Source organism: Synechocystis sp. FACHB-908 (genome assembly GCF_014698595.1).
Lineage (GTDB): Bacteria > Cyanobacteriota > Cyanobacteriia > Cyanobacteriales > Microcystaceae > Synechocystis.
In genome coordinates this window covers 115,344-214,507 of the sequence record NZ_JACJTH010000027.1, presented here as the reverse complement: position 1 = coordinate 214,507, position 99,164 = coordinate 115,344, and the positions used below count along the sequence as shown (strand labels likewise).

Genomic DNA, 99,164 nt, shown 5'->3' with positions numbered 1-99,164 from the left:
AATACCGCAAGAAAAGTCAACACCTTTTCACAAAATATTTTTCAAAATCCCTGAATCACAGTCATAGTAACGGCTTCAACCATAGAAAAAAACTTCGCTCGACACCGGTAACTACAAATTCTGAGCTTCAGGGGCTTCTTTTGGGCTTCCTGATGGGTTAGGCCGGGTGCGTGAATTACGAATTCAGTGCAGTGTGTCCAATAGAAATTGGAATTCTCCCTAGAAAGACAAAAAGCGCTGTCCTGATGGGGTCAAGACAACGCTGAGGGTTATATCACTGGATAAAGGGGATTAGCGGATATATTCCTTGAGGATGCTGTTGCGGTTAGGGTGACGCAGTTTCCGCAGGGCTTTAGCTTCGATCTGACGGATGCGTTCCCGGGTGACGTTAAAGATTTGCCCAATCTCTTCTAGGGTCTTCATGCGGCCGTCGTCGAGGCCATAGCGTAGACGCAATACGTCTCGTTCCCGGGGGCTGAGGGTGTCAAGGACATTTTCCAGGTCTTCCCGGAGCAGATTTTTGGATACTTCATCCTCAGGGGTTTCGCCGTCGGCTTCGATGAAGTCCCCTAGGCGGGAGTCCTCTTCTTTCCCAATGGGGGTTTCGAGGGAGATGGGAAGTTGGGCGGATTTGGCGATGAAGCGTAATTTTTCGATGGTCATCTCCATTTTTTCGGCGATTTCTTCCTCGGTGGGTTTACGTCGCATTTCCTGGGAGAGGAGTTTGGTGGTTTTTTTGATGCGGGAGATGGTTTCGTAGAGGTGGACGGGGAGGCGGATGGTGCGAGATTGGTCGGCGATCGCCCGGGTGATGGCTTGGCGAATCCACCAGGTGGCATAGGTGGAGAATTTGTAACCTTTTTCGTGGTCAAATTTTTCGGCAGCTCGGATTAAACCTAGAGAACCTTCCTGAATTAGATCTTGGAATGATAGACCCCGATTCATATATTTTTTGGCAATGGACACTACTAGCCGCAGGTTAGACTGCACCATTTTGTCTTTGGCTCGGCGATCCAGAAAAAGACGACGACGGAAGGCGGCAAAATTTTTGTTGGGCTGTTGGCTCCATTCATTTTCCAGACTTAATTCGTTGTCTGGATTGGCGAGGTAACTATCTATATCTTTCTTTTTCGGCTCTTTTTTCTTGTCGCCTACTAACCGTTGTTTGGCGGTTTCCAACTTCCAGACCTGTTTACCCCATTCCAGTTCCGAGGGCTGGCGTTCTAGTTGAAGGGTGAGGTTGTCCCGAATTAGCTCGAGTTCGAGGAGGTCGGCAATTTGACGGGCTAGTTCAATTTCTTCTTCGGCCCTGAGCAGACGAATCCGGCCAATTTCCTGGAGATAGATACGGATTGAGTCTTCGGTGTAGGGTTTCTTTTTAACCGCGTCCTTACGAATTTTCCGGACTTTTTTTTCCTTCCCTTCTGTAGCGGCGACTTCCTGTTCTAAATCCTCTACGTCAATATCATCGTCGTCAATATCATCAGTGTTAATGTATTGACTTAGCTCTATTTCTTGCTCCAGTTCGGCGGATTCAGCTTTGGTGAGTGGCTCTTTCGTCTGGGTCATGCCGTTTTCCTCGTTAACTCCTAAGTCGTGTACAAAATTAGCTGGTCAGTCAAAGTTGAGGCCACCCCTAGGCGTTGCTAGATGATGTGCGCTCGGTCAGTCTATTGATTCGGGGTTCTCTAACTTCTTCGTTGGGGAAAAACAGAATGCAAGGATTCAGGCGTAAAAGTGTTAGAGAAGGCTAGTCAGCGGTAGAGCTTGATGAATCAGTGAAAAAAGACTTCATTGATTGTAGCCTCGATAACAAAAAAATGGGGCTTAATTGTGGTCTGACCACGACTTTTTTTCACATTGCTGGTGAGCGGGGACAGAAAGACTTAAAATTATTGCCGATGATTGACCTAACTGGGGTTGGAGCTTTTGACTCAACGGAATTTTCTGCGTGATAGTGGCTTTTTCAATCTTTTTTTGCAACTGGTGTGGGGAATTTTGCCTAGTCAAGCTTTCATTACTAATCATTACTAATTAGTGGACTAAGGGGACATCGATCGCCAAAAAGTTAACGGAATCGATGACGGCGATCGCCAGGGAACGGGGGCGCTCAAAGAGGGGGATTGCTCTTCATCGGCTAGAATACCTCAAAGAAAATCAAGTCTTTGAAATTATCTTTGGAGAACCTTTATCAATGTTTAATACTGCTCTGCTTTTAGCCCAGGCTAGTCCCACCACCGCTGGTTGGAGCCTTTCGGTGGGCATTATCATGTGCCTTTGTAATGTGTTTGCTTTTGTGATTGGCTACTTTGCCATCCAAAAAACCGGTAAGGGTAAGGACTTGGCTCTGCCCCAGTTGGCGTCGAAGAAAACCTTTGGCTTGCCGGAATTGCTGGCTACCATGAGTTTCGGCCACATTTTAGGAGCAGGCATGGTGTTGGGTCTAGCTAGTAGTGGCATTCTCTAGGAACCGACCAAGCATCAATATTTTGGATGGGGGTATTGACCATGGTGGCTTACCAGGGCTTTGCCAGAGTTGTTTCTAGAGTGTGATCACTTGCCATGGGTTACTGCCGTTTTTTACCAACTTGCCTTATCGGGGTTTTGCTTTCTTCCCTAATGGCGATTGCCCCTGCTAACGCTGGCAAGATCCAGTATTGTTATCCGGTGGAAAAAAGCCGGACTTTACGGGATCCCGGCAGTCATCCCCAAGCCTATGACGATGGCTATCGGGAAGGAGCAGCGGCGGCCAGGGACAAGAAACCCTTTGAACCCCGTTCCGCTGGGGGCGAATTTGCTAGGGGATTTGAGGATGGTTATTACGGCAGAACCTATGGTGGCCAAGAAAATGTAGTGCCCGATCGCACCGATACCTATACCACCAATCAATGTCGTACCTATGAGTACAACGATGGTGATTCAGTAGAGCAGACTTTAAAACGGGTTTTGGATGACTTCCAACGAGATTTGCGACGAGATTGGAATATTAATGTTAGATAAGCATTGGCAATTTGCAATTTTTAACCCCTAACTCTGTCTGGGTAAATGTCCCCAAGCTGGACTGAAACCGCTAATCTGGGAAGACAATCTTTTGGGAATTTGGGGATATGGGGGCAAATCAGTTCGATGTGGTGGTGGTGGGCTCCGGAGCGGCAGGCCTTTATGCCTGTCTTTGTTTGCCTGGTCATTACCGTGTGGCTCTGGTTACCAAGGCGGAACTGAAAACGGGGGCCAGTGATTGGGCCCAGGGAGGGATTGCGGCCGCTATTGCCCCGACGGATTCTCCCCAATCTCACTACGAAGATACCTTAGCTGCTGGAGCGGGTTTATGTGATGGGGAAGCGGTGGATTTCCTAGTGAATCATGCCCCCCAGGCGATCGCCGAGTTGGTGCAGTTCGGTGTTAGTTTTGATCGCCATGGGCAGCATCTGGCTTTAACGTTGGAGGCGGCCCATTCCCAACCGAGGGTACTCCATGCGGCGGACACTACGGGGCGGGCCATTGTTTCGACGTTGATGGGACAGGTGCAAGCTCGGCCCAATGTGGAAATTTTTTCCCAGGCGATCGCCCTGTCTTTAAATATTGAGCCAACAACGGGCCATTGTCGGGGCATTCAGGTTTTTGTCAATCAAACCATTGAAACTTTCCACTCCCGAGCGGTGTTATTGGCCACCGGGGGCGGCGGTCAAGTGTTTGCCCAAACTACCAATCCCAAAGTTAGTACTGGTGACGGCATTGCCCTCGCTTGGCGATCGGGGGCCCAGGTGCGGGATTTAGAATTCTTTCAATTTCATCCCACCGCTTTAACTAAACCGGGTGTGCCCCATTTTTTGATCAGTGAAGCAGTGCGGGGGGAAGGGGCCCATCTGCTCGATCGCCAGGGGAAAAGATTTGCTTTTGATTACCATCCCAGGGGAGAACTAGCTCCCAGGGACGTGGTTAGTCGGGCAATTTTCCAACATTTAGCCAATACAGAAAAAGATCCCACCCAAGCCACTGTTTTTTTGGATCTGAGTCCCATTGAGCCGGAGCGCATCCAAAGGCGTTTTCCCAATATTATTCGCCGTTGTTTGCACTGGGGGGTGGACATTTTTCGTGAACCAATTCCCGTTGCCCCAGCGGCCCATTATTGGATGGGGGGCATTACCACAGATATTAATTGTCAAACCACTATTCCAGGCTTGTATGCGTTGGGGGAAACCGCCAGCACTGGGGTCCATGGAGCCAATCGCCTGGCCAGTAATTCTCTGCTGGAATGCATTGTTTTTGCTAGTCAATTAAGAAATTTGAGCTTACCGCCCCTTGCCTCCAGTGACTCCAACGTTAATCAATCGATAAAGGAAATTCGACTAGACACCACCAATGACCTAGCCCTCCTAAACCATTGGCGCAGTGAATTACCTCGCTTGATGTGGCAAACCGCCGGCATTTGTCGCCAAGCTGAAACTCTCCAAATGGCGATCGCCAAATTGGAACAATGGCAAGAACAATGGCAGCAGCTCAGCAGCAGTAAGCTTTTAGCTCACCTACCAGAGGATCAAAAAATTAGCCTAAGTGGCCCAGGGCTGAATGAATTTATGCAGTTGTGGGCCGAAACCCATAATCTGCTGGATATAGCACAATTAATTTTGACTAGTGCCCTCTTTCGGGAGGAAAGCCGGGGGGGACATTATCGGTTAGATTGTCCTGATACCAAAAGAGAATGGCAAAGCCACACTGTCATTGAAGGAACGAGGGTTTTTCTCCAACCCAGCCAGAGTCAAGACTAATTTGACTTCAAAAAACGAAAAAACTAGCCCAAACGGGGAAAGTCCAACGGCGGCACATCTTGCCAGCGACCATTGCCCACTGCCCGGATTGCTTCTGCCAACTGAATGTCCCCGGTGTAAAGGGCTTTGCCGATGATGACTCCATTGACCCCCAGACTTTCCAAGCTAAGCAGATTCAACAGGTCTTCTACTTGGCTGACTCCCCCCGATGCAATCACTGGAATGGTTAACTGACTAGCTAATTGTCGCAGAGCATCTAAGTTGGGCCCCTGCATTGTGCCATCCCGGTGAATATCAGTGTAGATAATGGCCGCCGCTCCTAGCTTTTCCATGCGTTGGGCCAATTCCCCCGCTTCCACCGTAGAAGTTTCTAACCACCCCCTAGTGGCCACTTTGCCATTGCGGGCATCAATACCCACCACAATTTGCCCAGGAAATTCGGCACATAATTCCCCCACTAAGTCAGGATTTTCCACGGCGATCGTACCTAGAATAACTCGGCCCACCCCCAAATCCAGCAATTGTTTGACCCGGTTTCTATCCCTTAAGCCTCCGCCTACCTGTACAGGAATGGTTAGGGCTTCAACAATATTGGCGATCGCCGTTAGGTTAACTGGTTGTCCTTCCTTAGCTCCATCAAGATCGACTAAATGCAAACGACTAGCTCCCTGGGCTTGCCACTGGCGGGCTACTTCCACCGGATCTTCGTGGTACACCTGGGACTGGTCATAATCCCCTTGATAGAGGCGCACACACTTGCCACCTAGCAGATCGATCGCCGGTAAAATTTTCATGGTTTCAGTCTCCAGATTTGTTGCTATTGATTGCCGCTGACAAAATTTGCTTATTTAGGACGGTTTAACTAATCCTGAATATATTCTCCGCCCCCAGTTAGAGCTAATTCCGCCCGCATCAATTCCCGACCCAAGTAAGCAGCATGGTTGAGCATAGTCACTGGACAGGATTCCAACTCCTCAAAAATCTTCACGCACAACTCCTTGGCAGTGCGACCAGTTAAAGTCAAACTGGGTAGTCTTTTTCTCCCCCCTTGACAGGCAATCACTTCCCCCGTTTCCGGATCCACCGCCAAACCCTGGTCATTAATATCGTTACTGTAGTGCTCCACCTTCAACACTCCAGCTTCCCGCTCCACCATGACCAACCAATAACCTGCGGGGTCTAGGTCAATATGACGACGGGAAAGCTGATTATCAATGGATTTAACAGTGTCAATTAGGGCAAGCATAGACCAAAAGCTAGAATTTAACAGATGCAGAATTTGATCCTACAACACTTACAGGACAGAATAAGCAGACCGGCCTTTGCTATGATTAAAAGTTTGCAGAGCACCATTCAATCGCAGCAAGGAGATAGTTACATGGCTCGTATGTATTACGATCAGGATGCCAATCTTGACCTCTTAGCCGGAAAAACCGTGGCTATTATCGGCTATGGCTCCCAAGGTCACGCCCATGCGCTCAACCTCAAGGATAGTGGCGTTAACGTGGTCGTCGGGCTATACAGTGGCAGTAAATCCGTTGCCAAAGCAGAAGGAGCTGGGCTAAAAGTTTTATCTGTGGCTGAAGCAGCCAAAGCGGCGGATTTGATTATGATTCTCCTGCCCGATGAAGTGCAAAAAACCGTTTACGAAGCAGAAATCGCCCCTAACCTCGTGGCCGGAAACGTGCTGTTATTTGCCCACGGCTTCAACATTAACTTTGCCCAGATTGTTCCCCCCGCCGATGTGGACGTAGTTATGGCCGCTCCTAAGGGGCCTGGCCATCTGGTGCGTCGCACCTATGAACAAGGCCAGGGAGTACCGGCCTTATTTGCTGTGTACCAAGATGCTAGTGGCCAAGCTCGGGACTATGCTATGGCCTACGCTAAGGGCATTGGGGGGACCAGGGCCGGTATTTTAGAAACCACTTTCCGGGAAGAAACCGAAACCGATCTTTTTGGCGAACAGGTGGTGCTCTGTGGTGGTCTGACTGCTTTGATCAAAGCAGGATTCGATACCCTGGTGGAAGCTGGCTATCAGCCGGAATTGGCCTATTTTGAATGTCTCCACGAAGTTAAGTTAATTGTCGATTTGATTGTGGAAGGTGGCTTGGCGAAAATGCGAGACAGCATTTCCAATACCGCTGAATATGGCGATTTAACCCGGGGACCCCGCATTGTCACCGAAGAAACCAAGGCAGAAATGCGTCAAATTCTCGATGAAATCCAATCTGGTCAGTTTGCCCGGGAATTCGTGTTGGAAAATCAAGCTGGTAAACCTGGTTTCACCGCCATGCGTCGTCGGGAATCAGAAGAATTGATCGAAGAAGTGGGCAAAGACCTGCGGGCGATGTTCAGTTGGTTGAAAGACCGCTAATTACTTTTCTCTATCCTCAGCCCCGGGATTTTTGCCAACCTTGGCCTCGGGGTTTGACGTTAGGATATCAGTGATAGTCAAAAATTTTTAGCTGAGGTTAGCGAGCGATGGAACTCACCCTAAATAATGTGGAAACGGTATTGGATGAACTCCGTCCCTACCTGATGGCTGACGGCGGCAATGTGGAAGTAGTAGAATTAGACGGTCCCATTGTCAAAGTACGTTTGCAGGGCGCTTGTGGATCCTGTCCCAGTTCCACCATGACCCTAAAAATGGGTATTGAGCGCAAATTAAGGGAAATGATCCCAGAAATTGCTGAAGTTGAGCAAGTCCTCTGACAAAGGTTGGACAGTCATTGCCGGAGTTTATCCCTTCCCAACTTTTGATGACTAAGCTCCGTTTTCCTGAACCAACCAATGATTTAAGTTAACTAGTTTGGAGAGGGAGCACTTTTGTTAGCCATATTGGAGCAGAGGCTGGAGGTGGCACTGCTCCTTTTTGCCATCCCCCCAAAAAATGGTTTATAATCGGGGTGTATATCAAGGGGCCGCAATGGTTTCGACAGGTTGGCGAAAGCTTGCCCGTGATACAGGTCGAGAGTGAGTCTCCTCTCGCAAATCAAAGGCTCAAAAAAAAGTAACTGCGAATAACATCGTCAGCTTCAAACGGGTAGCCATAGCAGCCTAGTCTGTAAAAGCTACATTTTCTTGTCAAAGACCGTTTACTTCTTTTCTGACTCCGTTAAGGATTAGAGGTTAACCCCAACGGATGCTTTGTTTGGCTCTTCTCTAGTTAGCTAAACAATCAAGACTCAGACTAGAGCATCCCACCATCAGGGATAATCGATGGTCCCCGTCCTAGGGCTAGAAGGACTAAACCTGTGAATGAGCGGAAAGTTAATACCCAGTTTGGACAGCAGTTCAATTCTGCTCGGCTCCATTTATTTAAAGATTATTCGACCATACTTACAAGACCTTTACGGGGGCGCAGCGGACAGGAATGCCGATCGCCCCACTTATTTTTTTGGCCAAATTTTGTAGGGTCTGACCATCGACGCATTTGATTTGAGTCACAGGGCGATCGCCGTAGGGGGTGCCGGTATGGTTACCCCGGCCTTCCAATTCCCGCTGGAGGGGTTTGGGCCTGGTGGGCCTGTTGAGTTGCACTTCGGTGGGCTTAATTAGGGATAAAAGCTCCAAATAACGGTTCTCAGTTGTCTGGTCCCAGGGCTGCAGCACCATGGTTTGCACTGATAATTCCCCTGTAAACTCCTGCTGAAAGGTTTGAATACCAGTCAAAATTTGCTCCAACTCAATGCCGGCGATCGGTCGGTTAATTCTTTGTAACTGGTCTGGCCACAATCCGTCTAATTTGACAGAAATCTTGTCTGCTAAGGAGAGCTCTTCTCTTACCTGAGCATCATTTAACAAAGTCGCATTGGTGAGTACCAGGGTTAATTTCCCAGTCAACTTTTTAATGCCTTCGAGAATTTCCCCTAAATTTTTGGCTAACGTCGGCTCTCCGCTGCCGCTTAGGGTAATTACATCCACCTCCCAGGGGGCAAACTGGGCCAATTCTCGCAAAATGTCAGCGGTGGGAATGAAAATTTGGCGATCGCCGCTGAGGTGCTCAATTTCCCCCAGTTGACAATAAACGCAGTTAAAAGAACAGGTGGAAATAGCCCCGATGGGATCAATACCCAGGGAACGGCCATAGCGCCAGGAATTAACGGGGCCGTACACCGCCGGAAAAGTTGTGTTCATTGAAAAAAGTCAAAATTAGGCAACCAGTAACAGTACTTTACTCAATGGGATTAAGTCGTCGACTTACTTGGAAAATACCCATAGCTTTCTAGCCATGGTACACGATGGCAGTAGAAGCAAAAATTGCACAAAAAAGCCCCCGAAAATGGGGGCAGAAAACATTTGAGACAGTCAAATTTGGAATTAAGCAGCGGCTTGCCGTTCTTTGGCTTCTTTGATTACTTCCTCCGCAACGTTGGTGGGGCAGGGAGCGTAGTGGTCAAACACCATGGAGAATTGACCCCGACCGGAAGTCATGGTCCGCAAATCACCAATGTAGCCGAACATTTCGCTCAAAGGCACATCCGCTTTTACCCGCACTCCCATGGGGCCAGTTTCCTGGGATTTGATCATGCCCCGACGACGGTTCAAATCGCCGATTACATCCCCCATATGGTCTTCCGGGGTGAACACATCCACCGCCATAATCGGTTCCAAAATTTGGGGTTTGGCTTTGGGTAAGCTTTGACGGTAACCAGCTTTGGCCGCAATTTCAAAGGCGATCGCCGAAGAGTCTACAGGGTGGAAGCCACCGTCGGTGAGGGTAACTTTCAAGTCCACCACAGGATAGCCAGCCAAAACGCCTTTAACCACACTCTGGTCAAAACCTTTTTGTACTGCGGGCCAATATTCCCGGGGCACGTTACCACCGGTTACTTTGGACTCGAACTGGAAGCCAGAACCGGGTTCCCCAGGCTCCACGATGTAGTCAATTTTGGCATACTGACCAGAACCACCGGACTGCTTCTTGTGTACATAGGTATCCGATACCTGCTGGGTAATGGATTCCCGGTAGGCCACCTGGGGTTTACCCATTTCCACTTCTACACCATGGGTACGCTTGAGAATATCCATTTTGATATCCAAGTGCAATTCCCCCATCCCCTTAATGATGGTTTCACCGCTTTCTTCGTCGGTTTCCACTTGGAAGGAAGGATCTTCCTGCACCATTTTGCTCAGAGCCATACCCAATTTTTCGTCCATGCCTTTTTTCTTGGGCTTAATGGCAATGGAGATCACCGGGTCGGGGAAGACCATGGGTTCCAAAGTGGCCGGATTTTTGGGGTCACAGAGAGTGTGGCCCGTTTGCACATTTTTCATGCCCACGATCGCCACAATGTCCCCGGCTTGAGCGGACTCAATTTCTTCCCGGGAATCGGCGTGCATTTCCACCAAACGACCAATGCGTTCTGTTTTACCGGTGGCAGTATTGAGAATGGTGTCCCCTTTACTGAGGGTACCGGAGTAAATCCGGGTGAAGGTCAAAGCACCAAAGCGGTCGTCCATAATTTTGAACGCCAGGGCCCGCAGGGGGGCTTCTGGATCAACAATGGCGTAGTTGCCGGTTTCTTCCCCTTCTAAATCCACTTCCGGTTGAGGAGGTACTTCTTTGGGGTTGGGCAAGTAGTCCACCACCGCATCCAGCACCAGTTGTACCCCTTTGTTTTTAAAGGAGGAACCGCCATAGGTGGGGAAAAAGTCCAACTTACGGGTGCCGGTACGGATACAACGCTTGATGTCATCGATGCTGATTTCTTCCCCTTCCAGGTATTTTTCCATCAAATCATCGTCCTGTTCCACCGCTGTTTCGATCAGCATTTCCCGGTAGGTGGCCACATCGTCCACCATGTCAGCAGGAATGTCGGTGATTTCATATTTTTCCGGGTCGCCGGAGTCATCCCAGATATAGGCTTTTTCCGTGAGAATATCCACCACACCAACGAAATCATTTTCTGTCCCAATGGGCAGAGTCATCACCAAGGGTTTAGCCCCGAGCACCGTTTCCACCTGCTTAACTACCCGGTAAAAATCTGCCCCGGTACGGTCAAGTTTATTAATGTAAATCAAACGGGCGACTTTAGAATCGTTCGCATAGCGCCAGTTGGTTTCCGACTGAGGTTCCACACCGCCGGAGCCACAAAATACCCCAATGCCGCCATCCAACACTTTCAGGGAGCGGTAAACTTCAATAGTGAAGTCCACGTGGCCAGGGGTGTCGATAACATTGAGTTGATGATCTTTCCAAAAACAACTGGTGGCCGCCGATTGGATGGTGATACCCCGCTCCGCTTCCTGCTCCATGAAGTCCATGGTGGATTCGCCTTCGTGTACCTCGCCGAGTTTATGGATTCTCCCGGTTAACTTCAAAATCCGTTCGGTGGTGGTGGTTTTACCCGCATCTACGTGGGCGAAAATACCAATATTGCGGTAACGAGTGAGATCTTTTTCCATAGGAATTTACGTGTAAATTTTAGCCAACAGCAAACAGAGGGGCGGTTGGATGTATAGGTTATGGGGTCGTGTTGTTTGCCGGTCGGGGTTCTGGGCCTTAGCTAGACTTTATGCCACAACGACAGGCCAAAGGGGAGGCCTATTTAAAACAGCCACAATTGTAACAATTGTAAATTATATGTGCCCCAACAGAGTCCCCAGGCAGAGGAGGCGATCGCCGAGGGTGAACGAAAATGATGAACTGAAAGAGAGTTTTGTTTTCCGCCATCAAAAGCCCTCCCACTAACTACTTTTTAGCTGTCGGACTCACGTCATGGCTAATTACCAATCATCCTGGCGCTGGGGTCGGGGACTATCCCAATCGGCATAACGGGTATGGTAAACTTCCGGTTCAGGTAGGATGGCTTCGATGAATTCTTCCTCTAGGGGCGTTAAATCTCTCAGTTCTGGCAAGGGTTCTAGCTGTTCTGGGGTAGTATCTGGGCTTTCCTTGCCCCAAAAATCTTCCAGGGGTTCCACCACTTTGGCGATCGCCTGTTTAACAAAGGCTTGGATAAATTCATCTTTGCGACTGAGTTGGAATTGTTGTTCCACCACTTGGGCCACGCCGCCATCGCCCCAATCCTGATCCTGACGGAAATATTGAATAAAACTTTTACCAGCAATGCGGGTGAGGTAGGCCGCAGTGATGCCCTGAATTGCTTTACCAATGATATAGGTAGTGAGTTGCAACTGCATGGCTTGGGCCATCAACTCCACCGCCCCTTTGACAATGCCTAGTCCCACAAAGGTTTTACCCAGGGAAATGGCCAACTCCTTGCCCCGATCGCCGTCAATTTCACAGCCATAGACCCGACCGATCTCCACCACCATTTGGGCATTAATGGCCGTAGTGGCCAACAGATCAATCACTGGCAAGGGGGTCACGGCAATGGCTCCCGCCCCAATCCATTGGTAACGGTCAATAATTTTCATGGCTTCCCGTTGCCGTTGCTGTTCAATAATTTGCCGAGCCTCATCCCCCAGCCGTTGGGACTGCAACAGAATGTTATCCGCCATCAAATCGTCCCCATCACTGCGGAGCACGGACACTAAACGTTTCACCAAAGGCTCAATTTCCGGCTCTGGTCTCATCAGTAATCCCGGTTGAATGGCCACATCCTGGGGCCGAGCGGCGATCGCCAACACATCTTCCGGGGGAATAAAGGCTTTAACCCGTTGCCGGAGGGTTTGCAATAATACTTCCACCTCATCCGGGGGATACAGATCAGTCTTATTGAGAATGAGTAAAGACCGTTTACCAATTTTGGCCAATGCTTGCAGGGGTTCGTATTCCGACTGACGTAGGTCATTATCCACCACAAACAGTAGCAAATCCGCCTCCGTGGCCAATTGCCGAGCCGCTGTTTCCCGTTCCGTACCCCGCACCCCCGCCTCTAAAATGCCCGGTGTGTCCGTAATTTCCAAATCCCGGCTTACCCCATCCAAGTAAAGATAATATTTTTCCCCGGCGATCGTGGTGCCCATGGTGGGGGCTACTTCTCCCTGAATTTGGCCCAATAAAGCATTCACCAAAGAGGTTTTACCCGCCGATCCTGTGCCAAACACCACTAAATTTAAATTGCCTCGTTTTAACTGCGCCTCAATTAAACGGGTTTTTTCCAATAGCGCTTTTTGGGCCACCTGGTCTTGGATTTGTTGCATCTGCCGCCGCACTGCTTGTAAATTAGCCGCCGCCGTTTCGTTTTTTTGCTCAGGTAATTTTATGCGTCGCCGTTTTTTACCAGAACTATCCTTGGGCTGATTAGCCAGGTTGAAATAGTAAAAAAAAGTGGCAATCAACAGAGCTAGTACCGCAATAACTAGCAAAATGACAATATTGGCCAAAAAAGGGGAAGTCCAAGCCACCTGGGAATAAAGCCGCAGAATGGCATCAATGAGCCAAATCACCATCCCCAAAATGAAACTGACAGCGAGGACAATGGTTAGTAAACGGGGCAGGGGCATGGACAAACAGGGAATAATGCCAAGACGATGCTTGACTTTGAGCTTTGATCATAACAGTGGCAAAGTAGTGACAAAGAATTGATCAAACATAGCTCTGACCATTGATTTTGCCCAATAATGATGACCCCAGGATTGTGTTAGCGTTGGGAGCGAAAAGACCCCGCTGTGATCAGAGTCAGCCTTGGGTACTCTTAAAAATAGTTTTGTTGCAGTGATTAGGAAAAAGTTATGGAGCCGGTAACTGTGGGGCAAAAAGTGCTCAAACCAGCGGTGGGCTTGATTAATCAATTGCACTATCCCCAAAAGTTTGCTCTGATTAGTGTCTGTTTTTTGTTGCCCCTGGGTTTAGCCATTTTCTTGCTGCTGTCGGAAATTCAGGGTCAAATTCAGTTTGCCCAACTGGAGCAACAGGGTTTGGCTTACCTAGGGCCTCTGCAACAATTGCAACAAACAGTATTGGTGCAACCCCTAATTTCCCTGGGGCCTAACCATTGGCGATCTCCGGTTGATCAGTTGGCCCAAGTCCAGGAGCGATGGGGAAAAAAGTTAGCTACGGAAACGAATTATGGGGATTTAGAGCAAGTTTTATCCCAGGTTACAGATAGATCACAGGACACTTCAGAGCAAATTCTCCAGGCGATCGCCGTTCTGCGGACCCAGGTGGGTAATCAGTCCAATTTAATCCTGGATCCGGATTTGGATAGTTATTACTTGATGGAAGCGCTGTTGCTGAAACTGCCCCAACTGCAAACGGATTTAGCTCAACTAGGGACAATTATTACTGCCCACTCCGGCCCGGGGCTCTCTCCAGCAGAGGAATCCCAAGTGCTGGTGATTAAAGCCCAATTAGCCCAGTTAAAGACAAGTTTGGTCAAAAACCTGGGGGTTGCCTTTACCCACAATGCTCGCCAACAACTACAACCAAGGGTAATTAATAGCCTGAATGGTTTGACCACAGTCCTGGAAGAGTTGGAGCAGAGCCTAACCAAAGTAATCACCGGGCAAATAAAACTCAATGATGCCCAACTAAACCAGCAGAGCCAATGGGGTTTACTGAATAGTTTGCACTTTTGGCGGGTGCTCAGCCCCGAATTGGATCAACTATTATCCGAACGTATTCAACGATTCCAGCAACGGCAATGGCTCCTCAGCACCTTCGTTTTGGCCACCCTGGCGATCGCCGTTTATCTTTTTTGGGGCTTTTATGCCAGCGTCATGGCCACCATTGCTAGTTTGAGCAGTGCGGCGGAAAAAATGGTGGCGGGCAGTGAAACCAAAGCGGTGGAATTACAAACCCAGGACGAAATGGCAGAGGTGGTCCACGCCTTTAATACGGTGGCCGATGCCCTCTGTCGCTTGACGGAAAAATTGCAGGACGAAAATCTGCGGTTGGAAGCGGAAATTGACATTACCCGACAATTGCAACAGATGTTAATGCCTTCGGAACAGGAATTGGCGGCGGTGGCGGGGCTAGAAATTGCTGGTTTTATGGAATCGGCCACGGAGGTGGGGGGAGATTATTACGACGTTCTGCAAACCAATGGTCAAGTCAGAATTAGCATTGGCGACGTTACTGGCCACGACCTAGAAAGCAGTTTGGTGATGATCATGGCCCAAACGGCATTGCGGACTTTGTTAGAACACGGGGTAACGGATCCGGTCAAACTGTTGAGCGCCATGAACCGTACCATCTACGAAAATACTAGGCGCATGGGTTCTTCCAAGAATATGACTTTAAGCGTGTTGCAATATGAAGCGGGGCTGATTCGCCTCAGCGGCCAACATGAGGAAGTATTGATTATTCGCAGCAACGGAGCAACGGAACAGATTGATACCTTTGAGTTGGGCTTTCCCCTAGGTTTGGAACAAGATATTAGTGCCTTTGTGACGGAGCGGGAAATTACTTTAAACAGCGGTGATTTAGCGGTGCTCTATACCGATGGCATTACGGAAGCAATGAATAGCCAGAGGCAGTTTTACGGCATAGAAAGATTACAAACAGTGCTTTGCCAACATCGGCACCAGGCCCCGGCGGAAATTCGTCACCAGGCGATCGCCGATCTACGCAATTTTTTGGGCGACCAACCGGCGGAGGATGATGTCACCCTATTGATTCTCAAACAAAAGTAGTGCTGGGAAAGCTCAAGGTTATTGTTGGTTAATGTTTTTGTCTTAAAAAATCTTGCTAATTTTTGCTGTAGTAATGCTTTTCCCTAGCAATTAACCAAGCGGCGATCGCTCCACCGATGAAGCCAAATAAATGACCCTGCCAAGAAACCCCCGCCCGACCAGGCAATAGTCCCCAAAGGGCACTGCCGTAGAGAACTAGGACAACGATAGAAAGGACAATGGAAGCCAGGTTTTTTTGGAACCAACCTCGAAAGAGTAAAAATCCTAAGTAACCAAAAATCAGAATGCTAGCCCCAACGGTGACGGTGTTAGGGGGAGCGATCAACCAGACTCCCAGGCCGCCCACCACCATGGTGATAATGGTCACAATCCAAAAATCACTCACTTCCTGGAGCATCACCAACCAGGCAAGAACAACGAACGGGACGCTGTTGGCAATTAAATGACCAAAATCGGCATGGAGAAAGGGTGCAAAGACAATTCCCCTCAGACCTTCCAAGGAGCGGGGGTAAATGCCAAATTGATCCAAACTACCCCGAAAAACAAACGCATCTAAGATTTCCAGAAGCCAAAAAATGGCTAAAAAACTGACAATAATCGAGAACTGACTTTGCAGGGTGGCCCGCAGGGCAGTTTTGGAATTTTGGCTCATGGTGGTGACAAAGAGCGACGGCTGAGGTTAGGAGGGCCAGGGACCCATCCATAATCAAGGATAACCAATCGCCCTAGAATGGGACAGACCAGAAACTAGATCCTATGGCGACTATCCACGGTAATTGGCAACCCTCCCACGGGGAAAACGGCGGCAAACTGTTTCTTTGGGCGGATACCTGGGGTCATCCTTTGCCAGAAACCATTGGCGATCGCCATCCCTTTGCGTTGGATCTGCCGGATTTGCTACAGGCCTGGTCGAATTTGCCCCTGGCCTTCCCCAAGGCGGATGGGGTGACAGAGGCAGCCCTTACTCTGCATTTACCCAGCCATCGCCAGCAAAAAATTCCCCTACCCTTTGTCACAGGGCAAGATCCGGTGGCCATGGATGCGAAATATCTCCACTGGCGATCGTGGCAGGTAACCGGGGTAAATCTGACCCCAAGCCAAACGTTAACGTTGCTCCAATCTATTCCCCTGGGGGGCCAAGCCTTAGCTAACTTAGGATCAGAGTTTTACTTTTACGGTCAACTGCACCGCTGGTGTTTAGATTTGGTGCTACGGGGTAAATTTGTGCCGGGACTGGAGCAAAGGGGGGAAGACGGTAATTACTATGCCCAATGGATTCCTATCCTCGATAGCATCCAAGACCAAACCCATTTAGCCCAATTTAGCCAGAGAGTACCTGCCTGCGCCCTGGCCAACCTGACTGACTCCCAGGAGCCCCAAATGTTGGTGGTGGATTTACTACAAAAATTATTGCAAGCCCAAATTGGTGCCGTCAGTCCCAGCCTAGCCAACGTTAAAGAAGTCTGGTTGAATGATTGGCTCCGGGGATTAACCCATGGGGGGCAAACCTCCCTCGGCACAGGCAAAGCTCTACAACGATTAGCCACATCCTTAGACCATTGGTATTTACCAGTCCAGAATTATTTGGGCCAAAAAAATAACCAAGCTTTAGCCCAACGGCAATGGCGGGGGGCTCTGCGGTTACAACCTCCAGCGGACGATGGGGGGGGAACCTGGCAACTGGATTATGGTTTACAAGCCCTGGATGACGGGGAATTTTGGCTCCCGGCGGCTTCCCTCTGGGCCATGGCCGGCGATCGCCTGGTGTGGCAGGGAAGGAGGGTTGACCAGGGGGCGGAAAGTTTACTGCGGGGCTTAGGGGTAGCTGCCCAAATTTACGAACCCATTGCTGCAAGTTTGACGGAAAGGTGTCCCACGGGCTGTGGGCTAGATGCCATCCAAGCCTACGAATTTATCCTGGCAATCGCCCATCAATTGCGGGATCGGGGGTTAGGGGTAATCCTCCCGCCGGGGTTAGAACGGGGCGGCACCGCCAAACGGTTAGGGGTAAAAGTGGTGGGGGAAGTGCAACGGCAAAGGGGCCAGCGGCTAACTCTGCAAAGTTTAATTAATTACGACTTGCAACTAATGATGGGGAGCGGGGACAATGCCCGGTTATTGACGGCCAAGGACTTTGAAGCGTTACTAGCCCAAAAATCTCCCCTGGTGGTGCTGGACGGAGAATGGATTACCCTGCAACCGGCGGACGTGCGGGCGGCCAAGGTCATTTTACAGCAGCAACAATCTGCCCCGCCCCTCACAGTGGAGGATGCTCTGCGCCTCAGCATTGGTGATTTACAAACCGTCTCTAAACTGCCGGTGACCCAGTTTGCTGCTCGGGGCATATTACAGGAATTGATCGACACCCTCCGTAACCCGGAAGGAGTGAAAGCCATTGCTGACCCACCGGGCTTTCAGGGTACTTTACGGCCCTACCAAGCTCGGGGAGTGGGCTGGTTAGCTTTTCTGGAACGGTGGGGGCTGGGGGCCTGTTTGGCAGACGATATGGGTTTGGGAAAAACACCCCAGTTGCTGGCTTTTCTGCTCCATTTAGCCGCGGAGGATATGTTAGTTAAGCCGGTGTTGATTGTTTGTCCTACGTCGGTGCTGAGCAATTGGGGTCATGAAATTAATAAGTTTGCGCCCCAACTTAAAACCCTATTGCACCATGGCGATCGCCGGAAAAAAGGGCAACCGTTGGTTAAACAGGTCAAAGACCAGCAAATTGTCCTCACCAGTTACGCTTTACTGCAACGGGATTTTAGTAGTTTGAAATTGGTGGACTGGCAGGGGATCGTGCTGGACGAAGCCCAAAATATCAAAAATCCCCAAGCTAAACAGTCCCAGGCGGCCCGGCAATTGCCAGCGGGTTTTCGCATTGCCCTCACGGGGACTCCGGTGGAAAATCGCCTGACGGAATTGTGGTCAATTTTAGAATTTTTAAATCCCGGTTTCCTGGGTAATCAGAGCTTTTTCCAACGGCGCTTTGCCAATCCCATCGAAAAATTTGGCGATCGCCAGTCGTTGTTAATTTTGCGGAATTTAGTGCGGCCGTTTATTTTGCGGCGGTTAAAAACCGACCAAACCATTATTCAAGATTTACCAGAAAAACAAGAAATGACCGTCTTCTGTGACCTTTCCCAAGAGCAAGCTGGTTTATATCAACAATTGGTGGAGGAATCCCTCCAGGCGATCGCCGACAGCGAAGGCATTCAAAGGCACGGTTTAGTTTTAACCCTATTAACCAAACTCAAACAGGTTTGTAACCATCCCGATCTATTGCTGAAAAAGCCCGCCATCACCCACGGGCACCAGTCCGGCAAGCTAATTCGTCTGGCGGAAATGCTGGAAGAAATCATCAGCGAAGGCGATCGGGTGTTAATTTTCACCCAATTTGCCAGTTGGGGTCATTTACTCAAACCCTATCTGGAAAAATACTTTAACCAAGAGGTGCTCTATCTCCACGGGGGCACTCCAGCAGAGCAACGGCAAGCTCTGGTGGAACGATTCCAACAGGACCCCAACAGTCCCTATTTATTTATCCTTTCTCTCAAGGCTGGCGGCACAGGGTTGAACCTCACGAGGGCTAACCATGTGTTCCATGTGGACCGGTGGTGGAATCCGGCGGTGGAAAATCAGGCTACCGATCGTGCTTTTCGCATTGGCCAAACTCGCAACGTCCAGGTGCACAAATTTGTCTGTACAGGCACCTTGGAAGAAAAAATTAACGCCATGATGGCGGATAAACAACAATTGGCAGAACAAACCGTGGATGCCGGGGAAAATTGGCTCACCCGCCTAGACACCGATAAACTCCGTCAGTTGCTTACCCTCTCCGCCACCCCGGTGGATTACCAAGCCGAAGCGTCCGATTGATGAAAGCACAAAAAAATACAGTAGGGAAAATTCATCTCCTACTGTGGGCCTCGATTTAACTTGAGGTCGAGTTATTTATTTTGCTAAAGCAATTTCCCTGCTTAGAGCATGTTTGGAAAGTTGAGTTTTGGCTGTTTAATCGCCCCTAGCCCCCCTTGGGAAGAGGGGAACTGTCGCAAAAGTCCCCTTTTTTAAGCCGGAGCTTTAGTGAGGAGATTTAGGGGGATAAATACCTAGCCTTGCACTTTTCAAACACTTTCTTAGAAAATTTGCTAGACAGAAAGTTCGCTCAGTTCCCTGGTCATATGGTCAAAGGGGGAAGCAATAAAATCTGTGCTGTTCAGGCTGGAATCCTCTGCCATGGCTTCAATCATTTCCTTCATGATCTGAATGCCCCGCACCGTGGGCCCAATGGGTACGCCCAGGGAATTGTAGGTTTCCCGTAGTCCCTGCAGAACCCGCTCATCGAGCACGTTGTTGTCTGCGGCAATCAGGGCATAGCTGGCATAGCGCAGATAATAGTCCATATCCCGCAAACAAGCGGAAAAACGACGGGTAGTGTAGGCATTACCACTGGGGCGGATTAGCTCAGGAATTTCTTCAAACAGTTGGGCAGCGGCCCGTTTGACGATGGTGGCCGAATTGGCGTTAATCATGGCGGCGGCGGCAATCCTAGCCGAACCGGACTCAAAATAAGCTTTGAGCTCGTCCATGGCGTTCCGGTCTAGATAGCGACCGGTCAAATCATAGTTTTTTATTAAAGTGGTAACCGCGTCTCGCATTTAAAAGGTTCTCCCAACGGCAGTTTATAGTTAAGGGGCTTGGGCAAGCCATTTTAGTTCTCCTACCTATCATTATTTCCGAGTGAACGCAAGTCAAGGGAGCCCTTACCCCTGCAATAAAACTACATATTTAGGCCGTCAGGGGCTTAAGTTTTTGCATTATTTTCTCGGTTAAATTCATGGCTAGGCCATTAACCCATTGACCAGCTTTGGCCAACTAGGCCCACCAGGGCACCAAAGACCACTAACCAATGGGAACTGATGGAAAATCGTCCCAGGGCGATCGCCCCGAGCACCGCTAAGCAGATGGTCAAGGGATCAATGAGGGCGGAACGGGCTAAACCAATGGTAGTGACCACCATTAAACCCCACGCACCGGCATTAACACCATCGAGGAAAGCTCGGAAAATTAAGGATTTTTGCAGGGTACTGACCCAGGGATTGACCAAGGCCACCAGTAAAAAAGATGGTAGAAAGATGCCCACCGTAGCGGCGATTGCCCCAGGGTTGCCGGCCAATAAATAACCAATAAAAGTTGCCGTGGTGAATAGTGGCCCAGGGGTGATTTGGCCAATGGCGATCGCATCCAATAATTGCTGGGAAGTCAGCCATTCCAAACGCTCCACGAGGTCAGCTTGCAAAAAAGCAAACAGTACGTAACCACCGCCATAGAGCAGGCAACCAATTTTCAGAAAAATGCCAAACACGGACCAAGGGTTGATGATTGTTACTGGTAACGCCGGGGCTGGAGCGATTTGACCTAGGGGTAAAAAAATCAGCGGTAAAGATTGAAAACGTCCCCGCCCAATTTGGATCAACACCAGGGCTAAGCCCGCCAGCAGTAATAGTAAAATTTCCGGCTTTCCCCAGGCCGTCCCCACCATGACCAACACCGCCGCCCCAATGGTGAGGGGATTTTTTAGTGCTTTCCGACCCAATTTCCATAAAGCTTGGCCAATCAGGGGAATGATCATTGGTTGGATGCCATAGAGCATATGGCCCACCGCTGGCACTGACTGGTAATGAACATAGGCGATCGCCAATAACCAGACCACTACCATGGCCGGCAAAATAAAGGCAACTCCGCCAATGATCAAACCTGCCCATTTGCCCCGCTCATAGCCCAGGTGAATGGCTAACTCAGTAGAATTAGGCCCGGGGATTAAATTGGTCACCCCAATCAAATCTAAAAATTTTTCGTGGCTGAGCCATTGTTGTCGCCGCACCACTTCTTCCTCCATCATGGCGGTGTGGGCCGCAGGGCCGCCAAAGGAAAACAGTCCTAACCGCAAAAATAAATAGGCCAACTCCTGCAATCGTTGCCATTTTTGCGGAGGCGTTAAAGTGCCATAGTCCACCGGGATAGTTTCCATCGGGGCTTCATTACTCACGATCAATAACCAACGGAAACTACAACAAAGTTTTACCCTAAGGTAATCGCTAACCTATGGACAATTGGCAAACAGAGAAAATTTTAATGGCCAACATCAACTGACCCCAGCCTTTGTGATGGCACAGCTATGAAGACCGAGTTAACATTCGATGCCTCCCGGATTTAAACCAAGACTATAAACCCAGTCGTCGGAGTTGGGGTTCGTTTCACTGTGATCGTAAAGTCCAGGATTAGGATATACCGGTGAGCCAGCAGTGGGGGCATCCCTTTCTCCGTCCTTGCCAAAGAAAGAAATATGGGCGTAACACTGGGAACCGTGGCGATCGTAATCGTATTGGGAATCAAAAGGAACCTGGCCACTCTGTCGGGTGTAAAAGCACTCAATTCCTGCTGGTTTAATATTACGGTTCACATCCGGGGGAAAAGTGCCATGTTCATAGCGATACACCGTTAATTCCTTGGCCATACAGCTCATCTGGGTTTTCGCTTCCGAGTACCTAGCCTTGTCTACTTGGGCCAGCAAGTTCGGCACGGCGATCGCCCCTAGAATACCAATAACGATCACAACAACTAATATTTCCAGCAAGGTGAATCCCGTCGAGCATGCCAGGGCATGGCGGAGCAAAAAAACATTATGACCTCTGAATGCGGTCTTAGATGAGTTCACGGCTCTAGGGATGGATTACTAAACAGGGGGAAAGCAAACCTCTTTCCTCACACTTCTAATCGAAAGCGTACCCAAAAGTCCTGGTTACTCAATCAGAAGGAATAGAATAGGAAGAAGATTATTTTTTCGTTTCCTTTCAGTTACTCCCCAGGGCATTGGAGCTTATAGATCCAGTTTAAAATAGTTTATTTAGATACCCGTACCATAAATAAAATGGGTAGAAGCCGCGGAAGAAGCTCCAGCAAAAACCTTAGCGACCCGGGGCTTAATAAATACTTTTTTTCCAGCTTTAGGATTAAGCTGTTGCCCTTGTTCCCGGTTTAGGTAAGCAAGCACAGCGGTGTTATCCATTAGCAATACTTCCACCTGGATTTCTGAACCGAGGTGAATAACTCTTTTGATGGTCCCCGCTACGCTGGCATCGTCCGCTTCCGTTAACAATTCAAAATCATGGGGTCGGACAAAAACCGGCTCTTGATGCCCATTATTGCTGGAGTGGGGTTCAAAAGCGTGGTAGTTAAAGAGGGAAGCATTACGGGGTAAAACATTAACTTCGCCAATGAAACCCATCACAAAAGGACTGGCAGGGTGCTCATAAATTTCTTCTGCAGTGCCCACTTGCTCGATTTTGCCATTACTCATCACCACAATTTCATCCGCCACTTCCATAGCCTCTTCCTGGTCATGGGTAACAAACACGCTGGTTAGATGCACTTCATCATGTAATTTTCGCAGCCAAGCCCGCAATTCTTTCCGTACTTTAGCATCCAGAGCCCCAAATGGTTCATCTAATAATAAAACCTGGGGTTGTACTGCTAAAGCCCTGGCTAAGGCTACCCGTTGCCGTTGGCCGCCAGAGAGTTGGGAGGGGTAACGATTACCTAAACCTTCCAATTGGATTAATGAAAGTAATTCCTCCACCCTTTCCTTAGTTTTCGCTGGGGGATGCTTGCGAATTTCCAAACCAAAAGCAATATTTTGTCGAATAGTTAAATGTTTAAACAAAGCGTAGTGCTGAAAAACAAAACCAATGTTGCGCTTACGAATATCCACATGGGTGGCATCCTGACCATTAATAATAATTTGCCCTTGATCCGGCTCTTCCAATCCGGCGATCGCCCTGAGCAAAGTTGATTTTCCGGAACCGGAAGGGCCCAATAAGGCAACTAACTTACCATCGGGAACTTCTAGGTTAATATCTTTTAAAGCAGTAAAATCGCCAAATTGTTTAGAAACGTTATTAATAATAATACTCATGATGTCCTCAGTTAAATATAAGAGAAGTTAGATTGTCAAACTCAAAAATGGTGTTAGTTTCAGGCTATGTTGACAAAATTTTGGTCTGTCCCCTCCGCAGTTCCAGTAATACCTGGTACTTTTATTTAGTTTCCCGGAAATTTGGCAGGGAAAGTGAAAGGTTAAACAGCTTTATGATGCCCGGTGCGCTGCTCTAAAATTTCCTTTAGAACTAGGGTCACCACTGCCAATAAAGCTAATACCACCGCTGCCCCAAAGGCCGCTTCCGTTTGATAGTTTTTGTATTCCTGCTCCACAAAAATAGGTAATGTACTGGTTTTGCCCAGAATACTGCCGGAAACCACCGCCACTGCGCCAAACTCTCCCATGGCCCGAGCATTGGTTAACAGAACTCCATAAAGTAAGCCCCAGCGAATATTGGGTAAGGTAACCCGCCAGAAAATTTGCCAATCTTTAGCCCCTAAAGTGCGGGCCGCTTCCTCCTGTTCTGGTCCCAATTCTTCTAGTACGGGAATTACTTCCCTGGCCACGAAGGGCAAGGTAACAAAAATAGTGGCGATCGCCATGCCGGGCACAGAAAAAATAATCTGAATATCCCAGCTAGCAAACCAGCTACCGATCCAGCCATTTTTGCCGTAGAGGAGAACAATCATTAAACCTGCGACTACGGGAGAGATGGAGAAAGGTAAATCTAAAACGCTTAAAAATAAGGCTCGACCGGGAAATTGATTGCGGGCTAAAACCCAAGCGGCACAGAGACCAAATACCGTGTTCAAAGGAACGGAAATCAGCGCCATGACAACGGTTAATTGCAGGGCCGACTGAAAATTTCGATCTCCCATAGCTTGTATAAATGGCTCTACTCCTTTATGAAAAGCCTCATAAAAAACGGCGATCGCCGGCAGTAGTAAAACTAAAATTAAATAAAATAAAGCTAGGGCAATGAGTAGATATTTAACTTTAAAAGTTTTCGGTAAATTAATCGTTAGCATAGCGGCGACCCCATTGTTGCAGTAGGTTAATAATTAGCAATAAAATCAGAGAAACAGATAACAGTACTGCCCCAATTACCGTTGCAGCAGGATAATCATATTGTTCCAACCGCTCAAACACTAACACCGGGGCAATCAGATCTTTAAAAGGAATATTGGAAGCAATTAAAACCACCGAGCCATATTCCCCCACTGCCCTGGAAAACCCCAAAGCAATCCCTGTTAAAATCGGCGGAATTAAAGGGGGAAAAATTACCCGCCAAAAAGTTTGGAATTCCGTTGCCCCTAAGGACCATGCTGCTTCCTCTGCCTCTTCTTCCAACTCCTGTAAAACTGGCTGTAGAGTTCGCACAATAAAAGGCAGGGAAATGAAAACCATAGCCACAAATACCCCCAGGCGACTGAAAGCTATTTGAATGCCAAATGGAGCAAAAAAGCGACCTACCCAACCCGTTTGACTATACAAAGTAGCCAACACTAAACCAGCAACGGAGGTGGGCAGAGCAAAGGGTAAATCCACCATGGCATCAACAATTTTTTTGCCTGGAAATTGACAGCGGACTAGCACCCATGCCACTAAAGTGCCCATTACACCGTTGACCAGCCCTGCCGCCAGAGCCGTGATAAAGGTGACGTTATAGGTGGAAATGGCGATAGGAGTGGTGGCAATTTGCCAAAATCCTTCTAAACCCAAGGAGGCAGATTTAACTAAGAGAGCTGCAATGGGTAATACCAAAATTAGTAACAGATAAATAATTGTTACTACCCAGGGTATAGAAATAGATTGCCAAAAACTAAACCTATTGAGTTGTTTAGACGGGGAAGAAAAAGGAAGATTTGTGGTCATGTTACCAGCCGTCGGACTCCTGGTCTAAAACTATGGTGACTTGCAATTGCTCTAGGTAAGCTAGGGCGTTATTAATTGCTTGGGCATGGCCAATTAAAGTTAGTTTAAATTGACCTTGACCGCCGTTAGTGCCCAAAGTTGCCGCGAGGATATTTACCTGGAGTTGGTAACGGCTCACCAGTTGGGTGACAATCGGTTCTTGACGATAGCTTTCGGGAATAGTTAGGTAAAGGGTTACCTCGGTAGTTCGTTGAGAACTCTGGCTATGGAGGTGGGAGAAAGTTTGTGCTTGCATGGGTTAATTAGCTTCAATCAAAACTGCTTGGAATTGTTATTGCCTACCAATTTTGGTAATAACTTTGTCGAAAATACCCCCTTCATCAAAGAATTCTGCTTGGGCTTTTTTCCAACCGCCGAACTCTTCAATGGTGGCTAAATTCTCAACTTTGGGATATTGGCTAGCAAACTTAGCCAAAACTTCTTCATTCACAGGGCGGAATCCGGTTTCAGCAAAAATTTGTTGTGCTTCTGGGGTGAACAAATATTGCACAAAGGCGTCAGCTACTTCCCTGGTACCTTTTTTGTCCACGGTAGTATCCACAACAGCGACAGGGCCGCTAATGGAAACATTGAAATCCTGGGGAATGATATAGGGTTGATTTTCCCCTTTTTGCTTGGCTAATAGCACTTCGTTTTCATAATTGAGCAAAACGTTGCCCTGACCCTGTTTATAAAAAACATCGGTGGACTCCCGCGCATCCTTTGGTAATACTGGAGCATTAGCTAAAACCTTACCAGCAAAATCAAAGGCTTGTTCTTCTGTGCCTCCGGTTTTGGTTACCGAACCCCAAATGCCGAGGAAATTCCAGCGAGCCCCCCCGGAAGTTTTTGGGTTGGCGGTAATCACTTTGACTTCAGGGTTGGCCAAATCTGCCCATTTTTCTACTTTGATGTTGTCCGATGCTTTGGTCACAAAGGCGATGACCGAGTTAGTCACAATCGATCCATTGGGGGCTTCCTGTTCCCACCCCGGCTGAATCAGCCCTGCACTTTCAATTTTTTGCACGTCGGAACTGAGGGCTAAGGCAACAATATCCGCTTCTAGACCATCCACCACGGCCCTAGTTTGACTGCCGGAACCGCCATAGCTTTGCTCAAAGGTGACATCTTGACCGGTTTTGCTTTTCCATTCTTCGGTGAATTTGGGAATGATTTTTTCAAAGGCATCCCTGGTAACGGCGTAGCTGACCAAGGTCAAATTAGCGGGGGCCTGGCTAGCATTTTCCCCTTGCCCTGGCTCGGTGGTGGTGGTGGTGTTGCAAGCGGTGATACTGCCCACCATCAAAACGGCGATCACCGAAAATCCCCAGCCAAAAGCAGATCGAGCCATCGTTAACTCCTTGAAATTGTGACCTGTGTGTAATCTCGATAAATCATAGTTGAATTTGAAATGTTTTGCAATTTATTTTTAAAATGCACATAAAAATATTTTGCTCGCATCGTTAATGTTTTGTTATTCGTGTGAATTCTCCGTTCTGTCGGGATTCGGTCTGTGTCATGATTGAGCTGGGGTTTGCCCGACCGTGAACTGGGGCACTGGACGTTATCTCTGAGTTCTATGGCTAAACGATCGCCTGCTTTATCCCCTGCCCTGCCGGAACGATTAGTGCAAGAAAGCTATCTTTTTCGGGGCATGGATCTCCCCTTGGTGGCGGATTATCTTGCTTCAGCAGAACTTAAAATCGAAAAACTGTTTTCCAATCGACCCATTTACACTGCATTTCTGCCGGATCAAACCCTGGATAATCTTTATGTGATGTTGGATGATGGTGTCGTCATCACCCGTAGCACTCCTCTGGACCGCATCATTGCCATTAACTATGCTGGCAGTTGCTTTGGTTGGCGCAGTTTGCCCTTTAGCTATGGTTTGGCCAGTAAATCTTTTCCTTGTTCTGTCGAGGTTTATAAGACCACCCACGTCATTAAAATTCCCCTCGCTACTGTTGAGCAAATTTATGAAAATAGCGAAATTTTTCGGGAACGGTATCGTTTTCTATTTGAATTACAACAAAAATTTGAATATCATCTGCTCAATTGCAGTACCTACCCTCCCCAAGCGGTGGCGAGTTTACTGCGGGCGTTGATTTATCAAGAAAGAGAACTGGGCAACCAACCCGATCGCCAGGGGAATTATATTTTCGATTTGCCCATTGATATGATCGCCAGGGCTTGCCAGCTCAATCAAAGAACGGTGGAGCAGGTGCTGAAGGGTATGCAAAAACACCATCTGATTGCCATTCCCAAGGGAGAAAAAGAAGACTTAATTCAAATTCTGGCCCCGGAAGGACTCAAGGAAGTTTACAGTGCCACCCGGGAAAAGGTTAACTGGTGGCCCTTGAAATAAGGACTAAGAAGTTAACAGTAATGGCTGAATTGTTACCCGCACAACTCAACCGGTGGGAGCCGCATCATTCAATCGCTTGCCGTTGTTTTTGTCGTTGGGGAATGGATAAAGGTTCTTGGCGGATGGGAGATTGTCCGCACTGCTGGAGCAAATGCAACGCTACCCGTTGTAGGGCTAGGTCCTGTTCAATGTCTAAAAAAGCTTGGAGGTATAAGGCCAGTTCTCTCGGGTTCGGAGAGTCTGGACTGGGCTGATTTTGCCATTGTTGTAACTGACGCAGGGCAATTAATTTCTGCAGGCGATCGCCATGGGCCAGGTAATGCAAACAACGGTCAAAATCGGAAACTGGGGCAGTGAGTAATTTGGGAGCAGCCACTTTTCGCCGTTGCCAGAGCAATAATCCTACTGTAGCGAGGGAACCCAAACCCTGCAAAATAATGCCCGTGGCCAACCAAGGATTTTCCACTTCCGACCACACCATGGTGGCCATATAGGTGCCGACCGCAGTTAAACCACCTCCACCACCGGCAATGGTCAATCGACCCTGGGGTCCAGAAAAAAACTGGTGCCACTGTTTGGCTTGGAGTTCCTGGTGATGGGTCAAAAGCCAATAGACCAACCGCATACTACCTACCCCCAGGCCCGTGGCAAGCATCAGTCGCCATTCCGTTGCCCAGAGCATAGTCACCAAAAAAGCCCCCCCACTCCAGGGGCCCCAACGGTATAGCCAGCGATACTCAGTCAAACGAAGGGCCAGGGCTGTAATTTCCTTGGGGGAAAGGGGCAAAAACTGACCGGTTGATTTCACCGACGTAGCCGATTTTTTGGAGGGAAACCAAACCTGGGTCACAGCAAATTCCTGCGATGTGTGATGATGGCCATATTGCCCTTGTCAGGCAGTCTATTTACTATATCAAGATTCGACATGGAGACTTTTTGGCCAGAGGTTTTGAGCTTTTGTCAGTCCACCACCAAGGCGATCGCCACAGAGTTGGTGGCCCAATCCGCCAGAATCCCTGCCCAACGCAAAGCCGACGGTAGTTTGGTCACCGCCGCCGATCAATGGTCTGACCAGGAATTGCGCCAACGTATTGCCGTCCAATTTCCCGACCATGGAGTGCTGACGGAGGAAACCGCCCACATTTTTCCTGCTAATGACTGGTGTTGGATTGTCGATCCCATTGATGGCACCACCAATTTCGCCAGGGGCATTCCCATCTGGGGCATTTCCCTTGGCCTACTCTACCGGGGCACACCAGTGTTTGGTTTTCTCCATTTTCCTTTACTACAGCAATCCTTTTGGGGCTATTGGCTAGAAAATTCTGGGTTAACCGGGCCCCAGGGGGCCTTTCTGAATGGGGAACCAATCCAGGTTAGTGACGCCGAGCCTAGTCAAAATCATTTGTTTAATCTTTGTGCCCGTAGCGCCGGAATTTTAACCAATCCCTTTCCCTGTAAATTGAGGCTCATTGGGGTTAGTAGTTACAATCTGGCCCTGGTGGCCCTAGGGGCTGCCCTCGGGGGAACGGAAAAAACACCAAAAATTTGGGACATTGCTGGAGCCTGGCCAATCCTGTTGGCCGCCGGAGGGGAATTTCTTTGCCTCCGCCCCGAACCATTGTTTCCGCTTACGATAGGAGAAGACTATGGCGATCGCCCCTATCCCTGCATTACCGCCAGTCGCAGGGAACTTATGGAACAATTCAAACCCCTAGTCTTAGCAGCGCAGTGAAGATGACCCGGAATAGATTTTTAAAGCACCCAGACTCCCCAGATTTGGGGCGAACATCAAAGTCTCCTGGTATTGAGGGAGCTTGATTGGGTAAATTTGTGCTCTACACCAAAACCTTGCTAAGGGATTTTCAAATTTTTTCATGGCCCATTGGTCTGACAAAAGTTAACCGTTGAGCGACGGAAATGGTACGAACAATTAACATTATGGCGAGCAAATTCTTTATATTTTTTGAAGATTTGCCCCCCCATGCAGGTAACTGTTGTTACAAAGCCTTGACATTGACTTTGTTAGATTAACAGGGAACTTTCAGTCAGGGGTCTAGATCGGTGAATCCAGTCTACATATCAGTCGTAGAGGGTAACCCCCATCTCCGCTCTCTATTGAGCTGGCACCTCCAGCAGAGCGGCTACCTTGTCCAACAATGTAGCGGTTTCCACCAAGCCCGCCAGGCATTTAATAACCAATTGCCCACCCTGGCCGTGATTGATTCTGACCTTACTGATGGGGATGGCATTGAGCTTTGCCGTTGGTTATATCAACAGCACCAGTCAATGATTTTTATTCTTTCCGCCAAGGACACAGAAAAAGACATTGTCCATGGGTTAAAGGCTGGGGCTGATGATTATCTAACCAAGCCCTTTGGCATGCAGGAATTTTTAGCCCGCATAGAATGTCTAATTCGCCGGGTCCGCACTGTGGCCGCCCCTTTGTTGTTGGATTATGGAGTACTAAAAATTGATTTGGTACAGCGTCGAGTGGAATATCAGGGCAATTTTGTCGACCTCACCCCCCAGGAATTCAGTTTGCTCTACGTGCTGACCCAAGCGGAAGGTAGTGCCCTCAGCCGCACAGAGCTACTCCGCCGGGCCTGGCCCGAGGCGATCGACAATCCCCGCACCATCGACACCCACGTCCTTTCCCTCCGGAAAAAAATTGAGACAGACCCCAGGCAACCCAGTCTAATTCAGACTGTGCGAAATGTGGGCTACCGTTTTAACTCGTCTATTTTGGAAGAGAAGAAAGTTGTGGCGGAGAAACCTGTTACCCTTTCCCCCGCCGGAGTCTCTGTACTTACCTAGGGGAAGAAAAACTGCCGTAATAAAGCTCCTCTGTTTTGACTGTCAACACCTGGGGAGGAGTAGCATCGGGGGGATACATCAAATCCACCGTCACTTCCCGTTGTTCCCCCGGTTGCATATTCAAAGTGATGAGGGGATTGCTCATTTCTCCCCGCCGTTGGGTGAGGTGAAAAAAGCGCTCCTGGGATTGGTTGTCTCCATCCACATAACTAACCCTGACGGTGCCCCGGAAAAATATCTGCCCGCTGGGTTGGCGCATAAAGAATAGGCGATCGTTATATTGATCCTGTTTGATCGGGGTTTGCAGGGTGAGGGAAACGCTTTGTCTATTATTGGTCACATTTTTGAGGGGCAGTTTCAACTGGTAATGAACGCCGTAGTTGCCATGGGCGAGGTAAGCGGTATCAGGGTAGCGGGCCAGCATAGGGGCACTCTGTACCTGTTGGGTGGCATAGGTACCCACACTGACGGTACTGAGGGGATAGGAAAAAGCTCTGCCCCGTTGGGGAATACTGAGGAATTGAGCCTTGGGGTTATCCACCAGGGTGGCTTGCCAAGAAGCCCCTTGGGAAATGCCGGCTACCCTTCCATAAATGGGGGTGCGGGGTGCTCCGGGGCGGATTTGGTCCGGCGGAGTGGGGGCCAAGTCTCTGGGGTAGGCCAAATAACCTCGATATAGCATTGCTTGCCAATTGTCCAACGTAGGGGGGCGATAGGTCACTTTGGGGGTAGGCAGGTTAGCGCCGGCGCTGGCAGTATCTACCACCGGGGTGTATTCTGGCACAGCGTACATAGCCAGATTGGCCATGTAAATAGGGCCATTGCTCTGGAGTCGGAGGTAAGTGGAACGGGCACTGCTGCGATTGATGGCCAGGGAAAATAACAATCTGGTTTGCCCCGGGGGAATAATCACTTGGCTGGGGAAGCCAGCTTGGGTGTTGCCCCGCAGTAATTGACTCATTAATTTAGAACCAGGGCCAGAGAAGAATTGTCCGTGGGGATCTTCTACGCTGGGGGCCAGGTTAATAAAGGGGGCATCGGGGCCGGTGAGGTAACTGCCACCCTGGAGAATGCGGACAGTGATGGTTCTGTCGGTGGGATTACCCATTAACACTCCTTGGTAAAGGGTGCGGGAATCCCTTGGCCGGGCGATGTGATGGGAGAAAAAGTCAAAGCGACCGTTGAGGGCTTTGTTGAGGTGGGCGTTGGGGTAGTATTTACGGTCTGCGGGAAAGGTGGAAAGTAAAATTCCTTCCCCTTCTACTACTTCTGGACTGTTGCTGTTAAAAACGGGTATTTGGTCAAGTTGCCCCGGCAAAGGTCTTATTTCCTGCGGCTGCACAATATAATCTGCTTCGATCGGCTGGATGGGGGCGGTGACGATTTGAGCCAACATCATGGGGGAAAGCAGTGGGATCATAGTTTGTCCGCTGAAATAGAATTTGACAGGCTGTTGGGAGTCATAAGGAAATTAGCTTTTACTTAGAGTGCTATTTGGAACTTGTCTTGTCAAGTTGCCGTCTCGGACTATTTGACTTTGTGGGTAGAGAATTTTTGCCTTCCCCAGGGGTCAGTGACCGGATTCTGGGGTTAAAACCGTTGATAGAGGGGTTATGACTGTGATTTTTCGTGGTTGGCTGAGTTTGTTACCTTCTAGCTTGGTTATTTTTTCGGCGATCGCCAGTGTAGGGAGTGTAGGGGCCCAGGAGCCGGGGGAAAACCCGTTAGATTTGGAGCCTGCCATGGTGGAAAGTAGTCCTACTTTGCAACGGTGGTGGGAGGAAACCCCCGATTTATTTGAGCAAAATAACAATGATCCAGCTTTTTTAACGAGGGTGCGCTTGGGTTATAACTATTTTCCCGACGATGACCAATCCAGTGGGGCGGCGATCGGCGTGGAAGACTTATTTGTTGGCCAATCCCCTTTGAGTGTGAGCGGTGACTATTACACCAATTTTGCTGGACAACAGGGGGGCGGGGCGAATCTGCAATACTATCTCTTGCCTCTGGGTTGGTACGTCAATGTCACTCCCCTGCTTGGTTACCGGGCGATCGCCCAAAATGATTACCACAGTGAGGGGTTTAATGTGGGGGGCAAAGTGGTCTTGGCCCTTTCCCGCACCGGAGCGGCGGACATCAGCTTCAGCCAAAATTTTGTTGCTCCTGGGGGCACAGCAGAAGTGGGCGTTAGCACCCTTTCCGTGGGCTATGCGTTGACTCCCCAATGGCGCATTGCCACAGATGTACAACGGCAAAATTCCCCCGCCTACCGGGAAAGTCGCTTTGGAGTTTATCTGGAGTGGCAACCCCAGCAACGTTAGCTGGGCTGGAAATCTTGCCAAACTGGTGGGGGAAACTTTCTGTGGTATGATGCTTAATCGCCGAGGAATCGGTGAACCCCAATTGTTGGGGGTGTGGCGGAATGGTAGACGCTGCGGATTTAAAATCCGTTGAGCCTTATAAGCTCGTGAGAGTTCGAGTCTCTCCACCCCCATTAAAACTTTCTCTTTTTTCTCCTAGGTTTAGGCTGGCTATTCGCTGGTCCCCACCATTTGTCCTAGGGCAGCTTGGCTAGCGGCCTGATAGATTTGCGTTAATGCCTGTTTAATTTCCCTGGCCACTTCGTAATTCAAAGGCAGATCTCCCAGGCGTTCAATCTGTTGCAGTGGGTTGTCCGGTGGGGCGATCGCCGTCAATTCCGGCACCAATTCCCCCCCATACTGCCAAAATTCTTTGATAGCTTGCTGTTGCTCTGCTTTGGTTTCTTTTTGGGGCTTGGCAATTGTTGTCCCTTCCTCCACATCAATATCAATGGCGATCGCCATTGAGTCACTCCAAAGATCTGGATCATAGGTGGCCAACTGGGCTGGACTAAGCTGTCGATAACAACTCAACTGCTCTAGCAACTCACTCCGGCTCCGACCCCGCAAACGAAAAATTACAAACGGATCTTCTTGAAAATGGTCTGCCAACTGATAGTACACCGCACCGATATGCTTGCAGGGATTGGCTTTGTCTGGACAGCTACAGCGGGAATGCACCTCCCCCAAAGTGAAGGGGAACAAATTTAAACCATTTTGCACAAATACCTGCTCAATGCTGGGGGGCATGGCTCCACCGAGCAACTGGGCTGCGTATAGGGCCTGTTGCGCTAGGGTTGCCACCACATAATGCCAATCCTCATCACTGAAGCAATCCAACCCCAGGGTGACTTGATAGGGGTCCACCTCTGTGCCCTGCACCAGGGCAGTTAGCTTACTCTCAACAAACTGCAAACTAAGGACATTGCCCTCCCTGGCATAATTCCTCGCCCGCTCGAGGCGCTTTTTAAATCGGTAGGAATCTAATAGCTCTAACCATCGATCCACCCACCATTGCCGTTGTTCGATCTTGGCTTCCATCAAATTTAGCAATTCTACCCTCTATGGCCAAAGGTTTCTGACTAAAATCACCACTGTAATTAATGGGGAATGGGGATTTTTCCCCAACCATCCTATAACGATTCCCATAGCGAAGATCGAGACGGTTAGAACCAACAGTCACTGAAACCTTCTCAGAAATAGATTTAAGATTTATCCCCGGTTGTCTTGTCCTAGCCTACCTAAAATTTTTTCTAAAGTTTTACTGGGGGGGGTTGTCATCCTCCTGTAGACAGAGCATCCTAGATATAGGAAATAGGTTCTAAAAACATACTGGGTACGAAAATCTTAATATGTTTGTCAATCAACATGGTTACAGTTTCGGCTTGAGTTGTGCCCTTGACGGCTTATCGAAGCGAGAAAAAGATGCACAGAGGCAAAATAAACTGTTGGAATTAGGTTTGTTAACCAATAGAAACAGCACTTTCTTCGAGGAGGCTACCCAAACCTTAGCTAGGAATCTGGGACTACCTATTTGTTTAGTGGGTTTGATGGTGGAAGATGAAATAAATATTGTATCTGCAGTAGGTATCTATAGATTGGGTGTGGGTAACCCTAATTTGGTTTCCCGGCAGATCAGTCGCAACGATGCTTACTGTACCCTGGTGGTGGATAGTGCCATGCCACTAATGATTACCGATGCTCTGGCGGAACCATTTTTTGCTGAGGGGGAATTGTACCAGCGTTATGGTATTAGGTCTTACCTGGGCACTCCCCTGCTAACCAGGGATGGTGTGTGTCTCGGAACCTTGGCGGCCCTAGACTTTTCTCCCCATGATTTTAGGGAGCCAGATGTGGCCCTAATGAATATGACTGCCCGTTGGTGCATGGGGGAAATTGAACACCAAGCTTGTCTCGCCGCTAACCAGGGGCAACCTGACCGCAATTTCAATAATGTTAATGTCCGGTTAAGTTCGATCGCCGGGGGGGAGAATAGTGCTTTTTCTGCCAACGGTAACAACTTGAATAAACCACAGACATCAGGGCGATCGGCCCATTCTCCAGAGGCAGTCAAACTGCAATTGGTGCCCCATTACCTAATCCGTACCCAGCGGGACCTCACAGCCGTGATCGGTATGGCCAGTGTTTTAAGGGATGAGGTTTTTGGCAAGCTGAATGACAAACAAAAACAGTATCTAGAAATTATTCACCAGAGTGGCCAACGGGTTAACCAAGCCATTGAGGAAATTATTGAACTGGAGCAGATTAAACCCGTTCGCCAGGGCTTACAAATTGTCAATGTCAATTTGGCCCTACTGGGGGAGTATTGGCAGGATAAAATGGCCGCAGTACTCGGTCAACAACGGCTTGCCCTCAAACTTTCCCTAGAATCGGGGCTGAAATATTGGCCCCTAGACAAAGTTAAGGCCAGACAGGGAATATATTACCTATTGCTTAGTTTGTTGGATGAGGGGGTAACAGATGGCACGTTACACATTCACACCTCCGCTGACCAAGACTATTTGCACTTAACTGTTTGGGTTGATTCTCCCCAGGGCCAGGGTTTGCCCCATGTGCTCCTACAGGATTTACTCACAGAAGGGGAAGCCAACCAAGCAGAAGTAAATATCCAGTTGACCTTGGAGTACTTAGCTCTGAAACTTCAGGGCCATAACCAAGAAAGTCAGGGTCACCATTGCCGACAAATTTTGGCTTTAACCCTCAGTTTTTATTTCATCAAAAGTCATCAGGGGCAGATTGCGCTACAGGGCAGTGCCCAGCGGGGTTACCGTTACTGGGTGCAATGGCCTAAAATGTCGCCCCAAGCCAATATCAACCATAGTCAGCCTAATCTTTCACCGTTAATCAACCAATCAGCTTAGCTCACAATAATGGCGAAATCTGACTCCCAACTGCTCCACCGTCAAATTTTGCGTCCAATATTCCAACAGGGCATGGCCAAAGGCCCAGGCATTGCGATCGGGGGACACTGGATTGTCCAGCAATAGGGGCCAGAGAGTGAGTAGATCAAAACTGGTATCGTCGTTATCCGCCGCCAATAAATTAAATAGGTCATAGGCCAATTGGAGCTTCCCCAACACTAGGGGCAATTGCTCAATGGGAATTTGCTCCGCTAGTAGATAGGCTAGGGCCGGAGAACCGGTGGTCAAGCTAGAAACAAATTGCAACACCGGACTTTTTAACAAGGCCGTCACCCCTTGGGTAGTGGTCATTTGCAGAGCATAACGGTCAATGATTTGGGCCGCGGCCAGGGAACGGGCCTCCAGATTGCGTAAAAAGCGGGCTAGCCTTTGTTGTTGGGCCGGGCTAACCACAGTTACTAGGGCGACGGAAAGTTCTTCTAGGCCCCAAGGCGATCGCCCCACCGCTTCATCCCCACTCACAACGGGCAAAACTTGTTCACAATACTGCCCTAATTGCTCTACCCGATACTGCACCGCTTCCCGGATGGATTTTTCCTTGGCTTGTTCCCCCGATCGCCAATTGTAGGGGGGTTGCCATTGTCGCACAGGGCGCAGTCGGTCCACCTGGGTTACCAAAAGAATTAAAGGGCGATCGCCCCCCAGGGTTTGGAGATCCCGCACAAAGTCCGCATCCATCTGCAAAGCCGGATCTAAAGCGGGATTGAGCAATAAAATTACGTCGGCCCGTTGGGCATAGTCCAACACCAGTTGCCGCAAATCCTTCCGTTGCCCCTGCTCATAACCAGGACTGTCCCAAAGCATGAGCATTTCTCCATCCCTGGTGCGCCATTCATACTTGGTAATTTCCGTGGTGCTGGGCAGTAAATCCGTCACCGCCAAATTGGTTTGAAAAAGGGCATTAATCAAGCTACTTTTCCCCGCCCCAGTGCGCCCTACCAATAAAACATTGACCGGCTGTTGCTCCACTTCCTGGGGGGATTGCCCCTGGGCCAAAATATTCTGCAAAGTCTGGCTTTTAGCCTTAACTAGCCCTGGGATGGAGTTTCCCCCGCTAGCAAAATTGTCCGGCAAATTACCGCTGGCCGGATTGTACAAGGCGATCGCCTGGCGACAGAGGGTACGCAGGGTTGCTTCCCGTAACTGTTGACTCAAATTAACCAACAATTGCTGAGTCGCTTGCTGATTACTTTGCTGACTAGCTAACCGAGCCGCCGCCGCCACCGGATTGAGCAGCCATTGCCCCCAATACCACACCTGCCAAATTTTCCTTAGGGATGGTTCCAGCTTTTGATAAACTTCGTAGGATTGATACACCCGAGCTAGTGAAACTTGGTTGAGGGTGGGGGAAAGGTTGGCAACCCAGCGGTCCATATCATCCACTGTGCCCCGGATTAAACCATAGGCATCCGGTACGTAGATGTTGAGTAGGGGATATTTCACTTCTGGGTAATAGGTCTGGGCCACTAACGTCACCACCTGCTGACATCTCTGCCAAAATAGGGGCCAATCCTGCCACGCTGGCACATCTTGACGGGAAGCCTGGAGAATCTCGTTTAACGCCTGCTCAATTTTCCCAACGTTAACGTCCGCCGTGGACTCTCCCAGGGAAATGGTAGGGAAAGATGTTTGTCCATTGGGAGCCGCTAAGGGAGCGGTCCACCGCACTAGCAACCAACGCCAGCCCAGGAAAATTAGCACCACCACTGCCCAAATCCAGTTCAAATGCCAAGCATTAATTTGCCAACTGGCCGCCACCAGCAAAAAGCTTATTACCCCGGCAATGGGCAAAATTAAAATACCCACCTGCCAGGGACGAAAACGGGAATTGGCGATCGCCATGGGGGCTCCCAACAAAAAACATTGTCCCCATGGTATGGGCCCAGGGACAAAGTTTCAACAGGGATACCGTGATAGACTGGAAGGTTGGATTACGCCTGCCTGGAAAGCTACTTGACTACCCTATCCCGACCAGGATTTGTCTCTAGATATACTTGCAAACCAACTTTTTTACTTCTTCTTCAACCATGGCTGACGATATTCGCATTTTGATGTGCCCCCCCGACCACTACGACGTGGACTATGTAATTAATCCTTGGATGGAGGGCAATATCCACAAATCCTCCCAGGAGCGGGCCGTAGAGCAATGGAAAAAACTACACCAGACCATCAAAGAATGCGCCATCGTGGACTTGGTGAAGCCGGCAAAGGGTTGGCCTGATATGGTCTTTACCGCCAATGCGGGGCTGGTGCTAGGGGAAAATGTCGTACTGAGTCGCTTCTACCACAAAGAACGCCAGGGGGAAGAACCCTATTTCAAAGCTTGGTTTGAGGAAAATGGTTTCACCGTTTACGAACTGCCCCAGGATTTACCCTTTGAAGGGGCCGGGGATGCCCTGTTTGACCGGGAAGGCCGTTGGTTGTGGGCCGGCTATGGTTTCCGTTCCGAACTAGATTCCCATCCCTACATTGCCAAATGGCTAGATACAGAAGTAGTCTCCCTGCGGTTAATTGATGAGCGCTTCTATCACCTCGATACCTGTTTTTGCCCCCTGAGTGGTGGCTATTTACTCTACTATCCCCCTGCGTTTGACGCCTATTCCAACCGGGTAATTGAAATGCGGATTCCGCCGGAAAAAAGGATTATTGTCGAGGAACTGGATGCGGTTAATTTTGCCTGCAATGCGGTCAATGTTAACGACATCATCATTATGAATTTGGTGAGTCGAACCCTGAAGGAAAAATTAGCTGAGGCGGGCTTTAAGGTGCGGGAAACTCCCCTGACGGAATTTTTGAAAGCGGGGGGAGCGGCCAAATGTCTAACCCTGCGGGTAACGGAGCCCATTTTGCCAGATGTCCATGCCACCGTTTCCATTGAAAGTCGGGTGATTCGCATGGAGGGTCATCTACTCGATGCCGGTATTCTGAACCAAGCCCTGGATTTGGTGGTGGAAAACAGCGGTAGTTTCCGGGTGCTGAACTTCAATTTAGGGGTGGAGCGCAACAGTACTTCCAGCGCAGAGGTAAGGGTTTCGGCCCCCTCCCACCAAATTATGGAAGAGATCATGACCGAGCTGATTGATCTCGGCGCAGTGCCCCCTCCCCAGGAACTCTGTGATATCAACACCGAAACGGTGACCCAAGGGGGGGTAGCTCCCGATGATTTCTATGTCAGCACCATTTACCCCACAGAGGTGCGGGTTAATTGCGAATGGGTCCAGGTGACAGGACAACGGATGGATGCGGCCATTGTGGTCACCAGCAATCCCCCTTCGGCCCGCTGTGTGCTCCTCCGGGATCTCCAGGTCGGCGATCGAGTCATGGTGGGAGTCGAAGGTATTCGTACCATCAAAAAAGTGGAATCCCATGAAGGCGGAACCCGCAAAGAAAATAAGGAATTTGCCTTCATGGCAGCGGGGGTTTCCAGCGAGCGTCGGGTAGAACTTTTGGTGGAACAAATTGCCTGGGAAATGCGACAAATCCGGGACCAGGGAGGCAAAATTGTTGTTACCGCAGGACCTGTGGTGATCCATACTGGAGGAGCCCAACACCTTTCCCATCTGGTGCGGGAGGGCTATGTCCATGCCCTACTGGGGGGCAATGCGATCGCCGTCCATGACATTGAACAGGCCACCATGGGTACTTCCCTGGGGGTAGATATGCAACGGGGCATCCCAGTGCGGGGGGGGCACCGTCACCATCTGAAAATTATTAACAGTGTGCGGCGCTACGGTGGGATCCGCCAGGCGGTGGAAGCTGGATTTATCAGCAAAGGGGTTATGTACGAATGCGTAAAAAATAACATCCCCTATTGCCTAGCTGGTTCCATCCGGGATGACGGCCCCCTGCCCGACACGGAAATGAACCTAGTTCGGGCTCAGAGCCGTTACAGTGAGTTAATTCAGGGAGCAGATATGATTCTGATGCTGTCCAGCATGTTGCACTCCATTGGCGTCGGCAATATGACTCCTTCCGGCGTAAAAATGGTCTGTGTGGACATTAACCCCGCTGTGGTTACCAAACTGAGCGATCGTGGTTCAGTGGAATCCGTGGGGGTGGTCACCGATGTGGGGTTATTCCTCAGTCTTCTGGTACGACAACTGCAACAACTCACCAGACCCTATAGCTTGGCGGAAACACTTTAATTGTCATAACAATTCCTCGCCCTGGATGTTAGTCCCCAGGGCCAGGGCTAGTGGATTAGCCAGCTCCGCAGTAGGTAAAAAAGTTTTAAGGGATGGGCACAAATCTTCCCTGTCTCCGAGGAACTATATTATACTTTTAGCGTCGGGGTCCAGACTTTGGCCCCAGCTAAAAATTGATTTTCGTGATTCACAAGCGAGGTTATCGTGTTAAACAAATCTGTTCAGATCCTCTCTGGAGTTGTGCTTGCTGCTGCGGCCTTAGGTTTTACAACCCCCGCCCAGGCTGAGCCTTTTCAAACTAAGGGTAACATTTTATTGAGCCAGCTTCCTGGCCATGACATGTATCTTCCCGACCCTGAGCAAATGAGCTTCGACGGTCTGGCGATCGGTCGGGTACGGGGCAAGGTTGGCAGTATCATCCAGGTTGAACTGTTACCCTACGGTGATTTCCCCGGTTACATTGAGGTAAGCGACAATAGCCGCATCTACCACTGGGATGGTGCCGGTGCCGCTGAACCCGGTGATGATGTTTTGCTCCAGCCCGTCTTTGATGACAATGGTAACTATATCCGCACTGACTTCTATTCTGCGGCCCACCCCACTTGGTTGACCCGTTTGGATCTCAAAGAAGTTCAAGACGTTACCATTTCTGAAATTAACTTCCAATCCTCTGAGCCCGTGTCCTTGCCCCCCGTAACTCGGTCTGCCCCTGCCCCCGTGGCTCCTGCTCCGGCCCCCGCCCCCATGCCCATCCGTGGTCTTTGGTAAGCTGTCAGGTTACGTAATGAACTTAATCTACCGGCCTGTTTAACGGCCGGACTTAGTGTCTATATCTTCCTAAGCGTTGTGTTCGCAGCGCTTTTTTTGGCGATCGCCGTCCAAACTTTACAATTCTCGCCGTCCCTCCAAGGCCCTAGCCAGGGTAACTTCATCGGCATATTCCAAATCCCCTCCCATGGGCAAACCAAAGGCAATGCGGGTAACCTTGGTAAAAGGTTGCAGGAGTTTGCCCAAATATAACGTGGTGGTTTCCCCCTCCACACTAGGACTAATAGCCAAAATTACTTCTTTGATTTCTGGCTGACTAACCCGATGTAATAGGGGTTGAATGGTCAATTGCTCCGGGCCGATGCCGTCCATGGGGGAAATTACCCCGCCCAACACATGGTACTTACCCCGGAATTCCCTAGTTTTTTCCAGCGCAATCACATCCCTGGGGTCACTGACCACACAGATAACACTGTTATCCCGTTGGGGATGGCGGCAAATATCACAGACAGGCTCAGCGGATAAATGGAAGCATACTTGGCATTGCCCCACCCGTTTTTTTGCGTCGAGGAGGGCTTGGGCCAAATTCTCCACCTCCGCATCAGGACGTTTAAGCAGATGCAGGGCAAGACGTTGGGCAGTTTTTGGCCCCACACTGGGGAGCCGTTGCAATTGTTCAATGAGACGGGCTAGGGGAGGAGTATAAATAGTGCCAAGACCTCTCTTTTGTAGGGGAAATTTTACTGATGGGGCCAAGTAAACAGCCGTGGAAACCAAGGGCCTGTGGGCAGGGGAATTGACAGCCACCTTCCCCATATATTGTGCTACGCTATCGCCAATTATCGGCAAACCTTTCTGGGGTAGTCTTCATTCACCGTGGATAGACCACCAGTTTTAACTATATCTATTCTTCGTCCATCAGTACGTCCTATGCCTCAAACCAAAGCCCACCTGAGAGTGACTACCCATTCTTGGCCTGGAGGTTTTCTGGCGGGGGAAGTGCGGGCTGGGGACTATGAGTGGCAATTTCACTGGAATTTTCGGGGGGGGAAATTACGAGTGCAACCATCCCTCGGGCGATCGCTTATTTTTGAACCCCTGGGACGTTTTTTGGAACGCAGTGATTATCAATTGGAACCCGGTGGGGATTATGAATTCACTCTCCGTAGCCGACTGTAGATAAGAATTAGGAAAAGTCCCCCAATCATCTAGTTTCAAAGTTACAGGAAAGTTACTAACAAGTTCTGTTCTACTGCCCAGCGATCCCTGGGGCAGTCGGGAGGCTAAAATTAGATCAGCCCTGTCTATTGTCTAGGTAGATTTGTGCCTAGGTTGTTCTGTCCGCTGTCCATTTTTGCAAGGTATTTTTTATGAAAGGTAAACCCGCCGTCCTCGCCCAACTCCATAAGCTACTGCGTGGGGAGCTAGCTGCTAGGGATCAATATTTTATCCATTCCCGTATGTATCAAGATTGGGGTCTGGAAAAGCTTTATAGTCGGATCGACCATGAAATGCAGGACGAAACGGCCCATGCCAGCCTGTTGATTGAGCGCATCCTGTTTCTGGAAGAGACCCCCGACCTTTCCCAACAGGACCCAATTCGGGTGGGGAAAACCGTGCCGGAAATGTTGCAATACGACCTGGACTATGAGTATGAAGTCATTGCCAACCTGAAGGAAGCAATGGCCGTGTGTGAACAGGAGCAAGACTATCAAAGCCGGGACCTATTGCTGAAAATCCTAGCCGATACGGAAGAAGACCATGCCTATTGGTTAGAAAAACAGTTGGGGCTGATTGAAAAAATTGGTCTCCAAAATTATTTGCAATCTCAAATGAGCTAGGTTTGATTGGTTTTAAGCAACGATGACCCCATAAATCTCCCTCTTTCAAGACCTAGGGATTTTAGGGGGGACGGTTTTCCATAACAAAAATCTACCCCAGCAAAACCCTCTGTCGAGATCAGCCAGGAAAAAAGTCAGGGTCGGCCCCATTCTAGCCAGCGAATTGCCAGTTTTTTCCCCTCTTGCTGAACGATAACCGACACCGCTTCGAGAAAATCTTCCCCTTCCAGGGAAACATAGACCCAGGCTAGATCATTAGCTTCCATGGGGGGATATTGCCAGTCGGTGAGGAGGCAGTCTGCCATGGCGATCGCCCTCTGGATGGGGCCAGAACCATAGTAAATCATGGTTTCCACATCGGCCCGCAGAGTGGAGGGTGAATACTGGCGTTGGAGTGCAGAGCACAGTAGCCCGTGGGCCTTAGCATAATCACCCTGGGCGAGGTAGTCCCCAAATTGTTGGGCGAGGCCTATGGCTGGATTAGGCATTTGACAAAGGTTTAATAGTGTTCATCGAGCAAACTCCCCCAGCATTTTCACTTCTGGCTCTAAGAGGATGCCGTAGTGTTTTTCCACTTCCCCTTGCACATGGAAAATGAGGTTGAATACATCCTGGGCTTTAGCATTGTCAATATTAACGATGAAGTTCGCATGGCGTTGGGATACTTCCGCGCCACCAATGCGGTAACCCTTGAGTCCTAATTCTTCAATTAAACGGGCTGAATAAAGGGGCGTGGGATTGCGGAACACGCTGCCACAGTTGGGTTTGTCGTAGGGTTGGGTACTTTTGCGTTGATGTAAATTACGGGTGGTGCAGCCCATGATTTCTTCCCTGGTGAATCCCGGCGTTAACTTAAACGTGGCATCCACCACCAGGCGATCGCCAAGATGTTTTTGTAGATTAGAGGTGCGATAACTGAAACCTAATTGCTCGTTGGTTAAAACTTCTAAACCGCCGTCGGGACGCATTACCGTCGCTTCCACCAATGTTTCCGCTGTGCATTGATTATGGGCCCCGGCGTTCATCACCACAGCGCCCCCCACCGTACCGGGAATGCCCACAGCCCACTCCAGTCCTTGCCAGCCTCGTTTTGCGGCCTGCCAACCTACTTTGGCGATCGGTTCCCCGGCGGCCACGGTAATTAAACCCTGTTCTTCATCAAACTTGCTTTGCCGGAGATAACGGGTGCTTAGTACCAAACCGGCTAAGCCTTGGTCACTAATTAACAGGTTTGACCCGGCCCCTAAAAAAGTTAACGGTAAATCCTGACCCTGAAACCAGTCCAATACAGCGACTAAATCCTCCAGGCAACGGGGGGCCGCATACCACTCCGCTTTGCCTCCCACTCGATAGGTAGTGAATTCCGCCAGACTTGTTTCAGGCTGAATAATAGTCCCTGTTCCCGCCAAGGCGATCGCCGGAGTTTCCATGGGGGTGGGACGGGTAGCGGGGGAAATAATCATGGCGGTTGGTCCGGAAAATTAGCGGGACAGGAAGAAACGGTCAAAGATAACCCTAGGTTAGTTTGCCCAGCCTAGGCGCAGGCCGCCAGTACCGGCGCAATCTGCTGATTGAGGTTGCCCGCCCCTAAAAATAGCGCCAAATCACCACTCTGCAAAACTTTAGGCAAAAATTCCCTCAATTCCGTCAATCGGGGCTGGTAAACCACATGCCCATGGTGTTGACCCACCGCCTTAGCTAAATCTTCCCCCCGGATGTTGTAGGGATTTTGCTCCCCAGCACTGTAAATATCAGTTAAGACCACCAAATCCGCATCCTTAAACGCAGTGGCAAATTCCGCCATAAAAGTATGGGTCCGGCTGTAGCGATGGGGCTGGAAAATGGCCACTACCCGTTCGTATTTGCCATGGGTTACTTTTTGCTTAGCGGCGGCTAGGGTTGCCAGCAGTTCACTAGGGTGGTGAGCGTAGTCATCAATAAAGGTAATGCCGTTGCAGTAACCTTTGCACTCAAAGCGCCGTTTGGCACCATTAAAACTGGCGATCGCCTGGGCAATAACGGGGAAATCTAAACCGAGTAAACGGCCCACCGCCACCGCGGCCAAGGCATTACTAATGTTATGGTCACCGGGCAAAGTCACAGTCATGGTGCCCAAACAAACTCCCCTCTCCCATACTTCTACCTCATTACCATGGGCTTGACGCTTAATTTGCCGGGCCTGGTAATCCGCTTCGGGATGATTTTCTAAACTATAGGTAATGGTGGGGGAAAGATGTTGCCGCACCACACCACAGTCCAAACAACCGATTAAAGTTTGGCAATGGGATTCAAAAGTACGGAAAATTTCCACCACCTCGGCCAAGGTGGAGTAATGGTCGGGATGGTCTAATTCAATATTGGTGACAATGCCGATCTCTGGATGGTGCTTGGTCAAGGAGCCATCGGACTCGTCCACTTCCGCCACCAAATACTCCCCCGAACCCAGATAAGCATTACCCTGCCAAGCATCCACTTCCCCTCCCACCACAATGGTGGGGTCTAACCCAGCTTCCTTTAATACATAGCCAATTAAGCTACTGGTGGTGGTTTTGCCGTGGGTGCCCGCCACCCCAATGCCCCGGGACTCCGCAATCAAGGCCGCCAAAATATCGGAGCGGTGATAGATAGGACAATTTTTGGCGATCGCCCCTTGGTACTCTAAATTTCCCTCATTAATGGCAGTGGAGCACACCACCTGGGGTAAACAATGGGTTTGGTAGCGGCCATTGCCGTTGACTCCGTTGCTGGCCGATTCGGCAATCTGCTCCAGGGTTAAACCTGAACCGGGGGAGCCAGTGGGTAAAGCCACCGCTGGGTTAACTTGCAGGGATTGAAAATAGTCTAAATTCTCCGGCACCTGATCTTGGAAGATTTTTGCCCCCACGGACTCCAGGCGATCGGTAATATGGGTGCGGCGTAGGTCAGAGCCCGACACAGGCAGATGGCGTTTTGCGAGGACGTAGGCCAAAGCCGACATACCAATGCCCCCAATTCCCAAGAAATGGAAAGGACGACCACTAAAATCCACAGCACCCACAGCAACGCTCCTCACAAGCCATAAATGTTAACGTCTACAATCACCTGCCGGTTCACCGCACCTGTAATTGAGCGACATCATAGCAAAAACTCTACCCCCAGGCATAGACAAAACCCAGAGGCCACGGTAAACAGCGACGGAGAGAAAGGGAAAAAGATTCCCACCCCCCCTTTGAAATTCGGGATCTAAGTGTTCAGGCAATAGGATATGATTGGTGTCATTAATAATCCTTAAATGTACTGAGCTAAAACAGAGAGGGCAAGACGAACGTGACTAGAGTAGCAATTAACGGATTTGGACGGATCGGACGCAACTTTCTCCGTTGCTGGCTGGGGCGCACCGATAGCCAGTTAGAAGTAGTCGGTATCAACGACACCTCTGATCCCAGAACCAATGCTCACCTTTTGCGCTACGACTCCATGTTGGGTAAGTTGGATGCGGACATCAGTGCCGACGAAAACTCCATTACCGTCAATGGCAAGACTATTAAATGTGTTTCCGACCGGAATCCCCTCAATTTGCCCTGGGCAGAATGGAATGTAGATCTAGTCATCGAAGCCACCGGTGTTTTTGTTACCCATGAAGGGGCCACCAAGCACGTTCAAGCCGGAGCCAAAAAAGTTTTAATCACTGCTCCTGGCAAGGGGCCCAACATCGGCACCTATGTGGTGGGGGTCAATGCCCACGAATATAAGCACGAAGAATACGAAGTAATTAGTAACGCTAGTTGTACTACCAACTGCCTCGCCCCGATCGCCAAAGTAATCAACGACAATTTTGGCATCATCAAAGGCACCATGACCACCACCCACAGCTACACCGGAGACCAACGGATCCTCGATGCTAGCCACCGGGATCTACGCCGGGCCCGGGCTGCTGCCGTTAACATCGTGCCCACCTCCACCGGAGCTGCCAAAGCGGTGGCCCTGGTAATTCCTGAACTGCAAGGCAAATTGAACGGTATTGCCCTGCGGGTGCCCACCCCCAACGTTTCCGTGGTGGATTTGGTAGTACAAGTAGAGAAAAACACCATCGCTGAACAGGTTAACGGAGTGCTCAAAGAAGCAGCCAACACCAGCCTTAAAGGAGTGTTGGAATACACCGATTTGGAATTGGTTTCCAGCGACTTCCGGGGCACGGATTGCTCTTCCACTGTGGATGGTAGTCTGACCATGGTAATGGGCGGTGACATGGTTAAAGTCATTGCTTGGTACGACAACGAATGGGGCTATTCCCAACGGGTGGTGGACTTGGCTGAAATTGTGGCTAAAAACTGGAAATAGGTTTACTCACTGATTTTTGGGCTCATTAACGCAGTAAAAATTGACTAGGTAATAAACACCCTTAGTTTTGCTTAATCCTCCTTACCCTAGGGGGATTTTTCTTGCTTATGCCCATTTTGTCGCCATGGTTGTCACAGAAATGCTTTCAGGGTTATGGTTTGAAAGGTTCCATTTCCTTAACCCGGCGAAACTTTCCCCATGTCGTTTTTAACCTTTGATACCGAGTCCAACCAACGGAAAAGCTTTGAACTGCCCGGTGCTAAGCCCCACTACAATCCAGATCGCCCGGGGCAGGTAAATCATATTTTTTTGGACTTGAAAATCAACCTGGAGGAACGGCATTTACAGGGAGTTTGTCGCATCGCCCTCACGCCGGTGCGAGCTGGCATTGAGCAATTGACGTTGGACGCAGTGGACTTGAAAATTGCCTGGGTCTTAATTAAGGGGGTGAGCCAAAGCTTTGACTATGACGGGGAAAAATTAACCATCAACCCATTGCAACCCCTGGGAACGGAACCGGTCACCCTGGAAATTCAGTACGAATTGAAAAATCCCCGCCGGGGCATTTATTTTATCCAGCCCGATCGCCATTACCCCGATAAGCCGGTGCAAGTGTGGACCCAGGGGGAAGATGAAGATTCCCGCTATTGGTTCCCCTGTTTTGATTACCCAGGACAATTGGCCACATCGGAAATTCGGGTGCAGGTAGCCAAACCCCATCGGGTTATTTCCAACGGCAGTTTAATTGAGCAAAAAGATTTAGGCAATGAGCAAATTTTCCACTGGTCCCAAAGTCAAATTCACCCTACCTATTTAATGACCCTGGCGATCGGAGACTTTGCCGAAATAGTAGATCATTATGGCGATCTGCCAGTGCGCTACTACGTGGAAAAAGGAAGGGAAGCCGATGGACAACGGAGCATGGGCAAAACTCCCCGAATGATCGAGTTTTTTAACCAAACTTTTGGTTATCCCTATGCCTACCCCAACTATGACCAAGTTTGCGTGGCAGATTTCATTTTCGGGGGCATGGAAAACACTTCCACCACCCTATTAATGGACCGGTGTTTACTAGATGAACGGGCGGCATTAGATAACCGCAATACGGAAAGTTTAGTAGCCCATGAATTGGCGCACCAATGGTTTGGGGATTTAGTTGTTGTTAAACATTGGTCCCATGCTTGGCTCAAGGAAGGTATGGCTTCCTATGCTGAGGTTTTATGGACAGACCATGAATATGGCCAGGATGAGGCGGCCTATTACCTGTTGGGGGAAGCTCGTAACTATTTAGCAGAGGATAGTTCCCGCTACCGTCGTCCCATTGTTACCCACGTTTATCGCGAAGCCATTGAGCTTTACGATCGCCATTTGTATGAAAAGGGAGCCTGTGTTTACCACATGATCCGGGCGGTGTTGGGGGATGAGCTATTTTTTAGAGCTGTCCATACTTTTGTGAATGACCATGCCCATGGCACTGTGGAAACTGTGGACTTACTGCGGGCCATTGAAAAGGCTACGGGCTTTAATTTACTCTGGCTGTTTGATCAGTATGTTTTCCGGGGCGGTCACCCTGAATTTAAAGTTAGTTACAGTTGGGATAATGACAATAAATTAGCCAAGTTAACGGTGACCCAAACCCAAGCCAAGGCTAATAGTGACCACAAAGATTTGTTTAACCTAAAAATCCCTGTTGCTTTTAATTTTTTAGACGGAGAAAAAGTTACCAGTCAAGTTATTCCTTTACAACTCAAAGAACGGGAGCAGGTTTTTTATTTTCCCCTAACCCGTAAGCCAGATTTTATCAGTTTTGACCAGGGCAATAATTTCCTTAAAACCGTAGAATTAGCCTATCCTTTAACGGAATTAAAAGCCCAATGTACCCATGACCCCGATCCCATTGCCCGCATTCAAGCGGCGATCGCCATTGGCAAACAAGGCGGTTTGGAAGCGGTGGAATTTTTAGGCGAAAGATTGCAAAAAGAAGCTTTCTGGGGTGTGCGGGTGGAGATTGCCGAGCAATTAGCGGGTATTAACCTGGAACAAGCGGGAACGGCATTAATCAATGGTTTAGACAAAAACGACCACCCCAAAGTGCGGCGGGCGATTATTTCAGCCTTAGCCAAGGTAAAAACCGAAGCTAGTTACGAAGCTTTGAAAAAATGTTTGACCCAAGGAGAAACCAGTTATTACGCTGAAGCGGCAGCGGCGACGGCCCTGGGTGCCCTCGGCACTGGTCTGCTCAAAAATAACGAAGGGGAAATTATTCAACAATTGACAGAAGTTTTAAAAAATCGCTCCGGCTGGAATGAAGTTGTCCGTTGTGGGGCGATCGCCGGTTTGAGCCAACTGACCACTTCTGCCCAAGCGGTGGACGCAATTTTAGCCTATACTGCCAATGGTACGCCCCAACCCCTGCGTTTAGCTGCCATTCGAGCTTTAGGTGCTGTTTCCATCGGTCAATCCCCGGAAAAGTTAACGGAGATTCTGGAACGACTAACGGCGATCGCCCAGGAAGAATTTTTCCTCACCCAAGTTTCTGTTACTTCTGCCCTTGGCCAAATGGAAACCCCCAAGGCGATCGATATTTCGCAAAATCTTGCCAACCAAACCCCCGATGGTCGGGTGCGGCGCATGGCGGAAGAGGCGGTTAAAAAAGTCCAAGCCAAAATTGGCAGTGACGAAAAAATTAAAAATTTGCAAACTAACCTGGAAAAACTCCAACAGGAAAATCAAGATCTCCAAAGTCGCCTTGCTAAATTGGAAACTGTGATTAAAGCATCAACCGATACATCCGTCACGAACCTTTAGAATAATGTGGACAGATGCAAATTCTCGAATGTAAAGACGATCGCCAAAATAAGCTACCAACACAAACAAAACCCCATGCGTACTTTTACCCTTGCCTTACTGGCGATCGGCACCCTGGCACCTTCAGCCAGCGCCCAAACGGAAGAATTTAATTGGTGGTTGGACTGGGTTAAATCTCGCACCAACAATGAACCGATACCAGTTCAGATTCGCTCTCCTCAAGCATTACCGGCGAAGTTTAACCAGCCTAGGCAAGATTTAGAACAATTACAAAGACAATACACTCCCTATAGATATCGCAGTAATTCCAATCAAGTTAACTCAATTCCAATCACCGTAGAAGAGCGATTTAGTAATACCCCAAACAGTAGCAATGGTGTGGTCATTCCATCCACCTCAACTTCGACCATTGCTCCCGTTTCTAGCCAACCACCCCAAATACGCCAGGGATTACAGAGAAATGACTACATTGAGATTGATTTTCCTTCCAGCCCTCCCAATCTCCCCACCAGGACAGAAGTAGAATTCATTCCTCGCTCTGCACTGCCGACCCCTCTCCGTACTCGCTACCCTGGTGGCCCAACAGTCAAAGAAACTGAGTCCCGCATAGTGAGAAGACTTTGCACTGAGTACAAGCGGGGATTAACGCCTGGTGAATTGGATGAATTAGCCCGTAATTTAGTGGAAAAGAACCGGCTGTATCTCAGTGGTGAGGGCAAAAGTCCCCGTGGCTATGCAATAGACGCAAGGAACACCAAGAAATGCTGATGAAGATCACTAAACCGAGGTTGTTGTCAGTACAAAATATAGGACTGCGATAAGTCTATTTCCTTAGCTCTGCCTTTTATCCTACATTCCGCAGGTAGTGTATTTTTATTTATGGTTGAGTACGACACCAAGCCCATTTCAAGCTTTTCCTTTTTGCCCTCAGCCCAAAAGTGCAAAAAGACTACGCTATAGGTGGTATATTTGTGAAAAATTTACCACTATTAGTGGAACCTGCGGAAGGTGGGCTTTCGTTATAACCTGCTGTCGCCATGGCATTGCAATTCATCATTTTTTCTGTTTGAATCAGCTTTTTATTAAGCGACCACAACGGGGGTCAGATGGTAGACACGAGCAAGACTAGACGCAGTTTTAACATCATTTCTGCGCAGGGCCAGCCTGAGTTGATCAAGTTTTTGCGCTTCTGTAAGAGATAAGTAAGGAGACCAATCATGATCAGTGTAGGTTAGCTCAACTTGAACTTCTGCCATATAGTCCCCTTCGTGAATAATTTTTGTTTGGGTTCTGGTGTTCATAATTTTCTTGTTTTGTAGTCGTTTTCCCATTTGTTGTTACTAGGCCGATAAGCCGTAATTAAAACAGCGGGAGAATCTGAATTTTTGGGTATTCCCCAAACGGCATGGATAGGCTGATTTTGTAAATCTTTTTGTAAAACAAGGACACAAGCTCCTTTGGGATAATCAGGATAGTCTTCTATAACCTCGGCTTGATTCACGCTGGACAGAAGTTCCGTCACAAAAATGTTATCGCTGGCCAGTTCGTCGTAGCCATGGGCAGATATTTTAACTTCCTGTTTCTCTATCAATTGTAAAATCTGCTGAAAAGTGTGGCTCATACTTGTTGTTCTTGGCGATCGCCTCTTCTTATTTACTAGCAACTTCAAGCCATCCTTCCACAGCTTCTTTGACCATTTCCATCAGATGATCGTAACTATTCCCCCAAGTGTGACATCCAGGCAAAGCAGGAACAGAAGCGCACCATTGGTCTTGTTCTTGCCAGACTAATACTTTCAGCTTCATAAAATTTGGGTGTAGGGTTTGGTTGATTATATTGTAGACAACCATCTAGGGACGATGATTTAATCTTCATTCCCAAGATTTACTACTTCTAGCTAAACAAGCAGAACCATAGGCCGCTTCTGACTGAACGGATTTTTGTACCGGAACCTGGAGCAAATTTTGCCGAATAGTTTGCCAAGTTAAATTCTGTGCCCCACCCCCAGCAGTAAACACCTTTGTTAAGGTTGTTGCCCCCAACTTTTGCAACTTTTCATAACCCTGGGCTTCAATGCGAGCTAAACCTTCCAATAAACCTTGTAAAAAAATTGCATCATTCTCTGGTCTGGGTTCCAAGCGGGGTAATAAATTAGGGTCATTAATGGGAAATCTTTCCCCCGGTTGCAAAAGGGGATAGTAATCTAAGTCACTAGGTTGATGGGGATTAATTTTGGCACTTAATGCTGTTAACTGCGTTGACGAAAAATAATGTTGTAACACTGCTCCCCCCGCATTGGAAGCTCCCCCCGTTAACCATAAATCGCCTAGACGATGGCTATAAATACCGCTAGCTAGATCCGTCACTGGCTTTTCACTTAGTAACTTCAGCACCAGAGTGGAACCCAAAGAAGTGACCGCTTCCCCTGGTTGCGTTGCGCCACTGGCTAAAAAAGCAGCAATGCTGTCCGTGGTGCCGGCACAAACCAAATAATTTTTAGGGAATTTTTCTGCGTTGGCAATGCTGGGAGATAAGCGGGAAATTGCTTTACCGGGGGCAATTACTGGAGGTAAAAGGGCAAACCAAGAAGCATTTTTTAACCAATCAGGATAGGTTAAATTGTGGGGATTGTAGCCCAGCTTGAGGGCATTGTGATAATCACTAACGGGTCTGCCACCATGGAGCAAACTTGCTAACCAATCCGCTTGATGACAAAAGTAATTAGCTCGTTCAAACTCCGGTTGTTGGGAGTACCAAAGCAGTTTGGCTAGGCTAGAAGTAGCACTTTGCACTAAATGATCTGCTGGAGCTATTGCTGATAATAAATGCTTAACTTCTTTGCCCCGGTCATCGTTATACAACAGAGGCTCCATTAACCCATTGCCTTGGCTATCCAACAGTAAAACCGTGGAGGAAGTGCCATCAATGGCGATCGCCTGGATTTGACTGCTTAGTTCATCGGGAATTTGATCTAAAAGATGAAACAAACTTTCCCGCCAGATGGTAACCAATTGGGGGCCGGGAACCTGGGAAAACTGGACTTTTTCCTGCCAAATTAACTCTTTATTTTGATCAATTACCGCCGCCCTCGCCCCGGACGTACCAAAGTCTAAACCCAGGAACAATTTTGCTTGGTCAACCTTCTCCATAGGACTGGCCCAACTGAAAGGCGATCGCCTTGGTTTGCATCATCTTAAAAATGTTATAAAAACCATTGGCCCGGCTGGGGGTCAAGCTCACCTGTAAACCCGTCGCTTCAATGAAATCCGGCGTTAACTCGACAATTTCCGTGGGGGTTAAGCCGTTTAAACCCTGAATTAGTAAGGCCACCAAACCCTTGACCAATTGGGCATCGGAATCCCCCTGGTACATTACTTTGCCATCTTCCAGGTCAGCGGTGATATAAACCTGGGAAACACAACCTTGGACTTTATTAGCGGCAATTTTCCCTTCCTCCATCATCGGCTCCAGCTTTTTGCCGTACCACAACAACTGCTCATACCGTTTTTTGGGGTCAGTGTGCCGTTGGAAGCGTTCGACAATCTTAGCGAGATTGGGAGGTAAAGTAGCGTTGGCCATAACAAGGTTGGGAAAAATAATTGAGAGCCTGTTCATTGGGGTTCGATGCTGGCCCCAGATCAACCCACTAAAGCTCCGGTGACAATGGGCATTATGTAGCTTTTCTCCAGGGTTGGAGCAATCGGTAACTAGTCAAACTTACTCTGGGGCCTTGCCTATTGTATCTATTCCCACTGCTTCACTGATATGGGAAAAGCCCCCAGCCGCTAATTTTTCCCCCAAGCCCTGCAAGATATCGGAGACTACCCAAGGACCGCCATAAATCCAGCCGGTATAAATCTGTAGGAAACTCGCCCCTGCTTGAATTTTTTCCCAGGCATCCTCAGCAGTGAAAATCCCCCCCACGCCGATGATGGGAATGGTGCCGCCAGTTTGTTGATAGATATAGCGGATTACCTCTGTGGCTCGGTCTCGAATGGGTTGACCACTCAGTCCGCCAGCTTCCTGTTCTATGGGTTGACCTGTTTGGGGCAAAATTTTTGTCTTCAACCCCGATCGCCTGGTGCTGGTGTTGGTGGCGACGATGCCTGAGAGGTTATGTTCTTTGACTAGGTCGATAATGACGGCGATCGCCTCCCAGGACAGATCTGGAGAAATTTTTACCAAAAGGGGTTTTTGCCAATGGTTAGCCGATTGCAAGCCAGCAAAAATGCGGGGCAACTCGTCAGACTCCTGCAAACTGCGTAACCCAGGGGTATTGGGAGAACTGACATTGACCACAAAATAGTCCGCCACCGGGGCCAAGGTCTGAAAACTAAAAACGTAATCCTCCACCGCTTGGTCCAGGGGAGTAATTTTCGACTTACAAAGATTGATGCCAATGGGAATGGTACGGGGATAGTAGTCCCAGGTGTGTTTTAATTTTGCCGCCATGGCCACGGCCCCCTCATTGTTGGCCCCCAAACGGTTTAACACTGCTTGGTCTTGTGGCAAACGAAACAGACGGGGACGGTCATTCCCTGGTTGGGCATATTTGGTCACAGCCCCCAATTCCGCAAAACCAAAACCCAGGGCAGGCCAAACGGCGGCCGCTTCCCCCTCCTTATCACAGCCAGCCGATAGACCAAGCACATTGGGAAAATTTAAGCCCCAACAGGTTTGTTGTAAACGAGGGTCTGCATGGGTAAAAGCTTGCTCCAGTTGCTCCATGGCCACAGCAAAACCATTGCGATGCATGGTATCCACTTTCTTTAAAGTTTGAATAAGCCGTTGATGGCCCCTTTCCGGATCACTTTTGGTTACGGATAAGATCAGGGGATAGAGAGAACGGGCAAAACGCAACATAGGGCGGCAAAAGGAAGTTTTGATAGGGGCAGGACTGGTTACTAGAGGGCTGCCCAGGGTAGGGAAAAAACCCTAGGGATCTTGAAGAACGAGGACACCACCGACCCCAAGAGAGCTATACCCTTCAAGAATTCTAATCATAACCATCAAAACTATTGGGACTATACTAAGCAGGTAAATTTCATTACAATAATCGGCAAGCTTGCTGAGCTGAGACTCAGTTAATCATTTCAACCCTCCCAGCGGACGGCACCATGACTTCAGGCATTGATCTTCAGAATAGTTTTCTTCAGTCACTCCAGGGTTTTGGCCTGCCCCCAGGATTAGCGAAGCTGTTTTGGATTCCCCTCCCCTCCATTTTGATGATCATCGGAGCTACCGTCGGGGTGTTGGTGGTGGTGTGGCTGGAAAGAAAGATTTCCGCCGCCGCTCAACAAAGGATTGGGCCAGAATACGCAGGTCCTTTAGGGGTGTTACAACCCGTGGCCGATGGCATCAAGCTAGTATTCAAAGAAGATGTAGTACCCGCCAAGGCTGACCCCTGGTTGTTCACCCTTGGCCCTGTACTGGTGGTACTGCCGGTTTTTCTTTCCTATCTCATCGTGCCCTTCGGCCAGAACTTGGTCATTACTGACATTAACGTTGGTATTTTTCTCTGGATTGCCCTTTCCAGTATTGCTCCCATCGGGTTGTTGATGTCTGGTTATGCTTCCAATAATAAGTATTCCCTTTTGGGGGGTCTCCGGGCGGCAGCCCAGTCCATTAGCTACGAAATTCCCCTTTCCCTGGCCGTGTTGGCGATCGTGATGATGTCTAACAGCCTCAGCACCATCGACATCGTTGACCAACAGTCCGGTTACGGCATTTTGGGGTGGAATATTTGGCGGCAACCGGTGGGCTTTCTGATTTTCTGGATTGCAGCCTTGGCGGAATGTGAGCGACTACCCTTTGACCTACCGGAAGCCGAAGAAGAATTGGTAGCAGGCTATCAAACCGAATATGCTGGGATGAAATTCGCCCTGTTCTACCTTGGCTCCTACGTTAACCTTGTACTTTCTGCCTTGGTATTTTCGGTGCTTTATCTGGGCGGTTGGGACTTCCCCATTCCCCTGGAAAATGTGGCCAATTGGCTGGGAGTTGCCCCTACCACTTCCTGGTTGCAGGTGCTGATGGCGGCCCTCGGTATCACCATGACGGTGCTGAAGTCCTATTTCCTCATCTTCATTGCTATTTTGCTCCGTTGGACAGTGCCCAGGGTGCGTATTGACCAATTGTTAAACTTGGGTTGGAAATTTTTATTGCCCGTTGCCCTAGCAAACCTTCTCATCACTGCCGCCCTGAAATTGACCTTTCCCATGGCCTTTGGCGGTTAGTCCTCTTCCAACAAAGATTAGCTGGGATGTCACTGAAATTTGTCTTAGCCCAGCTTCTAACTTTGGCCGACTTAAACCTTTAATCATTTGCTTATCCCAATCCCAAATCTATGTTTAACAACATTCTCAAACAGGTAGGCGATTACGCTAAAGAGAGCTTGCAAGCGGCTAAGTATATCGGTCAGGGGTTAGCAGTTACCTTTGACCACATGAGTCGTCGGCCCATCACGGTGCAATATCCCTACGAAAAGCTCATTCCCTCAGAACGATTCCGGGGCAGAATTCATTTTGAGTTTGATAAATGTATTGCCTGTGAAGTCTGTGTGCGGGTTTGTCCCATTAACTTGCCCGTAGTCGACTGGGAATTTAATAAGGCAGTTAAGAAAAAAGAACTCAAACATTACAGCATCGACTTCGGTGTATGTATTTTCTGCGGTAATTGCGTGGAGTACTGTCCCACAAACTGCCTCTCCATGACCGAGGAATATGAATTGGCGGCCTATGATCGCCATGACTTGAACTATGACAACGTGGCTTTGGGAAGGTTGCCCTATAAAGTGACCGAAGACCCCATGGTGACTCCCCTGCGGGAACTAGGCTACTTACCCAAAGGAGTAATAGAACCCCACAATTTACCCAAGGGTAGTCAACGGGCCGGACAACATCCCGAAGATTTGGTGAAAGCAGAATAGGTTGATGATTTATTCCTTGGCTTTACCCGTTAAAGTAAACTCGTTGTGAACCAATTTTGCCCTTCCACTATCCGTACCTAGGAGATTAACCACTGTGAATTTAGCTGAAGGTGTTCAGTACATATCCTTCCTAATCCTGGCTTTTTTAGTCATTGGGGCGGCCCTGGGGGTCGTACTGCTCTCTAATATTGTTTATTCTGCCTTCCTATTGGGGGGAGTTTTCCTCAGTATTTCCGGTATTTATATTCTGCTCAATGCGGATTTTGTGGCGGCGGCCCAAGTGCTAGTTTACGTGGGGGCAGTCAGTGTACTTATTCTTTTTGCCATTATGTTGGTCAATAAACGGGAGGATTTTTCCAAAATTCCCGGTCGTTGGCTAAGAAATGTTTCCACTGCTCTGGTATGTACCGGCATCTTTGCCCTGTTGAGCACCATGGTGTTGATCACCCCCTGGCAGATTAATGAAACGGGGCCTTTTGTGGAAAACACCCTAGTCACCATTGGCAAACACTTTTTTAGTGATTACCTTTTGCCCTTTGAGTTGGCTTCCGTTCTGCTATTGATGGCCATGGTGGGGGCAATTATTTTGGCCCGTCGGGACTTAATTCCCGAATTGTCCGAGGAAAACAAAACCGCCACGGCCCTGACTTTGCCAGAGCGTCCCCGGGAGTTAACCTCCGCTTCCAAATAGATGCTGCCTAGGTAGGTTAGTGGCAGCTTCTTCAATCTTGCCGGTTAATTGGGCAAAACTTAAGCAAAAATCTTCCGCCCTAACCTAATTTTATTTACGGTTTTATTCATAACTCTAGTTAAATTTCTCTTACCCCACTATGCATTTGCAGCTTCAATATTGTTTGATCCTAGCGGCCGCCCTCTTTTGCATTGGCATTTATGGTCTCATCACTAGCCGTAATGCGGTGCGGGTGTTGATGTCCATTGAACTATTGCTCAACGCAGTTAACCTCAACCTGATGGGTTTTTCCAATTATCTTGATCCGAGCAACATTCGGGGCCAGGTGTTTGCCATTTTTGTCATTACCATTGCCGCCGCCGAAGCCGCTGTGGGTCTGGCGATCGTGCTAGCCATTTACCGCAACCGGGAAACAACCGATATGGAACAATTCAATCTCCTGAAGTGGTAGAAGATATCAGGATTATAAAGTGTTTTAAAAGCCCCCCTAGCCCCCCAACTCTGGGGGGAACAGTGTTCAAAGTCTGCCAAATTTGCCGACGGTTTAGTGAGGGTATTTAGGGGGCGGATTGTGGCTTTTTAAACAAGCTTTTGGTGGATAACGATAAATAAGCTGAAAGTGGTGCTCTATTTTGATCCAAAGATTGGTCTGAAGGGGCATCACAAGCTTTTTTAGCCCAACATTTTAAGTCGCTCCTGGAGCATTTGCCGTTGAACAGCGGCGGCATTGAGGGATTCCTTAGCTCCGGCGATCACTTCCTCTGGGGCTTTATTAACAAAACCGGGATTGCTAAGGCGTTTTTCGATGCTTTCATATTCTTTGGTCACTTTATCCAAGGTTTTTTGGATTTTATTGCGGAGAATATCCAAATCCACTAGCCCGGATAGGGGAATGAGCACCTGAATTGTATCCACCACACCGGCGATCGCCTGGGTTTGTTCTGGAGGTAGTTGGGACACCACTTGGAGATTTTCCACTTTGCCAATGTCCCGAATATAGGTTTCTCCTAGCTGGAGGGTTTGTCGTTCCTGGTCATTTTCACTTTGGAGGATAACAGTGACCATGGCTCCCGGTTTAATGCCAGCTTCTGCCCGGAGATTACGGATGGTGCGGAGAGTTTCAATTAACAGAGCAAACTGAGTTTCCAAAGCTGGGTCAACTAAGGATTGGTTAACCGTTGGGTAGGCCTGCAAAGCCAAAAATTGTCCTTCCGCCTGGTGCAGAGTTTGCCACAGCTCCTCCGTAATATGGGGCATAAAGGGATGGAGCAACTTAATAATGCTGTCCAACGTGTGGGCCAAAACTTGGCGGGCCACCAATTGACGCTGGGTGCCGACGTCTCCTCCTTCCTTATTCCAGAGTCTGGGTTTAGCTAGCTCAATGTACCAATCGCAAAAATCACCCCAGATGAATTCGTACAGGCCCTTGGCCGCTTCCCCTAGGCCGTAATCTTCAATTTGCTCTCGAGTTTGCTGAATAACTTGATTCAAACGGGAGAGAATCCAACGGTCTGCCAATTCTAAATCTTCCCCAGGGGCTAGACCCAATTGCTGCGGGGTCTGACCATCCAGATTCATCATCACAAACCGGGCCGCATTCCACAGTTTATTGGCAAAGTTACGGGACGCTTCCACCGACTCCGATTCATCCTTCTGGCGATCGTATTGCAGGCTAATATCTTGCCCCGCTCCAGCCACTTCCCGAATTAGGGTGTAACGTAGCGCATCGGTACCATATTTATTAATCAACAACAAAGGATCAATGCCGTTGTTGGCCGATTTAGACATTTTTTTACCATTTTCATCCCGCACCAAGCCGTGGATATAGACATCCTTAAAGGGTATTTGGCCGGTGAAGTGCCCCGCCATCATGGTCATCCTGGCCACCCAGAAAAAGATAATGTCAAAACCCGTTACTAGGGTGCTGGTGGGATAATATTTGGCCAAATCGTCTGTTTGTTCTGGCCAGCCCATGGTGGAAAAGGGCCACAGTCCCGAAGAAAACCAGGTATCCAACACATCGGGGTCCTGTTGCAATTGCACCGTCGGGCCATATTCTGCTTTCGCTTTAGCTAAGGCTTCGGCCTCGTCGTAGGCCACAATGAAAGGGGTGTGATCAGTTATGGCTCCATTGGTTTCGCTGATCACATACCAAGCGGGAATTTGATGACCCCACCACAGTTGCCGGGAAATACACCAATCTTTGAGCTTTACCAACCAGTCTCGATAAACCTTACCCCACCGTTCCGGCACAAAATTAGGAGAGTTATCCTCGTCCAAACAGGCCAGGGCATTTTGGGCTAGGCTTTCAATTTTGACAAACCATTGGGTGGATAACAACGGTTCCACGGGCACCTTACCCCGATCGCCGTAGGGTACGGAATGACGATAGGGTTCAATTTTGACCAGAAAACCCTGGGCTTCTAGGGCTTGCACCACATTTTTGCGGGCTTCAAAGCGGTCTTGGCCAGCAAAATCCCCACCATTCTCATTTAGGGAACCGTCTTTGTTGAGCAGATTAATAAAAGGTAAATTGTGCCGTTGCCCCATGACAAAATCGTTGGGATCGTGGGCGGGGGTAACCTTCACACAGCCGGTACCAAATTCTGGGTCCACCAACTCATCGGCCACAATGGGAATTTCCCGGTTCACTAAAGGTAGGGTAATGGTTTTGCCCACCATGGCGGCATAGCGTTCATCATGGGGATTAACCGCCACCCCCGTATCCCCCAGCATGGTTTCCGGTCGGGTGGTGGCCACCACTAGTTCTCCACTACCGTCGGTGAGGGGATAACGAAAATACCACAAATGACCGTCCACTTCCTGGTTTTCCACTTCCAAATCCGACACCGCTGACTGGGAAGCCGGACACCAATTGACCAGATAATTACCCCGGTAAATTAATCCTTCTTCGTACAACTTAATAAATGCTGTTTTTACTGCTTGGGAAAGTCCTTCATCCATGGTGAACCGCTCCCTGGTCCAGTCCACAGACACTCCCAAACGCCGCAGTTGGTTAACAATAGTACTGCCGGACTCCGCTTTCCATTGCCAGGCCCGTTCCAAAAACTTTTCCCGGCCCAAATCATCCCTCGTTTTCCCCTCCGCTTTTAACTGACGTTCCAAAATGGTTTGCACAGCAATACTGGCATGGTCCGTTCCCGGTAACCAGAGGGTATTGTCCCCCCGCATGCGGTGATAACGAACCAAAGTATCTATTAAAGAACTCTCAAAAGCGTGGCCCATATGCAAACTACCTGTCACATTGGGGGGCGGAATCACCACGCAATAGGGTTCCCCTGGGCGATCGGGATCGGCTTTAAAGGCATGACTTTCTTCCCACGCTGTTTGCCATTTGGCTTCGGTGACGGTGGGTTCATATTGGGGCGGCAGGGAAGTGGTCATGGGAGGGAGTTTACTGTTAGGCCTTCATCATTTTGCCATAGGTTAGCAAAGGGAATGGGGACAGTAATTTTGGGGCAGGGGAGATTTTTTGTCGCTGATTTTCTGCAATTTGATCTGAGAAGTTACGATGGTAGTCTACGCCAGTCCTACTTTTGGGCAAGGTTTTTGGTTACCTTTGCCATCCCGTCGAGCACCTCATTACTTTATTTCTCCTATGACACATTCTCTGCGGTGGGTTAATGCTCTTTCTACCAGACCATCCCTGGAGAGGGCATTGGATGAGGCGATCGCCAAGGTGGGGGGTCAGGGACAATGGGACTTGGCGATTATCTTCCTTTCCTCCAGCTTTGCCAGCGATGCGGCCCGGTTAATGCCCCTAGTGCAAGAAAAGTTGTCAGTACCGAATTTAATCGGTTGCTTGGGGGGCGGCATTATTGGCATGGAAAACAATGCCACAGTGCAGGAAGTAGAAGGAGAAGTGGCATTGAGCTTAACGGTGGCCCAATTGCCAGGGGTGACGGTGACGCCATTCTATGTCCATGGGGAAGGAATGCCCGATTTAGACGCACCGCCCCAAAGTTGGGTGGATTTAATGGGGGTTGATCCGGCCAGTGGCGCAGATTTTATTATTCTGGCCGACCCGATGACTGGGGGCATCACAGACTTTTTAGCCGGGTTGGATTTTGCCTATCCCCAAGCAACAAAAGTGGGTGGCTTAGCCAGTGGGGAAAATGTGGCCATGGGGGGCAGTTTATTTTTGCAATCTTCTGATCATCCCGCTGGCCGTTATGGAGATGGTTTTATCGGCGTAGCCTTAGCGGGCAATATTCGCCTCGGTAGTGTGGTGGCCCAGGGCTGTCGGCCTATTGGCGAACCCTTTGTGGTTAACCAGGGGCAGAGAAATATCATTACAGAAATCCAAGGTAAGGATGCAGACAGTGGCACGGTGGTGTTGGAAACGCCCCTGGCTAGCCTGCAGAAACTGATTCCCACCCTCAGTCCCAAAGATCAGGAATTGGCCCAAAGTTCCCTTTTTGTGGGGGTGGCCAGCGATGAATTTAAATTAACTCTGCAACCGGGGGATTTTCTCATTCGCAACTTACTGGGGGTGGATCCCCGCCAAGGGGCGATCGCCATTGGAGACCGGGTGAGAAAGGGGCAAAGGTTACAATTCCATTTGCGGGACCGGGAAACTTCCGCCGACGACTTACAAATTCTTTTGCGCCATTACACCGAAGGAGAGGCTAATCAATCTTCTTCTACGGCGATCGGGGCATTGATGTTTTCCTGTTTGGGCAGAGGCTATGGCCTGTATGGTACCCCCAATTTTGATAGCCAGATGTTTGGGCAATATTTTCCTGGAGTAGCCCTGGGTGGTTTCTTTTGTAATGGAGAAATTGGCCAGGTGGGTGCTCAGACCTTTTTACACGGTTACACTTCCGCCTTTGCCATTGTCCACAGAGCTAGTTAAATAAACGGCGATCGCCATTTGTTTACTCATATTCTGGTGCCGTCAAATAATTCCCGATGAGAGCAAGCTATGATCGGAGTTAGCGTTAATCCAGAGAAACTAGGATCCACTATGGAGACCGTCAATGTTGACCAAATAGAAATCAATCTTCCTGAGCTTTTGTACAGTATCAAACCAGGGGAAGAAGTCATCGTTGCTGACCAGGGTATTCCCATTGCTAAGTTGGTTCCTCTGCAAAGGCAAAAATCCGTGGATCGATGCTCCAGCTTAGGGGTAGATCGAGGATTATTTGTAGTGCCAGATGACTTTAACGATCCTTTACCAAATGATATTTGGCCATTATCTTGAGAAGGATTAACGTGAAACTTTTGTTGGATACCCAGTGCTGGTTATGGTGGTTTACTGAGCCGGAAAAATTGAACGAAGATGCAATTTCCCAGATCATAGATGAGACAAACGAAATATGGCTTTCTGTTGCCAGTATTTGGGAAATGTCAATTAAGACTTCCATCGGTAAACTGCCCTTGCCAGAAAATATTGACGACTACATTCTCAGTCGCATGGTGAAATTGGGTGCTGAGTTCCTGGACATTAAAACCCGCCATGCCCTGCAAGTTGCGACATTGCCCCTACATCACCGTGATCCGTTTGACAGAATTATCATTGCCCAGGCACAAACAGAAAATATGCTGCTAATTAGTGCAGATTCAATGTTTAAAAATTATGGAGTCTCTTTGTTATGGGCGGGAGTATAGTTTAGAGTCGATCGCCAAAGAGAATGGTACCCAAGCGGATCATGGTAGCTCCGGCGGCAATGGCTTCTGGGTAATCTCCGGACATGCCCATGGATAGTTCCGTTAATGACAGGCTAGATTGTTGGTTGATGGCTGTGGCCAGATTTTTTAGTTCCCCAAAGGTTAGTTGGCGATCGCCAGGGGAAAGACCCAGGGGTAAAATAGTCATTAAGCCACAAATTTTTAGATTTTTTAATAGCTCCAGTTGGGGCAAATCCAGCTTTAATTCTTCCCTTGTCCAACCGGATTTATTCTCGTCCGGCAGTAACTTGATTTGTAATAATCCCTGGGGAAATTTGTTCAACTCCTCAGCAATGCGGTCTAGTTTGACGGCGATCGCCAAATTATCAACGGAATGGATATAGGTAAAATTTTCCACCACTTTGCGGGCCTTGTTACTCTGTAAACGTCCGATAAAATGCCAGTTAATATCTTGGTAATTTGCTAAAGCTTCGATTTTTGGTAAAGCTTCTTGGATGCGACTTTCGGCAAAATCCCGGATGCCCGCTCCGTAGGCCGCTTCGATGTCGGCGATCGCCTTGGTTTTGGTTACCGCCACCAACCGTACACTGGGGGGGAGGGTAGCGATAATTTCTGAGTAAACGCTGGGGGAAAACATGGGCAAGTTAACGGAAATCGAGGCCTGTTGACTAGATCCTACGGTGGATTGGGGGAAAGGTGCTTAACCGAACTAACCCCGACGGTTATCCCACTCAGGCAATTCTTAACATCTCGTTACAATTAATTCATGTTAAGCCTCAGTTTAGGGGGGCAGTTTATGAACAACAATATCCGCGTCGGCAGTCTGTTTGGCATTCCTTTTTACGTCAACCCATCCTGGTTTTTAATTTTAGGATTGGTGACCCTGAGCTATGGCCAAGACTTAGCCCGCTTTCCCCAACTTTCCGGTGGCACACCCTGGATTTTGGGGTTAATTACAGCTTTACTCCTCTTTGCTTCCGTTGTCGCCCACGAGTTGGGCCATAGTTTGGTTGCCTTAGCCCAGGGCATTGAAGTTAAATCCATCACTCTGTTTTTGTTCGGTGGTCTAGCGAGTTTAGAAAAGGAATCCAACACTCCCTGGCAAGCTTTTGCGGTGGCGATCGCCGGGCCGGCGGTGAGTTTAGTGCTCTTTTTGGGTTTAACCATAGTTGGTACCCAAATCCCCCTACCTGTGCCGGGGCAGGCCATCATTGGTTTATTGGGCATGATCAACCTCGCCCTGGCATTGTTTAACCTCATTCCTGGTTTACCTTTGGACGGCGGCAATGTGCTCAAATCCATTGTGTGGCAAATCACGGGCAATCAAAACAAAGGTATTCTCATTGCTAGTCGGGTGGGCCAGGGTTTCGGTTGGTTGGCGATCGCCATTGGTAGCTTAGGTATTTTAAATATTCTGCCCATCGGTAGCTTCTGGACCATTTTGATCGGTTGGTTCCTGTTACAAAATGCTGGTTCCTCCGCCCGCAACGCCCAGGTCAAAGAGCAAATGGAAGCCTTTACTGCTGAAGATGCGGTTATTCCCAACAGCCCCATTATTCCTGCCGGGTTAAATATTCGGGAATTTGCTAACGATTATGTGATTGGTAAAACCCCCTGGCGACGGTTCTTGGTTATTGGTGCCGACAATCAACTGTTAGGTGTACTTGCTACGGAAGACATCAAACACGTCCCCACTTCCGATTGGCCCCAGGTCACAGTGGATAGCTTGATGCAGTATCCCCAACAGATGGTCACCGTTAACGCCAATCAATCTTTGTTTGAAGTGGCCCAGTTGTTAGATCAACAGAAACTGTCGGAACTTTTGGTGGTGCAACCTTCGGGAGAAGTGGTGGGATTATTGGAAAAAGCTTCCATCATCAAATGTCTGCAAACCTCCGCCGCCTAGAGCCTGTTTTAAAAGCCCCCCTGGCCCCCCAAATTTTTTTGGGGGGAAAATAAGATTTAAAGTCCCCCAAACTTGCCGGAGCTTTAGTGAGGAGATTTAGGGGGCAAGGAAACCATAAAGATTGGGATTGAGCGACCATAGCTTTTTCTCAATCTTTTTTAATGGCAGAATAGGGGATTATCTGGTGTTCCCCAAGGGGGTAAAATTAGCCTCAATCGTTACTTTTCATTGGACTAGGATTTTTTCCCATGACCGTCGCCTCCACCGCCCCTGCTTTTTGCCAAGGAATTCGCTTTTTCGGTGAAAACCTGCCGGATTTTGATCGTTATGGCCAGGAAACGGCGATCGCCAGTGGGGCAAAGGCCATCAGTTCTGCCAATGATCCCCAGGCGGTGTATCAAACTTTGTTGGCGGCGGATGCCCTCAGATATTTAACGCTCCAAACCACAGCCAGTAAAGAATCGGGTCACCCCGGCGGTTTTGCCAGCATTGCGGAGGCGATCGCCGCTCTGGTCATGTTGGGCTACAAAAATACGGTGACGGAAGTGGGCCACCATGCCCCCGGTTTTTACAGCACCATGTTTTTGGATCGTTCCCTGGAAGCCATGGGGATTAATAATGTCCAAGAACTTGGCGATCGGTTCCGGGAAATGCACGGCCTATTGGGCCACCTCTCAGGGCAAATCCCAGGCTTATTAGCTCCAGCAGGCCCCCTGGGTCAAGGTCAACATTTCGCCATGGCCGGAGCAAAACTTTATCCCGGCGTTTTATTTCCCGTAACTATCGGAGATGGTGGTTTGGGGGAACCCTACATCATGAGTAGTTTTGGCCATTTCCACACGGCCTATCCCCAGGTAACAAACTTTTTGCCCATTTTGGTCTGGAACGGTTTTAGCCAAGAACACCACAGCATGGTTTCCACCCAGAGCAATGAAGCCATGGTTAACTACTGGCAGGGCAACGGTTTTAAAAATGTCATTCTGGTCAACGCCAAAGATTTTGACGACAGCAATCAAGCGGGGGATTTTGTTGACAGCACCAAGTTTTCTTTCCAACAACGGTTAGCTTTTACCCAGGCAGTGTTGGAGGCCACCGACAAAGCGGCCCAGGCGGCCCTTGGTGGTACGTTAACGGTTCTGATTGTCAAACAACTAAAAGGAGCGGGAGTCCACAAATCCGGGGCCAAATCCCACAACCTCTATCCCGGCGACAGTTTAGATAAAGATTATATTGTCAGTGCTTTGCAAGAACGGGCCCTATCCCCCGAAGCTTGGCAATTGGTGCGGACCAATTTTGAACGTTCCCACGGTGGCCCCGCCTCCCAAACCGTGGTGACGGAATCCGTTTTACCTTTAGCGGATCTGGGTACTCTGCCCCTGAAGGAGTTTGCCCTAGAAGATAAACAGGTAGCCACCACCGCCATGGGGGAATTGGTGGTTCATGTGGGCAAACAGGATTCAAACTTTGTGGTTACCAACGCCGACGGTAACGCCGCTTCTGGGATCAATAACATCAACGTTGGGCTAAAAATTGTCCATCCCACGGTGGATGAGGATTATTTCCAACAACCCAACGGCCAAGTTTATGAACCCCTGAGCGAAGATGCCTGTGCTGGCCTGGCCGCCGCCCAAGCTTTGTTTGGAGGCCGTACCCTCTGGTGTTCCTACGAGTCCTTTGCTATTAACGGTTTACCCATTTGGCAGACGGTGACCCAGGCCATGGCGGAGCTACGTCGTCCTACCCCTTCCACCATTACCCTGTTTACAGCGGGAGCGTTGGAACAAGGGCGCAACGGTTGGACTCACCAACGGCCGGAAATTGAGAATTATTTTGCCGCTATGATGCGGAATGGGAATATTTTTCCCCTTTTCCCCTGTGATGCCAACGGTATTCAGGTTTGCTATGACTGGGCGTTAACCACCAGCAACAAAGGCATTCCCATCACCGCCAGTAAGTCTCCTTTGCCCATCCGCACTACGTTGGAGCAAAATCGTCAGGGTTTAGCCAAAGGCGGCATCCTACTCCACAACAGCACTGGCTCTAAAACCATTGTTTTTGCAGTAATTGGCGATATGACTCTAATTCCCGTGTTGGAAGCGGCCAGTCAATTGGAAAGTGAAGGTTATGGGGTAAAAGTGGTTTCGGTAATTAATCCCCGGCGCTTGTACCGTCCCCATGATGTGCAATGGCAGGATTGTTCCGAAGCGGACAGTGGCTTTTTGAGCGATGCTGAATTTACCGAACTGTTTGGTGGCGATGCGTTGATTGGGGTGACCGGTGGCAGTGGAGCCATGTTGGAACCAGTTCTACTCCGTAGTGCTTGCCCCAGGGATCTATTTGCTTGGAAACGGGGGGAAACTACCGCCAGCGCTGGACAACTGATGGCCTATAACGGCCTAACTGCCCAGGCCCTTGGCGATCGGGCCAAGGCATTGTTGCCCTAGGCTTAGCCATTCTTGTCGGAGTTATCCTAACTCCAGGCTGAGTTGCACAAAGGGTTGATGTTGCTCCTCTGCCCTGGGGGAACTCTGTAACTTTTTCCAATATTCCGCCATCCATTGTTCCGAACTGCCGGGACATTGGCGATCGCCTTGGAGCCAAGCTTGAAAGACCTTTTCTCGTCCATCCTGGGGACAGGTGATTTGATAAATCCGCACTCGTTTTTTTTCTACAGTTTTCGTACGGGTTAATTGGATCCCAAAGCCCAGCTTTTCCAGAAAACGACGGACAATGGTGATGGGGCTAGCATTTTTGGCTAAACCAATGCCCACTACCGTTTTAATATCATCCCGGTTAGCCAAGGCTAATTTACCCAGGGCGATTAAGTCCTCATCCAGGGCACACAACTCCCGTTGGGGATGGGCCAGCAGAATGGGAATGCCAATAATGTCGTAGGTACCGATGATGGCCCCCAATTGGGAACCATTAAAGTCCGGGAGAAAGAGACTGCCTTGTCCTTGATCCAATAGTAAACGGGCAATTTTGGCATCCCGATCGCCAAGGAATGGCCGGCCTACGGTGAGGAAGTAATGCCAACGCAGTTTTTGATACCAATTTTGGTCATCTTTTTGCACCAGATCCGCCGTCACAGGAATACCGTAGCGTTGGGCCAGTTCGTAGCGCCGTAGCCGTTGCCGTTCGTGGCTATTTTTCACTAGCCTTTTCTTCAACTGTTGATATTCCAATTCTTTTAGGGGTTTAGCGTCGGCGATCGCCTGGCAGTCGGCAAGGTAATTTTGTTCCCGCACCGCTTCAATGGCCTGTTGCAAAGGCTGAGGAGCGACCGTACTGAGGGGGTGATCGGGATCGCTGGGTGGAACAGGCAAAGACGGTAAAGCTGGGGGCGGCCCCAACAACTGATGGCCTTCCTGGTGCAAAAGCCCAAGAATGGATTCCCGATAATTGACCATGGCCAGGTTGATCCGCACCGCCATTTTGGCCCAGCAGAGCAAAGATTCCGCCTGGAAACCGGTGTCTAAATCATCCAAATTATCCAGATCCGATTGTTGCAACAGCCGGATATTAACCTCCGTCAAACGATGGCCGGCGGTGAGGAACTTACTAATGGCCGTAGCTCCATTGCCCACTTGGTTAAAGCCATAGCTAGCGGCCCAGAGGTAACGGGGAATATTTTGGCGAATGCGGCTGAGGGATTGGCAAACGGAAGTGGCGGTTTGGATGCCCTGGGCAATGCCCCACACGGAAGTGAAATGATTTTTTAGGTCAATGCTGACCCCCGTTTCCACCGCCGGACTACTCAGCACAATGTCATAGTCGGCCAACACTTGGTTGAGGTTGGTCAAACTGCCATGGGCAGGATGGTGAGGATCGGATAGGGATTCGGCATCAATGCGTAAAATGCGGCGATCGGGAAACTGCTTTTTCAGGTAGGCTTCCAGATTGCGGGTGCCCCAGGCACTGGTGAGCTTTTGAGCTGAGAGACAGACGAAAGGTTTACCGCCCTCCCGAATGTGATGCAACAGTTGTTTGACCAATTGCTTGGGGTCATTTTCGCCAAAGTGATAGATGGGCCATGCTTCTTCTAACCCCGGTTGCCAATGGTTACGGATCACGTAGGGTTGGAGGGGAATGCCACTCAAGCTGATCAAATAATCGAGGGAAACATCGGTTAAATCCGCATCGGCCACATAAATTTGTCCTTCTCCCCCTAGGCTATGTTGCAAAAGTTGCTTGAGGTTACGGAGAATGGCCACCCGCTGACGACGGCAGGTATCGGAATTCAGTCCATGCCAGAGCACCTGCTCCACTTCATCAATGATAATTAGGCAATCTTGCCACTGTTCCGGGTCAAACTGGGCTTGGGAATGGCCATGGAGGGAGTCGATACACAGACCAAAACCCCTTTGGCGAGCTAGGGGGGAACTAGATAAATCCCCCACATAGGGCAACTGAAAACGGTGGCACAGTTCCTGCACTAAACGAATGCGATGGCCAATGACCAACACTGGTCTGTGTTCGGCCTGGGCTTGGCGGACAATGCGAGCGAGAAATTCCGTTTTGCCCGTGCCCTTTGGCGATTGTAGGGCAATTAATTTTTCTTCAGCGGGAATGGTTAAAGGAGGTAAATACCGGGCTTCCACTTCCATCCCCCGGCTATGGGTGAGGCGGTTAAGTCGTTGGGCTTTCCAGATTTCCAGCGGCAGGGCCTTGCCGACCAACTGTTGTAGATAATCACTGCCTTGGTGGGCAATCACATCATCAACGCCCTTACCAAGGTGATGCTCCCATTGCAAAACTTTGACTTCACACCCTTGGCGACTGAACAAATAGCCCAACCGTTGAATGGCCAGATTCACCTGCTGGATAGTTTTGGGTTTACTGTCTTGATCGAAAGCAATCAGAATTTGTCTGCCGGGAGCGGCTAATTTTCCCAAAGCGGGAATTAATTGGCATTTGCCGATCCGTTGCCCCTGGTCATCCCTAGGAGTGCGGTAACCGTTATGGACTCCTGGTAAGGCGATCGCCCCGTAACCGGCCGTGAGTAAAGCACCCGCCTTTTTTGCCCCTTCTGTGATTACCAGAGGAATTTCCGGATGGCCCATCAACCATTGCCAAAAACCTAAATCCGGCTGGTCTGGGTCTTGATCCTCCTCTGTCAGGACTACCCCAGCTTTAGCAGCAATCCTTTCCCAAAGATGGAGGGGCACCCGCAGGGCAAAAATTCCCGTGGGTGTTTTGGGAGGATGCTCATATTTAATGGTCTTACTGCTTTCCCCATCCTGTCTCGGGCGATCGGGCTTAAAACACCCCCATAGATCTTTTTCCCCGGACAGTAAATCAATGCCAGAACACCACCAGCCCCCCGAGGCCACGTGGGCATAACGTTTCATTAAACCGTCACTAACTCGGCCGTCATTACGGCGCTGGAGCGCTTCAGCATAAAGCAAATGTTGGGCGGGGGCATCCCCTAAAAGGGGAGTGACATTGAGGCGGGTTAGTTGGTCGTCTACACAACTTTGCCGCCATTCTTGCAAGTGATTCATTTTGCCATCGGTCTTGCCGGAACAAGACTCCATATCTAGTGTGCGGGGAGTCTCATTGTAGGGGCAAAACACTAAATATGGTAGCGTCTAAAAAGTTAAAATTCTGGCGATTTATGCCCACTGACGGCATAGAGCTCGATTTGTTTCTGCGGAACTTAATCTTAGTCCAGTTTTCGCCCTGGCGATCGCCTGATGGAAGTATCAGTGCAAGGAAATGTTAACGGTGATGCCAAGCCTTGATAATTTGTGGTTCTAGGTCCGCAATTTGCCCGGAGTTGTCCAACACCACATCCGCTAGAGCTACCTTTTCCGCCAAGGGCATTTGACTAGTAATGCGAGCTAAAGCCTCTGCCTCCGTCAAACCGTTGCGCTTGATCAATCGTTCCACCTGTTGCTGTGGTCCGCAGGTCACTACCCAAATTTCCGTTACCCAATCTGTTAACTGGGCTTCAAACAATAGAGGAATGCTCAATAACACCGTTTGCTCTTGTTTTAACTGAGCTAAGGCAGACCGAAAACACCGCCCAACAAAGGGGTGAATTTGGGACTCCAGCCATTGTTTTTCTTCAGCATTATTAAAGACAATTTCCCCCAGGGCTTGGCGCTTTAACTGTCCCTGTTGGTCTAAAATTTCCGGGCCATAACGCCTGGCGATCGCCACTAGAATTTCAGAACCCGGTTCCACTGCTTGGCGGGCATAGAGGTCGGCGTCGAGGATAGGGACGCTGTATTTTTGCTGTAAATAATCCGTAACCGTACTTTTTCCCGTAGCAATGCCCCCGGTCAAACCAATCAATCGTTGTCGAGGGGGCTTGGTGTCCATGGATAAAGTATGGTCAACGGAAATTTCTACGGATTGATTGCTCCATGTTAGAGGTGTTAAACCCCCAAATAGTTATACCGAATTAACCAAACACCGTTTGGGGTTGTTGCTCCGCCAAGAATTTTTCGTGGACAATGCCCCGGAAAGTATCCAAGTCGGATTGCCACGCTTCAATGTACTGTTTGGCCACGCTGACCCGTTCCTGGGGATTGGGATTATTCAAGCTGTAATTGAAGTTACCCGCAAATAACAACGCACTCACTGCCTGGCGATCGGGAATCTGCAAAGTTGCCTGGTTAACTTTGAGGTTAAATTGACAGCCTTCCAAAAGATAGGTGAATTCCACCGCCGCTTGTACGGGGGCCTTGCCCAAATCTTGCCAGGCACCGGATGCCAGCAAAGTACCGGTGATGAACTTCCGAGCCCCATCGTTTTGATCCGGTAGGGGAATTAAACATTTGGGGGTTACTACCACGCCGTTGTATTGGGCATTGGGTAATTTTTCCACAAAGGCACTGGCGACCTTGCCCACGGTTACCACTTCCGCCGTTTTATCATTCATCCCTTCTAAAAACGTTAGGGAGCGGGGCTGGGCCACAATGCTGAGCCCATTTTTAAACACCAATTGGGAACCAGCTTTACTTACCACTGGCTGTTGGTTCAATTCCCATTCGTTGGACACAATGCCACTGAACTTCAAAAACTGTTCATTGACTAGGGTTGGGTCTAACTCCTTGACTGCAATGCTGATGGAAATTTCTAGAATTTCATTGGGAAGGGTGACAGGTTCTTGGGAGGTAGGAATTACAGTGGACATTAATTTTGCTCAACAATTACCGGACTGACAAAGAAATTGGCCGGGGCCCAATAGATAGAACCCCAGCCAAAACAATACCGGATCTTAGGAAGAAACAGAAGTGGTAGAGCGTTTGCGGCTACGACGGTAAACCTTAGTGGTACTGACCGGTTGGGCGCTAGGCTCGGCAGTGGTGACCACTTTCTTTTCTGGTTTAGCTTTCACTTTTGGTTCTGGGGTTTTAGTCAGGACCACTTTTTTGCGGGGGGCTGGTGTAGCAGAAGTCGCACTGACAGTGCTTACATTCTGGGGAACCTGATCCAATTCGATGGGGGTGTCGGTTTGCAACATCAGTAAAACCATGGGGCTACTCTGTAATTCCCGTTTGATCAGGCGTTGCAAGCTAGACTCCAATTCTTTTTGCAGCGCATTCCAGCTAACCTCTGTGGAGCCGTTGGAACCATGGGTGAACTCTGACCAGCGTTCTGTGAGGAAATTCTCGATGGTGCGGACAATTAGTTCTTCCAACAACTTAGGCTGAATGGTCATCACCACACCCCGGCAATGTACCTCAGGATAGGCTAACAGTGTGCCAGTTTTACTTAGGGCTGCCGCCACCGTCACCAAACCGTCTTCGGCCATTTGTTGCCGTTCAGCCATGGTGCTCTCATGGACAATACCCGCTTGATCCACCAATTCAATGCCGGAAGGAACTTGTCCTGCCACCCGGATGCGATCGCCGGTCAGTTCAATTACATCGCCGTTATTGACAATAACAATATTTTCGCTGGGAATACCCTGGGCCTGGGCCATCTGGGAATGCTTGACCAACATACGGTGTTCCCCATGGACGGGGACAAAGAATTTAGGTCGAGTAAGGGCCAACAACATTTTGTGTTCTTCCTGGGAAGCATGGCCAGAAACGTGGATGCCCTGATGCTTGCCGTAAATTACATTGGCTCCCTGCATCATCAGGCGATCAATGGTGTTGACCACCGCAATGGTATTACCGGGGATGGGATTAGCGGAAAAGACCACTGTATCCCCCTGGCGAATTTTAATCTGGGGATGCTCACCGTTGGAAATGCGGGTCATGGCCGCCAGAGGTTCTCCCTGGGAGCCAGTGGTCAAAATTAGTTGTTGTTGGTCGGGCAAATTGCGGGCTGCTTTGAGGGGCACGAATAAGTTATCGGGGCATTTGATGTAGCCCAATTTACGGGCATGGGCAATAACATTGAGCATTGATCGCCCCACCACCGCTACTTTCCGCTGATGTTTTTGGGCCAAGCTGAGGATGATATTGACCCGGTGCACCGAAGAAGCAAAGGTGGTCACCATCAAACGGCCTTCCGCCTGGGAAAAAACCCGGTCCAGGTTGGGGATAACAGACGCTTCAGAGGGGGTAATGCCAGGCACTTCCGCATTGGTGGAGTCACTCAGTAAACAGAGCACCCCTTTTTCGCCATACTCCGCCACCTTTTGCAGGTCGAAAAATTCCCCGTCAATGGGAGTGTGGTCGATTTTAAAATCTCCACTGTGCATCACTACCCCCAGAGGTGTGTGAATAGCTAGACAATAGCTGTCGGCGATGGAGTGGGTGTTACGAATAAATTCCACCACAAAGGATTTGCCCAAACGCACCATTTCCCGGGGAGAGACGGTCTGCAAATTGGTGCGCTCCAACATACCGGCTTCCTCCAGCTTGTCCCGTAACAGGGCCATGGCTAACCGAGGGCCGTAGATAATGGGAATGTCAAACTGCTTGAGGTGATAGGCAATGCCACCAATGTGGTCTTCGTGGCCGTGGGTAACCACCATGCCCTTGATTTTCTCCCGGTTTTCCCTCAGGTAGGTCATGTCCGGCAGTACAACATTAACGCCGTGCATGTCGTCGGTGGGGAAAGCTAGCCCCGCATCAAGCAGTAAAATTTCATCGTCATATTCAAAGACGCAGGTATTTTTACCAATTTCGTGCAGGCCACCGAGGGGAAGAATTTTGAGGGCTTGGGTTTGAGTATTTTTAGCCATAGTGTAAATAAAAAAACGTTGTAATTTAGCTAGTTAAGAATCAACAGTCGCAGTGCAACTTGAAGAAATTGAAGAACAAACTGAGGTCCGGGCAGAGCAAAAACGGGGCTAAGCAATCAGCAAACGACCGATTCAATTCAATCTTTGGATTAGCATTCCACTTGTTTTTGGGGAATTTATAGAAACGGATAGAACCGAGTTTTGAGAACATCCCAAGGAGTGAATGTATTTGCAATCTTTGGAGCCGGTGGGGAGAGGGCAAGCCCTAATGCCAGAAGGTAAAAACGAAGACTGATTCAGAAAAAATTTAGCTCATTCTGGGCTCGGAAAGTATCGAAAATGGAAAGAAGACGCTGAAGCCTTTAGCTAATCGGTGTAATGAACTAGCTCGCATATGGGATGGATTATCTATTCAGGTTTGGACGGAATCGAAAAACTTACTTCGCTCTTAAGTTCATGCCATTCTAGCATATACATTCCGGATAGGTACCTATTCTGAGAAAAAAATTGAGAAATCATCGACACTGGGCAGGGATTTAGCCATGGAGTTGATGGTAATTGATTAAATTTGATCAAAGATCATTTCAGCTTGTGACTGCCATTCTTTGACTGGTATCGCCAAGGTCAAGTTTCCCAATTGATTCGGTCTATCTTCCTTGGGTTAATCGAATATTTATCCCCAAGTTCTTTACCCTAGGGAAGTAAGGCTAAATCCCTTAGTACGTCTCGTAACTGTTCGGTGTGGCCAGGGGACAGAGCACAAAGGGGAGGTCTGAACGATCCTACGGGCCAACCCTGGAGTCCCAGGGCTGTTTTGACTGGGATGGGATTGGTGGCGCAGAAAAGAATTTTAAATAGGGGTATTAGCTGTAAATGGATTTCGAGGGCTTGGGCCGTTGCTCCCTGGGCAAAATGCTGCACCATGGCCTGCAGGCGATCGCCGACCAGATGACTGGCCACACTGACCACCCCGGCCCCTCCCACGGCCAATAAAGGAAGAGTCAGCACATCATCCCCGGCATAGATGGCAAAATCATCGGGGGTATGGGCCCGAATTAGGGAAGCCTGCTCCAAACTGCCGGTGGCTTCTTTGATGGCCACAATGTTTTCCACTTCCGCTAAACGGTAAACCGTTTCCGGGGCTAGGCTCTGGCCCGTTCTGCCGGGAATGTTGTACAACATCAGGGGCAACTCCGGCGCACAATTGGCGATCGCCTGGAAATGGGCCAATAAACCTTCCTGGGGAGGCTTGTTATAGTAGGGCACTACCTGGAGGGAACCATCCACTCCCAACTTGGCCGCAATCTGGGTTGCTTCCATGGCCTCCCGGGTACAGTTAGACCCAGTGCCGGCAATGACGGAACCCCGATCGCCGACGGTTTGTTTAACCACCCGAAATAGCTCATGCTCCTCCTCCCAGGAAAGGGTGGGAGATTCCCCCGTGGTGCCACAGACCACCAGGCCGTCACTGCCATGGGTGATGAGATGGTCAGCCAATTTTTCCGCTACCCCATAATCCACCCCACCATCGGCATTGAAGGGGGTAACCATCGCAGTTAACACAGGGCCAAAGGGGGAAGTGCTTACAAAATCAGCCATAGACTATCTCAACGAAAAAGGGCAGCGGGCAAGTAACCATGGATGGGTTGGGAAAAATTCTACAGCCACCCCCGCTCCACCAATAATTCGGCGATTTGCACCGCATTGAGGGCTGCCCCTTTACGAATTTGATCACCGCACAACCACAGGTCCAAACCATTGGGGTGGGAAATATCTTGGCGAATACGTCCTACCAACACGTCGTCCTGGCCTGTGGCATCCATGGGCATGGGGAAATAATTTTTTTGCCAATCCTCCACCAGTTTTACCCCCGGAGCTTTGGCGATCGCCGTTTTGGCCAATTCCACCGGGAATGGGGTGGCAAATTCCAAGTTGACCGCTTCTGAGTGGGCCCGGAGCACAGGTACCCGCACACAGGTGGCCGTGATGCGTATATCTTCTGCGGCAAAGATTTTCCGGGTTTCCTGCACCATTTTCATTTCCTCCTCACAGTAGTGGTTAGCTGTGATGGGGGAGTTGTGGGGAAAGAGGTTAAAAGCCAAAGGATAGGGCAAAATCTCAGCTTGGGGAATTTTTCCCTCCAGGATGTCCCGGCTTTGGTGCTTCACTTCTTCCATGGCCATGGCCCCGGCCCCACTGGCAGACTGGTAGGTGGCCACCACAATGCGTTTAATAGGTTGGAGCTGATGCAGGGGATAGATGGCTACCCCCATTAAAATCGTCGTGCAGTTGGGGTTGGCAATGATGCCTTGGTGGTTTTGGGCCGCTTCGGGATTAATTTCCGGTACCACTAGGGGCACTTCCGGCACCATGCGAAAAGCGCTGGAATTGTCCACCATCACCGCTCCGGCTTTGGTAATTTCCTCTGCCCAACGCTTGGAAGTGGAACCACCGGCGGAAGCCAACACCAAGTCACAGCCTTTAAACGCTGAACCATCCACTGCCTGGATCGGTAACTTTTCTCCTTGGAACTCCAGGGTTTTACCCGCAGAACGGGGCGAGGCCAAAAGTTTTAATTCTGCCAGGGGAAAATTCCGGCTGGCCAGTAACTCCAGTAATTCTGTGCCAACGGCCCCAGTGGCCCCCAGGATGGCAACGCGTATCGGTGATGGCAAAGCTTACTCCTCCAGTAGCTAATCGGGATCGAAAGATGGGCAACGCAGTCAGAAAGCAGTATCAAGCTTAGTTAAGCCCAGTTGGTCAAAGTTGTTGGGGTAAAAAATCAGCCAAAAAAGAAAAAACTAATTGTGACGCAGGGCATTGCCCCCTAAACCGCAAAGCCATTATTGAATTGTCCAGCTAGAAAAATCATTGATTTAGTCCCATTCTCTCAAACCGGCCTGGGGGACCCCCCGGCGGGAAAAGATTCTCGCCCTAGGAAAAAATGGCACCCGGCTTATATTATGATCAATTGGGTTGACCGCCACAGGTCTTCCCCGAGCCATTGCGTTGCGGGGCTAGAAGGGAAACATTTCCCTCGGTCTAAGTGAACCTAGCATAACACGGGTAGAAGGGCCCACAGACCGATTTCTGCAGTCCTTCCCAGCCCTCCAGGGGTGAACTTAGTGCCCACTGCCCCCATTGTTTCACCATCGAGATTTCCCATCAATGAAAGTTACCCAGGAAAAATTGCCAGATAGTCAAGTTGGGCTAGAAATTGAGATTCCCGCCACAGCGTCGAAAAAAGTTTATGAGAACGTCGTCAAAAAGTTAACCCGCACCGTTAATATTCCTGGGTTCCGTCGGGGGAAGGTGCCCCGGGCCATTGTTATCCAGCGTTTGGGACAAAGCTATATCAAGGCCACGGCCATTGAAGAGTTGATCGACGACAGCATTAAAGCCGCGGTTAAGCAAGAAGAACTACCCATCATTGGCAATTTTTCCCTGCGCTCGGACATGGAAAACCTAATTCAAATCTTTGACCCTGAAGCGCCCCTCACCATTAAGGTGGCAGCGGATGTGTTCCCCGAAGCGGAATATGAACCGGAGAGCTATAAAAAAATCACTGCCCAGGCGGAAGAAATCGAATACAGTGCCGATGCCGTTGACCAGTGGCTCAAGGGAGAACAGGAAAAACGGGCTACCCTTGTCCCGGTGGAGGACCGTCCTGCGGCCCTGGGAGATCTGGCCATTGTGGACTACGCCGCTTTTCAGGTGGCAGAAGATGGTCAAGCTGGAGAGGCGATCGCCGAAGTGAAGGGGTCTGATTTTGAGGTGACCCTAGAAGACGGTCGTTTTGTGGCTGGTATTGTGGACGGTATTGTCGGAATGGCGGTTGATGAAACCAAACTGATTCCGGTTACTTTTCCGGAGGACTATCCCTTGGAAGCTGTGGCGGGGGAAGATGTGTTGTTTGAAATTAAGCTCAAAGAAATTAAATTCCGGGAACTGCCTGAATTGGACGATGACTTCGCCGAAGATGTGAGCGAGTTTGAGACCATGGCAGAGCTCAAGGCGGATCTGGAGAAACAATTCCAGGAACAGGCCAAACAGCGCACCGATGACAACATCAAGGCTGCCATTAAGAAAAAATTGGGGGAACTGTTCACCGGGGATTTACCGGAAACCATGATCAAACAGGAGTGCGATCGCCTAGTGGCCCAAACCGCCATGGAACTAGAACGCATGGGACTAGATGTTTCCCAACTGTTCCGTCAGGGGGATGATATGCTCCAAACCCTCAAGGACAATTCCCGCCCAGAGGCGATCGCCAACCTTAAAACCGACCTGATGATAGGAGCCATTGCCAAAGAAGAAAAAATTCAGCCCACCGAAGCAGAAGTTAAGGAACGCTGTGACGAGCTTCGTCAGGAATTCAAGGGAGAAAAAATCGACGAATCCCGGCTGGTGAACTTTGTGGAAAGTTCCCTCACAGAAAGTAAAGTGCTGGATCTGCTCAAAGAATGGGCTGACGTTGAACTGTTGCCGGAGGGTAGCCTCAGCCAGACTGAGGAAGATACTCCCGACGACGATGCAGAGGAAGAAGCCATCGTGGATGTGGAAGCAACCTCCGACGAAGAGTAACCCGTTGGCCCAAATTACCCTTGGGGTGTCAGAGGCATACCGGGCCTCCGCAAACTAGAGGAGAAATCTCCGGAATAGGTAAATTGACAGGGCAGATTAACCTCCTGCCCTCCCTGTCCTAGGGCGTTAGTCCCCCAAGGCTCAAGTAAATCTAGGTAAGATGAGACCATGTCGGCAACAAAGTTGAGTTAACCTAAAGCAAAGTAAAGGAAAAGTTTTTTTTCCCCACTCCTTGGACGCCGGCTTGATCCCTGTCCGCCTTTTTCTTAATTTTCCCTACCTTTCCCCGTACCTAACCCATGGTCAACTCCCGTTCTCCCTACCGTTCTCCCCTCAGTACCCTAGGGGGCAATAACATCCAAAGCGTTGTTCCCATGGTGGTGGAACAGTCTGGCATGGGCGAGCGAGCCTTCGACATTTACTCCCGTCTGCTAAGGGAAAGAATCATCTTTTTGGGCACCCCTGTGGACGACCAAGTGGCAGATTCCATTGTGGCCCAGCTACTATTTTTGGACGCAGAGGACCCGGAAAAAGACATCCAACTCTACATCAACTCCCCGGGGGGCTCCGTTTATGCCGGCCTGGCCATCTATGACACCATGCAACAGATTCGTCCCGATGTGGTCACCATCTGTTTTGGTCTGGCTGCCAGCATGGGGGCTTTTTTGCTTTCCGGTGGCTGTAAGGGAAAACGTATGGCTTTGCCTAGTTCTCGCATCATGATTCACCAACCCCTCGGGGGAGCCCAGGGTCAAGCGGTGGAAATTGAAATTCAGGCCAGGGAAATCCTGTACATCAAGGATCGCCTCAATACCATGTTGGTGGAACACACCGGCCAACCCATGGAAAAACTCCAGGAAGATACGGAAAGAGATTTCTTTATGTCTGCGGAGGAAGCAAAGGAGTATGGCCTCATTGACCAGGTAATTTCCCGCCCTAATCTTCCCGACCCCACTACCCCCGTCACCTCCCTCGGTTAGTTTTATGCCCAAATACGACTCCCATCTGAAATGTTCTTTTTGTGGCAAATCCCAGGAGCAAGTCCGTAAATTAATTGCTGGCCCTGGCGTGTACATTTGTGATGAATGTGTAGAACTCTGTAACGACATTTTGGATGAGGAGTTGTTGGATGTACCCCCTGCCTCAACCGGGGAAAGGGATGGGACAGGTCAAAAACAAAAAAAATCTGGTCAGCCCCGTCGCCGTCTTACCCTAGAAGAATTACCCAAACCAACGGCAATCAAACAGTACCTGGATGAATATGTAATTGGCCAAGATGAGGCTAAAAAGGTGCTTTCCGTCGCTGTTTATAACCACTACAAAAGATTAAACCTGCTGGAGCGCAATCAAGAGATTGATCCCGGCGATGCAGTGGAATTACAAAAATCGAATATTCTTCTAGTGGGCCCCACGGGGTCTGGGAAAACCCTACTTGCCCAAACCCTGGCGAAAATTTTAGAAGTGCCCTTCGCTGTGGCCGATGCCACTACCCTGACGGAAGCGGGCTACGTGGGGGAAGATGTGGAAAATATTTTGTTGAGACTGCTCCAGGTAGCGGATTTGGATGTGGAAGAAGCCCAGCGAGGCATTATTTACATTGATGAAATTGATAAAATTGCCCGCAAAAGTGAGAATCCTTCCATTACTAGAGATGTGTCCGGGGAAGGAGTACAGCAGGCTTTGTTAAAAATGTTGGAAGGAACGGTGGCCAATGTGCCGCCCCAGGGAGGCAGAAAACATCCTTACCAAGACTGTATTCAAATTGATACCAGTAATATTCTCTTCATCTGTGGTGGTGCTTTTGTCGGCTTAGAAAAGGTAATCGAACAAAGGTTTGGCAAAAAATCCATGGGCTTTGTGCGGCCGGGAGAGGGGCCAAGTAAGGAAAAAAGAACTGCCGATGTGCTCCGTCAGGCAGAGCCCGATGACTTAGTCAAATTTGGTCTGATTCCCGAATTTATTGGTCGTATTCCCGTGATGGCCTGCCTTAACCCCTTGGATGAGGATGCTTTAATTGCTATTCTGACCCAGCCCCGCAATGCCATTGTTAAACAGTATCAAACCCTATTGGGTATGGACCATGTGGAGTTGGATTTTCAACCCGATGCGGTGCGGGCGATCGCCACGGAGGCCCACCGTCGTAAAACCGGAGCTAGGGCGTTACGGGGCATTGTGGAGGAATTAATGCTGGATGTGATGTATGAGTTGCCTTCCCGGGAAGATTTAACCCACTGCTTGATCACTAGGGAAATGGTGGAAAAACGCTCCACAGCAGAATTATTGCTCCATCCTTCTTCCTTACCTAAACCGGAATCTGCTTAGGTTCACCCCATTGTTTTTCAGTAATCAAAGACTGGTTGGAATTGCCATAACCCAAAACTGCCATATCAAATGAATACAGGCTGAGTTCGTGAGTTTAATGTGAAGATAGTTAGTAATTGAAAGTAGGGCTAAATTGCCGCCGAGATTTGCATTTTTTCATAATTTTGTCTGGAGTTGGCGAATTGGGAATTTAGTGTCCTTCGCCACAATTTTCTAAATTAGGGTTGATAAACTGCCTATACGGACGGTGTTTTTCCATTCTTGGGCTTTGCCGATCGCCGTTTAGTCCGTTTAACTATGCAGGATTCCAATCAACGGCTCAAGCTGGGGGTACTGTTTTTCGTTGTTACCTTGGTGTTGGCCACTTTGGGCTATATCTGCTTTGGTTGGACAACGACGGAAGCGGTGTACATGGTAGTCATTACCGTTTTTGGGGTGGGCTATGGGGAAGTGCGGCCTCTTACCACCACGGCGGAAAGAGTTTTTACTATGGGGGTAATTCTAGCGGGCACCACCTCAGCGGTTTATATTGTCGGAGCATTTGTGCAAATGGTGACGGAGGGAGAAATCCATCGGGCTTTGGGTAATCAGCAACGGCAACGGCAAATTGCTAATTTAACGGACCACACAATTATTTGCGGTTTTGGCCGCATGGGTCAGGTTTTGGCCAAGCAATTAAAACAGTCTGGCTTGCCCTTTAGCATCATTGATAATCAACCCAGCCAAGTGGCGATCGCCGAAGAATTAGGTTATCTGGCCCATTGCGGGGATGCCACCAGGGAAGAACAATTGCAAATGTTGGGGGTAATGAGGGCAAAGACCTTGGCCACGGTTTTGCCGGAGGATGCCACCAATGTCTTTATTACCCTGACTGCGAGGGAACTCAACTCCCGCTTGACCATTTTGGCCCGGGGAGAAATTCCCGAAACAGAGAGAAAACTCAGGCTTGCAGGAGCGGATCAGGTGATTTTACCCCTGACGGTGGGGGCAGTTCAGATGGCGGATTTAATCACCCAATCGAACCGGCGGGATTTTCTCAATCGCCCCGATGAACGGGGTTTTTTAAATGACCTGTTGGCCAGCGTGGAAGTACAAATGGATGAACTAATTGTGGCACCGGATTCCCCCGCCATGGGTCGCACCATTATGGAAATGGAAGTTCGCAGTAAGGGAGCCTTTATTGTCATTGCCCTACGCCGAGCGGATGGCAGTACTATTCTCCATCCCCACCCTTCGCAAATCTTGAACGAGAACGACACCATCATTGTCATTGGTCACCGCTCGGAAATTCCCCGCTTTGCTGAACAGTACCAGTTCAAGCGCAAACAACTCAAAGCCCGTTGGCAAGAGGCCGCCCTAACCCCATGACCTCCATCGATACACTCTGGCTGTTGCTCTGTGCTGGCTTAGTATTTTTTATGCAAGCCGGTTTTATGTGTTTGGAGTCGGGGCTAACCCGTTCTAAAAACAGCATTAACGTTGCCATTAAAAATTTTGCTGACTTTGGCATTTCTGTGGCTCTTTTTTGGTCCTTTGGCTTCAGCATTATGTTTGGACTGTCCCAGGGAGGCTGGTGGGGCACAGGTTATAGCTTTGTTGACGTAGGGGGAGAACCCACCCTAGCGGTGTTTTTCCTGTTTCAGGCTATGTTCTGCGGCACCGCTACTACAATTATTTCCGGAGCGGCGGCGGAACGGTTAAAGTTTTCTGCCTACTTATTGGTGGCGGGGCTAGCTTCTGGGCTCATTTATCCCCTCTTTGGAGATTGGGCTTGGAATGGCTTAGCAACAGTGGCAGGCATAGAAACTACAGGGGGCTGGTTAGAAAATTTGGGCTTTCGGGATTTTGCCGGGTCAACGGTGGTGCATAGCGTCGGGGCTTGGATCGGTTTAGCCACTATTCTCGTTGTTGGCCCCCGCCAAGGTCGTTTTCCCAAAACCGGTAAAACCTTAAAAATTCAGGGTTCCAATATGCCCTTTTCCGTTCTAGGCACTTTGATTCTCTGGTTTGGTTGGTTGGGCTTCAATGGTGGCAGTACCTTTGGCTTGACACCGGAGGTGCCGGGCATTATGGTCAACACTGTCCTAGCCGGGGTGGGGGGCATGTTGATGGCGGGGTTGATTAGCCTCCTACAGGACAAAATGATCCAAGTGGAACCCCTGATGAATGGTTCCCTGGCCGGTTTGGTGGCCATTACTGCCAGCGCCAATGTGGTTATGACACCGATCGCCATGGTGATTGGAGCTACGGGGTCGGCGATCGCCTATCTGGTGGGAAAAAAAATGTTGCACTGGGGGGTAGATGATGCGGTGGATGCGGTGGCAGTCCATGGTGGGGCAGGAGTCTGGGGCACTCTCTGTGTGGGATTATTCGGTCAATTGCCGTTGGTGGATACGGGGCTAAATCGTTGGCAACAATGCGGGGTACAACTGCTGGGTATTGGAGTTTGTACGCTGTGGGCCTTTGGGTTGGCTTGGGTATTTTTAACGTTGCTAAATCGGGTGTTTGCCTTGCGGATTTCCCCCGAAGATGAGGAAATTGGGCTTAATGTGTCGGAACATCAAGCCACCACAGAAACTTATGAACTTTTTCAGGTAATGGACCGCCAAGCCAAAACCCATGATTTAAGTTTGCGGGTGCCCGTTAACCCTTTTACCGAAGTGGGGCACATTGCCGGTCGCTACAACCAAGTGATGGATGCCTTTGAAGCCCGGCACCACCGTAGCGTGGAGGATCTAGCCCAAATTTATTACGTCACAGCGGCGATCGCCGCCGCCATTGAAAATAACAGTTTTAAAGCCGACCAGTTGGGTTTGGAGGAAGTGACCAATCGGGCCGATGAACTGGGGGCCTTAGCGAGAACTATTCAACAAATGGCGGAAATGCTCCAGCAACGGGACCAAGAATTAATTGCTGTCAAACAACAATTGGTACTCCAACAGCAAAAACAGCACCATGGCAATGGCGAATCGGTGGATTTATCCCCATAGTTGAGTTGCTACTGCGCCAATTAAACTTCACCGTATAAAGCGGCGATCGCCTGTTGGGGATCTGGTTGTTTGACCAGGGATTCGCCGACTAAAACGGCCCGGGCCCCAGCCTGCTGTAATCTTTGCAAATCAGCCAATTCATAAATGCCGGATTCGCTCACTAAAGTAATGTCCCCTTGGGTTAATTGCTCCCGTCGTTGGGCAAAAAGATCCTCTGTGGTTTGCAGATCAACGGTGAAGGTTTGCAAATTACGGTTATTAACTCCGATTAGTTGCACCCCGTCCAAAGCCAAAACCCGGTCCATTTCCTCCAGGGTATGGACTTCCACCAACGCCGCCATGCCCAAACCTTCAATAATTTTGAGGAAATAACGCAAATCCTTATCGCTGAGGATAGCGGCAATTAACAGCACCGCATCGGCCCCCCGACTCCGGGCTAGATAGATTTGATAGGGGTAAATAATAAATTCCTTGCACAGCAAGGGTAATTGCACCGCTGAGCGTACCAGTTGCAAATTTTCAAAACTACCCTGGAAAAATTTCTCGTCCGTCAACACCGATAAACAGTTAGCCCCTCCCGCTTCATAGGCCTTGGCGATCGCCACTGGGTCAAAATCCGCCCGAATAATGCCCTTACTAGGGGAAGCCTTTTTCACTTCAGCAATTAAGGCCGGTTGCCGGGGACTCTGGCGCAATGCCCCCACAAAATCCAATGGGGGAGTCATGTCCTTGACTAAACTTTGGAGTTTGACCAGGGGGACTAATTCTCGCCGTTGGGCCACTTCCTTTTCCTTATGCCAAACAATTTCCTCCAGAATGTGACGGGGAGCCGCTTCTGGATGCTTAATTTGATACTGAAGAATGTCAACTTTGATGGGGGGGTTAGGAGGCCGGCGGCGAATTTCCATAAATTGACGGTCAATGCAAGGGATATTTTTGCGGCTAAGAGGTGAAATTAGCTCATTCCAATTTTAAATAGTAGGATGGAATCGTTAATTTTGTTGCCCAAGCTCCTCCGGCCAGCCACTCTAACTAGTCTGAATGGATTGTTCAAAAGTGAAAAAATTTCCCCGTGAATCCACTGTGGAGTGATTACGAAAAAGTACTTTTGCGCATTGTACTCACCAGCTTGACAGCCCTGATTGTCTTGTTCTGCCTTTGTCTGGGCTACCATTTGGTGCGCTTTACTCTGTTGGGATTTTGAGCGATATTACTGCCAATGACCAATGGGACTTAGGCATTTGGCTCCAATGCCTAAACACAATCTTACCCAGCCCAACGCCTGGAGTGGTTGAATTAGAATCGCCCCTTTAATTTTCGATGCCACTGCATTTATTCCTATGGTCATAAGCGAGCTTTTACCCAACCTAGATTCCGGCTTAACTACTCTCCGCACCGCCGGCTGGGGCGCAATGGAAATTCTTCAGTCCTACTACAGTGGCCAGAATCAGACCAATTTAAATGCCAACGAAGATAAACAGGATGGCCCCGTAACAGCGGCGGATTTGGCGGCCAATCAATATATTTTGGCTACTTTGCAAGCTACCTTTAACCCGGAAGAATTTGGCTATCTAAGCGAAGAAACCCACCAGGGCAACGAACCATTACCCCAGGATTGGGTTTGGATTATTGACCCCCTCGATGGCACCAGGGACTTCATTGATAAAACCGGGGAATATGCCCTGCATATTGCTTTGACCTATCGCCAGCGGCCGGTGTTGGCCCTAGTGGGCATGCCGGAAGCCCAAAAGCTTTACTATGCCATCCAAGGTCAGGGCTGTTTTCGAGAAACCAAAGCCGGGGCAATAACCCCAGTGAAGGTGAAGCCTAAAACTGAATTAGAATCTTTAACCCTAGTAGTGAGCCGTAGCCATCGGGACCAACGTTTCCAAGATTTGATTGACCGTTTACCCTTTGGCGATCGCCATTATGTGGGCAGTGTGGGCTGTAAAATCGTCACGATTTTGGAGGGACAGAGCGATGTGTACATTTCCCTCTCCGGTAAATCCGCCGCTAAGGATTGGGACTTTGCGGCCCCGGAGTTGATTCTCACCGAAGCGGGGGGAGAGTTTACCTATTTTGACCAGACCCCTGTGTTGTATAACCGGGGCGACGTGCGGCAATGGGGCGGTATCCTGGCTAGCAATGGTTCCCACCATGGAGCTTTGTGTGAGCAAGCCGTGGAAATTTTAGCTGAACTAGATCAAAATAATTAACCTAATGGATCAAACTGAAGCGGCCCAACGCTGGTTGGGCATTGACCCCGGTTTAGCCATTATTGGTTGGGCTATTCTCGACGGTCAGCCGGATCTATCGGCTCACTTGGTGGACTATGGCATTATCGAAACATCTAAAAATCTCAGCACCCCAGAAAGATTGGTGGAAATTGAGCAGGATATCCACGTCCTACTAGAAGAATTTTCCCCCCAGGCGATCGCCATGGAAATGCCTTTTTTTAGTCGGCAAATCAAAGCGGCCGGAGGCGTAATGCAGGCCTTGGGGGTGATAAACCTCGTTATTTACCGGGAAAAGAGCATTCAGCCCGTCTTTTTGCACCAATCCAGTTGGAAATGCCATCTGGGCAACGGTAAAGCCAATAAAGCCGAGGTGGCCGCCATGGTGCAGAATTTTTTTGGTCTAGAAGACCTACCCATCGACGATAGTGTAGATGCCATTGCCATTGCCCTGGCTGGTCTGAACGGAGTCCGCAACGACATTGGTTAAGATGCGGAGGTGGGGATTTCTGGGCAACCATCTGGGGGCGAGAGTTTGCTACAGTAAACACTACAGAAGCCTTGTCAATTATTGTTAAGCAAAACATCGACGCATTATGCCTGGGGATTATTACCAAACGCTTGGAGTGACGCGGGATGCTGATAAAGATGAAATCAAACGAGCCTACCGTCGGTTAGCCCGGAAATATCATCCTGACGTTAATAAAGAACCAGGAGCAGAGGAAAAATTCAAAGAAATTAACCGAGCCTACGAAGTGCTATCGGAGCCAGAAATTCGTCAACGCTACGATCAATTTGGTGAAGCGGGGGTCAGCGGTGGCGGTGCCCAGGGCTTCGATGTGGGCAATATGGGCGATTTTGCCGACATTTTTGAAACCATTTTTGGTGGCTTTGGCGGTGGCATGGGCGGCCAGCAGCGGGGTCGTCGTCGAGCCAATGGTCCCACCAGGGGGGATGATCTACGGCTAGATTTACAGTTAACTTTCCAGGAAGCTATTTTTGGCGGCGAAAAAGAAATTCGCATTCCCCACCTGGAATCCTGTCAGGTCTGTGAGGGCACTGGGGCCAAGCCCGGCACTGGGGTTAAAACCTGTGGCACCTGTAATGGCGCTGGACAAGTCCGTCGGGCCACCCGCACCCCCTTTGGTAGTTTTGCCCAAGTTTCCGCCTGTCCTACCTGTAACGGCAGCGGCGAAGTCATTGAACAGAAATGTGAAGCCTGTAACGGGGTCGGCCGCAAACAGGAAACGAAAAAGCTGAAAATTACCATTCCCGCCGGAGTGGATGATGGTACCCGTTTGCGGGTGGGTAAAGAAGGAGATGCTGGTTTACGGGGTGGTCCCGCAGGGGATCTGTACGTCTTCCTGATGGTGGAAACGGATAAGCATTTTGTCCGGGAAGGGATGAATATTCGTTCCAATTTGGAAGTGAGCTATCTCCAAGCCATCCTTGGTTGTCGTCTGGAAGTGGACACAGTGGACGGTAAAGCAGAATTGACTATCCCCGCCGGCACCCAACCCAACACCGTCTTAACCCTGGAAAATAAAGGGGTGCCCAAATTAGGCAACGCCACCATTCGGGGCGACCATCTAATCACGGTTAAGGTACAAATTCCCACCCGGATTAACTCGGAAGAGCGGGAGCTATTGGAACGATTGGCCACTATCAAAGGAGAAAGCCACGGCAAAGGTGGATTAGAAGGATTTTTAGGGGGATTATTCCATAAATGAGCCTGGATAATGAATCAATCTTGCTAGATCTGCGGGGCACTCCCTGTCCGATTAATTTTGTTCGCACTAAGCTCAAATTGGCCCAGATGGCCCCAGGACAATGCCTGGAAGTCTGGCTAGATGAGGGAGAACCAGTGGAGCAGGTACCCCATAGCTTGGAATTGGAAGGCTATACGGAGCAATCCCTACGAGCACTGGAAGGAGAATCGGCCTATTGTTTAACCATTACCGTTCCGGCGACAGTTCCCTAGGGGACTAGGGGTTAACCAATGACCAAAGCTACGGATGAAGGTACGGTTATTGCCGTTCAAGCTAACTACTATTGGGTGCGGCTACGGAATGTGACGTCTCAACCACTACTCTGCACCCGCCGTACCCGTCTGAAAAAAGTGGGGCAAAAGGTCATGGTGGGGGATCAAGTCCGGGTGGAATTACCTCCTTCTTTGTTGTTGCATGGTCGTAGCAATACTGCACCAGTGCCCATGGTGGCCGAGGGGGATCTAGGGGCGATCGCCAAAGTTTATCCCCGCCGCACTGTGTTGGAGCGGCCACCGGTGGCCAATGCCGAACAAATTTGTTTAGTTTTTGCCCTCACCGATCCTCCCCTGGAAGAATGGCAGTTAAGTCGATTTTTGGTGCAAGCAGAAGCCACGGGACTGGAAATTAGCCTTTGCTTCAATAAACAGGATTTGGTGCAGGAAACCGATGTTAAATTCTGGGGCGATCGCCTGGCGGCCTGGGGTTACGCACCGATCATTATCAGCGTGGAAAATCGCTGGGGCGTGGAAAAATTACAGGAAAAACTAAGGAGCCGCATTAGCTTAATGGCCGGCCCCTCCGGAGTGGGCAAATCCAGTCTGATCAACCTGCTGGTGCCAGGGGTAGAACAACAGGTCAAAAATGTGTCGGGCAAACTGCGAAAAGGGCGCCACACCACTCGCCATGTGGAACTATTTGACCTTCCCCACGGGGGGCTACTAGCCGATACTCCAGGCTTCAACCAACCAGACCTGGCCGTTGAACCGGCCCAACTAATTCATCTTTTTCCCGAAGCCCGACAACAGTTAACAGGGCAGGAATGTTTTTTTAAAGACTGTTTGCACCGGGGAGAACCGGACTGTGCAGTGGGGCAGGATTGGGAAAGGTACGAACATTACCTAACCTTTCTGGAGGAAGTTTTGGCCCAGCAAAACCCGGAAAATTCTAGGGAAACGGACACAGGCTTGAAAACTAAAACCGGCAGTGATGGCCAGGAGTACGATGAACCAAAATTAGAAACTAAAAAATATCGCCGTCATTCCCGTCGTCAGGAGCATCAAGAACTCCAAAGTTTTTGTGAGCAAACGGATTTAGATAATTTACAGGAGGACTGGGAATAGACCGGAACGTTAGACTTAGAACAAACGAAATAACTAAGTTAAAAGTTATAACCAAAACTAATCAGTTAATCATTTTCCCAATATTCACAGGACATCAAGTCACCAATCTGATCCCGCAGTAAATAGTCATTCCTTTCCAATTCACATTCCACACAGACCCATTCCCGGGCAGGAATATACTGACAGAGGACATAAATGGGCTGGTGACGACTTACTGTGCCCTGCTCCACTAACAAGCGAGCCTCATCCTTGAGCATATTAATGTCGTAACCGGAGGAAGGAAGGGGTGTTAAAGTTGCAGTACTCATAAAAGCCACCAAAGTTGAAACTCATACACAACTATAACCTAACCCCAAATACAAACAAAGGGGGGCTTTGCTGTATTATCGATTACAATTCTTTGCACTTCCGTATAAATACTTAATTTTCTAGACTTTGGGCAACTCTAAACTTTTTGTTAAGGTTTTGCCAACGGTGACTGGCTGGTAGTTTTCCCCCTGAATTTGCCTTGCCCCAATCACGATATACTCAATGGCGACGATCAGGACAGAAAACCATTATGGTGGCGGTTGCAGTATTAGCGGCGGGGAAAGGCACCCGCATGAAATCAGATTTACCCAAGGTGCTCCACCAATTGGGGGGCTACAGTTTGGTGGAAAGGGTATTACAAAGTTGCCGTCCCCTGGCCCCGGAAAGACAGATATTGATTGTGGGCTACCAGGCCGCCGCCGTGGAATCTTCTTTGGCCGGGCGATCGGACGTGGAATTTGTTGAGCAAAGGGAACAGTTGGGGACTGGCCACGCTATTCAGCAGTTACTGCCTTGCCTCCAGGATTACCAGGGGGATTTGTTGGTGTTGAATGGGGATGCCCCTCTGCTCCGGTCAGAAACCTTGGAAAATTTGCTTGCTACCCACCAACGCCATGGCAATGCGGCCACCCTGCTCACAGCCCATTTGCCAGATCCGAAGGGTTACGGCCGGGTATTTTGCAACGGGGATAATCGGGTTACGCAAATTGTCGAGGACCGGGATTGTAATGCGGCCCAACGGCAAAACCATCGAGTCAATGGCGGTATTTATTGCTTCCACTGGCCTCGATTAGCGGCCGCTTTGCCTAAATTATCAGCCAACAATGATCAAAAGGAATATTACCTAACGGAAGTAGTGGACTACCTGGACCAGGTGATGGCGGTGGATGTGGACGATTATTTAGAAATTAACGGCATCAATGACCGCAAACAGTTGGCGGCGGCCAATGATATTTTGCAAAATCGCATCAAGGATGACTGGATGGCCCAGGGCATTACTTTGATCAACCCCGATAGCATCACTATTGACGACACAGTAGTACTAGAAGCGGATGTGATCATTGAACCCAACACTCACCTGCGGGGTAAAACTGTGATTGGTCGGGGTAGTCGCATTGGCCCCGGTAGTCTGATCGAGGATAGTATTGTCGGATCTGATGCATCAGTTCTATTTTCCGTGGTTAGCCAAAGTCAGATTGGGGACGGTTGTCGCCTTGGACCCTATAGCCACGTTCGAGGGGAGGCGGATATTCAAGCCAACTGTCGCATTGGCAATTTTGTCGAAGTGAAAAAATCTGTCATTGGTGCCCAATCTAATGTGGCCCATTTAAGTTACCTGGGGGACGCGATGCTGGGACAGCGGGTCAATGTGGGGGCCGGTACCATTACGGCTAATTATGACGGGGTGAGCAAGCATGCAACCGTAATTGGTAGTGGCACTAAAACCGGTGCCAATAGTGTGTTTGTGGCCCCAGTGCAGGTGGGGGAAGGGGTAACGGTGGCGGCGGGGTCGGTGATCAATCGGGATGTGCCCGCAGGATCTTTGGCGATCGCCAGGCCACGGCAACGTATTATTGATAATTGGCAAGTGCCCCCAGCCCCGCAGTCGGGTCAACCTTAAATTGTTATGCTCACCATTGCTTTACCGAAAGGCTCGTTGTTGCGGGATAGTATTGACCGTTTTCAGCAAATTGGCCTAGATTTTTCTGCTTTCCTCGAACCGAAAAACCGTCAGTTACAAATTCTGGACCCCACCCATCGGGCTAAGGCTTTACTGGTGAGGGCCTGGGATGTGCCGGTGTATGTGGAATATGGCCAGGCCCAGTTGGGCATTGTGGGCTACGACATTCTGCGGGAAAAGAAACCAGCGGTGGCCCAGTTGGCGGATTTAAATTTTGGTGGCTGTCGTCTTTCGGTGGCCGTGCCCCAGGCCAGTCCCTATCGGCGATCGGTGGATTTACCGCCCCATGGTCGGGTGGCTTCTAAGTTTGTCCATTGTGCCCTGGAGCATTTCCGACGTTTGGATTTGCCGGTGGAAATTATTCCCCTTTATGGCTCGGTGGAGTTGGGGCCCATTACGGGCATGTCGGAAGCCATTGTGGATTTAGTTTCCACTGGTCGCACTCTCCAAGAGAATGGCTTGATGGAAATCGAAGTTTTGTTCGACAGTAGCGCCCGCCTCATTGCCCATCCCCTCAGTTACCGGGTTAATGGCGATCGCCTGCTGGACTGGGTGGAAAAATTGCGATCGGTGATCTAATCTTCTTGGTTAGGCCAAAGTAAACGCAGGGCCATGATGGTAAACCCCAAGGCGGCCAATGCTTTGAGTAATTTAGTCGGCAAAAATTGAGCTAAACTGCCCCCAGCCAAAACCCCAAGGAAACTGGCTAAAATTAATGCCGTCACGGAACCGAAAAATACGGCCCGGGGAGATTTGGCACTTCCCCCCAAGGCGATCGCCGCCAACTGGCTTTTGTCGCCAATTTCCGCTAGAAAAACGGTGATGAAACTTAGACCAAACAGTTGCCAATCCATAGTGATGTTAAAACGAAAAATGTTAAGGGGAAGTCAAACCCTGCTCGCCGATTAAATAATCCACAAATTGCCTCGCTGTGCGGCCTGATCGCCCATTATGCCTGGTGGCCCATTGTTTAGCCCGGAAATCTAACTCCGTTTCCGATAAATTAATCTGCGCCTGTTTAGCCAAGTGGTGTACTATCATCAAATACGTGTCCTGGTTAGCCGGCGGAAAAGTTAGGGTTAAACCAAAACGGTCACTAAAGGATAATTTTTCCTGCACCGTGTCCCAAGCCTGTACTTCGTCAGCATCCTGGGGCGAAGGGCGATCGCCAAAAAATTCGCGAATTAAATGACGGCGGTTACTGGTGGCATAAATGACCACATTAGCGGGGCGGGCGACCAAATCCCCTTCTAAGACAACCTTTAAACTTTTAAAACGCTCATCCTCCTCTTCAAAGGAGAGGTCATCAACAAAAATGATAAATTTCTGAGGATAGGTACGTAGTTTTCCCACCAATAAAGGCAGGGTAATCAAATCCCGGGGAGATACTTCCACTAGGCGCAAACCCCGATCGCCGTACTGATTAACCAAGGCTTTCACCAAAGAAGATTTACCACTGCCTCGACTGCCATAGAGCAACACATTCAGCGCCGGCAGTCCCTGCAAAAGGCATTGCGTATTTTGACAGAGGATCTTTTGGGGATCATCGTAGCCCACCAAGTCTGCCAATCGAACGCCATCGATTTGGGGTACCCCCTGTAAGTTTTTCCCCCGCCAACGAAAAGCCCGGTAATGGGCCACGGCTCCCACGCCTTTTTGTCGATAATGGGCCACCAGATAAGCCAAATTTTCGCCCCAGTTTTGGCCGCCTTCTGCAGGAAACTCTAGTTGGTTGGGCACTTGCCAAGCCTTTAACGCCACTGGAGTTTGGGAAGCAATGATTACCCACTGCAAAATCTGTTCCGGTGGGCATTGATACACCATTTGGATCAAATTCAGGTCATGGCGAGCCGCATCCTGCAAACTGGTTGGTAATTGGGCCAATTCTTCCCTTTGCACCCGCACACTAAATGGATTCTCATCCTCCAACAGGCGATCGAGTAAAAAGTCCTGCCAACTCTGACCCGCCTCGGCCAAATGGCGAAACCACACCCCATAGGCTTGCAAACAAACCGTAGCTTCCGGCTTTTGATTCGTGCCATTGTGGTGCAAACAGCGCAACAAATCTAAAAAAGCTTCCCCAATGGGATTGTCGAAAATACCTTGATACAGTAACAGGCTGGAAACCTGATGGTACAAAGCTTTGCTGGATGTAGCTAGTAGGGGAGTAGGGTAGGGAACCGTCATCAAATATTGTGCCAAAGTCTAGGGTAAAATTTCCCGGCCCACCGCCTTATAGCGCCCCCAGGCCAAATGGGAACGGGGATCAACGTAATCTCGAATAATTACCCCCGACTGGGAAGCCCGCTCAAAGGCCACCAATAGGGGAATTTCCGTTGTGAACAGAGGTAAATTTTCCGCCTGTAATAATTGCCTTGCTTCGCGACCACTACGGGTACGGGCATCTACCTTGGTTAACAAAATTTTGTAGTTAACCTTGAGGGAGGCCAATTGCTCCGCCGCCTTTAAAGTGGCATCTAAATCCAAATGGTTGGGAGTGGTGGGAATAATCAATAAATCGCTCCCCTCTGCCAAATCCCGAAATTCATCCAACTCTGGCATGGCTCTAGTGTCCACCACAATGTGGGGATACTTACGGATTAATGCGGTGGAGCCCGCTTGGGAAGCAACGTAGAAGGGTAATTTTTCTTCCCTCGCCCAGATTAATGCCGAACGGTTACGGTCCGCATCAATCAGCAATGTTTGATCCTTTTGTTGCAGATAGGCTGCCAGGTGGACAGCGGTGGTGGTTTTCCCAACGCCCCCTTTGAGGGCAGTGATGGCAATAATCATCGGCTAGGGCAAAAGAAAAAGGAGAGCTGTAACACTCTCCCAACTTTAGCTAATTGATGATGTTTTGCTCAATTAGTTTTGTTTTTTAGTCATTTCTTCGAGTGATAACTGTTTTGCAAAACCTTTAGAGAGCATTACCCCGGGGCAGTACTTCCTCAGGGAAGATAAAGTTTTCATGGGGTTGATCTTGGGGAGCCATCCAGGCGCGCATCCCTTCGTTCAACAAAATGTTTTTCGTATAAAACGTTTCAAATTCCGGATCTTCAGCAGCCCGCAGTTCCTGGGAAACGAAGTCATAAGCCCGTAGGTTCAACGCCAAACCGACGATACCCACAGAACTCATCCACAAACCAGTTACGGGAACGAACAACATGAAGAAGTGCAGCCACCGTTTGTTGGAGAAAGCAATACCGAAAATCTGAGACCAGAAACGGTTGGCAGTCACCATGGAGTAGGTTTCTTCCGCTTGGGTAGGTTCAAACGCCCGGAAGGTGTTGGAATCTTCACCGTCTTCAAACAGGGTGTTTTCCACCGTGGCACCGTGGATGGCACACAGTAGGGCACCACCGAGAATACCGGCTACTCCCATCATGTGGAAGGGGTTCAGGGTCCAGTTGTGGAAACCTTGTAGGAACAAAATAAACCGGAAGATTCCCGCTACCCCAAAGCTGGGAGCAAAGAACCAACTCGATTGACCCAAGGGGTACATCAGAAAGACGCTGACAAATACCGCAATGGGACCAGAGAAAGCGATGGCGTTGTAGGGACGAATGCCTACCAGACGGGAAATTTCGAACTGACGCAGCATGAAGCCAATCAATCCAAAGGCACCGTGGAGGGCAACGAAGGGCCACAAACCACCAATTTGGAACCAGCGGGTCAGGTTACCTTGAGCTTCCGGTCCCCACAGGAACAGGAGGGAATGGCCGAAGGCATCGGCGGGGGAAGAGACCGCCACGGTCAAAAAGTTAGCCCCTTCCAGGTAGGAACTGGCTAGACCGTGGGTGTACCAGGAAGTAACGAAGGTGGTGCCGGTTAACCATCCCCCCAGGGCCATGAAGGCGCAGGGGAAGAGTAGCAAACCAGACCAACCGATAAATACGAAACGATCACGCTTTAGCCAATCGTCGAGGACATCAAACCATCCTCTTTCGACTGGGGCGCGTCCGACTGCAATGGTCATGGCGCAAAATCTCCAAAATAATAATTACGAAGGAAAATTTTCTCTCCCGATCGCCGACCCATGGTTTTGCCCGTTGTTGGGACAAAAATGAGAAAGAACCGGGAAATCTTAATTTTTCTTAATGTTATCCATTGTAAAGGAAATTCTGGGAATCTGCCAGTGCGAAAGGGATTGGAGCATAGTTACATGTCAAAGCCAGCCCAGTAACATTCCAGCTAGTAACACAAAGCCAATGATGACGTTTTGTCCAAAAATTTGACCGTATAGTTTCGGTTCCGGCGTGGGGGCACTGAGTTGGATGTATTGGATCACCCAACCCACAATGGCGATCGCCAAGCTGAGCCAATAGAGGGGATTGAGCATTAGAATCATGCCCAAATAAAATAAACAGCCAATGGTGAGGGCGAAAAATATCCCCACCGCTTCCCCGACGTACTGGCCAAAAAACAGGGCACTGGAGTTAACCCCAATGCGGCGGTCATCTTCTCGATCCGCCATGGCGTAAACAGTGTCAAAACCGAGGGTCCAAAACACGGTGGCCCCCCACAGCACCCAGGTGGCATCGGTCAAATCCCCCGTGACTGCACTCCAACTAATTAGCACAGCAAAACCCCAAGCAATTGACAGTACTAACTGGGGTACAGGGAAAACCCTTTTCGCACCAGGGTAAGCAACAATGACCGGCACCGCCGCCACACAAAGCCAGAAACTGAGGGGAGTGAGGTAAAAGGCTAGCCCCGCCGCACACAGTAGGGCTACTAACGCCACTCCAATGCCCACTTGCACCGAGAGAGCCCGGGCCGCCAGAGGCCGTTGCTTAGTGCGCTCTACCTGGGGATCAATATCCCGGTCCCATAGGTCATTGACCACACAGCCTAAACCACTGGTGGCCAAAGTTCCCAAAGCAATGGTGCCTAGTAGGGGTAGGGGTGGTAGACCTTGGGCCGCTAAACACACTGCCCACAGCGCCGGAATCATTAAAATCAGTCGGCCGGCGGGTTTATGCCAGCGCAACAGGTAAATGATTGTTAACCAGAGGGGCGGGGAAGATGGGGTTTGGGCAACCATAGAAAAATTAAAGGACTACTAGGGGGAAGGGGGGCGGTCACTGCTCCAGGCCCACCAACCCTGACCACATTCACACTGGTAAAATTCCTGCCATTTGCGCCGTCGATCATCCCCCAACACTGGCGATCGCCGATTGATCCAAGCCCGGAGGGCCTGACGGGGGCCAGCTTGGCATTGGGGACAACAAAAACCCCTGGCATGAACAGTATCCTCAACCCAAGGGGGAGGAGTGGGGTCAAAGACTTCCATGGGGTTCTGGCATGGGTAAGGGATGGAAAAATTCGGCTAGCAATGGCGATCGCCGTAGTTTACCAATGGGGTGAATGGGGCCGATGATTAGAACTCTTCGGGGTAATTATTCATGGTGGCTTCGGCGTTGTCCCGCTTAGAGCCGAGTAAATCCAAATTATTGACCCGGATCACTGGCTTGGAACGAGGAGTACCGGAGTTCCGGTCTTCCCAATGGTCAAACTTTAACGATCCTTGGATACCAATCAAACTGCCTTTTTTGACGTAGTTACCGGCTATTTCAGCAGTTTTACCCCAAATTTCCAGGTCAAACCAATCGGGGGGTTCATCCTTTTTGCTTGTGCGTCGATTCACCGCCAGGGTGAAGTTACAAACTACATTACCGGACTCAAAATATTTAACTTCAGGGTCACGGCCGGCCCTTCCCACCAAATGGATGCTGTTCACTGACATAAAAATCTTTCCTTGGGATCTTGAAGATTTTCCGATACGCTATTAGCGGTTAGCCTCAGTTTAAAGTCAAACCTCCATCTTCGTCATCTCAATTTAATTTATGACTTCCCCCTCTCCCCTGGTCGGCATCATCATGGGAAGCGATTCCGATCTCCCCACCATGGCAGCGGCGATCGCCGTCTGTGAAGAATTTGCCGTACCAACGGAGGTGGCCATTATCTCTGCCCATCGCACCCCGGAAAGAATGGTGGAGTATGCCCAAACTGCCCACCAGCGGGGCTTGCGGATAATTATTGCCGGGGCTGGGGGAGCGGCCCATTTACCGGGCATGGTGGCGGCCCTGACCCCTTTACCAGTCATCGGTGTGCCGGTGCAGACTAAAACCTTACAGGGAGTGGATTCCCTCTATTCCATTGTGCAAATGCCGGGGGGAATACCTGTAGCTACCGTGGCGATCGGTAATGCCAAAAATGCGGGGTTATTGGCGGTGCAAATACTGGCTAGCCATAATCCCGTGCTGTTGGAAAAAGTACAGCAATATCGCCAAAGTCTAGAAACCATGGTTTTGGACAAACAAGCGGAGTTGGAGCGACTGGGCTACAGGGCCTATCTGGACCAGCAAAATCAGTGATTTCTGACATCACTGCCATCCCCCCAAGACCATTAACCGAGTATGGCAAAATGGGGCTTAATTCGATCGATGTTAATTCGACCACCACATTGGACAATCGGGGATAACGGCTATGGGCATTAAGGCGTTGGCGGGCAGGGATCTATTGGCGATCGCCGATTTGACCATCGAAGAGATGAAATCACTCTTGCAGTTGGCGGCGGATCTTAAATCCGGTGTGCTCAAGCCCCACTGTCGGAAAATTCTCGGTTTACTGTTTTACAAAGCCTCCACCCGTACCAGGGTTTCCTTCACCGCGGCCATGTATCAACTGGGAGGGCAGGTATTGGATTTAAACCCCAGCGTGACCCAAGTGGGTCGGGGAGAGCCGATTCAGGATACCGCTAGGGTATTAGACCGCTACATTGATATCCTGGCGGTGCGGACTTTCAAACAGACAGATCTGCAAACCTTTGCTGACCATGCCAAAATGCCCATCATCAATGCCCTGAGCGACTTGGAGCATCCCTGCCAAATTTTGGCCGATTTACAAACCATCAAGGAATGTTTCGGCAAATTGGAAGGCTTAACGGTGACTTATCTAGGGGACGGCAACAATGTCGCCCATTCCCTCATTCTCGGTGGGGTAATGATGGGCATGACGGTGCGGGTGGCTACCCCGAAGAACTATGAACCCTTGGCAGAAATTGTTCAACAAGCCCAACAAATTGCGGCTCCAGGGGGAAAAGTGGAACTAACCGACGATCCCAAAGCCGCCGCCCAGGGAAGTCATATCCTCTACACCGATGTGTGGGCCAGCATGGGCCAGGAAGATTTAGCCGACAGTCGCATTCCCATTTTCCAGCCCTACCAGATTAACCAAGAACTCCTTGCCTTGGCCGATCCCGAAGCCATTGTGCTCCACTGTCTGCCGGCTCACCGGGGGGAAGAAATTACTGACGCTGTTATGGAAGGCCCGCAATCCCGACTGTGGGACCAAGCGGAAAATCGCATGCACGCCCAAAAAGCCCTCATGGTGGCCCTTTTGGGTTTAGTTTAATGCCGCTCAATTCAGAAGAAAATTAATGAAAACTAGTCATTTTCTCAGTTTAATTCGCCAGGAAAAACGGCAATTTGCGGTGATTGGCCTGGGTCGGTTTGGTCGGGCAGTGTGCGAAACTCTCCATGTCAATGGCTATGAGGTGTTGGGCATTGACCAAGATCCCAAACTGGTGGCGGAAGTGTTGGCGGATCGGGTGGTGGGTAACGCCATTAGTCTCGATTCCACCGATGATACGGCCCTACGGGAGGCTGGCATTTTTGAGATTGAAACGGTGATTGTGGCGATTGGTAATTACCTCAAAGAAAGTATCATTACCTGTCTTAACCTCAAGGAAGGGGGCGTAAAATCGGTTGTAGCTAAGGTTTCTTCCGACACCCACGAAAAAATCCTCAAGCGCCTGGGGGTTGATTTAATTATTTTTCCCGAGCACAAAGCCGGCCAAGATTTAGCCTATACTCTCACCACCCCGGCGATCGTTGACCGGTTTAAGTTAGATCCCAACAACAGCATTGTAGAAATTCTCGTCCCCGAAGAATTTTGTGATAAAACCTTGGCCGAACTGCAACTGCGCAAAAACCATGGCGTCAGTGTTCTGGCAGTGGGCCATGAAGAAAAATTTAAAATTAACCCCCCTCCTCAGGAACGATTACACCGGGGG

At 49.5% G+C, this 99,164-nt stretch carries 90 protein-coding genes, 1 tRNA gene and 1 other RNA gene (1 of these 92 only partly in view); 46 read left to right on the top strand and 46 right to left on the bottom strand.

Features of this window, described 5'->3' with window-relative positions:
* Positions 1-291: 291 nt before the first annotated feature.
* Entirely contained in the window at positions 292-1,569 is a 1,278-nt protein-coding gene (gene rpoD / locus H6G46_RS10170) for an RNA polymerase sigma factor RpoD (RefSeq protein ID WP_010874154.1), read from the bottom strand.
* A gap of 625 nt (positions 1,570-2,194) precedes the next feature.
* On the opposite strand from rpoD, the gene psaK reads away from it, so the two are divergent.
* From psaK to nadB, 3 genes are all read left to right on the top strand, one after another.
* Positions 2,195-2,467 carry a photosystem I reaction center subunit PsaK gene (gene psaK, locus H6G46_RS10165; protein WP_014407161.1) on the top strand — a complete coding sequence of 91 codons (273 nt, stop codon included), beginning with the start codon at positions 2,195-2,197 and terminating at the stop codon, positions 2,465-2,467.
* Positions 2,468-2,619: 152 nt separating this feature from the next.
* Positions 2,620-3,000 (top strand): hypothetical protein, encoded by a 381-nt coding sequence (locus H6G46_RS10160; protein ID WP_020861945.1) that lies wholly within the window; start codon positions 2,620-2,622, stop codon positions 2,998-3,000.
* Positions 3,001-3,107: 107 nt separating this feature from the next.
* A complete protein-coding gene (nadB, locus tag H6G46_RS10155) occupies positions 3,108-4,769 on the top strand; it encodes an L-aspartate oxidase (protein ID WP_010874151.1) in 1,662 nt (553 codons plus the stop codon).
* 23 nt (positions 4,770-4,792) lie between these two features.
* Here nadB and hisA read toward each other — a convergent pair whose 3' ends face one another.
* Positions 4,793-5,563 carry a 1-(5-phosphoribosyl)-5-[(5-phosphoribosylamino)methylideneamino]imidazole-4-carboxamide isomerase gene (gene hisA, locus H6G46_RS10150; RefSeq protein WP_010874150.1) on the bottom strand — a complete coding sequence of 257 codons (771 nt, stop codon included), beginning with the start codon at positions 5,561-5,563 and terminating at the stop codon, positions 4,793-4,795.
* Positions 5,564-5,631: 68 nt separating this feature from the next.
* Positions 5,632-6,015 carry a DUF4346 domain-containing protein gene (locus H6G46_RS10145; protein WP_010874149.1) on the bottom strand — a complete coding sequence of 128 codons (384 nt, stop codon included), beginning with the start codon at positions 6,013-6,015 and terminating at the stop codon, positions 5,632-5,634.
* Positions 6,016-6,096: 81 nt separating this feature from the next.
* Between H6G46_RS10145 and ilvC the strand changes: the two genes are divergently transcribed.
* The 3 genes from ilvC (at position 6,097) to ssrA (ending at position 8,085) form a co-directional block, all read left to right on the top strand.
* Entirely contained in the window at positions 6,097-7,143 is a 1,047-nt protein-coding gene (gene ilvC / locus H6G46_RS10140; RefSeq protein ID WP_071822677.1) for a ketol-acid reductoisomerase, read from the top strand.
* A gap of 107 nt (positions 7,144-7,250) precedes the next feature.
* On the top strand, positions 7,251-7,481 hold the full coding sequence (locus H6G46_RS10135; protein ID WP_010874147.1) for a NifU family protein: 231 nt from the start codon (positions 7,251-7,253) through the stop codon (positions 7,479-7,481).
* Between the two features lie 205 nt (positions 7,482-7,686).
* Positions 7,687-8,085: a transfer-messenger RNA gene (gene ssrA / locus H6G46_RS10130) on the top strand.
* Between the two features lie 23 nt (positions 8,086-8,108).
* Here the strand turns inward: ssrA and H6G46_RS10125 are convergent.
* The 3 genes from H6G46_RS10125 to H6G46_RS10115 all read right to left on the bottom strand — a co-directional run bounded on the left by H6G46_RS10125 (position 8,109) and on the right by H6G46_RS10115 (position 13,184).
* Entirely contained in the window at positions 8,109-8,906 is a 798-nt protein-coding gene (locus tag H6G46_RS10125; RefSeq protein WP_010874146.1) for a radical SAM protein, read from the bottom strand.
* Between the two features lie 183 nt (positions 8,907-9,089).
* Positions 9,090-11,177, bottom strand: coding sequence for an elongation factor G variant FusB (fusB, locus tag H6G46_RS10120; RefSeq protein WP_010874145.1), 2,088 nt, complete (start codon positions 11,175-11,177; stop codon positions 9,090-9,092).
* A 321-nt stretch (positions 11,178-11,498) separates the two neighbouring features.
* The gene (locus H6G46_RS10115) at positions 11,499-13,184 is read right to left on the bottom strand and encodes a GTP-binding protein (RefSeq protein ID WP_010874144.1); all 1,686 of its coding nucleotides are present in this window, start codon (positions 13,182-13,184) and stop codon (positions 11,499-11,501) included.
* Positions 13,185-13,412: 228 nt separating this feature from the next.
* Here H6G46_RS10115 and H6G46_RS10110 point away from each other — a divergent pair, with 228 nt between their 5' ends.
* On the top strand, positions 13,413-15,314 hold the full coding sequence (locus H6G46_RS10110) for a PP2C family protein-serine/threonine phosphatase (protein ID WP_010874143.1): 1,902 nt from the start codon (positions 13,413-13,415) through the stop codon (positions 15,312-15,314).
* 55 nt (positions 15,315-15,369) lie between these two features.
* Here the strand turns inward: H6G46_RS10110 and H6G46_RS10105 are convergent, their stop codons facing one another.
* Entirely contained in the window at positions 15,370-15,966 is a 597-nt protein-coding gene (locus H6G46_RS10105) for a rhomboid family intramembrane serine protease (protein ID WP_010874142.1), read from the bottom strand.
* 104 nt (positions 15,967-16,070) lie between these two features.
* On the opposite strand from H6G46_RS10105, the gene H6G46_RS10100 reads away from it, so the two are divergent.
* Complete coding sequence (locus tag H6G46_RS10100; RefSeq protein WP_010874141.1) at positions 16,071-19,190, top strand: DEAD/DEAH box helicase; 3,120 nt, start codon at positions 16,071-16,073, stop codon at positions 19,188-19,190.
* 272 nt (positions 19,191-19,462) lie between these two features.
* On the opposite strand, the gene apcB is transcribed toward H6G46_RS10100, so the two are convergent.
* From apcB to H6G46_RS10060, 8 genes are all read right to left on the bottom strand, one after another.
* On the bottom strand, positions 19,463-19,972 hold the full coding sequence (apcB, locus tag H6G46_RS10095) for an allophycocyanin subunit beta (protein ID WP_010874140.1): 510 nt from the start codon (positions 19,970-19,972) through the stop codon (positions 19,463-19,465).
* 191 nt (positions 19,973-20,163) lie between these two features.
* Positions 20,164-21,363, bottom strand: a complete 1,200-nt coding sequence (locus H6G46_RS10090; protein WP_010874139.1) for a chromate transporter — start codon at positions 21,361-21,363, stop codon at positions 20,164-20,166.
* A 141-nt stretch (positions 21,364-21,504) separates the two neighbouring features.
* Positions 21,505-22,032, bottom strand: coding sequence for a type II secretion system protein GspG (locus tag H6G46_RS10085; protein WP_010874138.1), 528 nt, complete (start codon positions 22,030-22,032; stop codon positions 21,505-21,507).
* Positions 22,033-22,221: 189 nt separating this feature from the next.
* Complete coding sequence (locus H6G46_RS10080; RefSeq protein WP_010874137.1) at positions 22,222-23,289, bottom strand: sulfate/molybdate ABC transporter ATP-binding protein; 1,068 nt, start codon at positions 23,287-23,289, stop codon at positions 22,222-22,224.
* Positions 23,290-23,450: 161 nt separating this feature from the next.
* Positions 23,451-24,281 carry a sulfate ABC transporter permease subunit CysW gene (gene cysW / locus H6G46_RS10075; RefSeq protein WP_010874136.1) on the bottom strand — a complete coding sequence of 277 codons (831 nt, stop codon included), beginning with the start codon at positions 24,279-24,281 and terminating at the stop codon, positions 23,451-23,453.
* Complete coding sequence (gene cysT, locus H6G46_RS10070) at positions 24,268-25,128, bottom strand: sulfate ABC transporter permease subunit CysT (protein ID WP_010874135.1); 861 nt, start codon at positions 25,126-25,128, stop codon at positions 24,268-24,270. The genes cysW and cysT overlap by 14 nt, the downstream gene beginning before the upstream one ends.
* A gap of 1 nt (position 25,129) precedes the next feature.
* Positions 25,130-25,423, bottom strand: a complete 294-nt coding sequence (locus tag H6G46_RS10065) for an NIL domain-containing protein (RefSeq protein WP_010874134.1) — start codon at positions 25,421-25,423, stop codon at positions 25,130-25,132.
* A 36-nt stretch (positions 25,424-25,459) separates the two neighbouring features.
* Positions 25,460-26,518, bottom strand: a complete 1,059-nt coding sequence (locus tag H6G46_RS10060; protein ID WP_010874133.1) for a sulfate ABC transporter substrate-binding protein — start codon at positions 26,516-26,518, stop codon at positions 25,460-25,462.
* Positions 26,519-26,746: 228 nt separating this feature from the next.
* On the opposite strand from H6G46_RS10060, the gene H6G46_RS10055 reads away from it, so the two are divergent.
* Positions 26,747-27,532, top strand: a complete 786-nt coding sequence (locus H6G46_RS10055) for a Crp/Fnr family transcriptional regulator (protein WP_010874132.1) — start codon at positions 26,747-26,749, stop codon at positions 27,530-27,532.
* Between the two features lie 64 nt (positions 27,533-27,596).
* Here the strand turns inward: H6G46_RS10055 and H6G46_RS10050 are convergent, their stop codons facing one another.
* A complete protein-coding gene (locus H6G46_RS10050; RefSeq protein WP_010874131.1) occupies positions 27,597-28,382 on the bottom strand; it encodes a hypothetical protein in 786 nt (261 codons plus the stop codon).
* Positions 28,383-28,457: 75 nt separating this feature from the next.
* Here H6G46_RS10050 and H6G46_RS10045 point away from each other — a divergent pair, with 75 nt between their 5' ends.
* Positions 28,458-29,264: an inositol monophosphatase family protein gene (locus tag H6G46_RS10045; protein WP_014407159.1), complete on the top strand. Its 807-nt coding sequence runs from the start codon at positions 28,458-28,460 to the stop codon at positions 29,262-29,264.
* Positions 29,265-29,593: 329 nt separating this feature from the next.
* The gene (locus tag H6G46_RS10040; protein ID WP_010874129.1) at positions 29,594-30,346 is read left to right on the top strand and encodes a response regulator transcription factor; all 753 of its coding nucleotides are present in this window, start codon (positions 29,594-29,596) and stop codon (positions 30,344-30,346) included.
* Here the strand turns inward: H6G46_RS10040 and H6G46_RS10035 are convergent.
* Complete coding sequence (locus H6G46_RS10035; RefSeq protein ID WP_010874128.1) at positions 30,339-31,766, bottom strand: DUF3370 domain-containing protein; 1,428 nt, start codon at positions 31,764-31,766, stop codon at positions 30,339-30,341. The genes H6G46_RS10040 and H6G46_RS10035 overlap by 8 nt on opposite strands.
* 193 nt (positions 31,767-31,959) lie before the next feature.
* Here H6G46_RS10035 and H6G46_RS10030 point away from each other — a divergent pair, with 193 nt between their 5' ends.
* Positions 31,960-32,667: a hypothetical protein gene (locus H6G46_RS10030; RefSeq protein WP_010874127.1), complete on the top strand. Its 708-nt coding sequence runs from the start codon at positions 31,960-31,962 to the stop codon at positions 32,665-32,667.
* Positions 32,668-32,754: 87 nt separating this feature from the next.
* Positions 32,755-32,840 (top strand) — tRNA-Leu (locus H6G46_RS10025).
* A gap of 37 nt (positions 32,841-32,877) precedes the next feature.
* On the opposite strand, the gene H6G46_RS10020 is transcribed toward H6G46_RS10025, so the two are convergent.
* Positions 32,878-33,747 (bottom strand): SWIM zinc finger family protein, encoded by an 870-nt coding sequence (locus H6G46_RS10020; RefSeq protein ID WP_010874126.1) that lies wholly within the window; start codon positions 33,745-33,747, stop codon positions 32,878-32,880.
* Positions 33,748-34,058: 311 nt separating this feature from the next.
* Here H6G46_RS10020 and H6G46_RS10015 point away from each other — a divergent pair, with 311 nt between their 5' ends.
* Positions 34,059-35,588 carry a GAF domain-containing protein gene (locus H6G46_RS10015; RefSeq protein ID WP_010874125.1) on the top strand — a complete coding sequence of 510 codons (1,530 nt, stop codon included), beginning with the start codon at positions 34,059-34,061 and terminating at the stop codon, positions 35,586-35,588.
* Here the strand turns inward: H6G46_RS10015 and H6G46_RS10010 are convergent.
* Positions 35,580-37,505 (bottom strand): GTPase family protein, encoded by a 1,926-nt coding sequence (locus tag H6G46_RS10010; RefSeq protein ID WP_228670065.1) that lies wholly within the window; start codon positions 37,503-37,505, stop codon positions 35,580-35,582. The two genes, H6G46_RS10015 and H6G46_RS10010, sit on opposite strands and share 9 nt — an antisense overlap.
* Positions 37,506-37,675: 170 nt before the next feature.
* Between H6G46_RS10010 and H6G46_RS10005 the strand changes: the two genes are divergently transcribed.
* Positions 37,676-39,793, top strand: a complete 2,118-nt coding sequence (locus H6G46_RS10005; RefSeq protein ID WP_010874123.1) for a TIGR00300 family protein — start codon at positions 37,676-37,678, stop codon at positions 39,791-39,793.
* A gap of 240 nt (positions 39,794-40,033) precedes the next feature.
* Positions 40,034-40,561: a hypothetical protein gene (locus tag H6G46_RS10000; RefSeq protein WP_223211305.1), complete on the top strand. Its 528-nt coding sequence runs from the start codon at positions 40,034-40,036 to the stop codon at positions 40,559-40,561.
* A 117-nt stretch (positions 40,562-40,678) separates the two neighbouring features.
* Here the strand turns inward: H6G46_RS10000 and recR are convergent, their stop codons facing one another.
* Positions 40,679-41,377, bottom strand: coding sequence for a recombination mediator RecR (gene recR, locus H6G46_RS09995; protein WP_010874121.1), 699 nt, complete (start codon positions 41,375-41,377; stop codon positions 40,679-40,681).
* Between the two features lie 60 nt (positions 41,378-41,437).
* Between recR and H6G46_RS09990 the strand changes: the two genes are divergently transcribed.
* Together H6G46_RS09990 and bfr are read left to right on the top strand one after the other, a co-directional pair.
* Positions 41,438-41,740 (top strand): DUF3146 family protein, encoded by a 303-nt coding sequence (locus H6G46_RS09990; RefSeq protein ID WP_010874120.1) that lies wholly within the window; start codon positions 41,438-41,440, stop codon positions 41,738-41,740.
* Between the two features lie 191 nt (positions 41,741-41,931).
* Positions 41,932-42,402: a bacterioferritin gene (bfr, locus tag H6G46_RS09985; RefSeq protein ID WP_010874119.1), complete on the top strand. Its 471-nt coding sequence runs from the start codon at positions 41,932-41,934 to the stop codon at positions 42,400-42,402.
* A gap of 134 nt (positions 42,403-42,536) precedes the next feature.
* On the opposite strand, the gene H6G46_RS09980 is transcribed toward bfr, so the two are convergent.
* From H6G46_RS09980 to murC, 3 genes are all read right to left on the bottom strand, one after another.
* The gene (locus H6G46_RS09980; RefSeq protein ID WP_010874118.1) at positions 42,537-42,890 is read right to left on the bottom strand and encodes a hypothetical protein; all 354 of its coding nucleotides are present in this window, start codon (positions 42,888-42,890) and stop codon (positions 42,537-42,539) included.
* 21 nt (positions 42,891-42,911) lie between these two features.
* Positions 42,912-43,865 (bottom strand): UDP-N-acetylmuramate dehydrogenase, encoded by a 954-nt coding sequence (gene murB, locus H6G46_RS09975; RefSeq protein ID WP_010874117.1) that lies wholly within the window; start codon positions 43,863-43,865, stop codon positions 42,912-42,914.
* A gap of 71 nt (positions 43,866-43,936) precedes the next feature.
* Positions 43,937-45,454, bottom strand: coding sequence for a UDP-N-acetylmuramate--L-alanine ligase (gene murC / locus H6G46_RS09970; protein WP_010874116.1), 1,518 nt, complete (start codon positions 45,452-45,454; stop codon positions 43,937-43,939).
* Positions 45,455-45,708: 254 nt separating this feature from the next.
* Between murC and H6G46_RS09965 the strand changes: the two genes are divergently transcribed.
* The 3 genes from H6G46_RS09965 to H6G46_RS09955 all read left to right on the top strand — a co-directional run bounded on the left by H6G46_RS09965 (position 45,709) and on the right by H6G46_RS09955 (position 50,298).
* Positions 45,709-46,722: a type I glyceraldehyde-3-phosphate dehydrogenase gene (locus H6G46_RS09965; RefSeq protein ID WP_010874115.1), complete on the top strand. Its 1,014-nt coding sequence runs from the start codon at positions 45,709-45,711 to the stop codon at positions 46,720-46,722.
* Positions 46,723-46,920: 198 nt separating this feature from the next.
* A complete protein-coding gene (locus H6G46_RS09960; protein WP_010874114.1) occupies positions 46,921-49,530 on the top strand; it encodes a M1 family metallopeptidase in 2,610 nt (869 codons plus the stop codon).
* 75 nt (positions 49,531-49,605) lie between these two features.
* Positions 49,606-50,298: a hypothetical protein gene (locus tag H6G46_RS09955; RefSeq protein WP_020861953.1), complete on the top strand. Its 693-nt coding sequence runs from the start codon at positions 49,606-49,608 to the stop codon at positions 50,296-50,298.
* Positions 50,299-50,612: 314 nt separating this feature from the next.
* Here the strand turns inward: H6G46_RS09955 and H6G46_RS09950 are convergent, their stop codons facing one another.
* From H6G46_RS09950 to H6G46_RS09925, 6 genes are all read right to left on the bottom strand, one after another.
* Positions 50,613-50,831 carry a hypothetical protein gene (locus H6G46_RS09950; RefSeq protein WP_041425871.1) on the bottom strand — a complete coding sequence of 73 codons (219 nt, stop codon included), beginning with the start codon at positions 50,829-50,831 and terminating at the stop codon, positions 50,613-50,615.
* Positions 50,828-51,151 carry a DUF4258 domain-containing protein gene (locus H6G46_RS09945; protein WP_010874112.1) on the bottom strand — a complete coding sequence of 108 codons (324 nt, stop codon included), beginning with the start codon at positions 51,149-51,151 and terminating at the stop codon, positions 50,828-50,830. Before H6G46_RS09945 ends, H6G46_RS09950 begins: the two co-directional genes overlap by 4 nt.
* A 28-nt stretch (positions 51,152-51,179) precedes the next feature.
* On the bottom strand, positions 51,180-51,335 hold the full coding sequence (locus H6G46_RS09940; protein ID WP_071822676.1) for a type II toxin-antitoxin system HicB family antitoxin: 156 nt from the start codon (positions 51,333-51,335) through the stop codon (positions 51,180-51,182).
* A gap of 66 nt (positions 51,336-51,401) precedes the next feature.
* Positions 51,402-52,679, bottom strand: a complete 1,278-nt coding sequence (locus H6G46_RS09935; RefSeq protein WP_010874111.1) for an FGGY-family carbohydrate kinase — start codon at positions 52,677-52,679, stop codon at positions 51,402-51,404.
* On the bottom strand, positions 52,666-53,145 hold the full coding sequence (locus H6G46_RS09930) for a SufE family protein (protein ID WP_010874110.1): 480 nt from the start codon (positions 53,143-53,145) through the stop codon (positions 52,666-52,668). The genes H6G46_RS09935 and H6G46_RS09930 overlap by 14 nt, the downstream gene beginning before the upstream one ends.
* A 102-nt stretch (positions 53,146-53,247) precedes the next feature.
* Positions 53,248-54,393, bottom strand: coding sequence for a quinone-dependent dihydroorotate dehydrogenase (locus H6G46_RS09925; protein ID WP_010874109.1), 1,146 nt, complete (start codon positions 54,391-54,393; stop codon positions 53,248-53,250).
* Positions 54,394-54,647: 254 nt separating this feature from the next.
* Between H6G46_RS09925 and nuoH the strand changes: the two genes are divergently transcribed.
* From nuoH to nuoK, 4 genes are all read left to right on the top strand, one after another.
* Entirely contained in the window at positions 54,648-55,766 is a 1,119-nt protein-coding gene (gene nuoH, locus H6G46_RS09920) for an NADH-quinone oxidoreductase subunit NuoH (RefSeq protein ID WP_010874108.1), read from the top strand.
* Positions 55,767-55,876: 110 nt separating this feature from the next.
* On the top strand, positions 55,877-56,458 hold the full coding sequence (gene ndhI, locus H6G46_RS09915; protein ID WP_010874107.1) for an NAD(P)H-quinone oxidoreductase subunit I: 582 nt from the start codon (positions 55,877-55,879) through the stop codon (positions 56,456-56,458).
* A 94-nt stretch (positions 56,459-56,552) separates the two neighbouring features.
* Positions 56,553-57,149 (top strand): NADH-quinone oxidoreductase subunit J, encoded by a 597-nt coding sequence (locus H6G46_RS09910; protein ID WP_010874106.1) that lies wholly within the window; start codon positions 56,553-56,555, stop codon positions 57,147-57,149.
* Between the two features lie 145 nt (positions 57,150-57,294).
* On the top strand, positions 57,295-57,600 hold the full coding sequence (gene nuoK / locus H6G46_RS09905; protein WP_197525966.1) for an NADH-quinone oxidoreductase subunit NuoK: 306 nt from the start codon (positions 57,295-57,297) through the stop codon (positions 57,598-57,600).
* A 221-nt stretch (positions 57,601-57,821) separates the two neighbouring features.
* On the opposite strand, the gene valS is transcribed toward nuoK, so the two are convergent.
* Positions 57,822-60,554 (bottom strand): valine--tRNA ligase, encoded by a 2,733-nt coding sequence (valS, locus tag H6G46_RS09900; RefSeq protein ID WP_010874104.1) that lies wholly within the window; start codon positions 60,552-60,554, stop codon positions 57,822-57,824.
* A 127-nt stretch (positions 60,555-60,681) separates the two neighbouring features.
* Between valS and H6G46_RS09895 the strand changes: the two genes are divergently transcribed.
* The 3 genes from H6G46_RS09895 (at position 60,682) to H6G46_RS09885 (ending at position 62,780) form a co-directional block, all read left to right on the top strand.
* On the top strand, positions 60,682-62,025 hold the full coding sequence (locus tag H6G46_RS09895) for an FIST N-terminal domain-containing protein (protein ID WP_010874103.1): 1,344 nt from the start codon (positions 60,682-60,684) through the stop codon (positions 62,023-62,025).
* A gap of 69 nt (positions 62,026-62,094) precedes the next feature.
* Positions 62,095-62,373: a type II toxin-antitoxin system Phd/YefM family antitoxin gene (locus tag H6G46_RS09890; RefSeq protein WP_010874102.1), complete on the top strand. Its 279-nt coding sequence runs from the start codon at positions 62,095-62,097 to the stop codon at positions 62,371-62,373.
* Between the two features lie 11 nt (positions 62,374-62,384).
* A complete protein-coding gene (locus tag H6G46_RS09885) occupies positions 62,385-62,780 on the top strand; it encodes a type II toxin-antitoxin system VapC family toxin (RefSeq protein WP_010874101.1) in 396 nt (131 codons plus the stop codon).
* A gap of 1 nt (position 62,781) precedes the next feature.
* Here H6G46_RS09885 and H6G46_RS09880 read toward each other — a convergent pair whose 3' ends face one another.
* Positions 62,782-63,438: a YggS family pyridoxal phosphate-dependent enzyme gene (locus H6G46_RS09880; RefSeq protein ID WP_010874100.1), complete on the bottom strand. Its 657-nt coding sequence runs from the start codon at positions 63,436-63,438 to the stop codon at positions 62,782-62,784.
* A 129-nt stretch (positions 63,439-63,567) separates the two neighbouring features.
* Here H6G46_RS09880 and H6G46_RS09875 point away from each other — a divergent pair, with 129 nt between their 5' ends.
* On the top strand, positions 63,568-64,707 hold the full coding sequence (locus H6G46_RS09875) for a site-2 protease family protein (protein WP_010874099.1): 1,140 nt from the start codon (positions 63,568-63,570) through the stop codon (positions 64,705-64,707).
* A 248-nt stretch (positions 64,708-64,955) separates the two neighbouring features.
* Positions 64,956-67,151: a phosphoketolase gene (locus tag H6G46_RS09870; RefSeq protein ID WP_010874098.1), complete on the top strand. Its 2,196-nt coding sequence runs from the start codon at positions 64,956-64,958 to the stop codon at positions 67,149-67,151.
* A gap of 21 nt (positions 67,152-67,172) precedes the next feature.
* Here H6G46_RS09870 and H6G46_RS09865 read toward each other — a convergent pair whose 3' ends face one another.
* From H6G46_RS09865 to H6G46_RS09840, 6 genes are all read right to left on the bottom strand, one after another.
* Positions 67,173-70,211, bottom strand: a complete 3,039-nt coding sequence (locus tag H6G46_RS09865; protein WP_020861959.1) for a plasmid replication protein, CyRepA1 family — start codon at positions 70,209-70,211, stop codon at positions 67,173-67,175.
* A gap of 217 nt (positions 70,212-70,428) precedes the next feature.
* Positions 70,429-71,034 carry a dephospho-CoA kinase gene (gene coaE, locus H6G46_RS09860; protein WP_010874096.1) on the bottom strand — a complete coding sequence of 202 codons (606 nt, stop codon included), beginning with the start codon at positions 71,032-71,034 and terminating at the stop codon, positions 70,429-70,431.
* An 82-nt stretch (positions 71,035-71,116) separates the two neighbouring features.
* Positions 71,117-71,851 (bottom strand): hypothetical protein, encoded by a 735-nt coding sequence (locus tag H6G46_RS09855; protein WP_010874095.1) that lies wholly within the window; start codon positions 71,849-71,851, stop codon positions 71,117-71,119.
* 84 nt (positions 71,852-71,935) lie between these two features.
* A complete protein-coding gene (locus tag H6G46_RS09850) occupies positions 71,936-73,858 on the bottom strand; it encodes a ribonuclease J (protein WP_010874094.1) in 1,923 nt (640 codons plus the stop codon).
* Positions 73,859-74,551: 693 nt separating this feature from the next.
* Positions 74,552-75,457 (bottom strand): 4-hydroxy-tetrahydrodipicolinate synthase, encoded by a 906-nt coding sequence (gene dapA / locus H6G46_RS09845; protein WP_010874093.1) that lies wholly within the window; start codon positions 75,455-75,457, stop codon positions 74,552-74,554.
* A 59-nt stretch (positions 75,458-75,516) separates the two neighbouring features.
* Positions 75,517-76,533: an aspartate-semialdehyde dehydrogenase gene (locus tag H6G46_RS09840; RefSeq protein ID WP_010874092.1), complete on the bottom strand. Its 1,017-nt coding sequence runs from the start codon at positions 76,531-76,533 to the stop codon at positions 75,517-75,519.
* 493 nt (positions 76,534-77,026) lie between these two features.
* Between H6G46_RS09840 and tig the strand changes: the two genes are divergently transcribed.
* From tig to H6G46_RS09810, 5 genes are all read left to right on the top strand, one after another.
* Complete coding sequence (gene tig, locus H6G46_RS09835; RefSeq protein WP_010874091.1) at positions 77,027-78,442, top strand: trigger factor; 1,416 nt, start codon at positions 77,027-77,029, stop codon at positions 78,440-78,442.
* 299 nt (positions 78,443-78,741) lie between these two features.
* The gene (gene clpP / locus H6G46_RS09825; protein WP_010874090.1) at positions 78,742-79,422 is read left to right on the top strand and encodes an ATP-dependent Clp endopeptidase proteolytic subunit ClpP; all 681 of its coding nucleotides are present in this window, start codon (positions 78,742-78,744) and stop codon (positions 79,420-79,422) included.
* 4 nt (positions 79,423-79,426) lie between these two features.
* The gene (gene clpX, locus H6G46_RS09820; protein WP_010874089.1) at positions 79,427-80,764 is read left to right on the top strand and encodes an ATP-dependent protease ATP-binding subunit ClpX; all 1,338 of its coding nucleotides are present in this window, start codon (positions 79,427-79,429) and stop codon (positions 80,762-80,764) included.
* Positions 80,765-81,061: 297 nt separating this feature from the next.
* Complete coding sequence (locus tag H6G46_RS09815; protein WP_010874088.1) at positions 81,062-82,132, top strand: potassium channel protein; 1,071 nt, start codon at positions 81,062-81,064, stop codon at positions 82,130-82,132.
* Positions 82,129-83,754, top strand: a complete 1,626-nt coding sequence (locus H6G46_RS09810; RefSeq protein WP_010874087.1) for an ammonium transporter — start codon at positions 82,129-82,131, stop codon at positions 83,752-83,754. The genes H6G46_RS09815 and H6G46_RS09810 overlap by 4 nt, the downstream gene beginning before the upstream one ends.
* 20 nt (positions 83,755-83,774) lie before the next feature.
* On the opposite strand, the gene trpC is transcribed toward H6G46_RS09810, so the two are convergent.
* Positions 83,775-84,662: an indole-3-glycerol phosphate synthase TrpC gene (trpC, locus tag H6G46_RS09805; RefSeq protein WP_010874086.1), complete on the bottom strand. Its 888-nt coding sequence runs from the start codon at positions 84,660-84,662 to the stop codon at positions 83,775-83,777.
* Positions 84,663-84,826: 164 nt separating this feature from the next.
* On the opposite strand from trpC, the gene H6G46_RS18665 reads away from it, so the two are divergent.
* From H6G46_RS18665 to rsgA, 6 genes are all read left to right on the top strand, one after another.
* Entirely contained in the window at positions 84,827-84,958 is a 132-nt protein-coding gene (locus H6G46_RS18665; protein ID WP_255345223.1) for a hypothetical protein, read from the top strand.
* Positions 84,959-85,094: 136 nt separating this feature from the next.
* A complete protein-coding gene (locus H6G46_RS09800; RefSeq protein ID WP_010874085.1) occupies positions 85,095-85,970 on the top strand; it encodes a 3'(2'),5'-bisphosphate nucleotidase CysQ in 876 nt (291 codons plus the stop codon).
* A 4-nt stretch (positions 85,971-85,974) separates the two neighbouring features.
* Entirely contained in the window at positions 85,975-86,478 is a 504-nt protein-coding gene (locus H6G46_RS09795) for a crossover junction endodeoxyribonuclease RuvC (RefSeq protein WP_010874084.1), read from the top strand.
* A gap of 106 nt (positions 86,479-86,584) precedes the next feature.
* A complete protein-coding gene (dnaJ, locus tag H6G46_RS09790) occupies positions 86,585-87,718 on the top strand; it encodes a molecular chaperone DnaJ (RefSeq protein WP_010874083.1) in 1,134 nt (377 codons plus the stop codon).
* The gene (locus tag H6G46_RS09785) at positions 87,715-87,969 is read left to right on the top strand and encodes a sulfurtransferase TusA family protein (protein ID WP_010874082.1); all 255 of its coding nucleotides are present in this window, start codon (positions 87,715-87,717) and stop codon (positions 87,967-87,969) included. Before dnaJ ends, H6G46_RS09785 begins: the two co-directional genes overlap by 4 nt.
* An 18-nt stretch (positions 87,970-87,987) precedes the next feature.
* Entirely contained in the window at positions 87,988-89,097 is a 1,110-nt protein-coding gene (rsgA, locus tag H6G46_RS09780; RefSeq protein WP_010874081.1) for a small ribosomal subunit biogenesis GTPase RsgA, read from the top strand.
* Between the two features lie 65 nt (positions 89,098-89,162).
* Here rsgA and H6G46_RS09775 read toward each other — a convergent pair whose 3' ends face one another.
* Positions 89,163-89,414, bottom strand: a complete 252-nt coding sequence (locus tag H6G46_RS09775; protein ID WP_010874080.1) for a DUF4327 family protein — start codon at positions 89,412-89,414, stop codon at positions 89,163-89,165.
* A 242-nt stretch (positions 89,415-89,656) separates the two neighbouring features.
* Here H6G46_RS09775 and glmU point away from each other — a divergent pair, with 242 nt between their 5' ends.
* The gene (gene glmU, locus H6G46_RS09770; protein WP_010874079.1) at positions 89,657-91,027 is read left to right on the top strand and encodes a bifunctional UDP-N-acetylglucosamine diphosphorylase/glucosamine-1-phosphate N-acetyltransferase GlmU; all 1,371 of its coding nucleotides are present in this window, start codon (positions 89,657-89,659) and stop codon (positions 91,025-91,027) included.
* A 6-nt stretch (positions 91,028-91,033) separates the two neighbouring features.
* The gene (gene hisG, locus H6G46_RS09765) at positions 91,034-91,666 is read left to right on the top strand and encodes an ATP phosphoribosyltransferase (RefSeq protein ID WP_010874078.1); all 633 of its coding nucleotides are present in this window, start codon (positions 91,034-91,036) and stop codon (positions 91,664-91,666) included.
* On the opposite strand, the gene H6G46_RS09760 is transcribed toward hisG, so the two are convergent.
* From H6G46_RS09760 to H6G46_RS09730, 7 genes are all read right to left on the bottom strand, one after another.
* Positions 91,663-91,941: a TMEM165/GDT1 family protein gene (locus tag H6G46_RS09760; protein ID WP_010874077.1), complete on the bottom strand. Its 279-nt coding sequence runs from the start codon at positions 91,939-91,941 to the stop codon at positions 91,663-91,665. The genes hisG and H6G46_RS09760 overlap by 4 nt on opposite strands.
* Positions 91,942-91,963: 22 nt before the next feature.
* Positions 91,964-93,274, bottom strand: a complete 1,311-nt coding sequence (locus H6G46_RS09755; RefSeq protein ID WP_010874076.1) for an ATP-binding protein — start codon at positions 93,272-93,274, stop codon at positions 91,964-91,966.
* Positions 93,275-93,292: 18 nt separating this feature from the next.
* The gene (locus H6G46_RS09750) at positions 93,293-93,880 is read right to left on the bottom strand and encodes a ParA family protein (protein WP_010874075.1); all 588 of its coding nucleotides are present in this window, start codon (positions 93,878-93,880) and stop codon (positions 93,293-93,295) included.
* Positions 93,881-94,004: 124 nt separating this feature from the next.
* Positions 94,005-95,063, bottom strand: coding sequence for a photosystem II D2 protein (photosystem q(a) protein) (gene psbD / locus H6G46_RS09745; protein ID WP_010872429.1), 1,059 nt, complete (start codon positions 95,061-95,063; stop codon positions 94,005-94,007).
* A 189-nt stretch (positions 95,064-95,252) separates the two neighbouring features.
* Complete coding sequence (locus H6G46_RS09740; RefSeq protein ID WP_010874074.1) at positions 95,253-96,131, bottom strand: 4-hydroxybenzoate solanesyltransferase; 879 nt, start codon at positions 96,129-96,131, stop codon at positions 95,253-95,255.
* Positions 96,132-96,149: 18 nt separating this feature from the next.
* Complete coding sequence (locus H6G46_RS09735) at positions 96,150-96,380, bottom strand: hypothetical protein (protein WP_041425863.1); 231 nt, start codon at positions 96,378-96,380, stop codon at positions 96,150-96,152.
* A gap of 87 nt (positions 96,381-96,467) precedes the next feature.
* Entirely contained in the window at positions 96,468-96,833 is a 366-nt protein-coding gene (locus H6G46_RS09730; RefSeq protein WP_010874073.1) for a single-stranded DNA-binding protein, read from the bottom strand.
* Positions 96,834-96,933: 100 nt separating this feature from the next.
* On the opposite strand from H6G46_RS09730, the gene purE reads away from it, so the two are divergent.
* From purE to H6G46_RS09715, 3 genes are all read left to right on the top strand, one after another.
* Positions 96,934-97,464 (top strand): 5-(carboxyamino)imidazole ribonucleotide mutase, encoded by a 531-nt coding sequence (gene purE, locus H6G46_RS09725; RefSeq protein WP_010874072.1) that lies wholly within the window; start codon positions 96,934-96,936, stop codon positions 97,462-97,464.
* A gap of 112 nt (positions 97,465-97,576) precedes the next feature.
* Positions 97,577-98,503 carry an ornithine carbamoyltransferase gene (gene argF, locus H6G46_RS09720; RefSeq protein WP_010874071.1) on the top strand — a complete coding sequence of 309 codons (927 nt, stop codon included), beginning with the start codon at positions 97,577-97,579 and terminating at the stop codon, positions 98,501-98,503.
* 25 nt (positions 98,504-98,528) lie between these two features.
* On the top strand, positions 98,529-99,164 hold the 5' portion of the coding sequence (locus H6G46_RS09715; protein ID WP_010874070.1) for a TrkA family potassium uptake protein. 51 nt of this gene lie beyond the right edge of the window; the window shows 636 of its 687 coding nt (coding positions 1-636); the start codon lies at positions 98,529-98,531; its stop codon lies beyond the right edge, outside the window.

Excerpts from the sequence above, each read along its gene's own strand:
- H6G46_RS09865 (WP_020861959.1), bottom strand. The coding sequence starts at position 70,211 with ATGAATCACTTGCAAGAATGGCGGCAAAGTTGTGTAGACGACCAACTA.
- glmU (WP_010874079.1), top strand. The coding sequence starts at position 89,657 with ATGGTGGCGGTTGCAGTATTAGCGGCGGGGAAAGGCACCCGCATGAAA.
- H6G46_RS09930 (WP_010874110.1), bottom strand. The coding sequence starts at position 53,145 with ATGAACAGGCTCTCAATTATTTTTCCCAACCTTGTTATGGCCAACGCT.
- ndhI (WP_010874107.1), top strand. The coding sequence starts at position 55,877 with ATGTTTAACAACATTCTCAAACAGGTAGGCGATTACGCTAAAGAGAGC.
- bfr (WP_010874119.1), top strand. The coding sequence starts at position 41,932 with ATGAAAGGTAAACCCGCCGTCCTCGCCCAACTCCATAAGCTACTGCGT.
- recR (WP_010874121.1), bottom strand. The coding sequence starts at position 41,377 with ATGGGGAAGGTGGCTGTCAATTCCCCTGCCCACAGGCCCTTGGTTTCC.
- H6G46_RS10015 (WP_010874125.1), top strand. The coding sequence starts at position 34,059 with ATGTTTGTCAATCAACATGGTTACAGTTTCGGCTTGAGTTGTGCCCTT.
- coaE (WP_010874096.1), bottom strand. The coding sequence starts at position 71,034 with ATGGACACCAAGCCCCCTCGACAACGATTGATTGGTTTGACCGGGGGC.
- cysW (WP_010874136.1), bottom strand. The coding sequence starts at position 24,281 with ATGCTAACGATTAATTTACCGAAAACTTTTAAAGTTAAATATCTACTC.
- H6G46_RS10055 (WP_010874132.1), top strand. The coding sequence starts at position 26,747 with ATGGCTAAACGATCGCCTGCTTTATCCCCTGCCCTGCCGGAACGATTA.
- trpC (WP_010874086.1), bottom strand. The coding sequence starts at position 84,662 with ATGGAAATTCGCCGCCGGCCTCCTAACCCCCCCATCAAAGTTGACATT.
- H6G46_RS09940 (WP_071822676.1), bottom strand. The coding sequence starts at position 51,335 with ATGAAGCTGAAAGTATTAGTCTGGCAAGAACAAGACCAATGGTGCGCT.
- H6G46_RS10110 (WP_010874143.1), top strand. The coding sequence starts at position 13,413 with ATGGAGCCGGTAACTGTGGGGCAAAAAGTGCTCAAACCAGCGGTGGGC.
- H6G46_RS09815 (WP_010874088.1), top strand. The coding sequence starts at position 81,062 with ATGCAGGATTCCAATCAACGGCTCAAGCTGGGGGTACTGTTTTTCGTT.
- H6G46_RS10065 (WP_010874134.1), bottom strand. The coding sequence starts at position 25,423 with ATGCAAGCACAAACTTTCTCCCACCTCCATAGCCAGAGTTCTCAACGA.
- H6G46_RS10080 (WP_010874137.1), bottom strand. The coding sequence starts at position 23,289 with ATGAGTATTATTATTAATAACGTTTCTAAACAATTTGGCGATTTTACT.
- H6G46_RS09850 (WP_010874094.1), bottom strand. The coding sequence starts at position 73,858 with ATGGCTAAAAATACTCAAACCCAAGCCCTCAAAATTCTTCCCCTCGGT.
- H6G46_RS09800 (WP_010874085.1), top strand. The coding sequence starts at position 85,095 with ATGGTCATAAGCGAGCTTTTACCCAACCTAGATTCCGGCTTAACTACT.
- apcB (WP_010874140.1), bottom strand. The coding sequence starts at position 19,972 with ATGCGAGACGCGGTTACCACTTTAATAAAAAACTATGATTTGACCGGT.
- hisA (WP_010874150.1), bottom strand. The coding sequence starts at position 5,563 with ATGAAAATTTTACCGGCGATCGATCTGCTAGGTGGCAAGTGTGTGCGC.
- H6G46_RS09750 (WP_010874075.1), bottom strand. The coding sequence starts at position 93,880 with ATGATTATTGCCATCACTGCCCTCAAAGGGGGCGTTGGGAAAACCACC.
- tig (WP_010874091.1), top strand. The coding sequence starts at position 77,027 with ATGAAAGTTACCCAGGAAAAATTGCCAGATAGTCAAGTTGGGCTAGAA.
- H6G46_RS09795 (WP_010874084.1), top strand. The coding sequence starts at position 85,975 with ATGGATCAAACTGAAGCGGCCCAACGCTGGTTGGGCATTGACCCCGGT.
- H6G46_RS09880 (WP_010874100.1), bottom strand. The coding sequence starts at position 63,438 with ATGTTTTCCCCCAGCGTTTACTCAGAAATTATCGCTACCCTCCCCCCC.
- H6G46_RS09960 (WP_010874114.1), top strand. The coding sequence starts at position 46,921 with ATGTCGTTTTTAACCTTTGATACCGAGTCCAACCAACGGAAAAGCTTT.
- argF (WP_010874071.1), top strand. The coding sequence starts at position 97,577 with ATGGGCATTAAGGCGTTGGCGGGCAGGGATCTATTGGCGATCGCCGAT.
- H6G46_RS10035 (WP_010874128.1), bottom strand. The coding sequence starts at position 31,766 with ATGATCCCACTGCTTTCCCCCATGATGTTGGCTCAAATCGTCACCGCC.
- H6G46_RS09875 (WP_010874099.1), top strand. The coding sequence starts at position 63,568 with ATGTTAAGCCTCAGTTTAGGGGGGCAGTTTATGAACAACAATATCCGC.
- H6G46_RS10135 (WP_010874147.1), top strand. The coding sequence starts at position 7,251 with ATGGAACTCACCCTAAATAATGTGGAAACGGTATTGGATGAACTCCGT.
- H6G46_RS09945 (WP_010874112.1), bottom strand. The coding sequence starts at position 51,151 with ATGAGCCACACTTTTCAGCAGATTTTACAATTGATAGAGAAACAGGAA.
- H6G46_RS09895 (WP_010874103.1), top strand. The coding sequence starts at position 60,682 with ATGGTAGTCTACGCCAGTCCTACTTTTGGGCAAGGTTTTTGGTTACCT.
- hisG (WP_010874078.1), top strand. The coding sequence starts at position 91,034 with ATGCTCACCATTGCTTTACCGAAAGGCTCGTTGTTGCGGGATAGTATT.
- valS (WP_010874104.1), bottom strand. The coding sequence starts at position 60,554 with ATGACCACTTCCCTGCCGCCCCAATATGAACCCACCGTCACCGAAGCC.
- H6G46_RS09760 (WP_010874077.1), bottom strand. The coding sequence starts at position 91,941 with ATGGATTGGCAACTGTTTGGTCTAAGTTTCATCACCGTTTTTCTAGCG.
- dnaJ (WP_010874083.1), top strand. The coding sequence starts at position 86,585 with ATGCCTGGGGATTATTACCAAACGCTTGGAGTGACGCGGGATGCTGAT.
- ilvC (WP_071822677.1), top strand. The coding sequence starts at position 6,097 with ATGATTAAAAGTTTGCAGAGCACCATTCAATCGCAGCAAGGAGATAGT.
- fusB (WP_010874145.1), bottom strand. The coding sequence starts at position 11,177 with ATGGAAAAAGATCTCACTCGTTACCGCAATATTGGTATTTTCGCCCAC.
- psbD (WP_010872429.1), bottom strand. The coding sequence starts at position 95,063 with ATGACCATTGCAGTCGGACGCGCCCCAGTCGAAAGAGGATGGTTTGAT.
- H6G46_RS10115 (WP_010874144.1), bottom strand. The coding sequence starts at position 13,184 with ATGCCCCTGCCCCGTTTACTAACCATTGTCCTCGCTGTCAGTTTCATT.
- H6G46_RS10060 (WP_010874133.1), bottom strand. The coding sequence starts at position 26,518 with ATGGCTCGATCTGCTTTTGGCTGGGGATTTTCGGTGATCGCCGTTTTG.
- H6G46_RS10125 (WP_010874146.1), bottom strand. The coding sequence starts at position 8,906 with ATGAACACAACTTTTCCGGCGGTGTACGGCCCCGTTAATTCCTGGCGC.
- murB (WP_010874117.1), bottom strand. The coding sequence starts at position 43,865 with ATGATTATTTCCCCCGCTACCCGTCCCACCCCCATGGAAACTCCGGCG.
- H6G46_RS09980 (WP_010874118.1), bottom strand. The coding sequence starts at position 42,890 with ATGCCTAATCCAGCCATAGGCCTCGCCCAACAATTTGGGGACTACCTC.
- H6G46_RS09870 (WP_010874098.1), top strand. The coding sequence starts at position 64,956 with ATGACCGTCGCCTCCACCGCCCCTGCTTTTTGCCAAGGAATTCGCTTT.
- H6G46_RS10020 (WP_010874126.1), bottom strand. The coding sequence starts at position 33,747 with ATGGAAGCCAAGATCGAACAACGGCAATGGTGGGTGGATCGATGGTTA.
- nuoH (WP_010874108.1), top strand. The coding sequence starts at position 54,648 with ATGACTTCAGGCATTGATCTTCAGAATAGTTTTCTTCAGTCACTCCAG.
- H6G46_RS10045 (WP_014407159.1), top strand. The coding sequence starts at position 28,458 with ATGGAGACTTTTTGGCCAGAGGTTTTGAGCTTTTGTCAGTCCACCACC.
- H6G46_RS09935 (WP_010874111.1), bottom strand. The coding sequence starts at position 52,679 with ATGGAGAAGGTTGACCAAGCAAAATTGTTCCTGGGTTTAGACTTTGGT.
- H6G46_RS09950 (WP_041425871.1), bottom strand. The coding sequence starts at position 50,831 with ATGAACACCAGAACCCAAACAAAAATTATTCACGAAGGGGACTATATG.
- psaK (WP_014407161.1), top strand. The coding sequence starts at position 2,195 with ATGTTTAATACTGCTCTGCTTTTAGCCCAGGCTAGTCCCACCACCGCT.
- H6G46_RS09785 (WP_010874082.1), top strand. The coding sequence starts at position 87,715 with ATGAGCCTGGATAATGAATCAATCTTGCTAGATCTGCGGGGCACTCCC.
- H6G46_RS09955 (WP_020861953.1), top strand. The coding sequence starts at position 49,606 with ATGCGTACTTTTACCCTTGCCTTACTGGCGATCGGCACCCTGGCACCT.
- cysT (WP_010874135.1), bottom strand. The coding sequence starts at position 25,128 with ATGACCACAAATCTTCCTTTTTCTTCCCCGTCTAAACAACTCAATAGG.
- purE (WP_010874072.1), top strand. The coding sequence starts at position 96,934 with ATGACTTCCCCCTCTCCCCTGGTCGGCATCATCATGGGAAGCGATTCC.
- H6G46_RS09730 (WP_010874073.1), bottom strand. The coding sequence starts at position 96,833 with ATGTCAGTGAACAGCATCCATTTGGTGGGAAGGGCCGGCCGTGACCCT.
- H6G46_RS10145 (WP_010874149.1), bottom strand. The coding sequence starts at position 6,015 with ATGCTTGCCCTAATTGACACTGTTAAATCCATTGATAATCAGCTTTCC.
- rsgA (WP_010874081.1), top strand. The coding sequence starts at position 87,988 with ATGACCAAAGCTACGGATGAAGGTACGGTTATTGCCGTTCAAGCTAAC.
- H6G46_RS09855 (WP_010874095.1), bottom strand. The coding sequence starts at position 71,851 with ATGTCCACTGTAATTCCTACCTCCCAAGAACCTGTCACCCTTCCCAAT.
- H6G46_RS10160 (WP_020861945.1), top strand. The coding sequence starts at position 2,620 with ATGGCGATTGCCCCTGCTAACGCTGGCAAGATCCAGTATTGTTATCCG.
- H6G46_RS10100 (WP_010874141.1), top strand. The coding sequence starts at position 16,071 with ATGGCGACTATCCACGGTAATTGGCAACCCTCCCACGGGGAAAACGGC.
- H6G46_RS09890 (WP_010874102.1), top strand. The coding sequence starts at position 62,095 with ATGATCGGAGTTAGCGTTAATCCAGAGAAACTAGGATCCACTATGGAG.
- H6G46_RS09735 (WP_041425863.1), bottom strand. The coding sequence starts at position 96,380 with ATGGAAGTCTTTGACCCCACTCCTCCCCCTTGGGTTGAGGATACTGTT.
- H6G46_RS10030 (WP_010874127.1), top strand. The coding sequence starts at position 31,960 with ATGACTGTGATTTTTCGTGGTTGGCTGAGTTTGTTACCTTCTAGCTTG.
- nadB (WP_010874151.1), top strand. The coding sequence starts at position 3,108 with ATGGGGGCAAATCAGTTCGATGTGGTGGTGGTGGGCTCCGGAGCGGCA.
- clpX (WP_010874089.1), top strand. The coding sequence starts at position 79,427 with ATGCCCAAATACGACTCCCATCTGAAATGTTCTTTTTGTGGCAAATCC.
- H6G46_RS10105 (WP_010874142.1), bottom strand. The coding sequence starts at position 15,966 with ATGAGCCAAAATTCCAAAACTGCCCTGCGGGCCACCCTGCAAAGTCAG.
- H6G46_RS09755 (WP_010874076.1), bottom strand. The coding sequence starts at position 93,274 with ATGACGGTTCCCTACCCTACTCCCCTACTAGCTACATCCAGCAAAGCT.
- clpP (WP_010874090.1), top strand. The coding sequence starts at position 78,742 with ATGGTCAACTCCCGTTCTCCCTACCGTTCTCCCCTCAGTACCCTAGGG.
- H6G46_RS09925 (WP_010874109.1), bottom strand. The coding sequence starts at position 54,393 with ATGTTGCGTTTTGCCCGTTCTCTCTATCCCCTGATCTTATCCGTAACC.
- H6G46_RS10005 (WP_010874123.1), top strand. The coding sequence starts at position 37,676 with ATGGCTGACGATATTCGCATTTTGATGTGCCCCCCCGACCACTACGAC.
- dapA (WP_010874093.1), bottom strand. The coding sequence starts at position 75,457 with ATGGCTGATTTTGTAAGCACTTCCCCCTTTGGCCCTGTGTTAACTGCG.
- rpoD (WP_010874154.1), bottom strand. The coding sequence starts at position 1,569 with ATGACCCAGACGAAAGAGCCACTCACCAAAGCTGAATCCGCCGAACTG.
- H6G46_RS09740 (WP_010874074.1), bottom strand. The coding sequence starts at position 96,131 with ATGGTTGCCCAAACCCCATCTTCCCCGCCCCTCTGGTTAACAATCATT.
- H6G46_RS09810 (WP_010874087.1), top strand. The coding sequence starts at position 82,129 with ATGACCTCCATCGATACACTCTGGCTGTTGCTCTGTGCTGGCTTAGTA.